Source organism: Mesorhizobium sp. M1334 (assembly GCF_040317995.1).
In the GTDB taxonomy this organism is placed as follows: Bacteria; Pseudomonadota; Alphaproteobacteria; order Rhizobiales; family Rhizobiaceae; genus Mesorhizobium.
Map to the genome: position 1 here is coordinate 1 of NZ_JAMYLM010000013.1, position 109,180 is coordinate 109,180.

Here is a 109,180-nt window from a genome sequence, read left to right on the forward strand (position 1 = left end):
CATCCCCCTCGCCCGCCAACCGGGTATCCGCTGGTTGGCGTGGGCTCGGCGTTGGTTTATCTCGACCGCGCGCGCCGGGGCCGCCAGGCCAGAGGGGGGTGTCTTGGCGCTCACGCTTGCTGCGGCAGCCAAGCTCACAGCGCCTGCGTCGTGTAATCCCCTTCCGGCTCGTAGAGGCCGTCCTCGATCTTGGTCTTGTGGACGACATTCAGCCGGCCGCCTTCGACCTTGGAGATGTTCTGGATGCCAAAACACTGGTGGATCTTGCCGTTGAAGGTTTTCGGCCCCTGCGGATGCTCGGGCCCTTCGGCGAACTCGGTCAATGCCTCGGTCGCCTCGACCAGCTTGGCGCGGTCTTCCGGGCCCTTGTAGCCGGCGTCTTCCATCGCCTTCTTGACGACGTAGAGCGTTTCCCAGCAGCCGAACATATGCGCGGCGGTGGAGACGTCCTTGGGGTCGCCGACGGCGGCACCATTGTCGTCGATGCCGACGGCGGCGCGATAGGCCTTCTGCGCGGGGGAATCATCAGGCTGCGCGTAGCGCGGCGAACCTTCCCAGAAATGGCTGCCGTCAAGGAATTCGAGGCCGGGGCTGTTGATGTCGGTAGCTTCGAGCGAATCGATGAAGCCGAACAATTGTGGCCGATTGGAGCCGTAGAACTCGCCGAGTTCCTTGACGAAGGTGAGCACCGCCGGGCCGACCATGACGTGGTAGATCACCTCGGTCTCCGCGGGGATCTGCGGGAAATATTTGGTGAAGGAGGATTCCGTCGGGGGGATGGCGATCTGGGCGATAACCTCGGCGCCTTGCGCCTTCAGGGCCGGCGGCAGGTAGTCGCGATGGTCGTAGCCGAAGGCGAAATCGGGAAATATCTGCGTCACCTTCTTGCCGGCATTGGCGGCAATCCACGGCGCCACCGACTGGATCTGGCTCTTCACATCGGTGATGCCGGGCTGGAAGACGTAGCGGTTCAACTTGGTCGACGCGACGTGGTGGCCTTCGCTAACGACGAAATAGGGCATCTTGGCCTCGCCGGCGGCCGGCGCCGAGCCGATGACGACATGCGAAAACAGCGTGCCGTAGACGATGTCGGTCTTGTGCTGGGAGGCGAACTTGCCGACGACTTCGGCGCCCCGGCCGGGATCGGTGCCGTCATCCTCGATGATCACCTCGACCGGCCGGCCGTTGATGCCGCCAGCATCGTTGATAGCCTTGACGGCAGCGGCCGTGGTCTTCTCGTACCAGCGGCCATAGGCGGCGCCGATGCCGGTGCGGTGCGACTGAAAGCCGATCTTGATCGGCGCCGAGCTCTGCGCCTGGCTGTAACGCACGAAACCCGGCGCGACGGCAAGACCGGCGCCGGCGGCAAGGCCCTTCAGCGCCGTGCGGCGGGTGAGAGCGGATCTGGAGAGATCGAAAAACCCATTCTTGTCAGTCACGGCAGTTCCCCTTGTTTTTGAGCTTTGACCAATGGCTGTCGCAGGCAGGCCACTCTTGTTAAGAGGGCCGAAAATCGCATGTGTACAAACTAAATCACCAAAGCTCTGACGTGGCAAGCGAGCTTTCCCCAAGGTTCGATTGACGGCCATCGCGCACCTCGTTCATCCGGCGCTCGGCGTCGCAAGCAGCCATAGGCCGAGGACGGTATAGGCGATCATCAGCACGGTGAGCGGGAACTGGCTGAGCGCGGCGCGAGCCGGAACGGGATGCAGCCGCCAGGCCAAGCCATGAGCGACAAGCACTGCAAGCATGTGGCCGGCCATGATGACGCCGGCCTGGAGGTTCCACAGCCACCACGCCGAGCCGGCGCCGGCGACAACGCCGGCTTCAATTGACATGTCGGCGGTACCGAACAGGTTCCAGCCCAGCGCAAGCGGGTCGGAAAGAGCGGCAATCGCATATTGGCCGTCGACCAGCAGCGCCGTCAGATAATGCGCGAAGTGGTAGGCGAGCGCGATCGGTACGATCGACCAGACCAAAAGCCCGGCGGCGTGACCGAGCGAATGCTTGCTGCCGGCAAGGTGCTGGCCAAGAAAGACGGCGAGCGCGAACACGGCTGCAAGCACGGCAAAGCTCAGCGCAAGGCCGAAACTGCCGATGCCGATCAAAGCGGTGCGTCCAGGAAACTCCAGCGGATTGATGCCGAACCAGCCTAGCCAGAAGAAGGTTTTCGACAGGCCGTCGAAGGACACAGACGACAGCGCAAGCAGCAGGAAAGCGACGCCGCTGAGCGGTAGCGGCGCGGCGCCGAGCAGCTTGGCACCCGGCCAGCAGAGTTTGAGCCGGCCGTCCTCGTTGCGCTCGACGATGGCGAAGTGCCCTACCATGGAAAAGAACACCGTCAGGAACTCGCCGCGCCGGCTCCAGTCGCGGTATCCGAAGACCTGCATGGCGGCAAAGCTCAGCAGCCAATAGGCGCCGGCCGCCCAGGCCAGCCGCGCCGGATCGTCGGGCGCAGGGTCGATCAGCTCGAACCAGGCGAAGGCGAAGAACAGCACGAAAGCCGGCCAATAGCCGAGCCACTGGGGGAGCAACTGCGGCTGCGATCTGCCGAACCGGTGCGAGACGACGCGGCACGGCCCGTACCACGGATTGGCCCACGACCAGAGATCGCCGGCCAACCCCTGCAACAGAGCCAACCCAACCCAGAGCAATGTCCATACGGTCAGCGGCAGCGGATTGGAGAGCGGATCGCGGCTGCCGAACAGGCCGGCGGCAATCAGAATTGCAAAGCCGGCAAAGGATACCAGGCTGGCGGCAGTCCGCGCGCCGTCGCCAAAGGCGAAAAGCGGCAGGCGTTTGCGCCAGAAGCGGTCGAGGGAGTCCGGCGGGAGTAGAGCGAGGATCAGGAAGCTGGCGGCAACGGCGAGCGCGCCACCCACGGCGTAGTAACCGGTGGGAAGCAGCAGGACGTGGCCGCGGTCGGAGGCATGGGCGAAGGCGGGAGTGGGCGAGAATGCAAAGGCAACAACGACGAGAGCTAGACTGTAACGACGGGGCTCTACGGCGCCCCCCTCTGTCCTGCCGGACAGGACAGAGGGGGGCGCGAAGGAACTCATACTACGCAAGAGTCCCCCCACCTCACACTTTCACCAGTTGCTCCACGCGATCCTTCTGGCCGAATATCCGCAAATAGCGCTCGATCTCTTTCTCGTCGCCGGTCGACTTGGCCGGATTGTCGGAAAGCTTGACCGCCGGCCTGCCGTTGGCTTCGGTGACCTTGCAGACCAGCGAGATGGCGTCTAGCCGGTTGGTCTCGGTCGGCGCGCAGCCCTCGAAATCATTGGTCAGGTTGGTGCCCCAGCCGAAGGACATGCGCACCTTGCCGCGGAAGTGGCGGTAGGTCTCCTCGATGGTCTCGACCTCTAGCCCATCCGAGAAGATGAGCAGCTTCTGCTTGGGGTCCTTGCCCTTTTCGCGCCACCAGGAAATGATCTTCTCGCCGCCTTCGATCGGCGGTGCGCTGTCGGGGCGGAAGCCGGTCCAGTCGGCGACCCAGTCCGGTGCATCGCGCAGGAACGCCGCGGTGCCGAAGGTGTCCGGCAGTACGATAAGCAAGTTACCGCCGTAGTAGCGCTGCCAGTCCTGCAGCACGTTGTAGGGCGACTGTTTCAATTCCTTTTCCGAATTGGTGAGCGCGGCGAACACCATCGGCAGTTCATGCGCGTTGGTGCCGAGCGCCTCGAGATCGTTGTCCATGGCGAGCAGCACATTGGAGGTGCCGGTGAAGGCCTCGCCGATGCCCTCCTTCAACGCTTCGACGCACCAGCGCTGCCACAGGAAAGAATGGCGGCGGCGGGTGCCGAAATCCGAGATGCGGATGCCGGGCAGCGCCTTCAGCCGCTCGGTCTTGGCCCACATCTTGGCCTTGGCGCGGGCATAGAGCACGTCGAGCGCGAACGGCCCGAACGCCCGCATGGCCGCGCGCGATCGAAGTTCATTGATAATTGCCAGCGCCGGGATCTCCCACAGCGTCGTGTACATCCACGGGCCGCTGAAGGCGAGTTCGTATTGGCCGTCGCGCTTGGAAAGCTCGTATTCGGGCAGTCGGAAATTTTCCAGCCAGGCGAGGAATTCCGGTTCGAAGATCTGCTTGCGGCCATAGAAGGTGTTGCCGCCGAGCCAGATCATCTCTTTCTTCGAGAAGCGCAAGGTGCGGGCATGGTCGAGCTGCTCGCGCAGCTCCGTCTCATCGATCTCCTCGGCAAGGCGGACCGAGGTGGTTCGGTTGATCAGCGTGAAGGTGGCGTCGACCTTGGGATACATGCCCCAGATCATCTGCAGCATCAGAAGCTTGTAGAAATCGGTGTCGAGCAAGCTACGGACGATCGGGTCGAGCTTCCAGGTGTGGTTGTAGACGCGCCGCGCTATATCGGTCTTTGCCATCGCTCAATGCGCCTTCGCTGCTCGCTCTAGCTTTTGTCTATCGCAATTCCGGATGGAAAACCGCTGGGCACTTTTCCTGGAATTGCTCCAAATGCCTCTTAGCATCGAATTTTTGAACGCGCCTCCCGCTTTGCGGGCTGGCCCGACAAAAAGAAGCCCCTGCGGCAAGCGGCGCCTGCGGCAGTTTCGGCCTCAGGATGCGGTCTTGGAGCCGACCACCTTGAGCGCTGGACGCTTGCGGCGAATGCCGATGCGACCTGCCACCGGCGCGTCGGCGCGGCGGTCGGCCTGCTCTTTCTCGGCAAACAGCCAGTCGATGAACAATTGCACGATCGGCGCCGACCGCATCTCGTTGCGGCAGACGACGTAGAAATCGTCGACCGCCGGCACGGAAAGGCTGAACGGGGCGACAAGCAGACCCCGGGCGAGCAGTCCGCTTGCCGTCACCGTATCGCCGAGCGCCACGCCATGGCCGTGAACCGCGGCCTCGGTCGCCATGCGCGCATCGCCGAGATGATGGCGGCGGCCGCGCTCGAGGTCCAGTGCGTCGGCGGCGGCCAGCCAGGTGTGCCATTCGCGGCCGTCATCGCCATGCAGGAAGACGTGATCGGCGAGGTCGCGGACGGTGCGGATCGGGCGGTTGTTGATCAGCGTCGGACTGACCACCGGGAACAGTTCGAGACCCGACCATTTGCGCATCCAGCAGTCGGTCCAGCTGCCGTCGCCATAGTGCACGCAGACATCGATGTGCGGGGCGCGGACGTCCTTGGCGTCATTGGATGGGATCAGCGTCAGCCTGATATCCGGATATTGCGAGGTGAAGCTGCCCAGCCGCGGGATCATCCACAGCAACAGCAGAGCCGGCACGCACGATACCGACAGCGCGCCGGTGCTGGCCGGCCGTGTCATGCGCTGCGTGGCGGCGGCAATGCCGTCGAAGGCGGTCGACACCGCCGGCAGCAACTCGGCGCCGTGCGGCGTCAGCTTCACCCGCTGGCCGGCACGCTCGAACAGCTTGACGCCCAATGATTGCTCGAGCGCCTTGATCTGATGACTGATGGCGCCGTGGGTGACGTTCAGCTCGGCCGCCGCCTTACTCAGCGAGGCATGGCGCGCCGTCGCCTCGAAGGCGCGCAGCGGATTGAGCGGTGGCAAACGCTTGGCCATTTGGAACCTGAACTCTGTGAGATTTTCTCACAGCGAACACCCTAACAATATCAATTGATTTTTCAATGCAGCTACAGGACACTTTGCCCAGGCATTGCATCAAGACGTGAAATCTGCAGGCAGCCAACGCTGCGGCTATCGAGGCCGCCGTCCGCGCACCGCACCAGCCATGGAGGACCGACATGGGTTACGACCGCGGCAAGCTCGAAGCGTTGCGCCGCAAATATGGCGAGAGCCATGGCGGCGAAATGTTCGACCCGAAATTCCAGCGTGTCGCCGACAAGATTTTCTCCAAGACCGGCACGCGGCTGGCGCCCTATTCCGGCATCCCGACCTTCCTCGCGGCGCCTTATCGTGAGATCGCCGCCGACAATCCGGATTTCGGCGATCTGCAGGTGGCAATGATCGGCGTGCCGATGGATCTTGGCGTCACCAACCGGCCGGGCGCCCGTTTCGGGCCAAGGGCGTTGCGCGCCATCGAGCGCATCGGCCCCTACAATCATGTGCTGGAATGCGCGCCGACGCATGAGCTGAAGGTCGCCGACATCGGCGACGTGCCGTTCCAGAGCCGCTACCGGCTGGAGACCAGCCATGACGACATCGAACGCCGCACCAACCAGATCGTCGACGCCGGCGTCCTTCCACTTTCGGTCGGCGGCGACCATTCGATCAGCCACCCGATCCTGAAGGCTGTCGGCAAGAAGGCGCCGGTGGGCATGATCCATATCGACGCCCATTGCGACACCAGCGGCCTGTTCGACATGACCAAGTTCCACCATGGCGGGCCGTTCCGCAACGCGGTGCTGGACGGCGTGCTCGACCCGAGCCGCACCATCCAGATCGGCATTCGCGGCTCGGCCGAATATTTGTGGGAGTTCACCTATGAGTCCGGCATGACCGTGGTGCATGCCGAAGAGGTGACCGGCCTCGGCATTCCCGCAATTATCGAGAAGGCGCGCAGGATAGTCGGCGACGGCCCGACCTATGTCTCCTTCGACATCGACAGCATCGATCCGGCCTTCGCACCGGGCACCGGCACGCCGGAGGTCGGCGGGCTGACGACGCGCGAAGTGCTCGAGCTGCTGCGCGGCCTGAAGGGCCTCAACATCGTCGGCGGCGACGTCGTCGAGGTGGCGCCGCAATATGACGCGACCACCAACACGGCGCATGCCGGCGCGCAGGTGCTGTTCGAGATCCTCAGCCTGATGGTGTTCAGCCCGGCGATTGCCGGCAGGGCAGGCTGACGCAGCTCGACCATGATCCCGAAAGTGGGAACCGGTTTTCGGAAAAGATCATGGTCCACTAGAGAATCCAAAGGCGACCGCCGCGCTGGAGCCGGCGGTTGCATTCAACAAACAAGCTTCCAGCAGGGGAATGACAATGACACTTCACATGAAGCTCAAATCATCCATCGTCGCCGTGCTGATGTTCGGCGCGACCGGTCTTGCTTTCACCACCCAGGCCGCCAATGCCGACGCCATCGACGACATCGCCAAGGCCGGTGCCATCAATGTCGGCATCTTTTCCGACTTCCCGCCCTTCTCCTCGGCCAGCGCCGACATGAGCATCAAGGGCTACGACATCGACGTGGCGCAATCCATCGCCGACCAGCTCAAGGTCAAGCTCAACCTGGTCAGCGTGACCGGCCAGAACCGCATTCCGTACCTGACCGACAAGCGCGTCGACCTGCTGATGAGCGTCGGCTACTCCAAGGAGCGTGAGCAGGTGATCGATTTCGCCGCCGCCTACGCACCCTACTACATCGCCGTCATCGGCCCGGCAGCACTCTCGGTCAAAGGCAAGGAAGACCTTGCCGACAAGTCGATCGCCGTCAATCGCGGCACGCTGGAGGACACCTCGCTGACCGAGGCGGCACCCGCCTCGGCCGACATCCGCCGTTTCGACAACTATAATTCCGTCATCCAGGCGTTCATCTCGGGCCAGACCCAACTGATGGTGGTCGGCAACGATGTCGGCGCCCAGGTGCTGGCTCGCCAGGAGGAACTGAAGCCGGAGCAGAAATTCCAGCTTCTCACCTCGCCCTCGCATATCGGGCTCAACAAGAAGGAAGACCGCCTCAAACAAGCGGTCAACGATGCGGTCGCCAAGATGCTGGCCGACGGCAAACTGGACGAAAGCTCGAAGGCCTGGCTGAAGACACCGCTCGATCCCGCCAATCTCAAGGATTAACCGCCAGTGACCTATAGCCTCGACTTCGGCTGGCTTGCCGGGGCGACAGGGGCGATCGCGCGCGGCGCGGCCACGACGATCCTGCTGATCGCTGTGACCACGCTGGCGGGAACGTTGCTCAGCATCCTCGGCGCGGCAGGGCGGCGGAACGGTCCGCTGCTGCTCAAGCGGGCGATCGGCTGGTATGTCGAGGTGATCCGCAACACGCCGTTCCTGGTGCAGCTGTTCTTCATCTTCTTCGGGCTGCCCAGCATCGGCGTCAGGCTCGATCCGGTGCTGGCGGCCATGTTGGCGATGACGCTCAACATGGCCGCCTACACGATCGAGATCGTTGGCGCCGGGCTCGACGCGGTGCCGTCCGGGCAGACGGAAGCGGCACTGGCGCTTGGGCTCAGGCCACGCCAGGTCTTCATCAAGATCGTGCTGCCGCAGGCGCTCAAGGTGATCTATCCGGCGCTGACCAGCCAGATCGTCATCATGATGCTGGAATCCGCCGTGGTGTCGCAGATCGCGGTGCGCGAGCTGACCTATGAAGCCGACATGCTGCAGGCGCGCACGTTCCGGGCTTTCGAGACCTATTTCGTGGTGACGATGGTCTATCTCGCCCTGTCGATTGGGCTGCGCCGGCTGCTGGTCGGCGGCGGCCGCCGGCTTCTTGGAGCCGGCGTGTCATGATCGAATTCACCTTCTGGGACATTCTGCGCAACCTGCTACTGGCCGCGCGCTGGACGGTGCTCTTGTCGTTGGCCGCCTTTGTCGGCGGCGCCGTGGTTGGTATGGTCGTGCTGTTCTTCCGGATCGCCAAGAATAAATGGGCGCGGCGGCTTGCCTCCGGCTACATCGCGCTTTTCCAGGGCACACCGCTGCTGATGCAGCTCTTCCTGATGTTCTTCGGCTTGCCGATGCTTGGCTTGCGCATCGAGCCGTGGACCGCGGCGGTGCTTGGCCTGACCTTCTTCGCCAGCGCCTATCTCGCCGAGATCTGGCGCGGCGGCGTCGATGCGCTGCCGCCCGGCCAGTGGGACGCCGGCGCCAGCCTCGGCCTGCACTACCTGCAGGAGCTCAGGCTGATCATCCTGCCGCAGGCGTTTTCGATCACCCGCGCGCCGACCGTCGGCTTCCTGGTGCAGCTGATCAAGTCGACCGCGCTGACCTCGATCATCGGTTTCGAGGAGCTGGTGAGGACATCCAACGCGATCAACAATGCGACCTTCGAACCGTTCAAAGTCTATGGGCTGGTAGCGCTGATCTTCTTCGTCATGTGTTTCCCGCTAACGCAATACGCACGTTCGCTCGAGCAGCGGGCGGCGGCCCGCTGAGCCGGGCGACCAGCAATTCAACGCCCGAATACCAGCGGCGGCGCGATTCTGTCCCGCCGCAGCCAGCGCCCCAGCAGGAGTGCAGCAACCACCGCCAGTCCCGACGACAGGCCGATCCAGATGCCGACGCCATGGAAGCCGAAACGGAAGGCGAGCAGCACGCCGAGCGGCAGGCCGATGCCCCAATAGCCGATCGCGGCGTAGATCATCGGCACCTTGGTGTCGTGCAGGCCGCGCAGCATGCCGCTGGCTACCGCCTGCGCGCCGTCAAAAACCTGGAACAGCGCGGCAAAAGCGAGGAACGACACGGCAAGCGCCACCACCTCGGCATTAGCCGGATTGCCCACATCGATGAAGGCGCCGATCAAGAGATGCGGCCACAAGATCATCACCAGCCCCATCAGCGCCATGAAGGAGACACCGACGACATAGGCGGTCCAGCCAGCCCGGCTGACACCTTCCGGATTGCCGGCGCCGTGGGCGAGCCCGACGCGCACCGTCACCGCCTGGTTGAGGCCGAGCGGCACCATGAAGGTGACCGAGGCGATCTGGATGGCGATCGCATGGGCGGCAAGCGAAGCCGCATCGATCAGGCCCATGAGAAAGGCCGCCGCGTTGAAGATCGTCACCTCGAACGCCAGCAGGCCGGCGATCGGCAGGCCGAGCCGCAGCAGGCCCTTGAAGCGCGGCCAATCGGCGCGCCAGAAGCGTCCGAACAGACGATAGCGCCGGAACTTCTTCTCAAGCATCACCACCGTCGCCATGCCGGCGAACATCAGCGTACTGGACAGAGTGGTGGCAAGGCCGGAGCCGGCGATGCCCATCGATTGGATGCCGAGATTGCCGAACATGAACAGCCAGTTGAAGAAGGCATTGCAGGCGACGGCAACGAAAACGATGATCAGTGCCCAGCCCGGCCGCTCCAGCGCCGAAATGAACGAGCGCAGGACGATGTAGCCGAAAAAGGGCAGCACCGCCCATTCGAGCCAGCGCAGATAGATACCCGCCTGGTGCGCCAGCGCAGGCTCCTGCCCCATGGCCAGCAACACGCTCTCGCCGTGCCAGAGAAGGACCCATATCGGAAGGCAGATGAGGATCGCCAGCCACAGACCCTGGCGCACGGTGCGGCGCAGGTCGCGCACCGAGTGGCGGCGACGGCCGAGCTCGGTCGCCATCATCGGCGAGGTCGCCAGCATCAGGCCAAGTCCAAAGATCAGCGGCATGAAATAGAGGTTGGCGCCAAGCGCGCCGCTGGCCAGCGTGTCCGGCCCCAGCCGCCCCATCATCATGACGTCGGTAGCGGTCATCGCGGTCTGGCCGAGATTGGTCAGCACCATCGGCCAGGCGAGCGCCAGCATCGCCCTGATTTCCCGACGCCAAAGGTTTTCCGGCGCGCGAGCGTCGGCTTCGATCGCAGACATTCCAGTTTTCCGCCTATCCGATTGCGGCACGTCGGCAAGAGCCGGAAGCCGCGTCTCAGCGCGGAAAATGGCCAAGATCGGCCGGATTCCGCATTACGACGGGTTTGTCTATCAAATGGGCACCGGTGGCAAGAGGCTGACTTGCGGAAGGGTTAAGCCAGTCAGCTCAATGCAGGCTATTGGAGAGGCCATGGAAGCCGCTATGGTCACGGTGGATTCATTTGAAGGCACCCTGATGAGCGCGTTTCCCGAAATCTATCTGGTTCGGCATGGCGAGACGGAATGGAGTGCGTCCGGAAAACATACCGGCCGGACCGACATACCGCTGACGCCGGCCGGCGAGGACGCTGCGAGGCGGGTCACTGAGCGGCTAAAGGGCCTGTCCTTCTCGGCGGTGTGGTCGAGCCCGTCGCAGCGCGCCTTCAACACCTGTGCGCTGGCCGGCTTCGGCTCTTCGGGCGTAAAGAAGGGCGATCTGGCGGAGTGGGATTATGGTGCCTATGAGGGATTGACCACCAGGCAAATCCTTGCCGAACGTCCAGGCTGGCGTCTCTTTCGCGACGGCTGCCCGAGGGGAGAATCGGCCGCGGACGTCGGCTCGAGGGCGGACCGCATCGTCAGCCAGCTGCGCCAGGCCAACGGCAACATCCTGGTGTTTTCAAGCTCGCATTTCCTGCGAGTGCTGGCTGCGCGCTGGCTCGGCCTGCCGCCGCAAGACGGCGCGCTGTTCGTGCTGGATACCGCCAGCATAAGCGTGCTCGGTTATGAGCATGATCTCGACGAGCCGGTTGTTCGGCGCTGGAACCAGCGATAGCGCGTGAAAGCCGTTCGACCTATATGATCGCGTCCAGCGCCCGCCTTTGCCTGTGCATTTCGAGGAACACGCGGTAGTCGCGGTCGAACCGGCCGGCGGCAGCCGGATTGGGCTCTCGCGTCCTGCCGCCTTGCTGCATGGCGACGCAGGCGGCATTCAAATCGGGAAAAAGCCTGGCCGCGGTGGCGGCAATCATGCCGGTGCCGAGCAGCACCGCCTCGTCCGCCAGCGGCTCGACCACCGTGCAGCCGGTGGCGTCGGCATAGAGTTCCATCAACAGCGGGTTCTTGGTGTGGCCGCCGGTGACGTGCAGCGTGTCGATCAGATAGCCGTTTTCGTTCAGTGCTTCCAGCACATGGCGGACGCCAAGCGCGATGCTGACGGCGGTGCGCCAGTAAAGCTTGCACAGGCTGTCGAAGGAGGAATCCAGCGTCAGTCCGCTGATGACGCCGACGGCATGCGGGTCGGCAAGCGGCGAGCGGTTGCCATGGAAATCCGGCAATACATGCAGCCTTGCGGCGAGGTCGCCACCCTCGGCGGCGCGCAGCTCGGCGACGCGGCGGGCGATCTTGGCATGCATTACGGCATCCGGCTCGCCGCCGGCGCCATGCCAGCGGATAATGTGATCGAGCAGCGCTCCGGTGGCCGACTGGCCGCCTTCCGACAGCCAAAGGCCGGGAAGGGCTGCGCCATAATATGGCCCCCAGACACCGGCGAAAGGCTGCGGATCTGGCGACATCGCCATGACGCAACTCGACGTACCGGCAATCAGGGCCAGATGGCGGCCGATGTTCGTCGCGTCACCTGCGAAACCGCCGAGCACGCCGAGCGCGCCGGCATAGGCATCGATGACGCCGGCGCCGACCCGGCATTTTCCGGTGAGGCCAAGCTCCGCCGCGGCTTGCGCGCTGAGCGGACCGATATCTGCGCCGACCGGGCTCGCCTTGTCCGGCAAATTGCCGTGCTCGAAAAGGTCGCCGAGCCCGACCGCTTCGAAGAAGTCGCGCCGCCAGCCGGTCGCTTCATGGGCCAGATAGGTCCATTTGGCGGTCAGCGTGCATTGCGAACGAGCGAGCGAGCCGGTCGCCTTCCAGGTGAGGAAGTCGGTGAGGTCGAATAGGTAGCCGGCTTCGTTCCATGTTCCGGGCAAGTTGCGCTTCAGCCACATCAGCTTCGGCGTTTCCATTTCCGGCGACATGACGCCGCCGATATAGTCGAGCACGGCGTGGCCGCTTTCGGTGCATTCATCGGCCTCGGCAATTGCGCGATGGTCGAGCCAGACGATGGTGTCCCAGCGCCTTCCGCCTGTAACGGACACGCTGAGCTGGCCGCCATGCCGGTCCCGCACCACCAGCGAGCAGGTGGCGTCAAAAGAGATGCCGACGATATCCTCAGCCTTCACGCGCGCCTTTTCGCGGGCAGCACGCACGGCACTGCACACCGCCGACCAGATATCCTGCGAATCGTGTTCGGCGTGATCGGCCTTCGGCTGTTGCATGGCGATCGGGTGCTCGGCGCGGCCGAGCAAGGCGCCACCGGTGTCGAGAATGCCGGCACGGGCGCTTCCGGTGCCGACATCGACCGCGCAAACGAAACTGTTGGTCAAGGTGTTCTTGCTCTCGCTCCCAGGCCTGCAATCAGATCGGGCAATTGCAGCATGTCAGCGAATATAAAGTCCGGCTCACTTGACGCAAGCCGCGCTTTCAAGGCCGGGTTGCCGGTGTGCGAGCCGCCGGTGAAGGCAAGGACGCGCATGCCGGCCGCCCGCGCCGCTTCGATGCCGGCCGGGCTGTCCTCGACGACGAGGCAGTTTCGCGGGGCCGCCCTCATTTTATCTGCTGCGTGGAGAAAGAGATCGGGCGCCGGTTTGCCCCGCGCCACCATGGCAGCGCTGAACAGATGCGGCTCCAGCAGCCCAAGCAGCCCCGTAACCTCGAGCGCATAGCGGATGCGCTCCAGCGTGCCGGAGGAGGCGACGCAGCACGGCACGCCGAGCTTCGGCAGGACCTGTGCGATGCCTGGCATCGGTTTCAGCTCCTGGCGGAACTTGCGCATCAGTTCGGAGCGCATCTCGGTCAGATGCTGGTCGGTGAGATCGAGCCCGAAGTCGCTTGCGAGGATTTCGCGGACGCTCTTCATGCTCTTGCCAAGGAAGTGCTCATAGGCAATGTCCTCGCTGACGTTGCCGCCGGCAAGCGCGATCATCTCCAGCAATGCCGAGACGGACAGCATCTCACTGTCCACCAGCACGCCGTCACAGTCGAAAATGACCAGTTCAGGCGTCATCGCGCTGGATCGGCTTCAGAGGTCGCCGGCGAGATAGCGCGTCAGTGTCGCGCGCGCGCCGTCCGCCCACAGCGATTTGAGCGCATGGGCGAACGCCTCGGCGAAGGACGGCGAGCGGCCGACATCGCCATAGATGTCCTCCATGGCAAGCCAGGCGCCAGGCATGTCCCTGGCCGCCTTGGCCGTCGACTGCAACCGGCCCCAGTTCGGGTCGTTGGGCTCGGTGACGGCGCCGGAATCCGTCGTGCCGAAGCAGTAGCGACACCAGAGCGCAGATTCCAGCGCCAGGCCGGTGACGCTTTTGCCAGCCTTCAGCCGGTCGGCGATCGTCGGAATGATGAATTTCGGCTGGCGGTTGGAGCCGTCGAGGCAAAGCCGGCGTATGGTGTCGCCGATCTTCGGATTGGAGAAGCGGTGCTCGATGAGCTGGTAGTAATCTTCGAGGTCGGTGTCCGGAACCGGCGGCACGGTCGGGATGATTTCATTATGCTCGAGCTTGTCGAGGAAGCCGCGTACCAGCGGCTCCTGCATCGCCTCATGGACGAAATGGATGTCCATCAGCCCGGCCGGATAGGCGATGGTCGCATGGCCGCCATTGAGAATGCGTATCTTCATCAGCTCATAAGGCGCGACGTCGCTGACGAACTGCACGCCGACCTTTTCCAGCGGCGGGCGGCCGTCGGTGAAACGGTCCTCCAGCACCCATTGCTTGAACGGTTCGCAAAACACCGGCCAATTGTCGTCGAGGCCGAACTCGCTGGCGAGAATGCCGCGCTCGCGGTCGGTGGTGGCCGGCGTGATGCGATCGACCATGCCATTGGGAAAGGCAACCTTCTCGCTCACCCAGTTTGCCAAACCTTCGTCGATCAGCCGCGCAAGGCCGATGACGCCATCTGAGGTGACATGGCCGTTATGGGGGATGTTGTCGCAGGACATGACGGTGAAGGGCACGATACCGTCGGCGCGGCGGCGTAGCAGCCCGGCGAGGATGAGGCCGAAGACGGTCTTCGGCGTCGCCCCCGGCTCAGCGTCGGCAACGATGTCGGGATGTGTCGGATTGAAGACGCCAGAAGCCGGATCGATGAAATAGCCGCCCTCGGTGATGGTCAGGGAAACGATCTTGATCGCCGGATCGGCAAGCCGCTCGACGATTGCGATCGCGTCGCCAGGCACCAGGAAGTCGATCATGACGCCGGTGACACGCGCGCTCATATGGCCGCTGTCCTGCTCGACCACGGTGGTCAGCCAGTCCTGCTCCTGCAGCTTGCCGCGGCCGACCTTCTCGCCCTCGAAGACGCCGGCGCCGACAATAGCCCAGTCGTGGCCAACCCCCGAGTTGAACAGGTCGTCGAGGTAGACGGCCTGGTGCGAGCGATGGAAATTGCCGACGCCGAAATGCACGATGCCGGCCTTAAGCGCGGCGCGATCGTATTTCGGGCCGGCGACCTTGGGCGGCAGCTTGGCTAGGATGGAAGAAGAGAGTTTCACGGTCATCTGCTTTACCCTTTAGCGGGACGGCTCTTCCCCCCGTGGAGGAGACGGGGAGAAGAGCGCCTTCGCCCCCCTCAACTCATCCACTGGCCGCCATCGACATTGTAGGTCTGGGCGACGATGTATCCGGCCTCATCGCTGGCCAGGAACACCGCCATGCCGGTGAGGTCTTGCGCCGTGCCCATGCGGCCATAAGGCACGGCTTCGCCGACCAGTCTCTTCTTCTCGCCCCTCGGCCGGTTCTCGAACTTGGCGAACAAGGCATCGACATGATCCCAGTGCTCGCCGTCGACGACCCCCGGTGCTATCGCGTTGACATTGATGCCGTGTTTGATCAGGTCGAGCCCTGCCGACTGGGTGAGCGAGATGACCGCCGCCTTGGTGGCGCAATAAACGGCGACCAGCGCCTCGCCGCGGCGCCCGGCCTGGCTTGCCATGTTGATGATCTTGCCGCCCTTGCCGCGGGCAATCATAGAACGGGCGGCGGCCTGCAACGTAAACAGCGTGCCGGCGACGTTGACCGAAAACAATTTGTCGTAGCTTGTCTTGGTGATCTCGACGATCGGCGCCAGGTCGAACAGGGCGGCGTTGTTGATCAAGATATCGAGGCCGCCGGCCCTGGTTTCGACCGCCTTGACGGCCGCATCGATCGACGCGAGATCGGTGACGTCCAGCGTCACCGCGTAGGCATTGCCGCCGATTTCGGAAGCCGTCTTCTCGGCAGCCTCGAGATTGATGTCGCCGATGGCGACGGTCGCCCCCTCCCGCATGTAGGCTTCGGCGAACGCCCTGCCAATGCCGCGCGCCGATCCGGTGATCAGCGCCGATTTACCTCCGAGCCTCATTGCAGCATCGCCTTCCCATCGGCGCCGAAACGATGCAGCTTGGCCTTGTCCGGCGTCAGATAGATCGTGTCGCCGTGATGGGCGGCCAATTCGCCGTCGGCACGCACCGTCAGCTGCCCGACGCCATCCGCCTGGACGTGCAAGAACGTGTCGGAGCCGAGATGCTCGGCAACGCCGACCGTCGCCTTCCAGTCGCCTGACGTCTTCGAAATGTTCATATGCTCCGGGCGGATGCCGACTGTCTTGGCGCCATATTTGGCGGCGGGCGCGCCTTCGATCAGGTTCATCTTCGGCGAACCTATGAAGCCGGCAACGAACAGGTTCTTCGGCGTCTTGTAGAGCTCCATCGGCGAGCCGACCTGCTCGATATTGCCGGCATTGAGCACGACGATCTTGTCGGCCATGGTCATCGCCTCGATCTGGTCGTGGGTGACGTAGACCATGGTGGTCTGGAGCTGGTGGTGCAGTTCACTGATCTCCAGCCGCATGGTGCCGCGCAGCGCCGCGTCGAGATTGGACAACGGTTCGTCGAACAGGAAGGCCGATGGCTGGCGGACGATGGCGCGGCCGATGGCGACACGCTGCCGCTGGCCGCCGGAGAGCTGCCCGGGGCGGCGGTCGAGGTAGTTGGTGAGGTTCAGGATCCGCGCGGCGTCCTTCACCTTCTTGTCGATGGTCGCCTGGTCCTCGCCCGCCATCTTCAGCGGGAAGGCGATGTTCTTGGCCACCGTCATGTGCGGGTAGAGCGCATAGGACTGGAACACCATGGCCAGCTTGCGCTTGGCCGGCGCCTCGCCGGTGACGTCGCGGCCATCGATGATGATGGTGCCGCCGCTGGTATCCTCCAGACCGGCGATCAGACGCAACAGGGTGGATTTGCCGCAGCCCGACGGACCGACGAAGACGACGAACTCTCCGTCCTCGATGACCAGATCGAGGCCGGGGATGATGGACGTCGCCCCGAAGGATTTGGAGACGTTCTTGAGCGTGATGTTTCCCATGGTTTCCTCCCCCGAAGGGCTATCCTTTTCGTTTTGCGTCAGGCGATGCCCGCTACTTTACCGCACCGAATGTCAGGCCTCGGACCAGCTGCTTCTGGCTGAACCAGCCCATGATCAGGATCGGCGCGATCGCCAGCGTCGAGGCGGCCGAAAGCTTGGCCCAGAACAGCCCCTGCGGACTGGAGAAGGAGCTGATGAAAGCGGTGAGCGGCGCTGCCTCGGTGGTGGTCAGCCGGATCGTCCAGAACGCCTCGTTCCAGGCGAGAATGATGTTGAGCAGCATGGTCGAGGCGATGCCGGGCACCGCCATCGGGGTCAGCACGTAGATTATCTCGTTCCACAGCGATGCGCCGTCCATGCGCGCCGCTTCCAGGATCTCGCCAGGTATCTCGCGAAAATAGGTGTAGAGCATCCAGACCACGATCGGCAGGTTGATCAGCATCAGCATGACCATCAGGCCGATGCGGCTGTCGAGCAATCCGGTGTCGCGGAAGATCAGATAGATCGGAAACAGCACGGCGACGGCCGGCATCATCTTGGTGGAAAGCATCCACATCAGAATGTCCTTGGTGCGTTTGCCCGGCGAAAACGCCATCGACCAAGCCGCCGGTATGGCGACGAGCAGAGCCAGGACGGTCGAGCCGACCGAGAGGAACACCGAGTTGAGGAAGAATTTGAAATAGCCGTTCTGCGCCTGGACCTCGGAATAGCTCTCCATGGTTCCCGACGGGAACAGGTTGAAGCCCTGGATGGCCTCCTGCTCCGACTTGAACGAGGTGATGATCGTATAGAGGATCGGGAAGAAGATCAGCAGGGCGACGATCCAGGCGGCCGCGGTCGCAATCGTCTTGTGCCGGGTGGTGACTGCACGTGCCATCTTATCCTCCCTTATTTGTCCAGGTTCTTGCCGACGGCGCGCATGGCGAAGAAGGCGACGATGTTGGCGAGAATGACGGCGATGATGCCGCCGGCGGACGCCTGGCCGATTTTGAACTCCAGCAATGCCTTCTGGTAGACGAGGAAGGGCAGGTTGGTGGAGGCATAACCCGGGCCGCCATTGGTGGTGACCAGGATCTCGGCATAGACCGACAGCAGGAAGATCGTCTGGATCAGGATGACGACGGTTATGGCGCGCGACATATGCGGCAGCGTCAAATAGATGAAGCGGCTGATGAAGCCGGCGCCGTCCATTTCGGCGGCTTCCTTCTGCTCGCCGTCGAGCGACTGAAGCGCGGTCAACAGGATCAGCGTCGCAAACGGCAGCCACTGCCAGGCGACGATGATGATGATCGCCAGGAGCGGGTGCTGCCCGAACCAGTCGATCGGCTGCCCGCCGAAGAAACGCGCAATATCGGCGAAGACGCCGTATTGCGGATGCATGATCATGTTCTTCCAGACAAGTGCCGCCACCGGCGGCATGACGAAGAACGGCGAGATGACGAGGATGCGGACGATGCCTTGTCCCCACATCGGCTGGTCGAGCAGAAGGGCCAGCAGGATGCCGCCGATCACCGTGATCAAAAGCACGCTGACGACGATGGTGAGCGTGTTGAGGATCGACTGCAGGAATGCCGGGTTGGAATAGAACAGCGCGTAATTCGAAAACCCGACGAAGCCGTCGCGCATCGGATTGAGTGGGTTGTACTGCTGGAAGGAGAACCACAGCGTGAATGCCAGCGGCACAATCATCCAAACCAGCAGCAGCACCACGGATGGCGCCATCATGAAGCGGGCAAGCGAACGGGTCTGCTGAGTAGCCATGACGGTCACCCTTCGAGGTCGGCCAAGTTTTTCAGCGGCGTAAAGTTGGCCGCCCGAACTGGGATTCGGGCGGCCCGTGCCGGCTGCCATGGGCAACCGGCACCGGGAGGCGCCTTATTTGATGTACCCGCCCTCGGTCATCGTCGCGGTGGCGGCGTCCTGTGCCTGCTTCAAGGCGTCGTCGACGCTCGTCTGGCCGGCAAGGGCCGCCGAGAAGAGCTGGCCGACGGTGGTGCCAAGGCCCTGGAACTCAGGAATGGCGACGAACTGGACGCCGACATAAGGCACCGGCTTGACGGTCGGGTGCGTCGGATCGGCGGCGTTGATGGAATCCAGCGTCATTTTCGCGAAAGGCGCCGCCTTCTGGTACTCCGGGTTGTTGTAGAGCGAGGTGCGCGTTCCGGGCGGAACGTTGGCCCAGCCTTCCTTTGAAGCGACCAGTTCGAGATAGTGCTTCGAAGTCGCCCAGGAAACGAACTTTTGAGCGGCGTCGGCCTTCTGCGTGCCGGCGGGGATGGCCAGCGACCAGGCCCACAGCCAATTGCCGCGCTTGCCGAGGCCATTGTCCGGGGCCAGCGCATAGCCGACCTTGTCGGCGACGGTCGAGTTCTTCGGGTCGGAGACGAAGGACGCAGCGACGGTAGCGTCGATCCACATGCCGCATTTGCCCTGCTGGAACAGCGCCAGGTTTTCGTTGAAGCCGTTGGACGACGCGCCCTCGGGGCCGTCGGCCTTCATCAGGTCGACATAGAACTGCAGCGTGTTCTTCCATTCGGGCTGGTCGAATTGCGGCTTCCAGTTCTCGTCGAACCAGCGCGCGCCGAAGGAGTTCGACATGGCGGTCAGGAAGGCCATGTTCTCGCCCCAGCCGGCCTTGCCGCGCAGGCAGACGCCGTTCACGCCGTTGGCGCGGTCGGTCATCTTGTCGGCGGCCTGCTTGATGAAGTCCCAGGTCGGTGCATCGGGCATTTTGAGCCCGGCCTTGTCCATCAGGTCCTTGCGGTACATGACGAAGGAGCTTTCGCCGTAAAACGGCGCTGCGTAGAGCTTGCCGTCGACCGACAGGCCGCCGGCTATGGCCGGGATGATGTCCTTGACGTCATAATCGTCACCGAGCTTGTCGAGCGGCAAAAGCCAGTTCTGCTTGGCCCAGATCGGCACCTCATAGGTGCCGATGGTCATCACGTCGTACTGGCCACCCTTGGTGGCGATGTCGGTGGTGACGCGCTCGCGCAGGACGTTTTCCTCGAGCGTGACCCACTGCAGCTGAATGTCGGGATTTTTGGCGGTGAAGTCGTCGGTCAGCTTCTGCATGCGGACCATGTCGCCATTGTTGACCGTGGCGATGGTGATGGATTCGGCATGCGCGGCGAAAGCGAGGGCGCTGGCCGAGAACAGGCCTAGGGTGAACGTGCGAAGTTTCATCAAAATTCCTCCCATAAACCAAGATGAGCATTTGCCTTGGCTGTGGGCAATTACTCACTTGCGATGAAATATGTCAAGACGGAATCGTTGCTGCAGCGCAGCACGCCGGGTCTCGTGCGGCGACAAGCCGGGACGTTTGCGGCATGTCTGACGAAGAATTTCAGCCGGGCTGATTGGGCCCGGAGCTTTGCTGTCGGGCTTGCTGGGATTCAGCCTATTGGCAAGCGATCTCGCTCAGGATCCAATCGCGGAAGGCGCGGATCTTCGGCACGTTGCGCCGCGCCGTCGGATAGACCAGCCAATAGGCGTGGCCGTCGTCACCGACCAGATGAAAGGGCTGGATCAGGCGGCCGTCGGCAAGTTCGGCCTTGAACAGCGCCTTGGTGACGATCGCCACGCCGTGGCCGGCAATCGCGGCATTGGCCTCATAGGCCTGCGCGCCCATGCTGGTGCCGGGGCGCTTGGCCAGTTCCTCGACCGGCAGGCCGGCGGCGGCAAACCAGTCCCGCCACCAGATGTCGCCCGGGTCGAGGATCGGCAGCCGCAGCAGGTCGGCCGGCTCCTTGACGCCGCCGATGCTTGCCGCGAGCTTTGGACTAAGGACCGGCGTGAAATCGGCCCTGAAAAGCATATGGGTCTCGACGCCCGGCCAGTTGCCGCCGCCGGAGCGGATGGCGATGTCGATATCCTCTCTGGCAAAGTCGACAACCCTGTTCGAAGTATCGACGCGCACCGCCAGCGACGGATGCGCGACCTGGAACGAACCGAGATGCTGGGCCAGCCAATTGGAGGCAAAGGTCAGCAGCGTCGAAACGCAAAGCACGCCGTCGGCGCCGGTGCGCGCGGCGGCATAGGCGCCGCTCAACAGCGCGAATGCTTCGCTGACCGCGGGCGCCAGGCGTTGGCCGGGTTCGGTCAGCACGATCTGTTTTGGCTGGCGCAGGAACAGGGGCGCACCGATGCGCTCCTCCAGAAGCTTGATCTGATAGCTTGCCGCCGCCTGCGTCATGCCAAGCTCCTGGGCGGCCTTGGTGAACGAGAGATGCCGCGCCACCGCTTCGAATACCCGGATCGCCTGAAGCGGAGGAAGCTGCGAAACCAGCTGTCGTGAATTGAGCTCCGGCATAAGCCCTCCTTATGGGCAGTGATCGACGTTTGATTGGCGGCACCGGCCGGGCCTACCGATATTCCGTATTGAAGATCAACTACGCCTAGAGATAGCGAAGGCTGACGATCATGACCACAATACAGGAAAAGCTGCTTCTTGCTCCAGCCCATGGCTGGTTTTCACGGCTGGCGCGGGGATTGGCAAGGCACGCGGCGCGGAAACGGGCCTATCTCGACGTCCGGGAGCTGCCGCCGCATCTGCAGCGCGACATGGGCTTTCTCGACGGCAACGATCCATGCGGCCGGCACCAGTAGTGACGCTCGTTTTTATCAGGGATTCAGATGCGTTTCGATTTCACATGATCGTTTCCGACCGCCAGCGGCTCGGAGATCATGCGCCCGCTAGCAAGGCGGCGGCGGTCCGCTCATCGGTGATCAGGCCGTTGACCAGCCGCCGGTTGACGGCGGCAAAGATGCCCGGCAGCTTGCGGTCGCCCATGGCAAGCGCGATCACCAGCGACTTTTCGCGCGACGGCAGCGGTGCCGACGACACCCGATCATTGGTAATACCCTCGATCATACGGCCGTCACGATCGAACACCCAGCCGACGATCTCGGCGACGCCGCCGGCCTTCTGCAACGCCTTTAATTCACCCTCCGAAATGAAGCCGTCCTCGTAAAGCGGCGCCTTCGGGCCGAGATCGCCTATGCCGACAAAGGTGACGTCGGCCTCGGCCGCAAGCGCCAGCGTCGGCTGGATCATCGGCTGGCTCAGCAGCATCTCGCGCTCCTCCGGCGAGGAGGCGATGACCGGCAAAGGCATCGGAAACGAGCGCGCCTTGACCCTGTCGGCCATGGTGAAGATGACGTTGTAGAAGGCGGCCGAGCCGTCCGGCGAGATGTTGCCGGTCAGCGACACCACCTTGTGCTGCGGACATTCCATCGGCGGCAGTTGCTCGATCGCGGCCTTCAGCGTGCGGCCGGTGCCGATCGCCATGACGATCGGCGTCGGCGACCGCAGCCGCCGTTCGATCTCGGCCGCCGCAGCCTCGGCGACGCCGATGACGGTGGAGGAAGAGGAAGGGTCGCTGGGCACCACCTCGACCAGATCAAGCGCAAAGCGCGATTTCAGCCGTGCCGCAAGGTCAAGGCAATTGGCGATCGGATGGTCGACGCGCACCTTGATCAATCCTTCGGAGACTGCGAGCGACACCAGCCGCTGCGCCGTCTGGCGGGAGATGCCAAGCGTGGCGGCGATCTGGTCCTGGGTGTTGCCGGCAACGTAATAAAGCCAGCCGGCGCGCGCCGCATCGTCCAGCCTGTTGCCGCCGCTATCCTGCCGCGAATTCAAGTTCCTGCCTCCCAACCCCGCCGGGCATAAGAGGCGGAGCGCCGTAGTTTCGCAGGGAATGAACTTGCGCGCAATTGCCTATTGCAAGAGCAATTGCTTAGGGCTGAGACTTGGGTATTTGGAGCGAAGTGGCGGGTCGACCCAGTCTCGTCGCAACAGCAAGGCTGTGGAGGTCGCATAATCTCGGTCCAAAGCGCGTCGCGTTCAATCGGGCTTATGCGATGCGCTTTAGACTCTTGCTTTCTATGCATGTCCGTATCGCAAAACCGCTGCACACTGTTGCGCGACATGCATTAGCGGGGACGCCGCGGTTTATCTCCCGCGCCAAACGCTTTAAGGGATTTTTGAGAATGGAGCCTTGCATGACGCCGAAAGCGGTTTTCTGGGATATGGACGGCACGCTGGTCGACAGCGAGCCGCTGCACGAAGCGGCGCTGATCGCGGCGCTGCACAGTGTCGGCATCGTACCGCCGGCCGACCTGCATGACCGCGTGCTCGGCATCGCCGCATGGCCGGTCTACGAAATGCTGCGCGACGAGTTCGGCCTCGACCTGCCTTTCGACGACTGGATCGTGCGCAAATACGATCACTATCTGCCGATGGCCGAAACGCTGACGCCGCGCAGAGGCGCGATCGAGATCTTCAACGAGCTGCGCGCGGTTGGCATACCGCAAGCGGTGGTCTCCAACTCGGACAGGCTGATCGTCGATGCCAATCTGCGCGCCGTCGGCCTCGTCTATCCCGGCATGAAGACGGTCAGCCGCAACGACGTGCGTGAAGGCAAGCCGCATGCCGAACCTTTCCTGCGCGCCGCCTGGCTGGCCGACGTCGATCCCGCCGAGGCCGTGGCGGTCGACGACAGCGTGACCGGCGCCACGGCGGGGCTGGCAGCGGGAATGAAGACGATCTTCTGGCCAGAAGCGCCCATGGAGGGGCCGCCGGGGGCGATAATCATCAACAGCGCCGACGAATTGCGAGCCGAACTCGGGCTTTAAGCCAGGCCCGGCGGGACCGCGCTCAACTCCGGTAGGCAGGCTCCTGCTCGTCGAGGATCGCCTTCAGTTCGGAAAGGTGGCGTTCGGCCTGGCCGGGATAGTCTTCCTGTTCCCTTGCCGCCTTTTCGGCGATCTCATCCGACAGTACCCGCAGCGGCCGCCCGGTCCACAGCGCCTTGATATAGGTTTCGGCGGCGCGCTCGAAATAGAACATGCGGTTGAAGGTGTCGGCGACGCTGTCGCCGATGACCAGCACGCCATGGTTGCCCATCACCATCACCTTGACCTTCGGGTCGACAAGAAGCTGCGAGCAGCGCTCGCCCTCTTCCTCGAAGGCCAGCCCGCCATAATGAGCGTCGACGACATGGCGGTTGAAGAAGATTGCCGAGTTCTGGTCGACCGGCGGAAGCGTCGAGTCGGCGAGCGAGGCAAGCACGGTGGCGTGGATCGAGTGGACATGCATGACGCAGCGCGCATGACGCACATTGCGATGAATGGCACCATGCAGGCCCCACGCCGTCGGATCGGGCGCATTCGGGCCGGAGAGCGTGCCGGGATCGTTGGCGTCGATCAGAAGCAGATCGCTCGCCTTGATGCGCGAGAAATGCACCTGGTTGGGATTCATCAGGAATTGCGAACCATCGTCGTTGACGGCCAGTGAGAAATGATTGGCCACCGCCTCGTGCATGTTGAGCCGCGCCGTCCAGCGGAAGGCGCAAGCGAGGTCGACGCGCTCCTCATAGAACGGCAGGTTGGTCAGCACTTCCTTCTGCAGGCGCGTGATGCTCATCGTAAACCTCCGTGAAAGAAGCAAGGATGCCGCGCGGCTGGAACACGCGCAACCGGTTTCGTTTGGTACAGGCGAGCGCCGTTATGCCGCCGTGCTGGTGGCCGCGCCGACCCGAAGCCCGCCATGCTCGACGATGAAATCGATCACCTCCTGCAGCCCCTTGCCGCGCGACAGGTCGGTGAAGCCGAACGGCCGCTTGCCGCGCATGCGGGCAGCGTCGCGTTCCATGATGTCGAGATTTACGTTCACATAGGGCGCAAGGTCGCTCTTGTTGATGACCAGGAAATCGGACCGGGTGATCGCCGGTCCGCCCTTCCTCGGGATCTCCTCGCCCTGGCAAACCGAGATGACATAGAGCGTCAGGTCGGCAAGATCCGGCGAGAAGGTGGCGGCGAGATTGTCGCCGCCCGATTCGATGAAGACGATGTCGAGATCGGGGAATTTTCTGGTCATCTCGGCGATCGCCTGCAGATTGATCGAGGCGTCCTCGCGGATGGCGGTGTGCGGACAGCCGCCGGTCTCGACGCCGACGATGCGATCCTCGGGCAGGGCCTGCAACCTGGCCAGCATCATGGCGTCTTCCTTGGTGTAGATGTCGTTGGTGACGACGGCGATCGAAAACTCGTCACGCAGTGCCTTGCAGAGCTTTTCGGTAAGCGTCGTCTTGCCCGAGCCGACCGGGCCGCCAATGCCGATGCGAAGAGGACCGTTGGGCGATATCATGCGGGGAACTCCGTGACGGCAAGAATGGCGAAGGCAAGCCCGATCAGCAGGCACAGCGGCGAATAATAACGCAGATCGAGCCGCGCGAAAGGCTGTTCGGGCGTCAGCCGGCGCCACCAGGGCGTGAAGCCGGCAATGCCGCGCGCCAGGAAAACCAGCGCGATGAGCAGCGACGTGGCGGCAAGCCCGGCTTTGGGAAACGGCGTGGCAAAGATGCCCTCGAGCGCCATCGGCCACAGTGTCGCCAGGCCAAGGCAGGCGGCAACGGCGAAGCTGGCGAAGGGTGCCGGCATCTCGTCGACGCCATGAAAGCCGATGACCGCACGAGCGCAGGAGGCGGCGTCCCTGCCCGGCCAGATGCCGCCAATGCCCCAATAGACATGCAGTGCTGTGATCAGCAGCAGGACGAGCGAGACGGCGAAAGCGAGGACGATCATGAGCGGAACAGCCGCGAATACTGGGCCTCGTGCTTCATCGCCGTGATGTCGGAGATAAAAGCGCAGCCGCCGAGATCATCGAGGGTCGAGCCGGCAGCGCGGTCGGACGTAGCCAGGGCAAGCGGCTCGAAGCCGGCGAGCAGCGCGGTGGCGCCGGTCTGGCCGACGGCGCCGAGCCGGATCGCGGCCTGAACAAGGTTGGAGAAGAAGGCCTGCAGGAAGGCGGCCAGGGCGTCCCGCAGCGAAATGCCGTGATCGCCGGCAACAGCGCCGACGGCAACGCAATAGGCACATTCGGTCGGCAGGCGATCCAGCACCTGGCACGGCCAGGCGGAGGCTGCTTTCAGGAAAGCGGCGCCCTGCAGCATCGTCTCGGTATGACGCTCGCGCGAGCCTGCCAGAGCTTCGGCAAGGGCGACGATTTCATCGAGATCGCCGGTTTCGCGCGCCCTGCGCCAGCTTTCGGCAAACAGCACCGCATCATTCCAGCCCGAACCCATTTCGACCAGCGTTTCCAGCCACGCGGCGAGGTCTTTGCTGTCGGCAACCAGCCCGGCATGCACGGCTTGTTCCAGGCCATGGCTGTAGGAAAAGCCGCCGACCGGGAAGGAAGGCGACAGCCACGCCATCAGCCGCAACAAAGCAATATTGGAAGGCTGGGCAACGCTGGAAGGCCGGTCAGTCATGGTCATGGTCGTGCGAATGGCTGTGGGAATGCGAATCGCTATGGCTATGGGAATGCGCTTCGGCGTGGCTGTGCGCATGTGCCTCGGCATGGGCATGGCCGTGCCCGCCAAGCGCGGAATAGGCGCCGCGCACCGGCTTGAACGGTTCGGAGACGTCGCTCACAATGGCGCCCAATCCCTCCAGCATCGCCTTGATGACATGGTCGCGCAGGATGAGGATGCGGTTAGCCTCGATGGCGGCGGCGAGATGGCGGTTGCCGATGTGCCAGGCGAGCTCGGCGAGATGGATCGGGTCGCTGCCCCTGATATCGTAGAGCGGCTCTTCGGCCGCGATGATCTCGATGTGGCGGCCATCCTCCAGCACCAGCCGGTCACCATGGTTCAACGTCACCGGTTCGGGCAGGTCGACCAGCACCTTGTCGCTACCGGCCGTTTCGATGGCACGACGGCGCAGATGCCGCTCGTCATGGGCAAGCACCGCCCGGTCGTATGGCGTGGTGGTTCCGGCTTCGCCTGCGGCCAGGACGGCGACGGCGCGCGGGAATTTGGTGAAGTCGGTGCGAATATCGAGCTTCATGTAAAAACTGCCTCTCCCAAAAGCCTAGCCTATCGCGTGCGCCGCCCCAATGGCGCTCAAACGATCGTGTCGAAGAGCCGCATGATAAACGATACCTGATAGACGAGCGCGCCGGCGACAAAGGCGATGTGAAAGCGGCGGTCGCGCAGCAGGACCGCAATGACGCAAAGCGCGACGAAAACCGGCGTGCGGATCAGATATTCAACGCCGAAATGGGCGAAATGCGCCGGCCCTTTCAGCAGCGTGTCGACCACGTCGAGCAGATAGGTCGCCGCCAGCAGGCCGAAGAACCAGGCCCGGCGCGAATAAAAGAAATCCTCATAGCTGGTGTAGTCCAGCATCGAGTCCGGAAACAGCAGCGCGCAGAGCAGGAACAGCGTGACGGCGTAGAAGATGATGAACAGGTATTTGCCGAAGGTCCAATTCTCGATCTGGAACAGGCCGAACTCCCACCACCAGAAATGCACCAGCATCAAAAGCACCGACGCAACCCAGGCGAGATGCACGGGATAGAGCCGGTACTGGCCGGGATGCTGGACGATGCGGGCGAGCCCCGACAGCAGGCGGGTGACGCCAAGCCCGATCACCATGCCCAGGACAATGCGGATATGCGGGAAGATGTCGTGGGCGTAGGGGAGTTGCTGGTCCATAGGCCTGGCGCGGCATGTTCTACATCGGTCGTTCTAACGCCTAGGGTTCAGAACAGGAAGTAGCGTTGCGCCATCGGCAGCACCGTTGCCGGCTCGCAGGTGAGCAATTCACCGTCAGCGCGGACCTCATAGGTCTCCGGGTCGACCTCGACATGCGGCGTGGCGTCGTTGAGCACCATCGAATGCTTGCCGATGCCGCCGCGGGTGTTCTCGACGGCCACCATCTGCTTGTCGACGCCGAGCCTGCCGCGCAGGCCGGCGTCGAGCGCGGCCTTCGAAACGAAGGTCACCGACGAATTGGTCATCGCCTTGCCGTAGGCGCCGAACATCGGCCGATAGTGCATCGGCTGCGGCGTCGGGATCGAGGCGTTGGGATCGCCCATCGGGGCGGCGGCGATCATGCCGCCGATCAGCACCATGTCCGGCTTGACGCCGAAGAAGGCCGGGTTCCACAGCACAAGGTCGGCGCGTTTTCCGACCGCCACCGAGCCGATGTCCTTCGACAGGCCATGCGCGATGGCCGGATTGATGGTGTATTTGGCGATGTAGCGGCGGACGCGGAAATTGTCGTTGTCGCCGGTCTCCTGCGGCAGCGAACCACGCTGGCGCTTCATCTTGTCGGCGGTCTGCCAGGTGCGGATCGCCACTTCGCCGACGCGGCCCATGGCCTGGCTGTCCGACGAGATGATCGAGAAGGCGCCGATGTCGTGAAGAATGTCTTCGGCGGCGATGGTTTCCTTGCGGATGCGGCTTTCGGCAAAGGCGATGTCTTCGGGGATCGACGGCGACAGATGGTGACAGACCATCAGCATGTCGAGGTGCTCGGCCAGCGTGTTGACCGTGTAGGGACGCGTCGGATTGGTCGAGGACGGAATGACGTTGGGCAGACCGCAGACCTTGATGATGTCAGGCGCGTGGCCGCCGCCGGCGCCTTCGGTGTGGAAGGCATGGATGGTGCGGCCCTTGATCGCCGCGACCGTGTTTTCGACGAAGCCGGACTCGTTCAGCGTGTCGGTGTGGATCATCACCTGCACGTCGTAATCGTCGGCGACCGACAGGCAGCAGTCGATTGCAGCCGGTGTCGTGCCCCAGTCCTCATGCAGCTTCAGCGAGCAGGCGCCGGCGAGCACCATCTCCTCGAGCGCGGCAGGTAGCGACGCGTTGCCCTTGCCCGACAGGCCAATATTCATCGGGAAGGCGTCGAAAGACTGGATCATGCGCGCCAGATGCCACGGCCCCGGCGTGCACGTGGTCGCCAGCGTGCCGTGCGCCGGGCCGGTGCCGCCGCCGAGCATGGTGGTGATGCCCGACATCAGCGCTTCCTCGATCTGCTGCGGGCAGATGAAGTGGATATGCGCGTCGAAGCCGCCGGCGGTCAGGATCTTGCCTTCGCCGGCGATGATCTCGGTGCCGGGACCGATGATGATGGTGACGCCGCCTTGGGTATCCGGATTGCCGGCCTTGCCGATCGCGACGATGCGGCCGTCCCTCAAGCCGATGTCGGCCTTGACGATACCGGCGGTGGCATCGACGACCAGCGCATTGGTGATGACGGTGTCGACCGCGCCTTGCGCGCGTGAAACCTGGCTCTGGCCCATGCCGTCGCGGATGACCTTGCCGCCGCCGAATTTCACCTCCTCGCCGTGAACGGTGAGATCCTTTTCGACCTCGATGAACAGCTCGGTGTCGGCGAGCCGGACTTTGTCGCCAACGGTCGGGCCGTACATCTGCGCATAGGCGGCGCGGGTGATTTTAGCCATCAGCAATTGCTCCCGAAATACAGCCCGAAAATACCGCTTGTCGAAGGCGGGCCCCACATTGCCGCCATCCTATGATCACGCAATGACCCGCTGAGCGACACTTTCCGATCCCATTTGGCGTTTGAGGTGGCCGGGTCACCCCAAAACGACCATTTGCCAATCGATGGAAAGGAACATCCATGCGCAAAACGACCCTTTTGGCAGCCGCCGCCACGCTGGTGCTCGCAACCGCCGCCAGCGCCCAGCAACAGCCTGCGCAGCAGCCCAGTCCGGCGCCGGCCGCGCCTGCTCCTGCCGCGCCCGGAGCGCAGCCACAGGCGCCCACCATCCAGGCGATCAACGTCGTCGACATCAAGGATCTGCCGGCGGACACTCAAGCCAAGGTCAACGAGGTGATCGCCAAGCGCAGCGACGCCGATCTGCAGAAACTGCGCGGCTCGATCGACGCGACACCGCAGGTCAAGTCCGCACTCGAAGCCAAGGGGCTCACCTCGGCGCAGGTGATCGCCGCCAGCATGAGCACCAATGGCGCGCTGACGCTGATCACCAAGAAAGCGAGCTGACGAGACAAGGCGGCGGGCCGGCGCCCGGTCAGCCCGCCGCATCGCAAAGGGAACCTTCACGGGGGACGTTTCGTTTCGGTCCTGTCGCCCTGACACAAGCCTCGAAAAGGACCCTGAGAACGAGCGATGGCGATCACCACCTTCTCCGACACCAGATGGCTGCATGGCATTGCCGCGACCGCGTTTCTGGCAGCCAGCATTCCGCACGCCGCGCTGAACGCGCAGAGCCTCGACAGCGCCGAGACCGTCAACCGGATCGTCGGCTCGGAGGTCGGCCAGGAAGAGACCAAGACAAATGCGGAAGCCGGCAAGGTCAGCTCGGCGATCGACCGCACGCGTGAGAACATCGCTGCCGTGCGAAAGACATCCAAGCTCGACAAAGTCGATATCGTGTTTCTTACCGACGCCGCGCGCACCGAAGGCGGCCCGCCGCCGGCGATCGAAAGCAAGGTCAGGCAACATCGGGACGACATTGCCGAGCTGCGCAAGGAGATCGAGGCGAACGCATTGCTGTTCAACGCTATCGACTCGCGGCGAGTGCAGACCGAGGACGTTCTGGCGGTTGAATTCGACGATTCGGGAAAGGTCGTCATCTATGCGGCGGCCAAGCCGCCCGGCTGAGCCGAAACTGCTCGACGCCTTCGATCTCACAGCTTGCCCATGATCTTCTGCTGAAATCCGTAGACCTCGCGCTTGCCGCCGAACGGCACTAGCGTAACATCGCGCTCCTGGCCGGGCTCGAAGCGCATCGCGGTGCCGGCGGCGATGTCGAGGCGCATGCCCCGCGCCTTGTCGCGATCGAATCTCAGCCCTTCATTGGTCTCGAAGAAATGATAGTGGCTGCCGACCTGGATCGGCCGGTCGCCGCTGTTGGCCACCTTCATGGTGACCGTCGGCAGTCCCTTGTTCAGTTCGATCTCGCCGCTTGCCGTGATGATTTCGCCGGGGATCATCACTGCCTCACAGGATGCCGAAGGCGAGGCCGGCGCCAATCGCGGCACAGGCGGCGCCAGCGGCGCGGGCAAGCCCACTGAAGCGCCAGCCGAGGCCGAGACCAGCCGTGATGCCGACGGCATGGAGCAACGCGGTGGCAACGGCAAAGCCTGCGGTATAGCCAAGCCCAGCGGCATTTTCAGGCACCTCGGTGCCGTGGGCGTAGCCATGGAACAGCGCAAACAGGCCGATGACGGCGACGCCGGCCGAGACGGGAAGATCGACGGCGAGCGCGACCAGCAGCCCGAGTGCCACGACGGACGCCAGTATGGCCGGCTCGACGAAAGGCATCGGCACATGCAGCATACCGAGCGCGCCGCCGGCCAGCATGACGCCGACGAAAGCCAGCGGCCATGCCCAGATCGCCTTGCCGCCCCTGAGCGCCGCCCACAGGCCGACGACAATCATCACCGTCATATGATCGAGGCCGGAGAGCGGGTGGGAGAAGCCGGCGGTGAAGGACGAAACCGTGCCGACGCCGACATGGGCATAGGCCGGCATAGCTGCCGCCAGCAGCAGGGCCGCCGACAGCGTCGTGCATTTCATCGTAGCGGGGATCATCGGCGTAGCTTCCATCTTCGAGATCATCATGCCTCTCACGCCGCCTTGCGGGCCGGACCGCAGCCTTCTGCCTTGAGGACGCGCTTGGTAGAGGCCGGATATTTCGTCAGCAGCGCTGCCGGACGGATCGGGCGAGCCGAGAAGTTGCCGCCGCAATTCGGGCAGGCGCCGCCGAGCACGTTTTGTGCGCAGTCGGCGCAGAAGGTGCATTCGAAGGTGCAGATCACCGCGTCCGTCGCATCGGGCGGCAGATCCTTGTCACAGCATTCGCAGTTCGGACGCAGCTGAAGCATTTTCCTCTCCTTGGCGGTTTTATCTGATCGGCTCGTGCACGGTCACCAGCTTGGTGCCGTCTGGAAACGTCGCCTCGACCTGCACATCGTGGATCATTTCGGCAATGCCTTCCATCACCTGGGCCCGGGTGACGACATGGGCGCCGGCCTCCATCAGCTCGGCGACGGCGCGGCCGTCGCGGGCACCCTCGACGACGAAATCGGTTATCAGCGCGATCGCTTCCGGATGGTTAAGCTTGACGCCGCGTTCGAGCCGCTTGCGGGCCACGATCGCCGCCATGGCGATCAGCAGCTTGTCTTTCTCCCTCGGCGTCAGATTCATGCGTTTTCCTGCAGTGGCACAATCGAAATCAGAGTGACCATAATTTGGGCAGGCCCGCCCGTCCGTTGAGCAATTCGACAAGCGGCACCAGCCGCTTGCGGAGCTGGTAGCCGTCCTCGGCGAACAGCCGAGCAAGAAGCTTGCCAGATTTCCGCACGCTCCAGAAACTGACGCCGCCCTGGCCGCCGACCATAGCCCGGGCCGGCTCGAGCAAAGCTTCTGCCCGCGGCGACACCATCAGCAGCGTCGCCACGGCGATGCCGCCACCGGCAACCGCCGGACGATTCAAGGTGGCGGCAATGTCGGTGCCGATGCGGAACTCCTCGGCGTGAATCAGCGCCGCCTCCTGGCGGACGCGCCAGCGGTCATGGAATTGGCCTTGCCAAGCCCGTTCACCCATGGCCAGGCGGCCGAAGACGGTAGCTTCCAGGATCAGCGCCTCGGCTCCGGCGGCAAGCTCCACGTCAAGCGTGCGGGCAAAGGCCGAGCGGTCGAAGACGATGGTTTCCTGCGGCAGCCAGGTAATGTGGCCGCCTTCGCCGGCGCTCAATTGCACCCGCACTTCGGCGCGGTCGGATGCGGCGCGGTAGATTTTCTCGCAGGCCTGCGTCGTTATCGTTGCGGACGCGCCGGCACCGACATCGACCTCCCAGGCGAGACGGTCGCCACCGGTCAGCCCGCCAGCGGTGTTGATCAGGACGGCTTCGAGCGGATCGGCCGAGACTGCCGGCATGCGGATCTTGGCCGAGCCGTCCTGGTACAGGCGCCGAAGACGCGTGCGGCCTCCGTTCCAGTCGCAGCCAAGCCGCGCAACGCCGGCAACGCGCTGGGCCGGCGGCACTGAGGTCAAGCTATATGCGATCGTGTCCACGACACCAACGTTAAGCACTGCGGCGGCTTTGTCGATATATAGCTTGTTGCTTGACAGCGTTTCGGTTTCTATAGAGGGAGCCACCTTGGTACGGTCACCGGCGCCTGGCGGGGGTAGAAGGCGACGATGACCACGTAATCGAGGACAAAAGGGGCGCTGATCAGTTGGCGTCGGGAAACGACAGAGTTGGGGAAGAAACCGAATGGCTGACCAGCTGGCAAACGATATCATCGCCAAGATCAAGGCTCATGCCGAGCCGGGCGGCGAGGAAATCACCACCAGTACCGAACTGACCGCGCTTGGCATCCATTCGCTGGAACTGACGGAGATCATCTTCGATCTCGAGGAAGAGTATGGCATCGAAATCGAGATGAACACGGTCGATGCCTGGAGCAATCTGAAAAATGTCGGCGACATGGTCGAGGCGGTTCGCGCGCTGATCGCGAAAAAAGCCTGACTGAATGCACAAGCGCATCGTCATCACGGGCATCGGCGGGTTATGCGGCCTCGGCACCAATGCACCGGCAATCTGGAATGAGATGCGCGCCGGCCGTTCGGCAATCGGCGCGATCGACAATCCGCTGCTGCATGATCTGAAGGTCAAGGTCGGCTGCGAAATCAAGGCGCTTCCCGAGCACGGCATCGACCGCAAGCAGGTCGTGTCGATGGACCGCTTCAGCCTTCTGGCGACGATCGCCGCGCGGGAGGCGGCACAGCAGGCGGGATTGAACCCGCACGCGGCCAACACCTACCGGATGGGCACCATCGTCGGCGTCGGCGTCTGCGGCTGGGAGGCAATCGAAGAGAACTATCGCGCCATCCTGCTCGAAGGCAAGAACCGCGCCGGCATCTTCACCGTACCAAAAGTAATGCCGGGCGCAGCCGCCGGCCATGTCAGCATGAATCTTGGTCTGCGTGGACCGGTGTTCGGCATCACCTCTGCCTGCTCATCATCCAACCACGCCATTGCCTCGGCGGTCGATCAGATCAGGCTCGGCCGGGCCGACGTCATGGTCGCCGGCGGCACCGATGCGCCACTGGTCTGGGGCATCCTCAAGGGCTGGGAAGCCCTGCGGGTATTGTCGCCGGACACCTGCCGGCCGTTTTCGGCCGACCGCCAGGGGCTCGTGCTCGGCGAAGGCGCCGGCATGGTGGTGCTGGAAACGTATGAGCATGCCATGGCGCGCGGCGCCGCCATCCTTGCCGAAATCGCCGGTGTGGGCCTTTCCGCCGACGCTTCCGATATCGTCGCGCCAACAATCGAAGGGCCGGAGGCGGCGATGCGCTTCTGCCTCGTCGATGCCGGGCTCAATCCGGAGGACGTCGACTATCTCAACGCGCATGGCACCGGCACCAAGGCCAACGACCAGATCGAGACGGCGGCGATCAAACGCGTGTTCGGCGACCATGCCTACAAGCTTTCCATCTCCTCGACCAAATCGATGCATGCCCACTGCCTCGGCGCATCCGGCGCGCTGGAAATGATCGCCTGCGTGATGGCGATCCGCGAAGGCATCGTGCCGCCGACCGCCAATTATCGGGAAGCCGACACCGACTGCGATCTCGACATCACGCCGAACGTGGCACGCGAGCGCGCGGTGCGCACCGCGATGAGCAACAGCTTCGCCTTCGGCGGCACCAATGCGGTGCTGGCGGTCAAGGCCGTGTGACCACACCCCTTGCGATCCCTTCACCGGGGCCGGTGAAACTTTCCATGCGCATATTGATCGCGCCAGGCGTCGCGCCTAACTCACTGCGACCCGCCATGACCATGCCGCTCGGCGCGGTCCCCGACCAGGAGTTTCGATGACCGATCTGTCCGCGTTTCCGATCGCCAGGCGCTGGCCGGCGAGCCACCCCGACCGCATCCAGCTTTATTCGTTTCCGACGCCGAACGGGGTGAAAATATCGATCGCGCTGGAGGAACTTGGCCTGCCCTACGAGCCGCATGCCGTAGACATCGGCAAGAACGAGAGCTGGACGCCGGAATTCCTGTCTTTGAACCCGAACGGCAAGATCCCGGCGATGATCGATCCGGACGGCCCGGGCGGCAAGCCGATCGGCCTGTTCGAATCCGGCGCCATTCTGCTTTATCTCAGCGATAAGACCGGCAAGCTGGTCCCGGCAGACGCAACGCTGCGTTACGAGACGATCCAGTGGGTGTTCTTCCAGATGGCTTCCATCGGGCCGATATTCGGCCAAGTCGGTTTCTTCCACAAATTCGCTGGGCGCGAAATCGCCGACAAGCGCCCGCTGGAGCGTTATCGCGACGAGTCGCGACGGCTGATCGGCGTCCTCGAAACGAGGCTCAAGGGCCGCAGCTGGATTATGGGCGACGATTACACCATCGCCGACATTTCGATGCTTGGATGGGTGCGCAATCTGATCGGCTTTTACGAGGCGCGGGGCCTCGTCGGTTTCGACGATTTCCCCGGCGTGGGCGCATGGCTGAAGCGTGGCCTTGCCCGGCCGGCGGTGCAGAGGGGCCTCACCATTCCGGCCAGAGCCTGATCAGAACCCTGACTGCCCCGGCTATTTTGCCTTGGTCCGGGGTTTCGAGCCGCCCTTGCCGACTACGGAAGCGGCAAGCGACGCCGCACCTTTGGCGGTCGCAAGCACGGCACCGGCGGCGACATTGGCCGTTGCCTTAACGGTGCGCATTGCGCTGCCTGCGATCGATCCTCTGCTGCTTGCCGACCTTTTGGCCTTGGGTGCAGCGGCTTTGGCCGCGGCAGGCACCACCTTTTTCGGCGCCGCCTTGCCAAAGCTGGGCTTTGCCGCATCCTTGGAGTGGGCCGCCCCTGCCGGGCCGGCGCTGGTTTTCGCTCGAGTGATTTTTGATCGTGTTGCCCTGCCCTTGGCGGGCGCAGGCTTTCTTGCCATGGTCTCCATCGAACCGTTCCCTCATGCAGCACAATTGCCGTGTCCGGGATAACGGCCTGAAAGTGTTAAGGTTCCGGCCGAACAGTCCTTACAGATCAGGCCTGTCCACCGACCACCAGGTCGGCGGGCCGCCGACGGGCAAGCACGCGATCGATGTTCGGCATGTCGTTGGAAGCAATCCAGGCGCGCGCGTCCTGGTCGGACCGGCCGTGCTCGTGCCATCGCTCGAGCAGTCGGCGCTCGAGCTCGGCGCGCGGCACGTCGACGAAGATCGAGTAGTCGAACAGCGGCGCCAGCCGCGTCCATGGCTCTTCGTCGAGCAGCAGGTAATTGCCTTCGACCAGGATGAATTTGGTCTCGGCAGCGATGATCGCAGCGGCGGCGCGCGATAGCTCCATGCTGCGGTCGAACACCGGGATGGCGATATCCGGCTCGCCAGCGCGGATGCGCTTCAGCAGCGCTTCGAAGCCGGCAAAATCAAAGGTTTCCGGGGCACCTTTTCGCTGGCGAAGGCCGCGCCGCTCGAGCACGACGTCATCGTAGTGGAACCCGTCCATCGGCACGACTTCCGCCGTGCCTTCCGGCAGCAGGTCATGCAAGCCTGCCGACAATGTCGACTTGCCGGCGCCGGGCGGACCCGCAATGGCAACAATGAAGCGCGGCGCCTTGCCGGCGCGCTTGAAAATGGTAGCGGCGAGATGGGCGATCTCAGACATTGGCATCCGTTAAGATGGTTCTGGCGCATTTTGGCGGCAGTTTTCGAAAATTTCAAACGCGGCTTGTGCCAGGCCTTTAATCGGGCGTGGACTGGCCGATCCGCAGGAAATCGCTGTCGAAGCCAATGTCGCGCACGGCACCGTCAGCCGCCAGGATGCGCATGCGGCCCGGCGAGGTCGTGACGTCGCGCGGCGGCTTGCCGGACGGCCATGGCAGCGCGCCGATGACATGGCGGAACGAAAAGCGGCGCCCTTCGGCAAGGGCAAAGGCGGTCGCCACGCCTTCATGCTTCAGCCAATTATCGCCGAGCGACGCGGCATGACCGACGGCGGTGCGGCCGTCCTCGATGCCGAGCACGCCGCGGTGGCGGCCGCTCCATGGCGCGTAATCGCGCCCGCCATTGCTGACCCACAGCATGGTGACCGGCAGTTCGGCCGGGTTCTTCAGCACCAGCACGAGGTCGGCTTCCGCCTGGCGCGCCAGCGCGGTCCAGCCCGGTCCGCCATGGTCGGCCTCGACCAGCGTGACGAAGTCCTCACGCAGCTGGTCCATGCGATAGGCGGTCAGGTCGATCGTGCCGCCGTCGGCGGCGGGAAAGCGCGTCAGGTCGGTGCTGCGCGCCGGGTAGGCGAGCAAAGAGCGGCCGCGGGCCGGATCGGGCTCCGGCGGTTCGTTCGGCGTCGCGGCAAGGCGCTTCGGCGAGAACGCCAGCCTGCCGCCGGCCTTCATCACGGTCATCGGGTGATGGGCGACCGGAATGGCGCCGGCCCCGCCGGAAAAGACGTGCTCCTGATAGAGAAAGGGATGATCGTCGCGCACGATCAGGATCTTGTCGACGGTTGCGCCCATGACCAGGCGCTGCAGCCGCAAGACGGCGCGCCAGCCATCGGCCGTTGCCGCGCTGTCGACGACGTCCCAGCGACTATTGGCCGGCCAGCCATGCAAAGGTGCCGCTTCGACGTCGCTAATCGAGAACGGCGCGCACAGGAAATCGCCGGACAAGTGGACCGTACCTTCGGGCAGGTCTTTCGGCAGCATCTCGCGCGGCTCGCCGACCCAGGGGGCGCGATGCAGCGGCTTCAGCCGTCGGCCATCGATATCGACCGCCATGTCGGCGAGATGGCCGACGGCAAGATCGACCGATACCGAAATGCCTTTTGCCGTGATCGTGACCGTATCCATGTGCACCTACCGATTCTGCCAGCCCGAATTCCGGCGGCCCGATTCTGCCGGCGCCAGCAAAGCCCACTCGCCGCCGGTTGCGCAAGCGTGGTGGCCGGCAATTCCCATCAGACGGCTCGGCACAGCGGCCATGTTGGCCTGTGGACAGGGCACCAATCCAGGCCCGACCGATATTAACCAAATGGACTGTGCCTTTGCGGTAAGATAGCTTCGCCTCGTCTCAGAAACAGCCTGCCTTCGGAACCGACTTGTCCGCCTTGCGCTTCTTTCCGCTCATTCACAATTACGTCGCGGTGCTGGCGCTGCTGCTGTTTGCTGCCGGCTGCACGACGGTGACGCCGCCCGACAGCGTGCTGGCCGTGCCGGCGCCGCCGCAGAAATATGCCGCGATGGTCATCGACGCCGGCACAGGCAAGACGCTGTTCGAGGTCAACTCCACGGCGCCACGCTATCCGGCGTCACTGACCAAGATGATGACGCTCTACCTTCTTTTCGAGGCGCTGGAGTCGGGGCGGATCAGCAAGGAGACGCAAATTCCGGTATCGGACAACGCCGCGCGGCAGCCGCCGACCAAGCTGCGGTTCAGGCGCGGCGAGACGATCGACGTCGATTCGGCGATCCGCGCCATCGTCGTCAAATCGGCCAATGACGTGGCGGTCGCCGTTGCCGAATATCTCGGCGGCAGCGAAGAGGCGTTCGCCGGCATGATGACCGCCAAGGCACGCCAGATCGGCATGAGCAGCACCGTCTTCCGCAACGCCTCGGGCCTGCCGGATGGCGACCAGCACACGACGGCGCGTGACATGGCGGTGCTCGGTATGGCGCTGCACACCCGCTTCCCGCAGCATTTCCACTATTTCTCCGACAGCGACTTCATGTTCCGCGGCAGGCTGGTGCGCGGCCACAACGACATGCTCGGCCGGGTGCGCGGCGTCGACGGCATCAAGACCGGCTACATCAGAGCTTCGGGTTTCAACATCGTTACCTCCTATAATGCAGACGGGCACAGGCTGATCATCGTGGTGATGGGCGCCGACAGTGCGCGCCAGCGCAACGACCATGTCGAGGCGCTGATCCAGCGCAGCCTGTCGACGGCGACGGCGAATGCGACGACGCGGCTGCTGTATGCCGAGCAGCAGTGAGGGTTGACGTCCGGGTGGGCGGCGGAGCGGGGCGCTCATCAGGCGACAAACGCAGAGCCGCCATTTTGCGCGACACTGCTAAGATACTTTGCCGGCGGCTTGCCAAGCGCTTTCTTGAACATGGTGATGAAGGCGGTGACCGATTCATAGCCGAGATCGGCCGAAACCTGCTGCACGCTGGCGCCGGAGGCCAGCTCGCGCATCGCGACGATCAAGTGCAATTGCTGGCGCCAGCGCCCGAAGGTCAGCCCTGTCTCCTTGACCACGAGACGTGCGAGACTGCTCTCGCTGAGCGCGACGCGATTGGCCCATTCCGCCAGGGTGCTGCGGTCGGCGGCATCTTCCGCCAGCGCCGCGGCGATGCGCCTCAAGCGCGGCTCGGACGAGATCGGCAAATGTAGTCGCTGGACAGGCATGCGCGGCAGTTCGGATAGCAGTACCATGGTCAGGAGTTCGCCCCTCGCTTCATCGTCCTCACCGCCATCCGCCAGCTCGATGATGAGCTCGCGCAGCAACGGCGAGATCGAAAGCGTGCAGCACCGGTCCGGCAGGTCGGCAGCTCCCGGTTCGATATAGACGAAAAAAATCCGTGCATTGGCGGTCGCGACGTTGCTGTGCTGCATGCCACCCGGAATCCACACCCCGCAATGAGGCGGCACCATCCACAGGCCGCTGGGAACGCGACATGTGACGCCACCTCCCAGCGCGAAGACGAGTTGCGCCTTGCGGTGGCGATGGTCCGGCACCTCCGCCCTGGTCTCGGGAACGTCGACGCGCACGGCAATTGCCGGTGCAAGGACGTCATCGGGATTGAAATTCGGCCAGGGGTAGCGAAGCGGCTGTCTCATTTTGACTGATTTTAGCGATCAATTGGCACGATATCTAAATCCTGCCATCGGCAAAGTCGATAGGCTCCGACTGCGAATGAGTCAGGAGCCTGCAAAAATGATGAGAAGATTGGTCAGACGCCCGGCGGTCGATCGCATCGTCAGCGGCCCTCGGAAGCGGCGACGGCTTGGCCTGTTCGGCCCGCTGCCTCGACGTGCGGCTGGGCTCCGAGACCCTCCGCCCCGCGCCTGTCCGCCAAGCCGGGCACGTCCGAGGCATGGCACGCCGCAGCAAGGAGGCATGACGCCATGCTCGCTTTAGTCACCTCTCTCGACAGCGCCACAGGGTTGAAGCTCGCCGAGCTTGACGAACCCGAGCCCGCCCCGCACGAGGCGCTGGTCTCGGTCCGCGCCGTCTCGCTGAACCGCGGCGAACTGCGCCTGCTCAACATCCGCCCGAACGGCTGGGTGCCTGGCCAGGACGTCGCCGGAATTGTCGAGCGCGCCGCGGCCGACGGCTCCGGGCCGGCCGTCGGCGCCCGCGTTGCAGCTCTGGTCGACCAGGCCGGGTGGGCCGAAAATGTTGCCGTTCCAACCGACCACCTCGCCATCCTGCCGGACGACGTCAGCTTCGTTGCCGCCGCCACTGTCCCTGTCGCAGGCACGACCGCGCTGCGGACCCTGCGCCTCGGCGGCGACCTGGCCGGCCAGCGGGTCCTGATTACCGGCGCAAGCGGCGCGGTCGGCCGTTTCCAGGTCCAGCTCGCCCGCCAGCAGGGCGCGTCGGTGACGGCGGTCGCCGCCGCTCGGCATGCCGCGGATCTCCGCAACCTGGGAGCCGGGCGGGTCGTCGAAACGGTCGAGCTGGCCGAAGGACTGTTCTCGCTGATTACCGAATCGGTCGGCGGCGACAGCCTCGCCCACGCGATCGAACGGGTGGCGCCTGGCGGGACCGTCGTCATGTTCGGCTCGAGCAGCGGCGAACTCACGCCCATCGGCTTCCGCGAGTTCGTGCCGGGTCACGAGGGCGCGCGGCTTCAGACCTTCGCCTACTACACGTCCGGTCCGGAGGTCGGCGCCGACATCGCCTCGCTGCTCGCGCTGATCGCAGCCGGCCAGCTCGAAACGCGCGTGGTCCTGACCGTGCCGTGGCGAGACGTCGGCCAAGCCCTCGACGCGCTGCGGCAGCGCAGCATCAGCGGCAAGGCGGTGCTTACCGTGACCGCATGAGCAGCCGCGGCCGCCGGGCGGGGCAGGTATCTATCCCAGGGGACGCTACGGCAACGTGAGTCCGTCCGCGATTGCCCGTTGAAGCCCGGCCCGGCTTCCGCTAAGAAGCCGTGGCTGGCCGGTTTACCGGCTGGTTCGTTTTCCGGATCGCCGATCCTGAAGGCACCCGTAGCTCAGCTGGATAGAGCGCTGCCCTCCGAAGGCAGAGGTCACAGGTTCGAATCCTGTCGGGTGCGCCAAAATCGATGGCTTAGTTACACCAACATTCAGTGCGACGCTGCCCCGAATGTATTCGGCAACAGCGTTTTGACAGACCCATTCTCCCCATGACGTAGCTGCTCTCGCCATTTTGCAAAGAAGGAAACCAAAGGGGGTTGAAAAAAATGCCGCGATAAGGGCAACAGAAACCCGCCGTAACAATGACTGTACCGATAGCGCTGGCGCAGTGGGATTTAGTGTGAGATCGAACTGAATCCTTAGTTCAGTATCTGCGACTACAGTATGGGTGGACAGCAAGCCAGACAGGGTCGAGTTGACCTCTACAGCATCATCCGGCACCAAGACATATCGCCAAGGCTTTGAGCCATAAGCTTTTGAGTGATGCTCGGTGGCGATCATGCACCACAGCGTCGCTGCGCGTGCCTTACGCCGAACGTCGGCGTCGTCCATATCGGACCGACGTTTCGTCTCAATGATTAGCTTTTCAGTCTTGGTCTCGACGACGAAATCCGGCTGATAGGCGTGTCCCTCGGAATCGAAAATCTTGAACTGATTGGGTCCCGGCTTCATCCAGAGTTCGACGGAGGGATCCGATTCCAAAAGGACAGCCAACTTGCGCTCGGTGTCGGAATCAAATTTCGCTTGCCAATAGCAGCCGCGCTTAAAGCCGGTGAAAATAAAACGCTTGATCTCACTGAGCCGTTCTGGAGGTGTTCGGAAGTCGCGAATTGCGTCCCTGCCCGATCCGTCGAACGCCTGCGGCTTCAACTCGCCAAAGGCCGCATTCAAGGAGACACGATACGTGGTTTGCGTCCGCCACATATGCTTGCGCATCTGGACTAGAATAGCCGTGGCCATTTCCTTGCCACGTCCTTGCATGACGTTCCGCACTTCCTCGTCATCCTTCAGGTAGGAGCGGAGCCGGGCCACCACTTGGCCAGCCAGATCGTAGAGAAGCTCAGCATGGGCGTCATAGTCGATCTCGTCGAAGTCAATCAACTTGGAGACCAGATAGTCTTCGAGCCGGGTGGGCCGATGGCCCCCATCGTCCCCGCTGATGACTGTGCGTTTCTCCGTCCTTAGAACCTGTACAAGAAGTTCACGGGAAAGGGGCTGATAGTTCCAACTACCTACATCCAATGTGAACGACCGAAACCCAAATGAAACCTGCTCCTGCGGTGTTAGCGTCAGGCTCGGAATTGCGATGGTACGGGCCACATACGCAGCGCAGAATTCTGTAACGATAGCCTCGGCACGTTCGGGCGTCACGTTTGAGAACGGGCCTTCCTTAGAGCGCTGGATGGCCATCGCGTCGGCAACGATGCGCTTGACGATCTTTTTGTCCTGCAGCTGTTGAATGGTCGTGACCTGCGATTTGATCGACGGAAGAACGTCCGTCAGCACAGTCTGTGCCAACGCCAGTTCCTCGGGTTTGTCGAACGTGAAAGCTGGTGCTGGCGGCTCTGACATGCCCTTCGGCACCGCTTCGGGTGCAAACTCCTGTTCCGTAGTGTCGGGCGTATGGGAGACTTGTTGAAGCATCTGCTGAATGATCGAGGGAGCCTCGACCATAACTGGCTTCCCTGCCGATACATCCCCGCCCTCTCCGATTCTTACCTGCTTGAGTTTGTGGATCACGCCGTCAGCTGTCTTGGCGCGTTCGATCAAATCGTTGAAGCGGTCATGAGCAATCACTGTCAGCGTATCGACCGCCTCGACACCAGTCCGTTTGCCGTAGGGAAGGCGAAGGCCCCGCCCTAGTGTCTGCTCGGTCAATATGTCTGAGGCCGAGGCGCGTAGGGGAACGATGGTGAATAGATTGGAGACGTCCCAACCTTCCTTCAGCTTGTTGACGTGAATCACGATGTCGGTATCGCCGCTTCGCTCGATGTTCAGCAAGCGCTGGGCATTTTCATCGCTTTCCTCGCCGGTTAGCTTGGAATGAATTTCAGCAACGCGGCCTTTATAACGGCCATCGAAGAAGGTTCCAGACTCAACGAATTCGCGTACCTTGCGGGCATGTTCTGTGTCTTGCGTCACCACCAGCATGAAGGGATGTACTGTACGTACCTCGTTCTGCTTAGCGTAAGTCTGGAGCGCGACCTTGACGTGCTCATGGTAGTGAATGCCGTCTTCAAGCTTGATCCGTTCGAGCATGTCCTCACTGACTGACCTCGGATCGAAATTGGCGCGGGTGCCCACCGCTGGCTCTTTGACATAGCCATCTTCCATGGCACTGGGCAGATCATAACGATAGACAACATTTTTGAAATCAGCCGATTTTGCCCCCACACTTTTAGGCGTGGCCGTTACCTCCAGACCGAGAATTGGCCTCAATTCGGCGATAGCAGCAGCGCCCGCCGATCCACGATACCTGTGGGCCTCGTCCATAAGAAGCACGAGATCGTCCAGGCCGGCGAGATACGCAAAGTAACTATCGCCGATATATTCCGATAAGCGCTTCATGCGAGGTGAACGGCCACCTCTCGCCTCCGAGTTGATTTTTGAGATGTTGAAAATGTTAATGATGGCACCTTCCTGCCCCAACATGTCCGTGCCACGCACGCCCCGTCCTTCCTCGTAGTTCTCGGCATTGACGATGAGCGGTGGCTGATGAGCGAACGCTTCGACCCCCTTGAAAACATACTTCGGACTAGAGGGTTGGAAGTCGGCCAGAAGCTTCTCATAAATCGTTAGATTCGGCGCCAATACGAAGAAGTTGCGGGATTTGCCGATCATGTATAGGTAGCTAACGAACGCTCCCATCAACCGCGTCTTCCCTACACCAGTTGCTAAAGCGAAGCAGACGCTGGGGAAATCACGCTCGAAGTCGTCGAAATCGGCATCCTCCAGATCGCCATAAGTTGTCCGGATTGCCTCACGCGCAGATTCTATGTCCGTCTCCTTCGTCGGCGCGATGAGGTCCACGATATCAGCCAAGCGTCGTAAGGATTCTGTCTGCGGCCTCCGAAGCGACAGACGCTGGTTAATCTGAGTAAAAGCTCGCTTCGGATCGACAACTAAGGCGCTCAAGCCTCCTCCTCATCGCGGTCAAAGAGGGTCGGTTGGTTAGACACCGAACCGGGCCTCCGGCGCGGTGCTTCGTCGACCTCGAGGTCTTCGTCGATCGACGGCAAGCTCTCGATCTTCAGCGAGTAGTCGTCCTTGCCCCACTCGCAGCTGTCGAGGATGGCTCCCGGAATCTTCCGGATGGTTAAGTTATCGAAGCTGTCAGTACTGGCAACTTGAAACGCCTTGCAGCAGATCAAAAGGGTGCGCTCCAGCCCGACATCTTCCGAGATCGCGCGAAGCTGTCATGGGTCAAACTGTTGGTCGTAACGTAGATAAAGTCCGTCTCCGACGAATGGCCGTGCTTCCAGTAATGTTCGGCTGAAGGCGCATAGGTGAAGCCGAAATGCTTGCACATCGCCTCGGCCAGCATCTCAGGATTGTAGGATTTTGAAATTACCCATTGGCCAAACTGGTCTTTTTCGAGAAGCGACGGCGCCAGCGCGAAATACCGGTAGCCACCACCACCCGTCCATCCAGTGATGTCGCTAATGCCGCCGGAATCTTTGCCATCGATCACACACTTCAGTCGAGGCACGATGTGCGTTTCACAGTGGTCTCCGGCCTCGATCATAATCCACCGCCTCTTCATTTTGTGGGCAACCGCGCCGGTTGTCCCCGATCCGGCAAATGAATCTAGGACGATGTCGTTTGGAGAGTCCGTTATCATCTGGATCACTCGTCGTAGCAGAAACTCCGGCTTCTTCCCTGAAGGAAAACTTACTCCCCCTTCGCTTTGAACGTTGTTAGTAGGGATGTCGGTCCAAATGTTTGAGACGGGTCGGGCAACGGCCAACTCCCCGTCAACAACTCGTAGTCCCTTCCCCAGAAAATAAACTTGCCTGCCCCTATAGAGGTATAGCGGTTCGCCGGTTTCGCGATCCAACTTGATAACGTGTTCGGACTCGCGTGAGCGGGTGATGGGTTTGTGAAGCCATCGAGCAGGCTTCTGAAGCGTTTTAGTCTCGAACACACGAAATGCGTTCTTTATTGCAAACTCGTTTGCGAGCCCTGAAACCCGCTCCGTCGCCTCTTCGGCACCAAGTTTCTTCCTTGCTAAAGACCACTGCTCGTTTGGAGTAGCGCCTTCGAACCCCAACTGTTGAAGGATATATGAGTTGATACTCTTAAATCGCCATTTCGAGCAGTCTTCCTCAAAATTCTCTATAAACCTTGAAAAATGAGCCAGATCAACTTCGGCATCACCTAAATATGGCGGATGATATTTAAACAAGTCTTAGTTCTTGGCGTATAAAAATAAGAAATTCGAAACCTGGGTAGGACCCGAATTAACTGTTTTAAAGCTCGAAATTGTCGATGATTCGACGGTGATCGTTGTGATATAGTTTTTCCTTCCAAAAACCTCATCCATAAGAACCTTGCAGTACGCTGCCTCTGTGTCATCGAGCTGTACGATGATCGCGCCGTCCTCCGCCATCAGTTCTCGAATTATCGACAGCCGCGAGTGCATCATATGGAGCCATATCGAATGCTCCAGATTATCGTCGTAGTACTCGAACGCGGACCCTGTATTGAATGGGGGGTCGAGATAGACGCATTTAACTAGCCCTGAGTGGGTGTCCGTAAGCGCTCGCAGAGCGAGAAGATTGTCACCTTTGATTAGTATATTGTCGAAAACGTCCCCCTCACGGCGCTTCCGGGCGTGGTGTGAATAGCTGTCATTTGCGATCAGAATTCTCGGCTCGAGTCGTGGGCGATCATTTTTGCCGATCCACGTCAGTTCGAGCTTGGTTTTTGCAGCCATCAGGCAAGACTCCATCGGATCGTGAAAAGCGTTGTCATCTCGGGCGTCAGGCTTAACTTTTCGGCTATTTCGTCGAGCATGCGTTCACGCTCTTCGTCAATCTCCTTCAGCCGAGTATATAACTGGTGCTGGAGGTCGTCGGCCCGCCGTTTGAGCGCCGATGCTTCCCGCTGCAACTCGACCTTCTCCTGAAGATTCTGGACCGCGCGGGCGACCTTCTTTTTTTCGTTGGCTTCCTTCGTGAGAGCCTTGATCTGCTGATCGTAAGAGACGCGGGCATCGTCGCGCCAGCTATCAAGGCGCTCTTCTTCCTCGTTTAGGAATTCTCCAAGGCGCTGTTGCGCACGCCCGACGACCTCAGTCCTGCTGGCCTCTAGAACCTTAGTCAGGTCGGTTTCCGGCGCTGTCCCGACCGTAGCTCCGATCACGGTCGCGGGCACCGTCAGCATGCGGCCGGCAGTTTCGGCATGCACGGGGGTGCCGTCATCCGTAAACGCTACACAGATCAATTCGTCGAAGGTTCGCGCCCGTGTGATCAGCTTCAGGCGAGCAACCCTCAGCCAACCGCTGTTTCCGCGCAGTGGTGCAACATCGCCAAGATTCCCGGCGTAGGCGCTGTAGTCGAACCTCATTTCCGCAGCGTCTAATTCGCGTGCCTTTGCAACTGTGACAATCTGATCTGCCAGGCCGTCATCCGCCAACCTGAAGAATTGCCATCCCCGCACATCAGCTTCGGGCCACTCCGACGAGTACGTTTTACCATCGTAGTCGAAGCGTTCGACATGGTCGGCATGAAACCGAGCGTCCGGCAGTTCCGCCCGTGCGAGGCTGAGCAGAGCGCGTTTGAACTCGTCGAGGGAAGACGCGACCGCGTCCTTGCGCAAGTGCAGGCGAGAGATGACCTTGTCGTCCATCTCGGCAAGTAGTTTGTTGCGAGCCGCCATCTTGGCTTCGTCGATTTCAAACGCGAACTCTCGCTGGAGGGCATCGAACGCGGCGTTGATCTGATCATTGTTGCGGCATGACTGCACGATGTCGAGGATGCGACGCTCAATATCCACACCGGACTCGATCGCGCCAAGCACCTCGTCCGAGGAGCCAAACACGCCATCGAAAAGCTTGAACTTTTGCTCAAGCAACTGAACGATCCGAGCTTCAGCCTGGTTTCTCCGGTTCATGAAGTTGATGACGGTCACGTCGATCTTCTGGCCGTAGCGATGGCAACGTCCGATGCGCTGCTCGACTCGCTGTGGGTTCCAGGGAAGGTCATAGTTAATCAACAGCGAGCAGAACTGAAGGTTAATGCCTTCAGCGCCCGATTCCGTTGCGATGAGGATGGTGCGGTCGTTGCGAAACGCATCCACGATGGCGGCCTTCATATCCGCCGTCTTCGAACCGGAAACGACATCTGTCCCGTGATGCGTCTCCAGCCATGCCTTGTATATGATATTGCTGTCCTTGTCGGAATTTGAGCCGTTCAGAACAACAGTCTGCCCCTTGAAGCCGTGCGCTTCCAGCAGCTCGCGCAGATAGGTCTGCGTGCGAACAGACTCGGTGAAGATCACAGCTTTGCGCTGGCCATGTTTGGCAACAATCTCGTTGAGAACTTCCGGCAGGCTATCGAGTAGCGCCTTACCCTTTGCATTCGTCTGAATCGAACCGGCGAGGTCGCGGTAGCGCTTTAGTTCATTGATCTCGGCCTGAAGGTGTTTGGGGTCGATGTCTTCGACGGCGTCGTCCGTGTCATCATCCAGCGCCTCGGCCTCGGCCGCTTGGCCTTCCTCGCGCCATTCCTCAGCTGTCTCTTGCAGCCCGTCTATATCGTCTAATGCCTCTTCGTTCACAGGCAGCTTGCGCTCCAGACGATTGACCATCTTGTCAAGTGTTGCCGCGACGGCGAAAGATGACGAACCAAGAATTTTGCGCAGCACCAAGGTGACAAGGTGGCGACCGTTCTGACCGACCGCCAACGTGTCGTCGCGCTGCAGATAGCGCGACATATGCTCGTACAGGTCGGTTTCCAGCTTGTCCGGCGTGAAGTCAAATGTCCTTGCCAGCCGATTGGTATAATTGATCAGCCCTGCCTTCTGAACCTGGCGGCGCAAGGTGCGTTTGCAGATCGGCTCCAACCGACGCGCCAGCAGCGCCTGTGAGGTACGATCCTCGCGACCACCAAACTCGGCTCGGAATGCCTGTTCGGAGCCGAAATACGTGTCATCGATGATGGTGACGAGGCCGTACAGTTCCATAAGGTTGTTCTGCAGTGGCGTGGCGGTGAGGAGTAGCTTCTGGCGACCTGCGAGCGCGTCTCGGAGGACAGCAGCCCGCGATGTCTCGGTAGCGCGATAGACGTTTCGCAGCTTGTGCGCCTCGTCGAAGACCACGAGGCTCCATCCGATACCACGAAGCTGATCCGCGATCCTAGCGGCGTACTCATAGGAAAGGATGATAATCCCTTCGCCGCGTCCGAGCGGGTTCGGCTTTCCCGCCTTGGCGAGGTCTTTCGCACGCTTCGCGTCGAGAATGACTGACGGCAGCGAGAATTTTTCGCGAAGCTCGGTGGCCCATTGTTTCCGAAGCGAGGCGGGCACGATCAGTAGAAGCTGCCGCTGCCGTTCCCACCAACGCTGGCTGAGCACCAGTGCGGCCTCAATTGTCTTTCCCAAACCGACCTCATCGGCCAGCAGTACGCCTTTTGACAGCGGGGACCGCAGAGCGAACATCGCTGCATCCACCTGATGCGGGTTGAGGTCCACGCGAGCCGATGACAGCGATTGTGTCAGTCCATCCTCTGCAGCCAAGCTTTCGCGAGTCAAAAAGTGCGCGAAATACTTGGCCTGATGCGGTGTAAAGGTCGCTACAGATTGACCCGAATCGCTCAATTCAAAATCCTCAAAAATTTCCCCAATGCGTTTATCACTGTTCCCGATTGGCGCCATTCCAAAGTTCCATGCCGCTCCCGTTCAGGCGCAAACGGCGGTGAAGCGCGTCTGCGTGAGATATCCTTGCGATGCAGCCACCCTTAGGCACTGAGCTCATTAGTCACCATTCGCTTCACGGCAACTTGCAGCGACTCTCGTCACCGATTGACCGACTTGTTCGATTGGATAGCGGTCTGGAAGGTGACCGAATGTTCTGCTCGTTCCTGACAATACCTTCGATCTCACCGATCGCCTGGAACTCAATCGGTCTCCAATGATTTGTTCGTGAGATAGTTTGAGGAGCGCCCCGTGCCCGCACCACCCGAAATGGATGTCGTCCTCGAAAAGCTGCCGTTGAGGATCGGCGCCTACATACCTGACGATCTGCTGGAGGACTGGTTTGCGCCGGGAACGGGCATGAACCCGGTCAGCAAGGAGGCGCTTGCCGCGGCCAAGAATTACGGCTGGCGCTTCGAATGCGACTTCAAGCACTACCCCGAGCGCAAGGAGGGCGTGTTCTGGAAGTGGGTGCCGGCGATCTGACCGTGCTGGACGGTTCTGCGTTTCACGGGAAACGCAGAACCGGTCTATCTTTTTGACGCAATTCCGGACGGAAAACCGTTTCACACTTTTCCTGGAATTGCTCTGGCCTCAGCCTATCGGCGTCGTCACCTTGCCGGTTCCGCCGCATTCGGGGCAGGTCCGGCCGTCGATCATGCCTGACCCTGCACAGCGCCGGCAAATGTTCTCGCCAGCGCCGGGGACGCCTGCCGGAACCTCGTCCATGTTGGTTTGAGCGGCTTGCCGGGGCTTGCCCTGCAGCTTGTTTCTCAACCGGGCGACCCAGCCTTCGTCGACCTCGAGCGGCCTGCTGCTGTCGTCCGGCAGGCCTTCGCCGGATTGGCCGATGGTTTCATTGCGCGGCCGGTCGTTCGCGCCTGTCGTGATCTTCTGAGCCATTGCCGTTGCCTTTACGCCTTGCAATTTTTCGAACGCCTCAGCTCCGCAGAGGTTCCGGTTGCGACCAGCCGACTTCAGTCGGGTTTTGCCCGCGCCGGCCGGCGGCCGCGGCTGGCGAGAATGGTGGGAAGCGTGACCGGACGAAAATCCCAGCTGTCGACACCGACGTCATACTGGCGTGTGACGGGGGTGAGCCGGCCGTGCGAATGGCCATGCAGGTCGATCGACCTCCGGCCGATCTGGTTCCAGGTGCGAAAAGGATAGTGGCAAAGGATCAGCAGGCTGCCGCCGAGCGTCAGCTCCTTGTAATGTTGCGTGCTCGCCCAACCCGTCGCGTCAATGGTGGCCGCAGCATCGTTGTTGCCGATGATCAAGTGCTTGCTGCCATGAAGAGACGACAGCAGCGACGACACGAAGGACGCCGAGCCCTTGGCAAAATCGCCGAGGTGCCAGACCTCGTCGTCCGGACCGACAGTCTCGTTCCAGAACGCAATGAGCGCCCGATCATGCTCCGCCAGCGAGCCGAACGGGCGGCGATCAATGCGCAAAATGCGCGGGTCGCTGAAATGCGTGTCGGCGGTGAAGTAGATCATGCGCGCTCGCTGGGGCCCGTTGTCGAACTGCCGCGCATGTAGGCGCGTGGCGCACCAAGTCCATCTTGCTCTCCCCAATGCTTGCTCAACCCGCTCGATCGTCGGTTGTTCCTGTAAACAGGCCCAGGCGGCTTCCGCTCGTTGGAACTTTAAGAAGGGGGAACTTTGGAATGAGACGCTGGTTAGAATGCTTGAGGCCGATGCTCTGAAAGGACCTCGACGATGACCGACGCAGCACCTGTTGGGCGAAGCCCGGCTCAAGCGCGGGGCGATATCGACGCCGGGCGCGGAGGGGATAAGACACCGGGGATCGACCCAGCCGCGGCTCCCATGGAAACGGACGCGGAATCGGCCGGCAGCGTTCCGGCAAAGGATCGGTCTGCGCCTCATGAAAAGCCGGAGTTCACCAACCAGGCGAGCTATGCCAATGCGATGCGTCCGCTGAAGGATGAGCCCGACGTCCAGCCGCGCCGATATGGGCCGGTGCTGGTGATTGCCGCCATCGTCGTGCTGGCTGCGGCGGTTTTCATCGGCGCAGCCATGCTGCGCTGAATATCGCATATCCGAGAGCAGTGGCTGGACATTTCGTGTCCGGTCCAGGAACTTGCTGCCGCGCCAGGTTGAGGCGCGATCCGTCCGGTGCACTTTGACCACGAACCATCAATTCTTTGCCCGGGACGCCACCACCGTGGCGCGCGACATGATTGGCGCGACGCTGCTTTTGCACGGCGTTGGCGGCATCATCGTCGAGACCGAGGCCTATCGCCCCGATGACCCGGCTTCGCATGCTTTCGGTGGCAGGACGGTGCGCAATGGCGCAATGTTCGGCACCCCAGGCAGCGCGTATGTCTATCGATCCTATGGCCTGCACTGGTGTCTCAATGCCGTGTGCCTGCCCGGCAGTGCCGTGCTCATCCGCGCAATCGAACCGCAATCCGGGCTGGAGGTGATGCGGGCCAATCGCGGCGTTGACGACCCCCGGCTGCTTTGTTCGGGACCGGGTCGCCTTTGCCAGGCGCTGGCAATCGACAAATCCCATGACGGGCTGCCGCTGGACGTGCCGCCATTCGAATTCAGGCGGCCGGGCGACGCCAGCGCCATTCTTACAGGCCGCCGGATCGGCATTTCCAAGGCTGTCGATGCCGAGTGGCGGTTCGGCCTGCGCGGCTCGGATTATTTGAGCCGCAAGTTCTGACGCCTGCGGCAGCGGCAGAGCAGCTGCCTGGCATCACTCGTCGGGTTTGCCGAGATGCATGGGTGTCGCCTGCTGGCGGGCTTCCCTGGTCACCTCGTCGGCTCCGGCAGGTGAAATCCCCCGCAACGCCTTCGCGGCTTCGACCAGGCGGCCGCGATCATTGCCGAAGCTCTTGATCAGCTGGCGGACCTGGTCGGCGGTGATGCCGTTCTGTTGGGCAAAATACTCGACTTCACGGTCGTCTTCCGCAGCAACGCGATCGCGGTCGCGGAAATCCCGCTTGCTCTTATCGTCGGCCATTTTTTCCTCCTGGTGGAGCTTCGCATCAACGGCAACGTGGGCAAGCGGCTTTCGTTGCCGCGACCGGGCGGACTTTTGCGCCGCCGAGCAGACTTACCAGGAACCATGAGGCGAGCAGCCGGTTTGGCTTGGATGCAGCAGCCACCAATTCATACCGATGGAGATTACGATGACGCTCGCAAGCAAAACCACTGTAGTTGCCGCGGCTCTGGCTATGTTGGCCGCGCCGGCATTCGGCCAGACGAGCCCGCCCGCGCCCGCAGCTCCGGCGCCCGGAATGAGCGGGCAGAGCCAGGATGCCATGCGCGATATGATGCGCCAGATGATGACCGAGATGCTGGAGGAGAGAATGCAAGAGGATCGCGCGCCCCGGGCGGAACGGCGCGGTCGCGACCGCTGGCATCACGACTACAGGATGGGCCCGCCTGACCGAGATTGGGAGACGGGAGGCCGCGGTGGCATGGGACGCGGGATGCACGGCGCGAGGATGCGAATGATGTTCGCCATAGTCGATGCCGACGGCGATGGCGCGCTTTCCCAGACCGAAGTCCAGGATTTCGTCGGGCGGATATTCAACGCCGTCGATGAGGACGGTGACGGCAGCGTCGACATGCAGGAAATCCGGTCCTTCTTCCACGGAGGCGGCGCCGAGGATCAGGAGTAAGTCTCCCACCGGTCGGCAAGGAGGCCTATCCGGGCAGCGCCACCTACGTCGGCCGGGAAGATGAAAACCGCCGCTGGCAACGGGATACCAGGCTGCCAGCCGGGGAGATCCGTTCCTTGGCTGGCATTCGAACGCCGGCGGACCAATCAGACCAGCAGGGATTCGTTGGCCATGACAGAGGAAATTACGGAGAAAACCCCGACCATCGCTCGTATCTGGCGCGGCAGAACCGTGCCTGAAAAGGCGGATGCCTACGAGAGTTACAATTACGAAGCCGGCATCAAGCCGCTGATCGAGAAGGCACTGGGCGTGCAGACCTTTCGCGAGGACACGCCGAGCCATTCGGAATTCGTGACGATCTCCTATTGGGAAAACGTCGAGGCGATGGCGGCATTCACCGGTGGCGATCCGACAAAAATCCATCATCTGGAGCGGGACGAAGAGTTCCTGATCGAGCTGCCGTCGCGGGTGCAGGTGCTGCGCATCCGCACCAGTCACGGTCGCCTGCAATAGCCCTGGTGAGCGCCGCCCGCCTGATCTAGGAAATCGCCGTCAGGTCGATCTCGGTAATGTGCCAGCGGCCGAGATTTGCGGTGTAGAGCTTATCGCCCTTGAAGGCGATGTTGGTGGGATGGGCGAGCGTGGTTGCCGCCGGATCCTCGATCAGCACCTCGAGCCCGCTATCTTGTCGCCAGCGATAGATGCGGCTCGGCTCGTAGCACGAGATGAACAGCGAACCGTCCGGCGCCACGGCGACGCCATCGGGGACGTTGTTCACGCCGTCCACGACGAGCTGGCGAGGTCCTGCCGTGCCGTCGGCACGGATCGGCACATAGCTGACGCAGGCCGCGTGGCTTTCCACGACGTAAAGCCCATTGCCATCCGGCGCCAACGCCATGCCGTTGGCGAAGGCCATGGCCTCGCGGCACCACAGGCCGCCTTCGCCGGTCTTCAGATCATAGCGGAAGATACCGGAACGGTTGTCTTCGCCGAGGCTATCGGAGACATAGAGCCAGCCGCGCGCCTCGTCGACGATCGGATAATTCGGCACGCGGATGCCGGCCGAAGCGAAGCGTTGCATCTCGGCCACCGCGGCATCCCAGCGAAAGACCGCCGCATGTCTGAGATCGCAAGCAAAGCAGTTGCCTGCGCTATCGAAAGCGATGCCAAGCAGAAAGCCCTCCGTGCCGCCCATGCGTTCGACCGAGCTGCCATCGGCGGCCAGCCGCAACAGGTCGCCGGTTTCGGTGCCGCACCAGATCGAGCCGTCGCGATGGATGGCCACGCCTTCAGCATGCGCGACGCGCGGGCTGGTGAAGATGCCGTCGAAGAAGACCTTCGCGGCCGACATTTCGAGCAACGGCTTTGCCATGCGCCGCCCCCTCTTCAGCCTGTTTCGGTATGCGATTGCTGCGCGGCGATGCAGCGCTCGACCATGATGCGGTCGGCCGCGAGGATCTCGGCGATCAGCGCGCCGCGCTCCCTGGCGCTGACGAATTCCAGTCGCCGCAGGCCGAGCGGGTCGATCCGGTTTCGCAGGACATCGAGCGTTTCGTTCGCGGGCAGCGGAACTTCGCGGCAATCGGCAGCGAATATCACAGCAAAGCCGGTGGCCTCCTGGATCTGCTGGCGCGTCACGCCCGGCATGGTCTCGATGACGGCCAGTTGCCGGCTCTCCCGGTCGAGCCGAAACACACAAAGGTCGGTGAACACTAGCGCCGCGCCGGTCCGGTAGCCCATCGGCTCGCGTTCGGCCTGCGTCAACAGTCCGCGCGCCGAGCTGGCGATCTCGACCGCATCGACCAGCGACTGCACGGAATGGCGGGGGACGTAGAGCAGATAATCGCGGTGCATGTTGGCGACATCGGCCATGCCGCCTTGCCCGGGCAGCCGGATGGCGCTGCCATCGCGTTTGCGCAAGGCTATGGTGTTGACGCGGCCGCGTCGATCGACCTGCGCGGCACCGACGATCTCATGCGTCACTGCGCCGGCCTGATAGTAGGTCGAATAGGTGTCGTCGCCGCCGGCATGCGCCACCGCCGTTTCGCAATCGAGGCTTTCGATCAGCGACAGGATCATCGGGCTCGGTGCGATGTCGAGATGGCCGCAACTCATGGTGGCGATGATCATGTCCGGCGCGTGCGTCGCTTTGGCCAGCCGATAGGCGACATTGGCCAGCGGCGACACCGCGCCGGCACTGGCAAAGCTCGCATTGTCGAGTTCGGCGGCGATGCGGGCGGCGATGATCTCGTCGATGGACGCCTGCTTTTCGCCGAGCACGAGCCCGGGCATGGCGAGGACTGTCTCAGCCCGGACTTTTGCAGCATCTTGAACCCGCTCCGGCACGCCTTCCGAAGGCATGCTCAGGTTGTCCGACAAAGGTATTGCCTTGACCGCGAACGCCCCCGCCAACGCTTGATAATCCGTCACATAGAATGGCAGGCAGGAGGCGGGATAGGCGCCGCCCGGCGCCAGCGCTATGGCCGACACCTGATTGCGGGTCAAAATGCTTTGCCGGCCGTCATGCCGCAGCGCCCCGACCGGGACGATTTCCTCAACCGTGACCAGCACCTGGCGCGCCGCGCCGGCCATGGCGAAGTCCAGCGCCCGCGGCCCGATGATCTGGACATTGCCGCTCTCGTCGGCGCGCTGGGCATGGACGACGAACGTGTCGAGCCGCAAGGCCGGGATGAACCCGATCGTGATTCCCGCGATCGGATCGGGCGCGGCGATCGCGCCCGGCACGCGCGCCAGCATGTCCGAGCCCTCGGGAAGCTGAAACAGCATCGACGGCAGGTTCTGCTGCGCCGCCCGCAGCGCCTGGATCATGGCCAGCGCCGTCCAGTCGCGGACCGGCACGGCATTGGTCTCGGCGGCGGCGCGGAAGCGCGGCGGCAAACCAAAAATGTCGAGGCTGGAAAAGCAGATGTCGATCTCCGCCACGGCATCCGCTTCGAGGAGCAGTTCGAGCGGCAGGCCGCCGGCCCAGCAGACGTAGCGTAGGCCCTTGACGCCCGAGCGGGCGATGGCGCGCAGCAGGGCGATCGGCAACCGGGCAAAATGATGCCCGCCGACGCCGAAGACATCGCCGCCGCCGACCATCGCGGCCAGGCTCTCGACAGCGGTGAAGCGCGGCCGGTTCGGCTTGACCAAGGATGTCATTGCCCAGCCTTCGGCCGCGCGGCGCTTTTTTCGGCGAACGTCTTCACCCGCTGCTGGCCGGTCTCGCTACGATAAAGCCCGCCCAGTACGTCGCGCTCCAGGGCAAGGCCTTCCGCCAAGTCGCCCGACACGGCATGCGCTGTCAGCGCCTTCAATGCCTCGATCGCGGCAGCCGGTTCGGCGGCTATCATGCCGGCGAGTTCCAGCGCCCGCGGCATCAGCTTTTCGGCGTCGACGACCTCGTTGACCAGCCCGGAGGCGACGAGCTCGGAAGCCGGCACGATGGCGCCGGTCATCAGCAAAAGGTTGGCGCGGTTGCGGCCGAGCTTTTGGACGCCGCGCTGCGTGCCGCCGCCGCCGGGGACCAGCCCTAGCTTGATCTCGGGCAGGCCGAGCTTCGCGAACTGGTTGGCGATGACGATGTCGCAACACAGCACCAGCTCCATGCCGCCGCCGAGCGCAAAACCATTGACCGCGGCGATGACCGGCTTGCGGTTCTGCTCGATCGCCGCATACATGCGCGTGCCGGCGGCCTGGAAGACGTCGAACTCGGCAGCTGTCTGGGCGGCGTATTCCTTGATGTCGGCGCCGGCCATGAAGCCGCGCCCCTCGCCGGTCACCACGATCGCGCCGACCCCGTCATCCCGCGACAGCACCTCGAAAACCTCGGTGATCTCGCTTTGCATCAGCCGGTTCATGGCGTTGAGCTGATCGGCGCGCCGGAAGGTGACGACTGCGACGCGCCCGGATATTTCCAAGCTGAGTGTCTGGTAAACGCTCATCGTCAGACAGCATCCACGGTCATGTCGCCGGACGCCTCAAGCGCTGCAATCTCGCCGCTGGAGAGGCCGAACTCGGCCAGTATCTCGCGGCCATGCTGGCCGACCAGCGGCGCCGGCCGCTCTATGGTAGGCGGCGTCTCGCTCATCTTGACCGCCGGTGCGACCACCCTGACCTTACCGCCGCGCGGATGATCGTAGCTGGTGATCATGCCCAAGTGCTTGACCTGCGGGTCCTCGGCTGCGCGCCTTATGTCCTTCACCTCGGCACACCAGATGTCGACTGCCAGCAGCCGCGCCAGCAGGTCCTGCGTGGCAAACTTCCTGGTTTCGGCGTTGACTTTGTCGAACACCTCGTCGCGTTTGTCGAACAGCGTCTTCAGATCATCGTAGACAGCAAGCTGCGGCGCCTCCAGCACTTCATACAGCGTCTTGAACGGGCTCATGGCGATCGACACATAGCCACCGTCCTTCGCTTGGTAGATACCGAACGGCGCCTGCATGCCGGGGTGGCCGATGCCTGAATTCGGGCGCACGAAATCCTCGCCGAGATTGAGCACGGCGACATATTCCTGATTGAGGTGCGCCAGCATCCCGGCCAGCAGATTGACCTCGATCTTCTGGCCCTTGCCGGTCTTCTCGCGATAGTAGAGCGCCGACAATATGCCGTAGACCATGTTCATGGCGCCGATCTGGTCGGCGAGGCCGGCACCGGCCGGAACAGGAGCCTGATCGCCGCGGCCGGTGTTGGAGATCAGCCCGGACAGCCCCTGGATCAGCATGTCCTGACCGGGACGTTCGACATAGGGGCCCTCCTCGCCATAGCCGGAGCCAGAGCAATAGATGATGGCGGGGTTGACCGCCTTGAAATCCTCGTAGCCATAGCCGAGCCTGGCGAGCACGCCGGGGCGGAAATTCTGCACCACCACGTCCGCCTTCTTGGCCATGTCCATGATGATGGCATGCACCTTGCGGCTTTTCAGGTTGAGCGCGATGGAGCGCTTGTTGCGGTTCCAAGCGAGGAAATTCGGGCTTTCGGAGCCGCCGACCCATTTGGCGAAGAAGGTCATGCCGCGGAACATGTCGCCGGCGCCTGAACGCTCGATCTTGATGACGTCGGCGCCCATGTCGCCGAGCAGCTGCGTGGCGAACGGCCCCTGCAGCAGATGGCTGAAATCGAGGATGCGGACGCCTTCGAGGGCCTTGTTCATTTTTGTCTCATTGGTTGTCAAAGCAGGTCGGGTACGTAGCGGGGTGCCGCGGTGAGGCCGCCGTCGACGCGCAGGTCGGAACCGGTGGTGAAGCCGGCGGCGTCGGAGGCGAGATAGACGGCGGCTTCTGCCACTTCGGACGGTTTGCCGATGCGACCGAGCGGATGCATTTTCACCCAGGCCTTGGCGAGATTGCCGCCGATCTCCTTGATCAGTTTGTCGTTCATCGGCGTGTTGATGGTTCCGGGCGAGATCGAGTTGACGCGGATGTTGAGCGGGCCGAACTCGACCGCCATCTGACGCGTCATCGCCATCACCGCACCTTTGGCGCCGGCATAGGCGGTCCAGCCGTCGAGCCCGATATGACCTTGCGCCGAGGCCATGTTGATGATCGAGCCCGATTTCTGCGCGATCATATGCGGCAGCGCATATTTGCAGCCGCGGAACACGCTGGTCAGGTTGACTGCGATCAGCCGGTGCCACTGCTCGTCGGTCATCTCATGGACCGGCATGCCGCCGATGGCGATGGCGGCATTGTTGACCAGAATGTCGAGATGGCCGGTTTTGCCGACGGCGCCGTCTACCAGGGCGGCGATGTCGGCCTCCTCCGCCACGTCGCAATGGATGTAGTCAGCGCGGTGGCCGGCGGCGCGCAGCTCGGCTGCGAATATTTCGCCCTTCTCATCATCGATGTCGCCGAGGAAGACGTGCGCGCCCTCACGCGCCATTGCCTCGCTGATCGCATGGCCGATGCCGTCGGCGGCGCCGGTGACGATTGCGGTTTTCCCTTTGAGACGATCCATGTCAGACTCCAATGGCGCGCCGGCGCTTCGCTTCGTCGAAAGCGACGGCGGCAATGATGATCATGCCGGTGATGACCAATTGCCATTCGGTCGGCAGGCCGAGCCCGCGCAGCCCGTTGGACAGGAACTGCAGGATCAACACGCCGAGCGCCATGCCGGTCAGGCTGCCGATGCCGCCGGCAAGGCTCACCCCGCCGAGCACGGTGGCGGCGACGACCTGGAACTCGAAATTCAGCCCAGCCGTATGCTGCGCCGAGCCGACGCGGGCGGCCAGGATAATGCCGGCTACCGTTGCCAGCAGCGCGCTGATGATGAAGCAGATGAACTTGACGCGGCGCACGTCGTAGCCTGCCAGCCGCGCTACTTCCGGATTGCCGCCGACGGCATAGATCTGCCGCCCGAACGGCCGGTGCTGCATCACGTAGGCGAAGACGGCGAGCAGAACGAGGGCAATGACAGCCGAATAGGGAACGACGTTGAACAGGCGACCGTCCGACAGCGCGATGAAGCTGTCGAGCGCTGCATCATCGGGGATGGCGCGCTGGCCGGTGTAGAGGTAGACACCGCCGCGCATGATGAACATCGTGCCCAGGGTCACGATCAGCGAGTTGATGCTGGCATAGGCCGTCAGATAACCATTCACGACGCCGATGATCAGCCCGAACAGCAGCGCGCCGCTGATGCCGAGCACAAGCGAGTTGGTGTCGTTCATGATGATGATCAGCGGCAGCGCGATCGTCGCCAGCAGCGAGCCGATCGAGATGTCGACCTCGCCGGAGATGAAGACGATGGCGCAGCCTATGCCGGCTGTCAGCGCTAGCGAAGCCTGACCGAGCACATTGGTGATGTTGCGCACGGAGAAGAAATTCTCGGCGGTGAAGGAAAAGAACGCGATCACCAGGATGAGGCAGAGGAGCAATGCCACTTCCTGCCGTGCGACGAGCCGCGCCAGCATGGACGGCCCAGATTTCGTGGTGTCGGTGCTTGCCAGGCTCATCACTTGGTCCCTTTGCGAAGCGTCATCGTCTTAGCCGATCGCCGCATTGAGGATGTTCTCCTGCGTGGCCTCGTCGCGGGACACGATCGCGGTGAGGCGGCCTTCGCAGATCACCGCGATGCGGTCGGCAAGCCCCAGCAGCTCGGGCATTTCGGACGTCATCATGACGACCGCCAGGCCTTCGCCGGCGAGCCGGTCGATGAGCGCAAAAATCTCCGACTTGGCGCCGACGTCGATGCCGCGGGTCGGTTCGTCGACGACGATCACCTTGAGACCGCGCATCAGCCAGCGCGAGATCAGCACTTTCTGCTGATTGCCGCCCGACAGGTTCTTGACCTGCTGGAACAAGCTCGGCGTCCTGATGCGGAAGCGGTCGACATAGTCCTGCACCGCTTTGCGTTCGCTTGCCTTATCGACGAAGCCCATCCTGGCGAAGGCGCCGAGCGAGGCGAGGCTGGCATTCTGGTAGACCGGCAGTTCGCCCATCAACCCTTCGCTCTTGCGGTCTTCGGTGAGCAGGCCGATGCCGAGCCGGACGCCGGTGTGCGTGTCGTGCGGCAGCAGCGGGCTGCCATCGACCGAAATCGCGCCGGAGGTGATCGGATCGAAGCCGACAATCGCCTTGGCGAGCTCGGTCCGGCCCGCTCCCATCAAGCCGAAGAAGCCGAGGACTTCGCCGGCATGCGCTTCGAACGACACGTCCTTCAGCTTCTTCGCCGTGCTAAGTCCTTGCACGGAAAGGGCGACCTTGCTGCCTGGTGCACCGCGCTTGCGCGGGAACAGGTTTTCGATGCGCCGACCGATCATGTCCTGGATCAGCGTATCGTTGGTGTGCTCGCCGATCGGCCTGGTCGAGACGTGGCGGCCGTCGCGCAATACGGTCACGGTGTCGGCGATCTCGAAGACCTCGTCGAGCTTGTGGCTGACATAGAGCACGGCGATGCCGAGCGCGGCCAGCCGGCGAATGACGGTGAACAGCAGCGAGACCTCGTTCGGCGTCAGCGAGGAGGTCGGCTCGTCCATCACCACGACGCGTGCTTCATGGGCGAGTGCGCGGGCGATCTCGACCATCTGCTGCTGGCTGACCGGCAGCGATCCCGTGCGCGCCGCCGGGTCGACGTTGAAGCCGATACGTTTGAACAGAGCGGCCGCATCGGCACGGATCTTCTTCCAGTCGATCGAGCCGCCTTTGCCGGTCGGATAGCCTTCGAGGAAGATGTTCTCGGCGACGCTGAATTCGGCGATCAGCGCGATCTCCTGGAACACCACCTTGATGCCCTCTTTCAGGCTGTCGCGCGGCGACTTGATGTCGGCCTCGCGGCCGCGCAGGCGGATGGTGCCGGCATCCTTGCCGTAGACCCCGGCCATGATCTTGATCAGCGTCGACTTGCCGGCGCCGTTCTCGCCCATCAGGGCATGGATTTTGCCGGGTTCCAGGGTCAGATCGACGTTATCCAGCGCCACCACGCCGGGAAAGCGCTTGCCGATGCCGCGCATCTCCAGCGCCGGCACGCTTTTATCGACAGCCACGGTTTCGGCGGGGTGAAGGAAATCAACCGACATTGGCTCTGTTCCGCACGATGTCGAGATAGGTCGCCAGGATGATGACGATGCCGGGCACCACCATCTGCAGATCCTGGTTCCAGCCGAGGATGATGATGCCGTTGTCGATGACCTTCAGCACCAGCACGCCAAGCAACGTGCCAAGCAGCGAGCCGCGGCCGCCAAGCAGGCTGGTGCCGCCGAGGATGACCGCGGCAATAACCGTCAGCTCGAAGCCGCGGCCGGCGGTCGGCTGGCCGGCATTCATCAGCGACGACAGGATCATGCCGGCAATGCCGACGCAGAGGCCGGTGACGACGAAGGCGAAGATTTTCAAGCGTTGCGAGCGCACGCCGGAGAGACGAACCGCGCGCTCGTTGGCGCCGACAGCGTAGAGATAACGGCCGAGCGTGGTGAAGCGCAGCGTTGCCGCGGCCAGCGCGAAAATCACCGCGGCAACGACCACGGGCAGCGGGATCGCGCCGATATAGCCGGCGCCGAGATCGGTGAAGCCGGCAAGTCGGTGGTGGTTCTGCACCGCCTCGCGGGTGAACAGATAGACGCCGCCCTGCAGCATCATCATGGTGCCGATGGTGGCGATCAGCGAGTTCACCTTGAGCATGGTGACGACCAGCCCGTTGAACAGACCGACCGCGCCTGAAAAGGCGAGTGCCGCCAGCAGGCCGAGCGTCAGGCTGTGTGTTGAATTGAGCACGGCCATGCCGATACAGCCGACAAAAGCCAGCGATGCACCGACCGACAGGTCGACTTCCGCGGTGATGATCAGCATCGTCATGCCGGAGGCAACGATCAGCACCAGCGCGCATTGGCGCAGGATGGCGATGATGTTGGCCTCGGAATAGAATTGCGGCGCCGCAATCGACATGGCGATGCAGAGCACGGCCAGGATCACGCCGAGCACCAGCTGGCTGCTGCCCAGCAGCTGGCCGCCGATGAAACGCCTTGGCGCAGAGGATTGCGTAAGCTCGCTCATGTCCATTTCATTTCCGGGCCCGTATCGGTGCCGTCGCCGTTTGGAAACCTGCGGGCCAAAACAGGACGGTTGCCCTGTTTTTCCGTCGGCATATCCGATCCGCTGCCCTTCCCGCCGTGTGGGAAGGGCTACCCGGAATCCTTACTTCTTCAGATCGGCGGACGTTTTCATGCATTTTTCCGGTGGCTGAAGCGCATTGACGGCATCCCATTTGATTTTGCGTATGGTGCCATCGTAGTCGTAGAACTTCTTCCAGTCGTCACCGTTCATCGGCGCGGTCGGGCTGACGATGTGTTCCGGCACCTCTTCGCCGTTGAAGAGCTTAACCGCTGCATCGATGGCGGTGTAGCCTTCCTTTTCCGGGAACATCGCGGCCTCGATCCGGTAGGACGGCTCGTTCTGCATCGCATTGATGAAGGCGAGGCCTTCGCCGCCGGTGCCGACAGTCAGCAGGCCGTCCTGCGGCTTGCCGGCCGCTTTCCAGGCCTGAAGGCCGCCGAGCGAGGAGGAATCGTTGATGCCGTAGATGATGTTGATGTCGGCGTTCTTGGCAAGAGCCGCCGAAGAGACTTCGAGTGCGCGATCGGGATTGCCGCCGCCGTCGAGGTCGTGGACCATGACCGCGTCGGGGATGATGGTCTTCAGGCCGTCCATGAAACCCTGCGACCGCAGGACGGTGGCGGACAGCAGCGGCAGGCCGACATTCATCACCTTGGCTTTGCCTTCGAGCTTTTCCTGGGCGTATTTGCCGGCTTCGACGCCGGCGGTGTAGCCGGTGTCGTAGTCGCAGATCGCGACCATTGTGGTCATGCCCTTAACCGGATTGCCTTCGAGCACGACCGGAACGTTGTTGGATTTCGCCTGGCGCAGCAGCGGCACGACGCCTTCCTCGTTGACGGGCGTGATGATCAGGACGTCGACGCCCTTGGCCATGAAATCTTCGGCGGCGGAGACCTCCTTGGCGACGTCCAGATTGGCGTCCTGCACCTCGAGCTCGATACCGAGTTCCTTGGCGCGGGCCTGCATGCCCTTGATGACGTTCTGATACCACTCATGCGTGGCGTAGTTGGTGACGTAGCCGATGCGCTTCGGCATGTTTTCGGCCTGTGCCGCGGCGGCGCTCAGAGCCAGCACGGCCGCCGAGGCAAACAGCATCGATTTGGACCAGTTCATGTTTCTTCTCCCTGTATTTCTTGTCAGTTGCTGAACGGATAGTCCCGCCGTTCCGGGTCGGCACGTGAAGAGACGGCAGCTTCGCCCGCGCCCAGCGCCGCCGATATCGTCTCGGCCGCCGCCTTAGTCCGTTCAAAGACGGTGCTGCGATCGAAGCGCGCGGCCTTTTGCGGCAGGAACGGGACGGTGAGCGCGGCAATGACCGCGCCGGTATGGTCGCGCACCGGCGTCGAGATGTTGATGCAGCCCTCGACAGCCAGCGAGGCGCGCATTTCATAGCCGAGCCTTGCGACTTCGTTCAGCCGCGCTTCGATTTCCGCCCGGCTGCCTTGGCCTTCGCCTGCAGCGACGATCCGCTCCACGATGCGGTCGCGCTCGGCGCGGCTCGAATGCGCCAGCAGCACCGCGCCGGAACTCGTTTCGAGGATCGGGAAATGCGAGCCAAGGGCAACCGAATAACGCATCGGCAAAGGCGAATCGATCTGCAGCACGACCAGTGCGCTCTTGCCTTCGCGCACGACGAGATGGCAGCTCTGGTCGGCATTGGCGGCGAGGCCGCGCATCACCGGCAGCGCGCATTCGACCAGGCGGTTCACCGGGGGATGCATATGCGCCAGTTCGAACAGCTTCAGCGACAGGCGGAAGCGGTCCGATTGCGTCCGGAAAATGTAGCCGCGCTTCTCCAGCAGCAGCAGGATGCGATAGATCTCGTGAATGGAACGCCCCATTCCGGTGGCGATCTCGGTCTGGGTCAGCGGCTCGCCGCTGGCAGCCATGAATTCCAGTATGTCGAGCGCCTTCTCCACAGCGGGCACGCGGTAGCCGTTGCGGCCGCTTTCGCCTTCGTCGACGATCTGGGCAATATCGGTGGCCATTACGCGACGCTCCGTTGCGGCTGGCCATGCCTGGTCTCGCGATAGAGCCGGTTCAGCCGGTCCGCGAGCTCCGCCGCCGGCAATTCGCCGGTGATGGCCGCCGCGGCGTGAGGGGCGCATTGGCGGAAGAAGCTGATGAAGCCCGGATGGGTCGGGCGAAGATAGGAAGCTTCGATCGTCGCCAGCGTCGAGGCGAAGAAGCCGCCTGAGAGAGCGTTGACCTCGGCATCCTGCCACGCCGCCAGCGATCCCGGCTGTCCGCCGGATTTCACGTAGTCGCCGCGCTGATAGCCGGGCGAGCACAGAAACAGCGCGTAATCGACGGCTGCCTGCTTGTGTTTCGATTGAGCGCTGACGCCGATGCCGGCACCGCCGAGCAAGGCGCCGGCGGATCGCGGCGTCGGCACGTCGGCGAAGCGCAGATACGGCCTGTCTGCCCTGGAGGCGTAGTTCACATAGCCGAAGGCGAACGGCACGTAGACCACGTCGTCATGCGCGATCATATGATCGTAGCAGCGGATCGGGTTCCATTTCGGCGAGTTCGGGTGCGACAGCGCCGTAAGCTGGCGCAACTGCCCGACGGCTTGCGCGATTTTTTCCCCAGCAATGAACTCGTCGCCGTCTTCGCGGGGCTCACCGAGCGTCAAAAGCAGGCACATGGCATCAGTCGGCACCAACGGCAGCCCAAGCCATCTGCCGTCCTTCAAGGCGCGCCGGCCGAGCTCCAGCACCTCGTCATGGCTGTGCGGCAACGAACCGTAGCGCTCCAGTAGATCAGGGCGATACGAGGCAACCTGGCAGGCAGCATCGATCGGCAACGCCCATTGGCGCCCGTCCCTCGCGTAGGATTGCCAGGATGCGCCGACCGAATCCCGTTCGAAGCCGCGGCGCTGCTCAGCCGACAAATCGAACGGCACCATCAGCCCGCCTTCGGCAATATCGCCGATGAACGGATGGTCGAACACGACAAGATCATAGGCGCCGAGCACCGGACCAAGCGCGCCCTCGCCGAACTCATAGAGGCTGCGGCGGTCCCATTCGATCTCAAGACCGGGATTGGCGGCGCAATACGGCCCGATGCTGGCCTCGAGCGGCCCCCAGCAGCGTCGGTGATCCCACGCGAGGCCGCGCAGTCTTGTCATGCCGAAATTCCTCCCAGAGCCGCCCATGCGCCGGCCCAGCCGATTAGTAGCAACTATTTTCACCTACACAAGTAGTTTTTACATACGCAAAGCCGAACTCGTTTCCGGTTGGCAGAAAGCCGCCCAGCCGCCCCTGGTTCGCATCGCGTTGCCGCCCTGCGCTGCAACCAAAGGCTGCGGTGGATCTAGGTTTTTGGGAACTTTCGCGACGAACATTCGTTCGGTTGGCGCAGCCCTCCAGAGCAGCATCACTGGAATCAGCAGCCACGTCGCAGGGAGCGGACTAAATGGACCAACTATGGGCGCGGCCATGAACCGGTTTGCCGCCTTGGCATTCGCCACGTTTCTGGCGATAACTTCGATCTGGGTACTGTTTCTGGTTTCTTAGGGATTTTGGTTCTGGTTTTCTTAGGATTTGGCTCTGGTTGCTTGGGATTTGCCGCTGGTTTTTTAGGATTTGGAGGGGTTCTCGACAGGTCGACCGCTTAACGATGACATCCGCCGCATGTGGTTCTGCGAGCCGGGGCCCCCGTGCGTGAAGAAACTGTCGCCAGGAGCACACCGGCGCGCACATTCGGGGTTGGCAGCCACGCTGCCTGCAACGTTCCAATCGGTTTTCAGGACACGGCGAGATCTCATGTTGCTGAGGGCGATCGTTCGAAATTGTGCGGCCATCCGTGTTGGCCGCGTCGGCGCCACGATGCTGCTTGCCGCGCTGCTTGCCGGCTGCCAGGGCGGCGTACTCGACCCGCAAGGACCAGTCGGCGCCGCGCAGCGGACGATCCTGCTCAATTCGGTCGCCATCATGCTGGCCATCGTCATCCCGACGATCCTGGCGACACTCGGTTTTGCCTGGTGGTTCCGGGAAACCAACACAAGGGCGCAGTACCTGCCGGAATGGGCCTATTCCGGGCGCATCGAACTGGTGGTCTGGTCGATCCCCATCCTCGTCATCCTGTTTCTGAGCGGCATCATCTGGATCGGGTCGCATGACCTCGATCCAATGAAGCCGCTGGATTCCCAGCAAAAGCCGCTCGAGGTGCAGGTCATCTCGCTCGACTGGAAATGGCTGTTCATCTACCCCGAGCAGAATATCGCGAGCATCAATCAGCTTGTGGTACCGGCGGGCAGGCCGGTGCATTTCTCGCTCACCTCGGCAAGCGTGATGAATGCGTTCTTCGTGCCTCAGCTCGGCGGCATGATCTACACGATGAACGGCATGACGACGCAGCTTCACCTGCAGGCGGATCAGCCCGGCGAATTCTATGGGCGGTCGGCCCATTTCAGCGGCGACGGTTTTCCAGGTATGCAATTCGTGCTGCATGCCGTCGCAGCGGATGCCTTCGACGCGTTCGTCAATTCGGCGCGAAGCCGGGGACAGGCACTCGACAAGGCCAGCTACCACGAACTAGCCAGACAGAGCATCGACGTGCCACCTTCAACCTATCGCTCGGTCGAGCCGGACCTTTTCCATGAAATCGCGACGCAGGGCGTTCCGCCCGCGCCCGGTCCCCAGGCCGATCGCCCCGAGCCGGGCGTATCGCCCAAGACAGGAGGTTGACAATGCTCGGAAAATTGAGCTGGGACGTCATTCCGTTCGATCAGCCTCTGCCGATGATCGCCTCGGCGGTCGTCGCCCTGACAATCCTCGGCGTGCTGGCCTGGGTCTTCCTGGCCGGCCATTTTCCCTATCTGTGGCGCGAATGGATCACCAGCGTCGATCACAAGCGGATTGGCGTGATGTACACGCTGCTGGCGCTGCTGATGCTGCTGCGCGGCTTCAGCGACGCCGTCATGATGCGGTCCCAGCAGGCCCTCGCCTTCCAGGCGCCCGGCTATCTGCCGCCCGACCACTTCAATCAGGTCTTTTCCGCCCACGGCACCATCATGATCTTTTTCGGGGCGATGCCGTTCGTCATCGGCCTGATGAACCTGGTCGTGCCGCTGCAGCTCGGCGTCCGCGACGTTGCCTTTCCAACGCTCAACTCGGTGAGTTTCTGGCTCACCGCCACCGGCGCGCTGCTGGTCAACATCTCGCTGGTGATCGGCGAGTTCGCGCGCACCGGATGGCTGCCCTATCCGCCGCTCAGCGAGACCGCCTACTCGCCGGGCGTCGGTGTCGATTACTATCTGTGGGCGGTGCAGATAGCGGGTGTCGGAACGCTGCTCACCGGCATCAATTTCGTCACCACGATCCTGAAGATGCGGGCGCCCGGCATGAGTTACCTCAGGATGTCGATGTTCTGCTGGACTTCGCTCGCCGCCAGCCTGCTCATCGTCGCCGCGTTCCCGATCCTCACAGCCACGCTCGCGATGCTGACGCTCGACCGCTATTTCGGCTTTCATTTCTTCACCAACGAAGCCGGCGGCAACATGCTGATGTTCGTGAACCTGATCTGGGCCTGGGGCCATCCCGAGGTCTACATCCTCGTCCTGCCGGCGTTCGGCATCTTCTCGGAGGTCATCTCCACCTTCTCCAGCAAGCCGCTGTTCGGCTACCGCTCGATGGTGGCCGCGACACTCTTCATCTGCATCGTTTCCTTCATGGTGTGGCTGCACCACTTCTTCACCATGGGCGCCGGCGCCGACGTCAACGCTGCGTTCGGCATCGCCACCAGCATCATCGCTGTCGGTACCGGCGTGAAGATCTACAACTGGATGTTCACCATGTATGGCGGCCGCATCCGCTTCGCGACCCCAATGCTGTGGTCGCTGGGCTTCATGGTGACGTTCGTCATCGGCGGCATGACGGGCGTGTTGCTGGCGGTGCCGCCGGCCGATTTCCTGCTCCACAACAGCCTGTTCTTGGTGGCGCATTTCCACAACGTCATCATCGGCGGCGTGCTGTTCGGCGCCTTCGCCGGATATACCTACTGGTTTCCCAAGGCATTCGGTTTCCGGCTGCACGAGGGCTGGGGCAAGCTGGCCTTCTGGCTGACGCTGATCGGGTTCTACGCCACCTTCGTGCCGCTCTACGCCGTCGGCCTGCTCGGCATGACCCGCCGCATGCAGCATTTCGACGTGCCGGCCTGGTATCCCTGGGTGCTGGTTGCGGGCGCCGGCATGATCATCACCACCGCCGGCGTGGTCGCGCAGATCATACAGCTCGTCGTCAGCATCCGGCAGCGTGCGGCGCTTCGAGATTCCACAGGGGATCCCTGGGACGGGCGCTCGCTGGAATGGGCCACGCCCTCACCGCCGCCGGTCTTCAACTTCGCGGCGCTTCCGCACGTCGAGGGCGAAGAGCCCTACTGGAGCATCAAGCAGCGGGCACGCGAGCAAAACCGCCTGCGCGACGAGCCTGAATACGAGCCGATCGAGATGCCGCGCAACAGTCCCACCGGGTTCATCTGCGCCTTCTTTGCGACCGTGATGGGTTTCGCTCTCATCTGGCACATCTGGTGGATGGTGGCGCTCGGCGCGCTCGGTGCTTTCGCTACCTTCGTCGTATTCGCATGGCGCGACATACCCGAATACGTCATTTCTGCCGCCGAAGTCGCCCGGATCGACCGCGCCAACCGAAGCGCGCGCCGCGAGGCACTGGCTACTTACACGGGGCCAAGGCCATGACCGCGATAGACGTTCGAGAGCGTGACCCTTACCGTATCCATGGCGGGCACGGCCATGCACCCGGCGGCCCGGCCCCGATCCGGATCGTCGTCGGCTATGGCTTCTGGATCTTCCTTCTGAGCGACATCGTGATGTTCTCCGCCTTCTTCGCGGCCTATGCCGTGCTGGCGGGCAAGACGGCGGGCGGACCAAGCGGGGCCGAGCTGTTCAACCTGCGCAACGTCGCGATCGAGACGGCCGCTTTGCTGTTGTCGAGCTTTACCTGCGGTCTCGCCGGCCTTGCCGTGACAGCGCGGCGAAGCTCCTGGTTCTATGTCGCGATGACTGTCACCTTCGTGCTCGGCGCCAGCTTCATCCTGCTCGAGTTGCGCGAGTTCGTGCATATGGTTGCCAGTGGTGCCGGACCGACGCGCAGCGCTTTCCTGTCGGCGTTCTTCACGCTGGTGGGATGCCATGGCCTTCACGTCACGGCGGGGCTGCTGTGGCTGCTCACGATGATGGCGCAGATCTTCGCCAAGGGATTCCGCGACGATATTCTTCGGCGTTTCATGTGCTTCAGCCTGTTCTGGCACGCCCTCGACATCATCTGGGTCGCGCTGTTCACCGTGGTCTATCTCCTGGGAGCAAGTCGATGAGCAATGCGGATGATCGCCACGCGCAACGGCGCGACACCCATGGCCTGGAGCGCTACGACATCGATACGGCGCCGGGTGACGAATACCTCGGCGACACCGACGTCGGATCCGGGCTACGCGGCTATGTGATCGGCCTCGGGCTGGCAACGCTGCTGACCATCGCCTCGTTCTGGTTGCCCGGAACCGACCTGGTATGGGCACCCGGCGTTCCGGTGGCGCTGGTCGTGCTGGCGATCGCCCAGATGGGCGTGCATCTCGTCTTCTTCGTGCACATCACGACGGGACCGGACAACACCAACAACGCCCTGGCGCTTGCCTTCGGCGTGCTGATCGTAGTTCTGGTGATCGGCGGCTCGATCTGGATCATGGCCAATCTCGACCACAATTTGATGCCGATGAACGCGATCATGAACATGAACCGCTGATTTAGCGATTATTCCGGCCATCGGCCGCAGTTCATGCGACAGCGAACTCCGGTCTCAAGCCCGTTCGAATGTGCCGACGACGTCGGCGTCTCCCAGGACGTGTGGGGCGGCCTCCTTCAGCACGTCGTCTACGGCGGCCTTCTCGCCGGGACGCAGCGTCTCGACGTCGACCGCAAGAAGCTCCGGGCAGCCACCCGGTCAAACCCGCAGCCGGCCGTTGGCCGGAACATTCGCCGCGCCAACGGGTTTTTTGGTTCGGACGCATTGCCGCGGAAACGGCAATGGGCTCGGCAATGGACGAAGGGCGCGACATGACCGGGCTAAGCGGTAGGCAATCAAGCGGGGCGAAAGGTGTTGTGGTCGCATTCTCCGCGCCGGGCGGCGAGACCATCTACGCCCATGAACGGGAAACCGTCGCTGCCGTCGCGCGCACGATTGCAGCGTTGAAGGGATTTTCCTTCCGCCAGGGCCTGCGTGAAGGTGGCGGTGACAGCGGCGGGCTGTACTTCGTGCCGGACGACAGCCTGCTTGCTGCCGATGCGGTTCAACTGGGCATAAACGGGCCCGACGATCTCTTCGGCGGGGTGGTGCCCTGGCGCCTCGCAACCACCAAGGCCATAACCCACGAGCTGGTGGACGGATCGGCGGCACGGCCAAAAGAATGGCCCGCCGGCTTCGGCAGCGCCGTCGCCGCGGCCGTACTGCCCGGCTACACTGCATTTTCACGCCATGACGCGCTGCGCGCAGCGCAACGTCTGCTGGAGCTCGGGCTGGTCCGGTTCAAGCCACCGCGCGCTTCGCGGGGCCGCGACCAGCACACCGCCGCGACAGTCGGCGATGTCGAAAGGCTGCTGGACCAATATCCATCGTCTGAGCTAAGCGAATACGGCCTTGTTCTCGAAACGCAGCTTCGCGACATCGTTACGCTGAGCGTTGGCAGAACCATGATCGACGAATTGTCGATCAGCTATTACGGCACCCAGCGGACGACGACCGACAACGACGGACAGCCCGTTTACGGCGGATCCGATCTGGTTGTGGTGCGCGGCGGATGGGAGGCGCTGGATGAGCTGCGATTATCTCCGGCGCTGGGTTTGGCCGTGGCGCAGGCGAGGACCTATGACGCAGCGATGGATGGCTATCCAGGATTCTTCGCTTCGCGACGCAACTACGACATCGGCCAAGGTGTCGATTCCTCGGGCATCTGGCGATCGGGTGTGCTGGAAGCCAGCTGGCGGATCGGTGGCAGCAGCAGCGCCGAGCTGGCAGCGATGGACGCCATGACGCGCGACCCCGACATGCAGATCGTGCATGTCTCCGCCGTCAAGCAGTTCGGCAGCACTGCGCGGCTGCCGCCGAACGCGGCAATCCATTTCCACGGGGAGGACCCGGAGGAGGGTCAAATCACGCGTTACACCGTCGTGACCCAGGCGATCCGAGGGCCGATCGGAGAAGCCGGCCGATTCTAGCCATGTCAGGTTGAAGTCAAGCACGCCTCCGGCAGGGAACATCCACAAATGGCCCGAGTTTGTTTCGGGCAGGCAGCAAGTCAGAAAAGGCCCAGGCCCTGAAATGGGTGGCGGGCGTGCAATGGCGGCCTTGCCTGCAGGAGTGGTTACGGAAATCGCCATGCCAACCGTTTACGACAAACGACAGGATCCGGAAGGCCTCTGGGAGGTCTATGACAGCGAGAGCGACGAAGCCGTCGTGGTCGATGGCTTGCCGCTTTCCGGTCTCGACGAAAGCGAAGCCGATGAAGCGATTGAAAAGCTCAATCGCGGCGAGCTGACGTCGGACAACATCCCCGAGACAGCTCGGTCAGGGTGGCCTCCGACCAAGGATGGATTGTGATGACGGCCTGACGGACGTCACCGAGGCGATCGGTCGCGGATCTACGACGAGGCCTTGACCCCGAGCTTGCGGGCCTTGTCCTCGAAGTCGTCACGAATGTCCTCGATCGTCGGCAGATGCAGTCGGCGCAGCTGGGCGTGCAACTTTTTGGCAGCGTCGGAATTCAGGTCGCGCCTGAAGTTGGTCGCGACCTCCTCGGCCGAGCCGTAGCGGCGATAGCGCTCAATCTCGGTCTTCGTGGCCTGCTGGACGTGTTCGAGCGTCTTGCGCTCGGCATCGGATTTTCCGTCCGGTTTGGCTCGCATGACCGGGTTGAAGGCTTTGCTGATAACGAATTCGACCAGTTCCTGCTGGGCGTGAGCCATGATTGTTCTCCCTCGAAGGAGGCCTGTCCGAGCCCAACCACGGCGGCAATTGAAGGTTCCGCGGCTTCGGATTTCGTTGCCGCTACAGGGCAAGGTGGTTACTCGAGGATCACAGCCGAGCCTTGGTGGTGCGTGGCGTTGCCAGGAGCAGGCTTGTTTCGCTGCCGGTAATTCCGGGGATCAGGCGGATACGTCTCAGCACCGCGTCGAACTCGCTCAGGGTCTGGGTTCCGAGTTCTATCACCAGATCCCAGCGGCCATTGGTGGTGTGGATGGTCGAGACCTCGGAGAAGCCACCCAGCGCCCGAATGACGCGATCGGCGGCGTGGCCTTCGATCTCGATCATCATGATGCCACGCACGCGCTGATCGACCGCGTCGGCGCGCAGAATGACGGTGTAGCCGACGATGACGCCGTCCCTTTCAAGCCGCTCGATCCGGGACCTTACCGTCGCCCGGGAGACACCCAGGCCGACGGCAAGATCGGAAATGCTGCGCCGGGCGTCGTGCCGCAAAGAGGTGATGATCTGCTCGTCGAGCTGGTCCATGATTGCTCACAACGGAAGTAGATGATGCCACTATGGTAAGGCATTTCGACAAATTTGCCAATTTGACATGTTCATTTTGCCAGCGATGCGGGCTTCAATAAAGGCATCGCAATTGGCGGGGTATGAGAATGCATTGCACGATCGTGGGCGCACCGATCCAGGCCGGCTCAGGCCGCATGGGCTGCGAGATGGGGCCGAGTGCGCTGCGCACGGCCGGCCTGGCCACCGCATTGACCGAGCTCGGCCATACGCTGACCGACCTCGGAACGATCGTCCCTGCCGATATGCGTCCCGTCGTACACGGCAACGCGGCGGTGAAGGCGCTGCCGGAAATTGCCGCCTGGACGGCAGCAATCAGCGAAACGGCCTATGCCGCGAGCGCCGATGCGATGCCGATCTTTCTCGGCGGCGACCACAGCATTTCGGCCGGCACGCTCGCCGGCATTGCCCGCCGGGCGGCGAATGCCGGCCGGCCGCTCTTCGTGCTGTGGCTCGATGCGCACCCCGATTTTCATACGCTCGACACGACCACCAGCGGCAATTTGCATGGTGTGCCGCTGGCCTATGCCAGCGGGCAGCCCGGCTTCGAGGGCTATTTCCCCCGCCTTGCAGCGCAGGTGGACCCGGCTCGCATATGCGCGCTGGGGATCCGCAGCGTGGACCTGGCGGAACGGGAAGCGTTGCGCAGAGCCGGCGTGACGGTCCATGACATGCGTTCGATCGACGAGCACGGCATTGCGCAACTGCTTCGCGCCTTTCTCGAACGGGTGAGCGCCGCCAACGGCATGCTGCACGTCAGCCTCGACGTCGATTTTCTCGACCCGTCGATCGCCCCGGCGGTCGGCACCACCGTTCCCGGCGGCGCCACCTTCCGCGAGGCGCATCTGGCGATGGAAATGCTGCATGACAGCGGCCTCGTCACCAGTCTCGACCTGGTCGAGCTCAACCCTTTTCTCGACGAACGCGGCCGCACAGCCACGCTTTTGGTCGACCTGACAGCGAGCCTGATGGGCCGGCGGATCATGGATCGCCCGACGAGGGGGTTCTGAGCCATGACCGTGAATTTGAACATCGTGCCGTTCGTCAGCGTCGACCGCATGATGAAGCTGGTGCTTGCCATCGGCATCGAGCGCTTCCTGCTCGAGCTTGCCGCCTATATCGAAGAGGATTTCAGGCGCTGGGAGCTGTTCGACAAGACACCGCGCATCGCCTCGCACAGCGTTGACGGCGTCATCGAGCTGATGCCGACCAGCGACGGACAGCTTTACGGGTTCAAATACGTCAACGGGCATCCGAAGAACACGCGTGACGGCCGCCAGACCGTGACCGCTTTCGGCGTGCTTGCCGATGTCGGCAACGGCTATCCGATGCTGCTTTCGGAAATGACCATCCTGACCGCGCTCCGAACCGCCGCAAGCTCGGCCGTCGCGGCGAAATACCTTGCTCCCGAGGCCGCCAGGTGCATGGCGATCATCGGCAATGGTGCGCAATCGGAATTCCAGGCGATTGCCTTCAAGGCGCTGCTTGGCGTCGACAGGCTGCGTCTCTACGATATCGACCCGGCGGCCTCGACGAAATGCATGAGGAACCTTGCCGGCATGGGTTTCGACATCAAGCTCTGCGCGTCGGCGCAGGAAGCCGTTGAAGGTGCAGAGATCATCACCACGGTTACCGCCGACAAGCGGTCGGCAACAATCCTGACCGACAACATGGTCGGATCCGGCGTGCACATCAACGCGGTGGGCGGCGACTGCCCGGGCAAGACCGAGCTGCATCGCGACATACTGCTGCGCTCGGACATTTTCGTCGAATATCCGCCGCAGACGCGCATCGAAGGCGAGAGCCAGCAGCTCGATGCGAATCATCCGCTCACCGAATTGTGGCAGGTGATGACAGGAACGGCAGCAGGCCGGACGGATGCCCGACAGATCACATTGTTTGATTCCGTCGGCTTTGCGATCGAGGATTTTTCCGCGCTGCGCTACGTCCGTGATCAGCTGCAGCGGACCGGCCTTTACGAGGAACTAGACCTTCTGGCCGATCCCGATGAGCCGCGCGACCTGTTTGGCATGCTGCTCCGCGCCGAAAAAGCGACCGGGCTGGCGGTTGCCGGCAGCTGAGCTGCGATCCCGTCGGTCAGTCCTTCTTTTCCTGATACAGGCGCTCGGTCGCACGCTCGCTTTCCCTGCGCTCCGCCGGGCCGCGACGGCGCTGCGTGAGCAGGGCGTAGGCGATCAGGACTGCCAGCAGCAGTGGACCGCCTGCAACAACGAGCAACCACAAACTATTCCCAGACATCGACCGTCTCCTTTCCCTCACAACCGGAAAGGACCCGAACCGTTCCTCCGTCTTGTTGGATGTCGCCCGCAGGACGTGGTGCGATTCAGGATTTTGTGCCGCGAGCAGGACGTTCCACGCCTTGTCTGCACTCAGGATGCCCTTATCTAGACTCTTATCGTTCGGTCACATGCACTCTCTGCGAAGTGAAGGGAACCACAAGGGCTTTCCAACATTTGGTTGTTCAAGAGACAAACATGCAGCCACATCGGCTCCGGGGCTAGGAATACCATGCGTGAGAATCAATCCGACGTCTTCGATCTGTTTTCCGAGGTTTACAAGAATGCGGCGCAGGAGGAGATAAGCCTCCAGCAATATCTGCTTGCCTGCCGCGAGGACAAGTCGATGTACGCCTCGGCGCCCGAGCGGATGGTCGAGGCGATCGGCGAGCCGACCTTTGTCGATACCAGCAAGGACGAGCGGCTCGGCCGTATTTTTTCGAACCGGACGATCAAGATCTATCCGACCTTCGCCGACTTTTACGGCATGGAGGATACGATCGAGCGTATCGCCGGTTATTTCCGCTACGCGTCGCAAGGGCTCGAGGAACGCAAGCAGATCCTCTATCTCCTCGGCCCGGTCGGCGGCGGCAAGTCCTCGCTTGCGGAGCAGTTGAAAAGGCTGATGGAGCAGCGTCCGATCTATACGCTGAAGGTCGGCGGCCAGGTCAGCCCGGTCTTCGAATCGCCGCTCGGGCTGTTCGATCCCGACCGCATGGGCGATCTTTTGGAGGACAAATACGGCATCGCCCGGCGGCGGCTGACCGGCCTGATCTCGCCCTGGGCGGCCAAGCGCCTCGACGAATTGTCCGGCGACATCTCCAAATTCAGCGTCGTCAAGCTGATGCCGTCCAGGCTTCGCCAGATCGGCATCGCCAAGACCGAGCCGGGCGACGAGAACAACCAGGACGTTTCGGCCCTGGTCGGCAAGGTCGACATCAGGCAGCTGGAAAACTTCAGCCAGTCCGATCCGGACGCCTATTCCTATAGCGGCGGGCTGAACCGGACGACGCAAGGACTGCTCGAATTCGTCGAGATGTTCAAGGCGCCGATCAAGGTGCTGCATCCGCTGCTGACCGCCACCCAGGAAGGCAGCTACAACGGCACCGAGAATTTCGGCGCTTTCCCCTATCAGGGCATCATCGTTGCCCATTCCAACGAATCGGAATGGCTGCAGTTCAAGAACAACAAGAACAACGAGGCGTTCCTCGACCGCATCCTGGTGGTCAAGGTGCCGTATTGCCTGCGCGTCACCGAAGAGCGGCAGATCTACGAGAAGCTGTTGCGCGAAAGCGAATTGGCTAACAGCCCCTGCGCTCCGGAAGTGCTCGACATCCTCAGCCGGTTCACCGTCTCGACCCGCCTGGCCGAACACGACAATTCGCCGCTCTACACCAAGATGCGCGTCTATGACGGCGAGAACCTCAAGGAAACCGATCCCAAGGCGAAGTCGGTCCAGGAGTACCGAAACGCGGCCGGTGTCGATGAAGGCATGACCGGCGTCAGCACCCGCTTCGCCTTCAAAATCCTGTCGCAGACCTTCAACTACGACACCGAAGAGGTGGCCGCCGATCCGGTGCATCTGATGTACATCCTGGAAGAGGCGATCAAGCGCGAGCAGTTCCCGAAGGAAACAGAGGCGGACTATCTCGATTTCATAAAGTCGGAGCTGGCCACCCGTTATGCCGAGTTCATCGGCCACGAGATCCAGAAGGCCTATCTGGAATCGTACAGCGAATACGGCCAGAACCTGTTCGACCGCTACATCGCCTATGCCGATGCCTGGATCGAGGATCAGGACTACAAGGATACCGATACCGGCCAGATCCTCAATCGCGAGGTCTTGGACAATGAACTGTCGCAGGTCGAAAAGCCGGCCGGCATCGCCAATCCCAAAGACTTCCGCAATGAAGTGGTGAAGTTCACGCTGCGCGCGCGGGCCAGAAACCATGGCCGCAACCCGTCATGGACAAGCTATGAAAAGCTGCGCGAAGTCATCGAGAAGCGGATGTTCGGGCAGGTCGAGGACCTGCTCCCGGTGATCAGCTTCGGCTCCAAGCAGGACAGCGTGACGGAGAAGCGGCATACCGAATTCGTGCAGCGGATGATCCAGCGCGGCTACACCGAGCGCCAGGTCCGCCGGCTGGTGGACTGGTACATGCGGGTGAACAAGGCGGGTTGAAGCCAGCCCGGGGTAACATATGCCGATCTTCATCGATCGCCGACTGAACCCGAAGGACAAAAGCCTCGGCAATCGGCAGCGTTTCCTGCGGCGGGCGCGCGAAGAGTTGAAGCGCACCATCCGCGATCAGATCCGCACCGGCAAGATCGCCGACGTGGACGCCGAGCATGCCGTTTCGATGCCGGCGCGGGGCACCGGCGAGCCGAGCTTCAACGATGCCAGGAACAGCGGCAGCCGCCAGCACGTCCTGCCCGGCAACAAGCATTTCTCCCCAGGCGACCGGCTGCCCAAGCCCGGCCAGGGCGGTGGCATGGGGTCCGCCCCGGGGAGAACCGAATCAGAGGACGATTTCCGTTTCGTGCTGTCGCGCGAAGAGGTGCTCGACCTCTTTTTCGAAGACCTCGAACTGCCTGACATGGTCAAGCTCAACCTCAAGGAGATCCTCGCCTTCAAGCCGCGCCGGGCCGGCTTCGCCGCGACCGGCTCGCCGACCAACATCAATGTCGGGCGCACGATGCGCAACAGCCATGGCCGCCGCATAGCGCTCAGGCGTCCCAAGCAGGAGGACCTCGATGCGATCGCGCAGGAGATTGCGTCGCTGGAGGCGAAGCCGCAAAACGTCGAGACGCGCCAGCGCGTCGTGGCGCTGCAGGAAGAGTTCGATCGACTGGAGCGTCGCCGCAAGCGGATCGCCTATGTCGACCCGGTCGATATCCGCTTCAACCGCTTCGACGCACAGCCGGTGCCGAACGCCAACGCGGTGATGTTCTGCCTCATGGACGTGTCCGGTTCGATGGGCGAACGCGAGAAGGATCTGGCCAAGCGCTTCTTCGTGCTGCTGCACCTGTTCCTGAAGCGGCGCTACGACCGGACCGAGGTGGTCTTCATCCGCCACACCCACGAGGCGCAGGAGGTCGACGAGGAAACCTTCTTCTACAACACCCAGAGCGGCGGTACGGTGGTTTCCACCGCGCTCGAGGAGATGCACCGCATCGTCGAGCAACGCTATCCCAGCCGCGAATGGAACATCTATGTCGCCCAGGCCTCGGACGGCGACAATTTCGTCACCGATTCCGAGCGCTGCATCGCCCTGCTCGACGAACAGATCATGCGGCTCTGCCAGTATTTCGCCTATGTGGAGATCCTCGACGAGCGCGAGAGCCATATCTTCGGCGCTACCGACAACGGCACGTCGCTGTGGCGTGCCTACAGTGCGGTCAAGCTGAGGTGGTCGAATTTCCAGATGAGCCGCATCGCCACCGCGGCCGACATCTACCCGGTTTTCCGCCAGCTCTTCGCCAGACAGCCGGGCTATCAAAAGAGCGGTGAAAGAGGGGGCTGATGGCGAGCAGATCCGGGCTGCTGTTTTCCGGTTCCGACTGGGATTTCAGGACGCTGTCGCGCGCCTACGAGACCATCGAGGCGATCGCCACCGAAGAGCTCCACCTCGACACCTATCCGGTACAGATGGAGATCATCTCGTCCGAACAGATGCTCGACGCCTATTCCTCGGTCGGCATGCCGCTGATGTACCGGCACTGGTCCTTCGGCAAGCACTACCTCTACCAGGAACTGCTCTATCGCAAAGGCGGGCGAGGGCTCGCCTATGAACTCGTCATCAATTCGAATCCCTGCATCGTCTATCTGATGGAGGAAAACACCATGGCCCTCCAGGCCCTGGTGACGGCGCACGCGGCACTCGGCCATAACCATTTCTTCAAGAACAATTATCTTTTCCGGCAGTGGACGGACGCCGGCGCCATCCTCAGCTATCTCGACTTTGCCAAGGGCTACATTGCCCGCTGCGAGGAGCGGCATGGCGTCGATGCGGTGGAAGAGATCCTCGATGCCGCACACGCGCTGATGGAACAGGGCGTGTTCAGATATCACCGGCCGCCGAAGCTGTCGTCGGAAAAGCAGCGCGAGGGCCTTCGCGAGCGCCTGGAATACGAGGAGCGCTCCTACAACGATCTGTGGCGCACGCTGCCGCCGTCCAAGGACGGCACCAAGGTCCGCGAGACGGACACCATGGCGGAGCGCAAGAAATCGCTCAAGCTGCCCGAGGAGAACCTGCTTTATTTCCTGGAGAAGAACAGCCTGATCCTGGAACCGTGGCAGCGTGAGGTTATCCGGATTGTCCGCGTTATCGCGCAGTATTTCTATCCACAGCGCCAAACGCAGGTGATGAACGAGGGTTGCGCCACCTTCGTGCATTACACGCTGATGAACCTTTTGTTCGACCGCGGGCTGATCGGCGAAGGTGCCATGCTGGAGATCCTGCGCAACCATTCGAACGTGATCTTCCAGCCGGGCTTCGACGATCCGCGCTTTTCCGGTATCAACCCTTACGCGCTGGGTCTTGACATGATGCAGGACATCCAGCGCATCTCGACCGCGCCGACGGCCGAGGACCGCGACTGGTTCCCCGATATCGCCGGCAACGGCGACTGGCGCCAGACCTTGCTGGACGCCTGGGCCAACCATCGCGACGAGTCCTTCATCCGCCAATATCTGAGCCCTACCCTGATACGGAAATGGCGGTTCTTTGTGCTTGCCGACGCTGCCAACGACCCCCATTACGAAGTCGCCTCGATACACAATGAGCGCGGCTACGAGAGTATCCGCAGCGCACTCGCCCACAGCTACGACATCGGCGCCAGCCGGCCGGACATCCAGGTGGTGGATGTGGACCTGCTCGGCGACCGGCATCTGCGCCTGCAGCACAAGGTCAAGGACGGCATCGTGCTGGAAGGCGGCAGCCGCGACGCCACGCTGCGCCACATCCGCAAGCTCTGGGGCTACGAGGTCAGCATGGTCGCGGTCGACGCGCAGACCGGCGCCAGGCTCCACGAACGCTCGACCAGCCAGATCGGGGAATGACCGAACAGCCCGCCGGCGAAGTCGGGCGCCTTTTCAGGATCACCAACCACCCTATCTACGCGCGGAGCACGAGGGCATGGTCGGGAGCAGGAAACATGCGCGCATTGACGATCGCCACGCTTCTGTTGTCGCCGTCTCGATGGCGCTCTCGCTCGCGCACGCCTTGGAATTGCCCGGCAAGTTGCGCCTCAAGGAGGCCACCTACAGATCAGTGCAGCCATCTACTATCCCGGCTTCACGATCGGCGGGTTCGCCGAGATCGGCGGCATCATTGCACTCGCCGTCCTGCTTTACCTGACGCCCTATCCAAGCGCGCGATTCTGGTGGACCTTGGCGGCGCTTGTCTCGTTGCTGGCGGAGCACGCGACCTATTGGTTGGTCACACACCCCGTCAATAATTTCTGGGTGCAAGACACTGTCCTGCCGAAATCCGCCGCGACGTTTTTTTCAATGTTCTCTCGAAAGCAGACCGGCGACTGGAGAGATTTGCGCAACGCCTGGGAGGCTTCGCATGTCGCCAGGGCAGGCCTGGCAATGCTGAGCCTCGTCTCAATTGCTGTCGCCGCGACATTTTTTGCCGAATAGCCCCAGGCAACAAGGTCAGGGGACGGACCCGGCGCCGTATTGTCTTAACGTCAAGCGATCCGGCCGTTCAGCGGTCGGCGCGATGCTTGTTGTGGGCGCTTTCCTGGTGCTCGCCGCGGATGATGTGGCGATCGTCGGGATCGGCAATATCCTTTGGGTCCGATCTGAGCTCGGCACCGCGCCGGAACGCCTCGCGCTCTTGCCTGGTCTTTTTCAAATCCGCTTCCGCGTCGAAATCCTTGCCGGCGTTTTTCGTGTTCTCGCGCTCTTCGATGATGCGCAATTGCTGCTCATGAGTCTTCTTTCCGGCCATTGGTGACCTCCTTCCTTTCGATTTTCCGCTTGCCCAACGTCCAGATTCGCTACAGCCCGAAAGGATAAGTCTCGGGAAGGCCTGTCCCCGCATGCTCCGGCCCTAGCGGCGTGACGGCATTGGTTTCATCGAACCAGACGAAAGCATCGAACTGGCGGGCGAGCGAGGCGTCCGCATAGTGGCTGTGCAGCTCGGTCTCGGGCCGATAGATGACGCCGATAAAGCGTTCCAGCCGGCGCTCCAGAAGCCGTTGGCGCAGCGTGTCGTCGCGCTCGAAATCGAGCAGGAAAGGCGAGACGCCGCTGTCGTGGCAAAGCCGCTCATAGCTGTCGTTGTGGGAAGGCCGAACCGGTTTCACTTCCATGTCGCCGTCCCAGTCGGTGGCAGCGGCCACCGTCCCGGAATGCGTACTGAGCCCAATCAAGGCAGCCTCGTCGCCAAGACGCTGGCGGCAGAGCTGGCCGATGTTCAATTCGTCCCTGACGATCCCCATCTCGGTATAGCGGGCATCGCCAATATGGGAATTATGCGCCCACACCACCGCCTTGGCGTTCGGGCCGCGGGCCTGCAGCAGGTGCTCCAGCGTTTCGAACATGTGGGTGTCGCGCAGGTTCCAGGATTGCGCGCCACCATAATACATGGTGCGGTAATAGCGCTCGGCGGAGGCGACCAGGCGGGCGTTCTGGGTGGCGTCGAGGAAATCGAACCCGTCCTGCTGCGCATAATCGAGCTCTCTGGCAAGCAGTTCCCGGCATTGCTCAAGCACGGCCTTCTCGCATTTCTGGTAACCGGAAGTGAGTGCGACACGGCCATAGGTGGCCGGGTCGTTCTGCCACGGAGTCAGGCAGCCGTAGCGTTCGCGTGCGATCCTTGCCGCCTGCGGATCGACCCGGTCGAGATATTGCAGGACCGCCGCGATCGACCCGCCCATATTGTAGATGTCGAGGCCATAGAACCCGGCCCGCCGGGAGGATATCCTGATCCGCTCATTATGCTCTCGCATCCAGTCGACGAACGCCGCGACGTCGGTGTTGCGCCACATCCAGGTGGGAAAGCGCTGGAACGGCGGATCGGCGCCCGGCCGTGGTGGCCGGTGGCGGACGTAACGGTCGATCGCCGCGGCATCGGGCCAGTCGGCCTCGACCGCGACGATGGTGAAGCCATGCTTCTCGATCAGCCTGCGCGTGATCGCCGCGCGCGCACGATAGAACTCCGACGTGCCGTGGCTGGCTTCGCCGAGCGAGACGACGCGGCGGTCGGCAAACCGGTCGAACAGCGCACCGAAGGCCGGATCGTCGAAATCCGGAAGCGGTTCGGCGGCGGCCGCTATCATCTGCGGCAGGCTGCTCCTGCGCTGATGCCGGTGCGGAAGATCGGCCGCTATCTGGCTGTCGCTGCCTGGCTCGCCCCAGCCTTGCTCGCCGATCAGCGGAACAAACCGCACGCCGCCGAAATCCTCCTCGGTGTAAGTTGCTGCGCCGGTCCGGGTGACCTTGAGCAGGCGCTGCGCGTCGAATTCGTCGCCGACCGGGATGATAAGCCGGCCGGCGACGTCGAGCTGTTCCTGCAGAGCGAGCGGTGCGCCGGGGCCAGCGGCGGCAACCAGGATCGCATCGAAGGGTGCAGCCTCTGGCCAGCCCTTGGTGCCGTCGCCGGTGCGGACTGCGATATTGTCGTAGCCAAGCTTTTTAAACCGCTGCCTTGCCGTTGCAGCCAACGCGGCGTGGCGCTCGATGGTGTAGACACGTTCGACGATCCGGCTCATTACGGCAGCCGCATAGCCCGAGCCGGTGCCGATCTCGAGAACATGGTCACCGGCTCCGACCTCGGCCATTTCGATCATCAACGCAACGATATAGGGCTGCGATATCGTCTGACCTTCGGCGATCGGCAGCGGCCCGTCCTCATAGGCAAATTCTTCAAAACCGGGCTCGACGAAAGCCTCGCGCGGGACCTCGCGCATCGCCTGAAGGACATTGCGGTCGCGAATGCCACGGCGGCTTAGGTGAATGTCGACCATCTGGTTGCGGGCATGGGAGAGATCGAGCATTTTTTGCTCCTCCTACGGGCCTCCGCCACAATCGCCCAAGCTGCTCAACGGCACTTTGGCCAGTCGATGTCCCGGGGGCCTCGGCAGTCCCCTTGGATTCATGCAATGCGGTGCATCTTCCTAACCGTTGGCAAGCCCCGAGGTTCCTCAAAAGACCGACCCGCTTTTTGTCGGGCGAGGCGGATTGCAGGATCGGCGAGCGGGAGCTGGCCGCGCCCGCCCAAACTTATTTCGAGGCAAATCCTTTCTCCGAGGCGACGCCACTCCAGATAACGACGGACGAGGGTATTCCGGAGGCATTTCCATGAACGACGAGGCCCGCACCACTGCGCAAACAACCGGCCTTGACCAGATGGATCTGATGGACCGCTACTGGCGCGCCGCGAACTACATTTCGGTTGGCCAGATCTATCTGCTCGACAATCCGCTCTTGCGCGAGCCCTTGCGGCCCGAGCACATCAAGCCACGGCTGCTCGGCCATTGGGGCACGACGCCCGGCCTCAATTTCATCTATGTGCATCTGAACCGGATCATCCGTGAACGTGGTCTCGATGTTCTTTTCATCTGCGGGCCGGGTCACGGCGGCCCGGCAATGGTCGCGAACACCTGGCTCGAGGGCACCTACAGCGAAATTTATCCCGAGATCGGCAGGGATGAAGACGGCCTGCGAAAGCTGTTCCGGCAGTTCTCGTTCCCCGGTGGTGTGCCGAGCCACGCTGCCCCGGAGACACCCGGCTCGATCCACGAAGGCGGAGAGCTCGGCTATGCGCTGGTCCATGCCTTCGGCGCCGCCTTCGACAATCCGAACCTTGTGGTTGCCTGCGTCGTCGGCGACGGCGAAGCCGAGACCGGCCCGCTCGCCGCGGCCTGGCATTCCAACAAGTTCCTGAACCCGGCATCCGACGGTGCCGTCCTGCCGATCCTGCATCTCAACGGCTACAAGATCGCCAGCCCCACGATCCTCGGCCGTATGGAAGACGAGGCGTTGCGCAGCCTGTTCCTCGGCTATGGCTACGAAACCTTTTTCGTGGAAGGCCACGAGCCTGCCCCGATGCATCGGGAGATGGCCCGCACGCTCGATACCGTGCTCGACCGGATCCACTCCATCCAGGAGCCTGCACGAGCCGCGGGCTGGAAGGGAGAGCGGCCGCTGTGGCCGATGATCGTGCTGCGCAGCCCAAAGGGCTGGACCGGGCCGAAAGAGGTCGACGGCAGACGAGTCGAGGATTTCTGGCGCTCGCACCAGGTCCCGGTGTCGAACGCACGCGGCGATGCGGCGCACCGCCAGATCCTCGAAGACTGGATGCGCAGCTACGAACCGAAGACGCTGTTCGATGAAGGCGGGCATCTCCTGGCGGAGCTCGCGGCGCTGGCGCCCACAGGGCCAAGACGCATGGGCGCAATCCCCTACGCCAATGGCGGCCTGCTGAAGCAAGACCTCGTGCTTCCCGACTGGAAAGGCCTGGCGCTCGACGTACCGCGTCCGGGCGGCACTGTTGGGGAGGCAACGCGGACCGTGGGGAGCTATCTTCGCGACGTGATCCGCTTGAACGCCGAGGCCAGGAATTTCCGGCTGATGGGACCCGACGAGACGTCCTCGAACCGCCTCGACGACGTGTTCGAGGTTACGGACCGGGTCTGGATGGAGCGGATCGAGCCTTACGACGTTCATCTTTCCCGCGGCGGCCGCGTCATGGAAGTGCTCAGCGAGCACCTTTGCCAAGGCTGGCTGGAGGGCTATCTGCTGACCGGCCGCCACGGCCTGTTCTCGTGCTACGAGGCGTTCGTCCACATCGTCGATTCCATGGTCAACCAGCACGCCAAATGGCTGAAGACCTCCGGCGAACTTGCCTGGCGCAAGCCGATCGCCTCGCTAAACTACCTGCTGACCTCGCATGTCTGGCGGCAAGATCACAACGGCTTCAGCCATCAGGATCCGGGCTTTGCCGATTTCGTCGCCAACAAGAAGGCCGACACGGTAAGGCTCTATTTCCCGCCGGATGCAAACACGCTGCTGTGGATCACCGACCATTGCCTGAAAACCTACAACCGCATCAACGTCATCGTCGCCGGCAAGCAGCTGGCGCCGCAATGGCTGTCCGCCGAGGACGCGGAAGCGCACTGCAAGGCCGGCGCGGGCATCTGGGAATGGGCCGGGACGGTTGCCAAGGGCGAAGATCCGGATGTGGTCCTGGCTTGCGCCGGCGACGTGCCGACGCTGGAGACGCTTGCCGCAGCCGACATCCTGCGCTCGGGCGTTCCGGACCTGAAGATCCGCGTCGTCAATGTCGTCGACCTGATGATTTTGCAGTCGAATTCCGAACATCCGCATGGCTTTGCCGACGACAGATTCGACGCGCTGTTCACCAAGGCCAAGCCGGTCATCTTCGCCTATCACGGCTACCCCTATCTCATTCACCGTCTGACCTATCGGCGCGCCAACCACGACAACATGCATGTGCATGGCTTTCGCGAGGAAGGCACGACGACGACGCCGTTCGATATGGTCGTGCTTAACCAGCTCGACCGCTATCATCTGGCGCTCGCCGCGATCGCGCGTGTGCCGGGGCTGGCCGAGCGGGCGAAGGAGCTTGCCGCGGCGCTGCATGGGAAATTAGCTGAGCACAAGGCCTATGTCCGCGAACATGGCGAGGACATGCCCGAGATCCAGAAATGGTCCTGGCCACAGGACGGCGCGACAAGGGCCGGCGATTGATGCTACGATCGATCCTTGCGTTGAATGCCGGCTCGTCGAGCATCAAGTTCGGACTTTACGACCTTGCAGCATCCGCCGAGCTGGATCTTGCGTCGCGCGGTTCGCTGGATCTGGGCGATGCGCCAAGGCTGACCGCAAAAGCCGCCGATGGCGAGCTGCAGTGCGATCGGCCACTTGCCGCGGACGCATCGCCCGACATGGGCCTCGGCCAGATGCTGCAATGGATCGAGAACGAACTTGGCGGAAGGAAACTGATCGCCGCCGGCCATCGCATCGTCCATGGCGGACGCGAGTTCGTCGAACCTGTCCGCCTGACGCCGACAGTTATCGAGGCTCTCGACAGGCTGACGCCGCTTGCGCCACTGCACCAGCCGCGCAGCCTCGCACCAATCCGGGCGCTTGCCGCGCTGCGGCCCGACCTGCCGCAGGTCGGATGCTTCGACACGGCCTTCCATAGGACCATCGAGCCTCTGGTCAGCCGTTTTGCGCTGCCGCGCCGCTATGAGGCAGACGGCATCCACCGCTACGGCTTTCACGGGCTTTCCTACGAATATGTCGCGGGCCGGCTCAAGCAGATATCGCCCGATCTGGCGGCGAAAAGAACCATCGTCGCCCATCTCGGCAACGGGGCGAGCCTGTGCGCCATGCGCGACGGGAGAAGCGTCGATACGACGATGGGCTTTTCGGCGCTTGACGGCCTGGTCATGGGCACACGCTGCGGCGCCATCGATCCGGGCGTGCTTTTGTACCTCCTGCTGGAAAGAGGCGTTTCGGGAGAGGCGCTGCAAGACATGCTCTACGAGGAATCCGGCCTGCTCGGCGTGTCCGGCATTTCCGGCGACATGCGCACGCTGGAGGCCAGCGATGACCGCCGGGCGCGCGAAGCGGTGGAGCTTTTCGCCTTCCGCGCCGCCAGGGAAGTTGCCGCCCTCGCCAATACGCTGGGCGGGCTGGAATGCCTGGTCTTCACCGGCGGCATCGGCGAGCACTCTGCCGCGGCCCGCAAAGCGATTTGCGGCAGGCTTGGCTGGCTCGGCGTGGCGATCGACGAAGCCGACAACAGCTCCCATGAAGCGCTCATAAGCCAGGCGGACAGCAAGGTCGAAGTCCGCGTCATCGCAACCGACGAAGAAGGTGTAATCGCCCGCCACACGCGCAAGGTGATCGACGGGCCTGGCTGATGCGGATGGCCTTGAATGGCGCTTGCTCGGCCGGCTACGTCGCGACGGCGGCCGATCTGTTGAACACGATGGTCACCCGCGTTCCTTTGCCGGGGGCACAATCCACCTCGAACCGGGCTTTGGCATTTTCAATCAGCGATTGAGCGATCAACGCGCCGAGCTTGCCGGGTTTCGGCCAGGTCTCGCCTTCGGGCAGGCCGATGCCGTCATCGGCGACTACGATGCGAAAACCGTCTCCGTCGACGACGCTGCGCAGCGTGATCGTCCCGCCTTCGCGACCCAGAAAGGCGTGTTTCAGCGCGTTCGTCAAAAGCTCATTGACCACCAGACCCGTTGGCATCGCCACGTTGATGGACACGGGATAGGTATCGACCTTCATGTCCAGCCGGATGCCCTGCATGGCGTGCGACGTCATCACGGCGGAAGCGATCTGGCTGAGATAGACGCCAAGGTCCACTTCGGCCTTCTGTTCGTCGACCGACAGCGTCTGGTAGAGAATTGCGAGCGCATCGACGCGGCCGGCGAGGCGCTCGAAGCGTTTCTGATCGGGTGACGCCGCACTGCGGGCCTCCAATCTGATGAGAGCCGTGATCATCTGGAGATTGTTCTTCATCCGATGCTGCAACTCGCGCAGCAGCATGTCCTTTTCCCGAATGCGTTGTTCGATGGCCTCGCTGTCGCTTGCCTTGTGCGCGGTAACGTCGACAAGGGCGACCAGTCGAAAGGACCGTCGCCCGCGCTCGTCCTCGATCAGGTTCGAATAGACATCGACGATGGCTGGCGCTGCGGCAGCACGTTGTATCCTGAATGTTCCCGCACGATCGATATCCTCGACGATGGCCCGGGCCAGCGGCCGGTCCTTGTATTCGCTCAAGCCTTCTCCGCTCAGTGCGGCCCAGTTCCAGCGCTCGAGCTCGGCGACGGATACGCCTGACAATTTCTGGAACTCGGAATTGACATAGACGACACGTTCGTCGCCGCTGAGATCGGAAATTGCGATCGCGATCGGCAGCTGGTCGAGAAATCTCTTGAATTGTTCGCTATCCAGCACGCCCGCCAGATGCGGGGTATCGAGCAATTGCTGGAGCTGCTCGGTTTTTTCGACTTCGGCGGGCATTCCAGGCTTTCGATGTTTCCGGTGAAACCATGATCAATATCAGGTCGCTCACCAACTGCGAAGTCCGCTCATTGCCGCGCGGCTACGAATGGCGGAGAGCCGAGATCATGGTTGAGAAGCGTCGGAAGACTCAGCTCGAATGGCTCTGCTCGACCAGATGGTATTTATACCGGTCGCGAATATGTTCGTTGAAGAACCGGCCCTTCGACGAAGCCTTGCGGAACGCGGCGTGGACCTGCGGCGGAACGTCCTCGTAATCATAGCGGTTTCCGCTCGGGACGAACCACACCGAGAGTACCCTCGTCGCCGGCTGGTAGTCGATGTTTCTGATCGCAGTTGAAGGCATCTCGACAGCTCCAATGCTCGGCAGTGCTCCAATCCACGCCATCGTGTGAATAACCCTGCACGGAGAGCGAGGTTCCTTGCTGCCGAAGCAGCCTTGCCGCTACGGGCCGGCTTCACCAAGTACAGTTGATGCCACCGCTCAAGACATCGGCTGCAGCCCGTCAGGGCGATCTCTTTGCCGCCACCGACGACCTGCCGAAAGGATTCCGCTACCGGCCCGAACTGATCACGCCGGACGAGGAAGCAGCGTTGGCAAGCCAGCTCGACGGCCTGCCTTTTCAGCCCTTCGACTTTCACGGCCATCTGGCAAACCGGCGGGTGGTCGGCTTCGGGCTGCGTTACGACTACGACCGGCGCGAAGTCGTCGAAGCACCGCCGATACCCGGCTTTCTGCTGCCGCTCAGGGACAAAGTTGCAGCCTTTGCCCGCCTGCCGGCCGAAACCTTCGTGCAGGTGCTGATCAACGAGTACCGGCCGGGCGCCGGTATCGGCTGGCATCGCGACAAGCCTCATTTCGAAGTGGTCGCCGGCGTTTCGCTGCTGGCCGCCTGCAGCTTCCGCCTGCGCCGGAAAAACGGCACGCGATGGGATCGCAAGACGGTCACCGTCGAGCCAAGATCAGCCTATTTGATGACGGGTGCTGCGCGCAACGAATGGGAGCACAGCATTCCGCCGGTCGCCGAGCACCGCTATTCGATCACATTACGCACGCTGCGCGCTCAAAATTCGCTTGGGATAGCGCCGTAAGGCAAGCCAGGCGCCGCCCTGAAGTACTGAGCCGATACGATTTCATGGGTCGCCATGCCGACCGGCCAAATCCGCCAGCATGGCGCGCTGGCCTTTCAGTATCTTGAGGTTGGCTTCAGGCAGGGAGAACCAGCCCGCTCTGTCGACTTCGGCAAATTCCTTCATCGAGCCGGACCTTGGCGGCCATTCCATGACGAAGGTGTTGCTGCTTATGGCGTCGCTGTCGAAGTCCGCTTCGACGCACCATGCGACGACGAGCTTGCCGCCCGGCTGCCGGTAGCTGCCAAGGTGTTCGAAAACTCCATCGATGGCGACCCCGAGCTCCTCTTCGGCTTCGCGTTTTGCCGCCGCCAGTTCGTCCTCGTTCTCGTCGACCAGGCCCTTCGGGATCGACCATGCGCCGTCGTCCTTCTTCGCCCAGAATGGGCCGCCGGGATGCACCAGCAGCACCTGAAGTGAACCTCGGCTTTGGCGATAAATGAGCAACCCTGCGCTGCGTTTGGCCATTCCGCTATTCCCCTGACGAAAATGAACCGAATGTTCTCGTCCGGGCCGGCGTATGGACCAGCCTGCCACGGCGGAACGATTTCGGCTCGCAGCCGTTCCGTCCGTTCGGCAAATGAGTGATTGACATGGCGACGCCGCGAGCTGCCTGGAAGGGCTTTATGAAAGTCGGATCGGTTTCCTGTGGCGTCAAGATCATCGGCGCCGTCAGCGAGGCCGAGAAAGTGCATTTCAGGATCCTGAACCGCAAGGACGGTCTCCCGGTCAAGAGCGCTTATATCGACGAGGAGACCGGCGATACGGTGGAGGCTGCCGACCAGGTAAAGGGCTATGAAGTCGAGAAGGGCGAATTCATCCGCATAGAGCCGGACGAAATCAAGAAACTAAAGATGGTATCGCAGCACACGCTCGAGATCGGCGAGTTTGTGCCCACCGCCGAAATCGACGCACGCTACCTCGAAAAGCCCTATTATCTGGTCCCGGCCGACGCGCCCTCCACTGAGGCTTTCGCGGTGATCCGGGACGCCATGGCCAGGAAGAAAGTGGCAGCCCGCTCCTGCGTCGTGCTGTACCAGCGAGGCCGAGAGGTGCTGATCCAGCCGCTGGGCAAGGGCATGGTGATGACGGAATTACGCAACCACAATGAAGTGGTCGCAACCGACGCGGTGTTCGAAGGACTGAAGGCTCGCAAGTCCGATCCCGAGATGCTGGAAATCGCGCAATTGCTGATCGACAAGAAGCCCGCCAAATTCGACCCGTCGAAGTTCGACGACACTTATGAACAGGCGCTGGTTGCGATGATCGAAGCCAAGCGCAAGGGCAAGAAACCGCCCAAGCCGGCACCTGCGCCGAGGACGAATGTCGTCAACCTCGCCGATATTCTGCGCAGAAGCCTGGCGCAGGAAGGCGGCAAGGCGCCTAACAAAGGCCCGGGAACGGCCGCGAAACGCAGATCAGCCTGAATGTCCGAAAGCGGATCGAACGGAACCGAAAACGCTCGCGCGCATTTAGATGACGTAGCAATCCGTCGGCAAGCCAAGCGGAGCGGGGGACTGGTGGACGTCGTTGAACTAAAGACTGGCGGAATCCCGCAAGTTTCCTCCGCCGATCTGATGCAGGCGTTGCCTGTGGCTGTCTACACCACCGACAGACAAGGCTACGTCACCTTCTTCAATGAAGCCGCTGCCGATCTCTGGGGATATCGTCCGGTTATCGGCCAGGACCGCTGGTGCGGATCATGGAAGCTTCGCCACCTCGACGGACGGCCGATGGCGCACGACGAATGTCCGATGGCCGTTGCCTTGCTGGAGGAGCGGGACGTTCCTGGGGGCCGGGCGATCGCCGAGCGGCCGGACGGCCAGTTCATCCCGTTCAGCGCGCATCCGGTCCTGCTTCGCGATGCGAACGGTGAGGTCGTCGGCGCCATCAACACCTTGCTCGACCTGCGCACCCAGGCACTGGCTGACGACGCCAGCATAAGGCTCGCTGCCATCGTCGAATCTTCGATGGACGCGATCGTGTCGAAAGACCTGAACGGAATTATCACCAGCTGGAACGACGCGGCACAACGCCTGTTCGGCTACACGCCCGCGGAGGCGATCGGTCGCCCAGTGACGATGCTCATCCCGCCCGACCACCTGGATGAGGAGGCCATGATCATCAGCCGCATTCGCGCCGGCGAACGGATTCCTTCATATGAGACTATCCGGCAGCGCAAGGACGGCACCCTGGTTCCGGTTTCGCTCACCATCTCGCCGATACGCGACGGCACTGGGCGTATCGTCGGCGCTTCCAAGATCGCGCGCGACATCAGCCCGCACAAGGACAGCGAACGGCGTATCCGCACACTCATGCGCGAAGTCAACCATCGCGTTAAAAACCAGTATTCGGTGATCGTCTCGATGATCCGCGAGACCAGCAAGCTGGCGGGTACGCCAGAGGCTTTCCTTTCCCAGGTCCGGGAACGCATCATGGCACTTTCGGAATCACACGATCTGCTGGTCGATGCCGAATGGCGTGGCGCGACTATCGGCGAACTAATCCATGCCCAGACCAAGGCCTTCGCGACACAGGCCAGGCTGTCGATGAGCGGGCCGATGATCATGCTGCAGCCGAATGCGGTGCAATATCTCGGCATTGCCTTTCACGAGCTGGCCACCAATTCGGTAAAGCACGGAGCGCTGTCGCGCCTCGACGGGCGGGTCGAGGTCGAATGGACCGTGACGCCAGCCGCCGATGGCAGCGACGGCTTCCGCCTTGTCTGGCGGGAACTGGACGGACCATTGGTCGATGAAAACACGCGACGCGGTTTCGGAACGGTCGTGCTCAAACGCGTCACCCCGCAGGCGCTCAGCGGCACCGGCCGCCTGGAATTTGAGAGGCACGGCATCACCTGGACGCTGGAAGCGCCGCTGCGCTTCGTTCAGATGTCGATGGCTGGCATTGCGGCTGATTGAAGGCCGCTACCGCGGCTTGGAGGCCGTGTGCCAACGTAATCCCTATGGCAGCAATCAGGAGGAGCCGCGATGAGTTGGCTGGGCACCTGGCGGAACCAGTACGGGTCGGTCGTCGAACTGACCAGCGAAGAGGGCGGACGGATCCGCGGAACCTTCAGGACGGCGCTGGAGGACAGCGCCTTCTTCGGCACGACGGTGCCGCTGTTCGGAGCCTGCCATGGAGATGTCATCGGATTCACCTGCGCGGCCGAAGGGCGTGTCGGAGCCGCAGCGGTGAGCTATACCGGCATCCTCAGGGAGGGGAAGCTGGAGATGCTATGGCACACCGTTGCGGATGCCGCTTTGTCGGCGGAAAAGGAAGGGGCGCCGGCCCGAGCCAGGAAACTCCCCGCCTGGCGTGCCTTTGGAACCAGCCTCGACAGTTTTGAACGCGTCTCCTGATTATCGCGCCCGCCACCGCGGCATTCAGCTCGCAAGCGAGGCAGCAGGGTCCCGCGGCGCGTAGGAACTCGCACTGACAATGGCGCGTTGGTGCGCCAGGACATGCGCTGTTCGTTACGGGATCGACCCAATGAGCGTGCTTTATCGCGCGGCGAAAATCGCCGAACAGGCTCATGCCGGGCAGACGGACAAGAGAGGGCGGCCTTATATCGAACATTGCCGCCGGGTCGTCGATGCCGTCGAAACGCTCGACCAGAAAGCCATCGCTTATCTTCACGACGTCATCGAAAAAGGCGACGGTTGGAATCGCGACCGGCTTGAGGCGGCCGGGTTCGGGCCGTCCATCGTATCGGCCGTCGACGCACTGACGCGGCGGCCGAACGAGGACGATTCCGTGTTCGTTCGCAGGGCTGCGGCCAACCCGCTGGCGTTGCCGGTCAAACGCGCCGATCTCGCCGACAATCTATGGCAGGCACGGCAGATCGGGGTCTCGACAGCGAAATATGAAGACGGCTTGCGCATTCTCAGAGAAGAGTTCGCGACCTGACGGAAAGCTGACGGCTGTCGCGATGTGGGTTCTATTCGGTGACGTGCGGCGTATGCCGCTTGTCCTCCGCGGGATCGGCCTCAATCCGCGCCCGGCCGGGATCGAACGCGCCGCGATCGCCAGTGCCGGGGTGTCGGGCGTCTCGTAGGCCCACATGAAGTCTTCTGCCGACGAGCCGACCGCATGAACACGCCAATAACTTGCCGTGCCCTTCAGCGGGCTGTGGCTCGTTGTGTTTGTCTTCTCCAGAAGGTCGAAATAGATGTCCTCGAAGGGTATGTAGAAGACAGGATCATGACCTTCTTCGTAGAGCAGCTTTGCCCGCGCGCTCGACGCAATAATGGCGTCGGAGAACCGAACGGTTACGGTTCCATCGAACGGGACAATCCTGACCGGGCCTGAGCGGGGGGCGGAATTTGCGGCTAAGGGCTGCATTCGACTTCTCCGTTGACTGCGCTGCCCTCCCGAAACGTGTTGTTGCCCGTCAGGGTTCCAGACCGCGGGCGCGCCGACGCCGGCGGTGGAACGGTTTTACAAGGTCGTCGTTGTTTCAGACCTCCGCACGCGCCATAATCGCAATGGCCGCCACTCGCCGACTCAAAAGCAAATGGATCAGATGCTGGATCGATCGCCTACCCTTCCAAGGTCGCTTGGCGCTGCGCTGCGAAGGGAAGTGCCGCGGTTTACGGCGCCCGGCAATGAAATTTCGTGCACCACGGTTGCATCCTACAATGTGCATAAATGCGTCGGCACCGACGGCAGGTTCGATCCGGAGCGGGTCGCAGCCGTGGTCAAGGAACTCGACGCCGACATCATTGCTTTGCAGGAGGCCGACGAAAGAACCGGAAGCAGGCAGGGTTTGCTCGATCTCGCAGCGCTCGAGCGGGACAGCGACCTCGTCCCCACACATGTCCCGGAAAACCGCCGCAGCCATGGCTGGCACGGCAATCTGATCCTGGCGCGCCGCGGCGTGGTCGAAAGCGTGAACCAGATCCGGCTGCCCGGCCTTGAGCCGCGCGGTGCGGTCATCGCGGATCTGGAGCTGAAGGGCGTCTCGCTCAGGATCATAGCCGCACATTTTGGCCTGCTGCGGCGGTCGCGCTCGCAGCAGGCCAACGCGCTGGTCGAAGCCACGCACCCGGTTCTGCGGCCAACCATCCTGCTCGGCGACCTCAACGAATGGCGCGTCCGCAACAGGTCTTCGCTGTTGGCCCTGCTGCCGCATTTCGGTCCGATCGATGCGGTTCTGCCGAGCTTTCCGTCGCGCTTTCCGCTTTTTGCGCTCGACCGCATCCTGGCCAGGCCGCCGCACCTGATTTCCAGCATCGAGGTGCACAAGACGCCGCTGGCGCAGCGCGCTTCGGATCATCTGCCGATCAAGGCCCGGCTGAACCTGGACGCGATACGGCAGCCGCGACTGCAACCAGAATGAACCTGAAGGGTTGTTAGTCAGATTTCAGACGGTTTGCTTCGCTGATGTTTGTCGGTGCACTTCATGGATACAGCCATTTCGCGGTTTGCCCGGGACAAGATCGCGGCCGGCAATAGCGGGTTGCTGCTGATCGCCGACAATTATGACGCGTTTGCCGCGCGAATCCTTGCGGCGCGCAGTGCCACCAGCAGCCTCGACCTGATGTACTATCTCTGGCACGACGACCATAGCGGCCGGCTGCTGATGCAGGAGGTCGTCAAGGCGGCGGAGCGCGGTGTCCGCGTCCGCATGCTGCTGGACGATATCAATCCGCGCAACAGCGACGCCGCTTACCTGGCGCTCAACAGCTACAAGAACATCGAGCTGAGGCTGTTCAACCCCAGCGGCATGAGGAACGGCAGCATCTTTCGCTCGCTGGAGATGGTCGCCCGGCTGTTTGCGATGACCCGCCGCATGCACAACAAGGCCTGGATCGCCGATGAGGGCCTGGCCATTGTCGGAGGAAGAAACATCGGCGACGCCTATTTCGACGCTGCGGAGACGAATTTTCGCGATCTCGACCTGTTGCTTCTCGGTCCTGCCGTAGGGCAGACGATGCAGATCTTCGAGGCGTTCTGGAGTTGCGAGGCGGCAAAGCCGATCGAACTGCTCAACCCGGCTGCAGCGGGCTCGCGCGCCGATTTCCTCGACAATCTCGATGCGACCGCGGACGGCCAGCTTTTGAACAGCCTCAGTGCCTGGCGCACGATCACGGAGTTCATTGTAGCGCACAGCGACGTCTGCTGGACGAAAGGCGTTCGCGTCATTTCCGATCCGCCGGAAAAGGTGCGCGGCAAGAGGCGCAGAAACTGGCTGACAAAGGAGCTGCTTCCCGCTATCGCGGCGACCAGGCAGCGCCTCGAAATTGTCTCGCCCTATTTCATCCCCAGCCGCACCGGGTTGGCCATCCTGTCGAAGCTGGTGGACCGTGGCGCCGAGGTTGCAATCCTGACCAACTCGCTCGCCGCGACGGACGTCGCCGCCGTGCACGGCGCCTATGCCAAATACCGCCGCAAGCTGCTAAAAAAAGGTATCCAGCTTTTCGAATTGCAGCCCTTCGACCGCCAGGCCAACATCTCCGTTTTCGGTTCAAAGGGAGCCAGCCTGCATACCAAGGCCTTCACGGTCGACGACACGCTGGGGTTTGTCGGTTCCTTCAATTTCGATCCGCGTTCGGTGTCGTTGAATGCGGAAATGGGCGTGCTTTTCCACGATACCAATCTGGTGAGGGAGTTGCGCCGGCTGTTCGAGCACGAAAAGTCACCGCAGACGAGCTACCAGCTGGTCCTGGACAAAGGCGCCTTGCTGTGGCTCGGCTTGGCGGATGGCGAGATGCGGCAATATTCGCGTGAACCGGAGGCCAGTCTCTATCGGCGCATCATTGCAGTGCTGGTTGGGTGCCTGCCGATCGAATCGCAATTGTAGAAGCGACGGATTTGTCGGAACGCGACTCTTTGTCGGAACGGAAATGCGGGATCACGAGTTGTAATCCGGTCCGGAGCATGCCGATGAAGACCACGCTATACAGTTTTCTTGCCGAGCTCTTGCCGTTCTGGATGGCGCACAAACGCAAAATGCGCGCCGACCGTGTCGCTGAGCGGCCGACCCGATCTGCCGCAGGTGACGATGTTCGGCCGTCAGGCGACCCGAACCGCGCAACACCGGCGCGACGGCGCAACACGTCTTAGGGCGGGATGCCTGCAAATTACATCCCGCTCCAACCGTCTGGTTAGCCGCACTTCTGTGAGGACAAATGATTTCCCTTGGCTGCAAAAGCTCTAGCTCCTTGGCGATCACGCTATTGTCAAGTATCGCTATTTGAAATCCGGCGTTGCCAAGCATCCATTTTGCAGCACGTACGTTAATGGCACTACAGTTTGCCGCTACAGGTGAGCACCATGAGTGCTAATGCGATAGAATTCTTGCAGGACTGGATTCACGAAAACGTTCATGTGCCGCCGCCTCCGATCAGGCTTGAAAAGGAGGCGGAAATCCTCGCCAGGGAATGTAAGCAAGAGGCGGCCAACGCCGGGGTACCCATCGAAGACATCGAGGAAGAGGTTGGCGACCTCAAGGATCTGCTCGTCGCCAAGCTCGAAGACGCAGCCGAGGACGAGGCCAGGCAACGCAATGGCAAGGGCAGCGACATGAATAGGACGGCTGGAGCCAGCGGTCGGGCGACACTGCAGAACAATCTGTGATTCAGGGCGGGCCGGACAAATGCGCCGCTGAGGACGCCGCAATCTCCTGGGCAATTTCAGCGGGTTCGTACTGCGGCGGGTTGCCGTGGCTCAGACTTCGCACGATCCGCTCCGGACTGAAGGAATGACGCCATGCCATAAACTTTTTCGCCGGACATGCGTTGTTGGGTTTCAAGCCAGGGAGATGACCATGCAGATGAAATCGGAAATCGCCGGCGAGGCCGCCAAGCAGCGGCATATCCAGCGCCGTATCGACGAGATGGACAAGTCCAAATCCAATGGCAAGCAAAAAGGCGCCATGCAGGCCGGCGCCCGCAAATATCCCGAGCCGCCCTTCCCCGAGCAGCACCAGCCGAAGCCGGGGCATGAATGGGCGATCGAGCCGGCGCCGCTTTATGATGCGCCATTTTATATCGGATCGAAAAAGCTCGACGGCAAAGTGGCCGTCATTACCGGCGGCGATTCAGGCATCGGCCGTGCGGTGGCCGTGCTCTATGCGCGTGAAGGCGCCGATGTGGCGATCGTCTATCTCTCGGAGGACAAGGACGCCGAAGAGACCAAAAGGGCCGTCGAAGCCGAAGGCCGGCGCTGCATCCTGATCAAGGCCGATGTCAGCGAACGCGACCACTGCCACAACGCGGTGGCTGAGATCGTGCAGGAGTTTGGGCGCATCGACGTGCTGGTCAACAACGCCGCTTTCCAGATCCACTCCAGCGATTTCAGCGAGCTGACTGAGGAGCATTTCGACACGACGCTGAAGACCAACCTCTACGGCTATTTCCACATGGCGCAGGAGGCGGTACCGCACATGAAGCCCGGTTCGGCAATCATCAATACCGGCTCCGTGACCGGCATCGAGGGCTCGAAGCAACTGGTCGACTACTCCATGACCAAGGGCGGCATTCATGCCTTCACCCGCGCGCTCTCAGGCAACCTTGTCGACAAGGGCATAAGGGTCAACGCCGTGGCGCCGGGGCCGGTTTGGACGCCGCTCAACCCCTCGGACAAGGAAGCCGGCGATGTTTCGAAATTTGGCGCGGATACGCCGATGAAACGGCCGGCCCAGCCGGAGGAGATCGCGCCGGCCTACGTGTTCCTCGCCTCGCCACACTGCTCGAGCTATATCACCGGCGAGATATTGCCGATCGTGGGCGGCTACTGACGGCATGTATTTCATTGCCCTGGCCACTGACTATGACGGCACGCTGGCGCATGAAGGGATCGTTGCCGAGAAGACGCTTGCGGCGCTTGAACGCTTCAAGAAGAGCGGCCGCAAACTCATTCTCGTCACCGGGCGCGAGCTGCCCGACCTCAGACGCGTCTTTCCCGAAGTCGCGATCTTCGACAAGGTCGTCGCCGAAAACGGCGCGTTGATCTACACGCCGGCCAGCGAGGAGGAGCGGACGATATCTCCGCCGCCCGCCCCCGAGCTCATCGCCAAACTCAGGAAACGCGGTGTCAAACCGCTTTCGGTCGGACGCTCGATCGTCGCAACCTGGGAACCGCATCAGGCTACCGCGCTCGAGGTCATCAAGAAATTGGGGCTGGAGCTGGAAATCATCTTCAACAAGGGCGCGGTGATGATCCTGCCCAGCGGCATCAACAAGGCGACCGGCCTGACAGCCGCGCTTCAGGACCTCAGATTGTCGCCGCACAACGTCGTCGGTGTCGGCGACGCCGAAAACGACCACGCCTTCCTGCGCGCCTGCGGCTTCAGCGTCGCCGTCGACAACGCACTGCCGGCAGTCAAGGAAACGGCGGATCTCGTGACACGCGGCGCGCGCGGAAAAGGCGTCGAGGAACTGATCGCCAAGGTGGTGGAGCGCGATCGCGAGCTTGTGCCGAGCCGCGACGGCATTGTGCTTGGCTCGGAGGACGGCAAGGAGGTGTATCTGTCGCCAACCGATACGGTGCTGATCGCCGGGAGCTCCGGCATCGGCAAATCGACCCTGGCGACCGCACTGACGGAGCGCTTCGTCGAGAGAAAGTTCCAGTTCTGCATCTTCGATCCGGAAGGCGACTACGATGGCCTCGAAGGCGCAGTCCGGCTGGGCGACGGCTCGAACGCGCCGACGAAAACGCAATTGCTCGATCTCCTGGAGAAGCCTGACAACAATCTTGTCGTCAATGGCCTGGCGCTGCGCGTCAACGAGCGGCCGGACTTCTTTGCCGACCTGCTGCCGGGCCTCGGCAGTCTTCGTTTCCGTACGGCACGACCGCACTGGCTGATCATCGACGAGGCGCATCACCTCCTGCCGAAGCGGCGCGACGATACCCCAATGGTGCTGGCGATGGAATTGCCCGGCACGATCCTGATCACGGTTCATCCGGACGCGATCTCAACCGATGCATTGCGGCTGGTCACCGCCGTCATCGCACTCGGCCCCAAGGCAAAAAAGGTCATCAAGACGTTCTGCCGCGAGACCGGCACCGAACCGCCAAAGGACAAGGATCTGAGCTCGCCAAAAGACGAGCGCGTGCTGTTCTGGCGGCCGCAGGCGCACAAGAAACCTGCCATGGTCGAGCCGATCGAGCCGCGGCAGTCGCTCAAGCGCCACAGCCGCAAATATGCCGAGGGCCAGCTCGACGAGAAGGGCAGCTTCTATTTCCGCGGCCCCGACAATGCAATGAACCTCCGCGCCCATAATCTGATGATTTTCGCCCAGATCGCCGAGGGCATCGACGACAGGACCTGGGAACATCATCTGCGCGCCGGCGACTATTCCGAATGGTTTCGCCACCAGATCAGGGACAAGGAACTGGCGCGCGAGACCGCGGAGGCGGAGAAAGACGGCACACTTTCGGCGCAGGAGAGCCGCAACCACATCCTGGACGCAGTGCGCCGCCGCTATACCGCGCCCGCCACCGCGCCAAAGGAATAGATGCAAACGGCGCCCAGCCGTGGAACCTCATCCGCCAAACGAAATTGTGTTCTATCGGGCGCCAGATCCAATCAAATGCCGAATAATTGCCCCGGAAAGAGATGATGGATGAGCAGCGACCCGGACAAGAATGGTCCTGTCTTTTCGGCGGAGCAGGCGCGGCAGGGCGAGATCATCCTGCGGACGCGGGCGCGCCGGATCATTTTCATCGCCGGCCTGGTGGGTCTCGTCTTTCTGGCATTGCTGGTGTGGTGGGTTTGAATTCCTGACGGCTGGAGCGAAATCATGAAATCACAGCTTGTTGCCGAAAGCGCCGGGCAGAGAACGTTCGTCGTTGTGCTTGATCCCGGCGAAGAGGCGTTTGCGCAGCTGACGTCGTTTGCGGTCGAGCGTGGCGTCGGCGGCGCGTCGCTGACTGCGCTCGGCGCTTTCGAAAGGGCAACCGTCGGCTGGTTCGACCCTGGAGAAAGGACCTACCGGAAAATCCCCATCCAGGAACAGTGCGAAGTGCTGAGCGCGATCGGCGATGTTGCCATCGGCGACGACGGCAGGCCCAGCCTGCACGTCCACGCAGTCCTTGGATTGAGTGACGGCACCACGAGGGGCGGTCATCTGCTGGACGGAATCGTGCGGCCGACGCTCGAGGTCACATTGGTGGAGACGCCTGGCCATCTGCGCCGCAGGCATCGTCCCGAACTCGGCGTCGCCCTGATCGACCTGGAGCCTTGATCTGAGCCGATCACTTCGTTGATTTGACTGCGGCCGTTTCGGGTACACCCTCCCAACCGAAGACGCTGCGGCCGCCGAGCAGATGCGATTGCTCGAACTCCCCGGCGACGATTTCCTTCAGGCTTGGGCCGGTGACATAGCGCTCGACCTGCCGCGACTGGTCGTCCAGCCGCCGCAAGGCGCCGATCTCTTCGTCACGGCCGAGCCTGGCCTTGTGGACAGCCGACTTCAGCACGCCGATCGTCTCGTCATAGACCTTCAGCGGCACAGGGAGCGGGTGCCTGTCCTTGCCGCCATGCGCCAGCGAGAAGCGTCCTGGATCGGAAAAACGGCACGGCGCGCCATGCACGACTTCGGCGACCAACGCCAGCGCCCGCACCGTGCGCGCGCCGACATTGGGCACCAGGAGAAGCTCGGCGAAATCCGTCGGGCCGCGCTCAGCCGCCGCGGCGATGTTGCCGTGCAGGCGGCGCATGACGACATCACTTTCGCGCACATCGTGGTGCGCCGGCATGACCAGATGCGGCAGCAGCTTTTGTGCGGGCTCCGGCGCTGGCGCCGAACCCCGCTCCAAAGCGGCAAGTTCCCTCACGATGCGATCCGGTCCAAGGCCGTGCAGAAGGTCCAGTTGTCCCTGGCGCGACGCTTCGGCGCGGCGGTCGGTCAGGTTGACGATCTCGCCCTGATTGGCGCCCTCGATGGCAGCATGCGGCTGGTCGACAAAGCTCTTCAGGCCCTCGGACAGCCAGTGATAGCGGCGCGCCACCTTGCTGTCGCCGTTCATGCCTTGCTGCACCACCACCCACTTGCCGTCGTCGGTGACGATAAAGCCGTGCAGATAGAGATCGAAACCGTCCTGGACCGCGGCGCTGTCCACCTTGGCGACAAGCCGGCTGGCAGTCGCGAGGCCTTGCCCGTCGAGGCCGACACGCTCGCCGATCAGGGCGAGCTCATGCGGGGTCTTGCGCGAATGGGCGCCGCGGCCGCCGCAAACGTGGATGCCGAGTTCGCCGGAAAGCGGCGACAGCCCGCGCTTCAACGCCCCGACGACGCTGGTGGTGATGCCGGAGGAATGCCAGTCCATCCCCATCACGGCGCCAAAAGACTGGAACCAGAACGGATGCGCCAGCCGGCGCAGCAATTCATCGCGGCCGTAATGGTGGATGATCGCCTCGCACATGACCGCGCCAAGCCGCGTCATGCGGTCGCCGAGCCATTTCGGTACGCGCCCGCCGTGAAGTGGGAGATCAGCACTTCCCGATCGCTGTGCCACGGTCTTTTGCTTGCTCCTTGAGTCCTGCCTCGACAGATAGGTATCGAAAGGGGTGTGGAGAAGCTATGGCCTGATTCAGGCCGCGATCGTTGCAAGCCGCCAGCTAGCGGGCAGGTTCGCTGAGGAGATCAAACTTCTGGATCTCGCAATGCTCGCCCACCGATTCCAGCAGATCTATTGGCGGTGCGCCAGTGTCCGGCCGCCTCCAACTGATCTCGAACGAGAAAACAGGGTCTTTGATATCCGGGCGCCTCTCTATCGCGACGAGGCGTGCACGGTAACCAAGCGGCCCGATCATCGTATCGAGTTCCTGTCGGGCTGCGGCCTTCCAGGTCACCGCCAACTGGGCGTGGTGTTCGCGCGAAATTCGAAGATCCACCCATTTCAGGACGAGCAAGGTGGCCAGCGTCAGTGCCGTGCCGGCCGCGCCCAAGCCGCATTGGCCACCACCGAAAGCCAATCCGATCGCCGTCATCACCCACAATGTGGCCGCCGTGGTGACGCCGCTGACAAGACTGCCACGGCGAAGAATGGCGCCACCGCCGATAAAGCCGACGCCGGTCAGCACGCCCAGCGGAAAGCGCAAGACGTCCATCGATGCAAACGAATCCGGGTGCTTGCCAACGGTTCCCAGCAGAATGCTGGCCTGGACCATTGCGATGGCGGCCGCCAACCCGACCAGCACGGTGGTGCGTAGCCCCGCCGCGTGCCCGCGCGCTTCCCGGTTGAGGCCTATCAACAGGCCGGCGAGCGCGGTCAGAAGTAGTCGTGCCGCGATGTCCTGCCAAACCGGAACAACGAGGAGCATCGCGGTCACCCGTCGGGCCAGGCGCTGCTGGCCAGGAATAGCGCCATGGTCAAAGCGAACAAGGGCAAGAGCGTCTTCATCGCAAATTCTTTTCGTCGATAGGCAACAAACGATGCGCCTGGATTTTGGTTGCGCCGCCGACGATTCACCCGGCGATGGGCAGCGGCGGAACAAAACCTTCGGCCTGCGGGTTGGTGGGTTCACGCCAACGAAGGATTTGCAGTCATGGTCCGCTTGCTGCTTGCTGGAGCCGTCGCTTATCTGGCCTATCGCATCACCAAGGAGATCGGTGGATCCGGCGAGGTCGATCCGCTGTCGCCTTCAGCCGACCAAGCCGGCCGCAAGGCGCCGAGGCGGCAAAGCGGGGCACAGAGGAATGGCCGACGGCGGTAGCGAATGGCGTAGCGGCGGCGCGGACTAGCCATGACCGCATTTCCGTTGCCGCTCGACCTTCGTCCGATGGAAGCCAAAGCCGCCGATGCAATTCCTGGCGGCGACGGGCTTTGGCAATACGAGCCGAAATGGGACGGGTTTCGCTGCCTCGCGTTCAAGGGCGACGATGCCGTCGACCTGCGAGCAAAATCGGGCAAGCCGCTTGGCCGCTATTTTCCCGAACTGGTCGCGGCGCTGCGCGATGTGAGCTCGCGACGGTTTGTTGCCGACGGCGAGATCGTCATCGAGGTCGACGGATCGTCCTCGTTCGAGGCCCTGCAAATGCGCCTTCACCCCGCCGAAAGCAGGATCCGCAAGTTGAGCCTCGAGACGCCCGCCATGCTGGTCCTGTTCGATATGCTGGCCGAACCCGGCGGCAGGATCATCATCGAAGAGCCTCTCACCACCAGGAGGCAGGCGATTGAGGCCTTTGTCGCGACGGCGGCACGGCCCGAACTGCACCTGTCCAAATATACGCACGACGCCGCTACCGCCGAGCGCTGGCTGCAGGGCGCCGGCCACGGCTCCACCGACGGTGTTGTTGCAAAACTGATCGCCGGGCCATACCGGCCCGGCGAGCGCGCCATGGTCAAGGTCAAGCGACTGCGCACTGCGGATTGCGTGGTCGGCGGCTTTCGCTATCTCGCCGGCAGCAACGAAGTCGGATCCCTGCTGCTTGGCCTCTACAATAACGAAGGCAGGCTGGACCATGTCGGGTTCACCTCGACCATCGGCAAGGACGACAGGGCAGCATTGACCAGACGGCTGGAAAAACTGCGGGCCAAACCGGGTTTCACCGGCAAGGCGCCGGGCGGACCAAGCCGCTGGAGCACGGAGCGGAGCGGACAATGGGAACCGATAAAGCCTGAACTGGTGGTCGAGGTTCGGTTCGACCATGTGACAGGGGACCGGTTCCGGCACGGGACAAAGCTGTTGCGCTGGCGGCCGGACAAGGAGCCCCGGCAATGCACGTTCGAGCAGATCGAGTAAGTCCGCTCCGAGGCACCGCTTCAAGGTTCTAGCCGCCGGCTCTACCGTTCATGACGGACCAATGCAGAATTCACCGGTTCGCCGCGGCCAACCGAGCCTTGGCAACATTTCCGAGGCTCGGTTGCGGTTTTGAAATCAAGCGGCTTCTTGCATTGCGCGTTCGTTGACACCGCTTTCGCCGAGCTTGGAAAGCGCTTCGTCGGTCGCGACCTCTTCCTTGAGAGTTGCCCTGAGCAGCTCGACAACATCGCTCTTGCCAAGTTCTTCCGCCCACGCGATCAAAGTGCCGTAGCGAGCGATCTCGTAATGTTCGACAGCTTGCGCCGCACCGACAAGCCCGGCGTCGAGCGCGGGAGCACCATTATACTCCTCGAGCATTTCCGAGCCCTCTTCGATGATGCCGTCAATCGCCGGACAGGTTTTGCCGCGGGCCGGCTTGCCGAATTTCTCGAACACCTCCTCGAGGCGGTCGACATGTCCTTCGGTTTCCATGCGGTGTTTCTCGAAAGCGGCGGTCACTTCTTCCGACTCCGCTCCCTTGGCCATTTTGGGCAGCGCTTTCAGTATCTTCTTCTCGGCGTAGTAGAGGTCTTTGAGCCCGTCGAGGAACAGATCCTCAAGGCCCTTGCTTGCCGCCTTCGCGGCCTTTTTCGTGGTCGCCATGATCCTCTCCCGAATGGTAGGTGCCGCCTCGCAAAGTGGAGGTGTCCGATAACCCTCCGACGGGAAACAAGTTCCCTGACGCTACGGGAGCTTTGAAAATTTTTTCCGACCCGCGTGTGGTGTCGCAAGGGCCTCGACCTGCGGCAGCAATCGGCGAGGAAAGCGCCGTCAGCGCTCGCCGATATGCTCGACCAGGCGGATGTATTCGGCCTCGGCCAAGCCGTAGCCGCCATCTGCCAGTGCGACGAGACCATCGCGGTCGCGGATGATAATTTCGCCGCGACGGGACCGGATGAGCCCTCGCCCCTCAAGCAGCTGCAGCGCGACCGTGACACCCGGGCGCCTTACGCCAAGCATGATCGACAGGAATTCGTGAGTGATCGTCAGCCGGCCGCCGTCCACCCGATCGTCACACATGAGCAGCCAGCGCGCCAGCCGGTCTTCAAGTTTCGATCGCGCGTTAACCAGCGCGGTAAAGCCAGTCTGTACATGCAGATATTGCACGTAGCGCAGCAAGAACAGCCGCAGCGTCGGGCTTTGTGTCAGCGCCGCTTTGAACGGCTCGGCGTCGATCTTGGCGGCTTCTCCCGCCAGCTGCACATAGCAATCATGGACCGTACGGTCGTCGCCCATTATCAGGGCCGAGCCGGTCATACCTTCCAAGCCGACAACGCCAACTTCCGCATCGCTGCCGTTCGGCATTTTCGCAACCACGGAACCGATACCCTCCTCGAGGAAATAAATGGCCTCGATCGGCGATCCGGACACTTCGAGCGATTGCCGTAACTCCAGCGGACAGCGCTCGATGTGCGGCTCGAGAGAAGCGAAATCGCCGGCGCTCATTCGGCGCAACAGCTTGTTTTTGTATGGATTTTTATTCGAATATGGATTCTTATTGGAAGTTGCTGGATCAGACATAGCTGGGCCCAAAACAGGGCAAGAGCTTTTTTATCTCCCAGCCGTCCGCGCCCGGTATAACCTGCGAACGATAGCGCTTATATAAGCACTGAAAGGTATGGAGCCTACTAAATAAAAAAATGAATCGATGCACGGCAGTTCTCCTGCCGCTTGCCTACGAAAACATCCGACTGAAAGTTAGAGTTGGAAACGTACCAAAGACGGCTTGGTACGAAAACGACAATTGAGATCGCCGGGCGCAAAAGAGCCCGTCGCGAGGGATGCAACGGGCTCCATTCGGGCGTCGTGGGCTACGCCCAGTGATCCAAATGAGGGTGGGTTGGATCGCAGCAACAATGCAGGTGCAAGACAGTCGTTCCCAAACTGTCTGCTTGGTAATTTCTGTACATTGAGTTTGGACGAGAGCGGCGCTAATTGAATTGGAGTCGTCCACACAGGCATGGCGAGTGGACGCTTGAAAGACGCTTAGCGCTTTCGCCCTTTTCAAGGGAGGATGGCATGTCGATGCAAGGTGCAGCAACTCCAGCCGAACTGAGCGTGCTGAGAAAAGCGCTCGACGACTGCTGCCGCGAGTTGGGTGTTGCGGACGACAGTCCTGTCCGCGAGCGGTTGGCAGCCCGTATCATGTCGCTGTTCAACGAGGGTGTGCTCAGCGCCGATCTGAAAGAAGCGCTGGCCGCCGATCGCCAACACTAAGCTGCTGCTATGGCGGCGTCCTCGGCGCCGAAAGGTTCGGGCACCGAGTCGCCCTTTCTGGCCAGGGTCCCGGTTTGCCAAGGATCTTGGAAATCTTGTCTTTTCACGACAAAACGCCCGGCGCTTATTACCAAGCGGCAGGCGTTTTTGTCGCGAGCGTGACACTAACGCGTGTCGCGCTTGACCGGCCTCATGCGATGCACTTTAGGTTCCTGTTTTATGCATGTCGTTATCACAAAACCGCTGCACACCCTCGGTCAAGCCCGAGGGCATGCTTTTGCGCGACATGCATCAAATGCGCCCAAGCAGGACCAGGATAATGACGATAAGCAGCACCAAGCCGAGGCCGCCACCACCGTAATAGCCGGTGCCATAGAACGGTCCGCCGCCCAAGCCGCTGAAGCCGCCAAGCAAGGCAAGGACCAAGATGATGATGAGAATGGTTCCAAGGCCCATGATGTCTGCTCTCCTTGTTTGCGCTGCCGCCATTCGCATCAGCGCGTCGCATTGTACAAAGGTATGAACTCGCAAGAAGCATTCCTGTTCCGGCGGGACGGTAAGGCGTACACTCATGCGGCGAGCAAAATGCCGGGCCGTGCCGTCAGAAAAGTTCACAGATGCATGCCGGCGGAGAATGGCATGGCGGCCGCCTTGAACACCTGAGAAGATGCTGAAATTCATGGGGAATTTGTCGGAACCTTCGCCCGCCCGAACGGTTGTTTTCGTAGTCGCAACGCGACGACCCTCGTAAAAGGAGAAGCATCATGCTCACGAAAATTCTCGCAGCTTCCGCGCTTACGATCGGTCTGGCCACGTCAGCGATGGCCCAGAACGTCGGCGATCCCTCCGGAGACGCTACCGACGGCAGCGGGCGGACGATCGTAGCCCCGAATAATGGCGGCCCGGACACCGGCACGGATTCGACCATCACCAACAGCATTCGCGATTTCTCAACGACGAATTCGAATGCCGACCGGAATTGCCCGCCAGGCCCGCAGGGGGCTCTGCCTGATGCGACCGGCAAGGCTCCTGGCACGATGGCCCCGACGGTTAACGACAACCACTGCGGCAAGTAAGCGCCCGGTGATCACAGCCTGACCAGGCCGCGGAGCATAGGCTCCGCGGCCTGTTGGTTTTTGCCGCAAATTAGCGCCTAACGGCCGCGGTGGTCAAAACTGACCGCGATCTCCCGACCGTCCAACGCGCGAACGATGAAGCCAACCAGCTCCTCGTCGGTTTGCCGGAACTAGGGAAAGCGTCTGCGCAAATCGGCTATGACGACGGTGGTCGAGAGAATATCGCCGGAATGGTAGTCGGCCATGACGGTATGAATGGCTTTGTCGGTTTCCATACCAAGCGGCGACTTGACCTGCCCCACGGAAGCCTCCACCCATCTCTCCCGGCCAACGATAGCAAGACCGCGGCAAAGCGAAAGAGCTTGTACGATTGCGTACGATCTCGCCGCGTGCGTTGCAATTTGCGGGACGCAGCCGGCGTCCTTTGTTTTGCGTTTCCAAACTATTGTCTGGCGTCGCGGCGGCTCTGGCGCCACGACCAGGCAACCTCGCTGCAGCTTCCGCGTTGAGCCATCGAGGGATGACATCAGCCTCGGAGAGCTCCCATGAAAACACTTCTATCCATCACTGCGGCAGCGATGATGGCCGGCGCGCCTTTGGTTGCTTTTGCCCAATCGGCGACGCTGACGCCTCTAACGACCGACACCATGAGCAAGGTTGACACTGCGACGTTCGTCAAGACGGTGCCCATCGCCAATACATTCGAAATCGAATCGAGCCGACTTGCGCAGACGCAGGCGAAGGCCGACGACGTAAAAGCCTTCGCGGCGCAAATGGTCACGGACCACACCAAGGCCGACGAGGAGTTCAAGGCGGCGCTCAGCAAGGGTCAGACGACTTCGGCCACCGCGCCAGCCGGCCCGCCGCTGGACACCAAGCACCAGGCGCTGCTCGACCAACTCAAGGAGGCCAGCGGGGACAGCTTCCAATCGAAATACATCGACATGCAGACCCAGGCGCATAAGGAAGCGGTGGCGCTGTTTTCCGCTTACGCAAATTCCGGCGACGATCCGGCGATGAAGGAATTTGCCAAAAAGACGCTGCCGGTGCTGCAAATGCACGAACGTCACGTGAAGGATCTCGCTGCCGCGCATCAATGAGGGCGACGACCGCCAGCGGTTTCGCCAACGGAGACGCCGAGCTTGAAGGGAGCGGCCGTCGTCGGCCCGGGAACAAAGTACCGAGAGTGCCGTTATTCACTTGGCCTATTCCCGGGAGGATCCAATGGGAGGCGGCATTCGCGAGGTGCCGAGGGCAGTAGAGCTGGGTTTCGGCACCGTTCCGATTGCCGCTGTCACAGGCTGAATCGATTTCCGGCCGGGACAGGTTACCATGCGCTACGGCGAGATATTTGCAAACGCAACGGCGCTCTTGTTGGTGGCGCTGATGGTTGGCGGCATCTTCATCTTGTTTGGAGAACCGCTGTGGCCGCGGCACTACGCGAGAATGGTGCTGGTCCCGAATATTGATGCCATGGCCACTGCGTCATTCCGAACAAGGTGCGCTCCAAGTCCATGCTTGCCCGACACCATCGATCAGACCATGCTGGCTCCTCGCCCCGAGGACGGGCCGTGATCTGCGATTTGCAGACGCTGCAACGCTGTGGAGTGGGATGCGGTAAGGCCCGCCGCGCAAGTCGCGCCGCGGGCTTACCGGTGCAATCAAACGGTCTTGCAAACCGTCCGGCTACAACTAGGTCAGGATAAGCACGATCTTGTAGGTATTCGGATCGACGATGACGATTCGGCCATCGGCCAGCACGAAATATTCATAGGATTCGTAAGCCGGAACAATCTTGACGATGCGCGCCGGCAGACGATGCAGCCGGACCTTCTTTCGCGGAACCTCGACGCCGACAGAGATGTCGAAATCGACATTGGAAACCGGTTGGACATTCGTTTCCTTGATGACCTGGGTAATCTCTGTCTTCTGTTCAACGGTCACATTGCTGATGGAAGCGGTCGAACTCTGGTCCTGCGTCTGCGTAGAGGCGTTGCCCTGAGTCTGCTCGCTGGTCGTGGTCCCAGTCTTGCCCTGAGCCTGCTCCTCGGTCTTCATTTTCGTGTTGCCTTGGGCCTGCTCGGTAGTGGTGGTTCCGGTTTTGCCCTGGGCCTGCTC

119 protein-coding genes, 1 tRNA gene and 3 pseudogenes (1 of these 123 cut by a window edge) are annotated in these 109,180 nt (G+C 62.4%); 56 read left to right on the plus strand and 67 right to left on the minus strand.

Features of this window, described 5'->3' with window-relative positions; all coding sequences use genetic code 11:
• Positions 1–134: 134 nt before the first annotated feature.
• From NKH17_RS20895 to gcvA (NKH17_RS20910), 4 genes are all read right to left on the minus strand, one after another.
• Positions 135–1,439, minus strand: a complete 1,305-nt coding sequence (locus tag NKH17_RS20895; RefSeq protein ID WP_352808492.1) for an ABC transporter substrate-binding protein — start codon at positions 1,437–1,439, stop codon at positions 135–137.
• 162 nt (positions 1,440–1,601) lie between these two features.
• Positions 1,602–3,059 (minus strand): hypothetical protein, encoded by a 1,458-nt coding sequence (locus tag NKH17_RS20900; protein WP_352903138.1) that lies wholly within the window; start codon positions 3,057–3,059, stop codon positions 1,602–1,604.
• A 22-nt stretch (positions 3,060–3,081) separates the two neighbouring features.
• Positions 3,082–4,386 carry a nicotinate phosphoribosyltransferase gene (gene pncB, locus NKH17_RS20905; protein ID WP_352477005.1) on the minus strand — a complete coding sequence of 435 codons (1,305 nt, stop codon included), beginning with the start codon at positions 4,384–4,386 and terminating at the stop codon, positions 3,082–3,084.
• A gap of 192 nt (positions 4,387–4,578) precedes the next feature.
• The gene (gcvA, locus tag NKH17_RS20910) at positions 4,579–5,553 is read right to left on the minus strand and encodes a transcriptional regulator GcvA (RefSeq protein ID WP_352477004.1); all 975 of its coding nucleotides are present in this window, start codon (positions 5,551–5,553) and stop codon (positions 4,579–4,581) included.
• A gap of 182 nt (positions 5,554–5,735) precedes the next feature.
• Between gcvA (NKH17_RS20910) and speB the strand changes: the two genes are divergently transcribed.
• The 4 genes from speB (at position 5,736) to NKH17_RS20930 (ending at position 9,062) form a co-directional block, all read left to right on the plus strand.
• Entirely contained in the window at positions 5,736–6,797 is a 1,062-nt protein-coding gene (speB, locus tag NKH17_RS20915) for an agmatinase (protein ID WP_352477003.1), read from the plus strand.
• 136 nt (positions 6,798–6,933) lie between these two features.
• Positions 6,934–7,743: a transporter substrate-binding domain-containing protein gene (locus NKH17_RS20920; RefSeq protein ID WP_352477002.1), complete on the plus strand. Its 810-nt coding sequence runs from the start codon at positions 6,934–6,936 to the stop codon at positions 7,741–7,743.
• Positions 7,744–7,749: 6 nt separating this feature from the next.
• Positions 7,750–8,418 carry an amino acid ABC transporter permease gene (locus NKH17_RS20925; protein ID WP_352477001.1) on the plus strand — a complete coding sequence of 223 codons (669 nt, stop codon included), beginning with the start codon at positions 7,750–7,752 and terminating at the stop codon, positions 8,416–8,418.
• Positions 8,415–9,062, plus strand: a complete 648-nt coding sequence (locus NKH17_RS20930; RefSeq protein WP_352477000.1) for an amino acid ABC transporter permease — start codon at positions 8,415–8,417, stop codon at positions 9,060–9,062. Before NKH17_RS20925 ends, NKH17_RS20930 begins: the two co-directional genes overlap by 4 nt.
• Positions 9,063–9,079: 17 nt before the next feature.
• Here the strand turns inward: NKH17_RS20930 and NKH17_RS20935 are convergent, their stop codons facing one another.
• Entirely contained in the window at positions 9,080–10,483 is a 1,404-nt protein-coding gene (locus NKH17_RS20935; protein ID WP_352808494.1) for an MATE family efflux transporter, read from the minus strand.
• A 232-nt stretch (positions 10,484–10,715) separates the two neighbouring features.
• On the opposite strand from NKH17_RS20935, the gene NKH17_RS20940 reads away from it, so the two are divergent.
• Positions 10,716–11,297 carry a histidine phosphatase family protein gene (locus tag NKH17_RS20940; RefSeq protein WP_352808531.1) on the plus strand — a complete coding sequence of 194 codons (582 nt, stop codon included), beginning with the start codon at positions 10,716–10,718 and terminating at the stop codon, positions 11,295–11,297.
• A gap of 19 nt (positions 11,298–11,316) precedes the next feature.
• Here NKH17_RS20940 and NKH17_RS20945 read toward each other — a convergent pair whose 3' ends face one another.
• The 9 genes from NKH17_RS20945 to gcvA (NKH17_RS20985) form a co-directional block, all read right to left on the minus strand.
• Positions 11,317–12,903, minus strand: coding sequence for an FGGY-family carbohydrate kinase (locus NKH17_RS20945; protein ID WP_352808495.1), 1,587 nt, complete (start codon positions 12,901–12,903; stop codon positions 11,317–11,319).
• Positions 12,900–13,583 (minus strand): HAD family hydrolase, encoded by a 684-nt coding sequence (locus tag NKH17_RS20950; protein WP_254815839.1) that lies wholly within the window; start codon positions 13,581–13,583, stop codon positions 12,900–12,902. The genes NKH17_RS20945 and NKH17_RS20950 overlap by 4 nt, the downstream gene beginning before the upstream one ends.
• A gap of 15 nt (positions 13,584–13,598) precedes the next feature.
• Positions 13,599–15,077 carry a mannitol dehydrogenase family protein gene (locus tag NKH17_RS20955; protein ID WP_352808496.1) on the minus strand — a complete coding sequence of 493 codons (1,479 nt, stop codon included), beginning with the start codon at positions 15,075–15,077 and terminating at the stop codon, positions 13,599–13,601.
• A gap of 71 nt (positions 15,078–15,148) precedes the next feature.
• Positions 15,149–15,919, minus strand: coding sequence for an L-iditol 2-dehydrogenase (locus tag NKH17_RS20960; protein ID WP_352476995.1), 771 nt, complete (start codon positions 15,917–15,919; stop codon positions 15,149–15,151).
• On the minus strand, positions 15,916–16,920 hold the full coding sequence (locus NKH17_RS20965; protein WP_352476994.1) for an ABC transporter ATP-binding protein: 1,005 nt from the start codon (positions 16,918–16,920) through the stop codon (positions 15,916–15,918). The genes NKH17_RS20960 and NKH17_RS20965 overlap by 4 nt, the downstream gene beginning before the upstream one ends.
• A 52-nt stretch (positions 16,921–16,972) precedes the next feature.
• Positions 16,973–17,797 carry a carbohydrate ABC transporter permease gene (locus NKH17_RS20970; RefSeq protein WP_352476993.1) on the minus strand — a complete coding sequence of 275 codons (825 nt, stop codon included), beginning with the start codon at positions 17,795–17,797 and terminating at the stop codon, positions 16,973–16,975.
• A gap of 11 nt (positions 17,798–17,808) precedes the next feature.
• The gene (locus NKH17_RS20975) at positions 17,809–18,681 is read right to left on the minus strand and encodes a carbohydrate ABC transporter permease (protein WP_031195183.1); all 873 of its coding nucleotides are present in this window, start codon (positions 18,679–18,681) and stop codon (positions 17,809–17,811) included.
• A 114-nt stretch (positions 18,682–18,795) separates the two neighbouring features.
• Complete coding sequence (locus NKH17_RS20980) at positions 18,796–20,106, minus strand: ABC transporter substrate-binding protein (protein ID WP_254815834.1); 1,311 nt, start codon at positions 20,104–20,106, stop codon at positions 18,796–18,798.
• A 214-nt stretch (positions 20,107–20,320) separates the two neighbouring features.
• Positions 20,321–21,232 carry a transcriptional regulator GcvA gene (gene gcvA / locus NKH17_RS20985; RefSeq protein ID WP_352476992.1) on the minus strand — a complete coding sequence of 304 codons (912 nt, stop codon included), beginning with the start codon at positions 21,230–21,232 and terminating at the stop codon, positions 20,321–20,323.
• Positions 21,233–21,342: 110 nt separating this feature from the next.
• On the opposite strand from gcvA (NKH17_RS20985), the gene NKH17_RS20990 reads away from it, so the two are divergent.
• Positions 21,343–21,528 (plus strand): hypothetical protein, encoded by a 186-nt coding sequence (locus NKH17_RS20990; protein ID WP_254815832.1) that lies wholly within the window; start codon positions 21,343–21,345, stop codon positions 21,526–21,528.
• Positions 21,529–21,604: 76 nt separating this feature from the next.
• Here the strand turns inward: NKH17_RS20990 and NKH17_RS20995 are convergent, their stop codons facing one another.
• Positions 21,605–22,564, minus strand: a complete 960-nt coding sequence (locus NKH17_RS20995; RefSeq protein ID WP_023722533.1) for a sugar-binding transcriptional regulator — start codon at positions 22,562–22,564, stop codon at positions 21,605–21,607.
• A 362-nt stretch (positions 22,565–22,926) separates the two neighbouring features.
• Between NKH17_RS20995 and NKH17_RS21000 the strand changes: the two genes are divergently transcribed.
• Positions 22,927–23,559, plus strand: coding sequence for an HAD family hydrolase (locus NKH17_RS21000; protein WP_352476991.1), 633 nt, complete (start codon positions 22,927–22,929; stop codon positions 23,557–23,559).
• A 22-nt stretch (positions 23,560–23,581) separates the two neighbouring features.
• Here the strand turns inward: NKH17_RS21000 and NKH17_RS21005 are convergent, their stop codons facing one another.
• From NKH17_RS21005 to ureC, 7 genes are all read right to left on the minus strand, one after another.
• Complete coding sequence (locus NKH17_RS21005; protein ID WP_254815830.1) at positions 23,582–24,349, minus strand: class II aldolase and adducin N-terminal domain-containing protein; 768 nt, start codon at positions 24,347–24,349, stop codon at positions 23,582–23,584.
• Positions 24,350–24,430: 81 nt separating this feature from the next.
• Positions 24,431–25,072 (minus strand): urease accessory protein UreG, encoded by a 642-nt coding sequence (ureG, locus tag NKH17_RS21010; RefSeq protein ID WP_254815829.1) that lies wholly within the window; start codon positions 25,070–25,072, stop codon positions 24,431–24,433.
• On the minus strand, positions 25,069–25,509 hold the full coding sequence (locus NKH17_RS21015) for a DUF3995 domain-containing protein (RefSeq protein ID WP_352476988.1): 441 nt from the start codon (positions 25,507–25,509) through the stop codon (positions 25,069–25,071). Before NKH17_RS21015 ends, ureG begins: the two co-directional genes overlap by 4 nt.
• A complete protein-coding gene (locus tag NKH17_RS21020) occupies positions 25,506–26,195 on the minus strand; it encodes an urease accessory protein UreF (RefSeq protein WP_352476987.1) in 690 nt (229 codons plus the stop codon). The genes NKH17_RS21015 and NKH17_RS21020 overlap by 4 nt, the downstream gene beginning before the upstream one ends.
• Positions 26,188–26,772, minus strand: a complete 585-nt coding sequence (ureE, locus tag NKH17_RS21025; RefSeq protein ID WP_352476986.1) for an urease accessory protein UreE — start codon at positions 26,770–26,772, stop codon at positions 26,188–26,190. The genes NKH17_RS21020 and ureE overlap by 8 nt, the downstream gene beginning before the upstream one ends.
• Before the next feature lie 56 nt (positions 26,773–26,828).
• Positions 26,829–27,422 carry a hypothetical protein gene (locus NKH17_RS21030; RefSeq protein WP_352476985.1) on the minus strand — a complete coding sequence of 198 codons (594 nt, stop codon included), beginning with the start codon at positions 27,420–27,422 and terminating at the stop codon, positions 26,829–26,831.
• Positions 27,423–27,469: 47 nt separating this feature from the next.
• A complete protein-coding gene (ureC, locus tag NKH17_RS21035; protein ID WP_502899780.1) occupies positions 27,470–29,182 on the minus strand; it encodes an urease subunit alpha in 1,713 nt (570 codons plus the stop codon).
• Between the two features lie 179 nt (positions 29,183–29,361).
• On the opposite strand from ureC, the gene NKH17_RS21040 reads away from it, so the two are divergent.
• Together NKH17_RS21040 and NKH17_RS21045 are read left to right on the plus strand one after the other, a co-directional pair.
• The gene (locus NKH17_RS21040; RefSeq protein ID WP_023677006.1) at positions 29,362–29,745 is read left to right on the plus strand and encodes a hypothetical protein; all 384 of its coding nucleotides are present in this window, start codon (positions 29,362–29,364) and stop codon (positions 29,743–29,745) included.
• Positions 29,746–29,871: 126 nt separating this feature from the next.
• Positions 29,872–30,366 (plus strand): hypothetical protein, encoded by a 495-nt coding sequence (locus NKH17_RS21045; RefSeq protein WP_352476984.1) that lies wholly within the window; start codon positions 29,872–29,874, stop codon positions 30,364–30,366.
• Positions 30,367–30,392: 26 nt separating this feature from the next.
• On the opposite strand, the gene NKH17_RS21050 is transcribed toward NKH17_RS21045, so the two are convergent.
• The 5 genes from NKH17_RS21050 to NKH17_RS21070 are packed head-to-tail and all read right to left on the minus strand — an operon-like array spanning position 30,393 to position 32,785.
• Complete coding sequence (locus tag NKH17_RS21050; protein ID WP_352476983.1) at positions 30,393–30,698, minus strand: urease subunit beta; 306 nt, start codon at positions 30,696–30,698, stop codon at positions 30,393–30,395.
• Positions 30,699–30,705: 7 nt separating this feature from the next.
• The gene (locus tag NKH17_RS21055; RefSeq protein WP_352477099.1) at positions 30,706–31,299 is read right to left on the minus strand and encodes a HupE/UreJ family protein; all 594 of its coding nucleotides are present in this window, start codon (positions 31,297–31,299) and stop codon (positions 30,706–30,708) included.
• A 35-nt stretch (positions 31,300–31,334) separates the two neighbouring features.
• On the minus strand, positions 31,335–31,592 hold the full coding sequence (locus tag NKH17_RS21060; protein WP_254815822.1) for a DUF1272 domain-containing protein: 258 nt from the start codon (positions 31,590–31,592) through the stop codon (positions 31,335–31,337).
• Positions 31,593–31,611: 19 nt separating this feature from the next.
• Entirely contained in the window at positions 31,612–31,914 is a 303-nt protein-coding gene (locus NKH17_RS21065) for an urease subunit gamma (protein WP_023677011.1), read from the minus strand.
• Positions 31,915–31,942: 28 nt separating this feature from the next.
• Positions 31,943–32,785, minus strand: coding sequence for an urease accessory protein UreD (locus NKH17_RS21070; RefSeq protein WP_352476980.1), 843 nt, complete (start codon positions 32,783–32,785; stop codon positions 31,943–31,945).
• Positions 32,786–32,987: 202 nt separating this feature from the next.
• Here NKH17_RS21070 and NKH17_RS21075 point away from each other — a divergent pair, with 202 nt between their 5' ends.
• The 3 genes from NKH17_RS21075 (at position 32,988) to NKH17_RS21085 (ending at position 35,296) form a co-directional block, all read left to right on the plus strand.
• On the plus strand, positions 32,988–33,242 hold the full coding sequence (locus NKH17_RS21075) for an acyl carrier protein (RefSeq protein ID WP_023677013.1): 255 nt from the start codon (positions 32,988–32,990) through the stop codon (positions 33,240–33,242).
• 4 nt (positions 33,243–33,246) lie between these two features.
• Complete coding sequence (locus tag NKH17_RS21080; protein ID WP_352476979.1) at positions 33,247–34,455, plus strand: beta-ketoacyl-[acyl-carrier-protein] synthase family protein; 1,209 nt, start codon at positions 33,247–33,249, stop codon at positions 34,453–34,455.
• A gap of 136 nt (positions 34,456–34,591) precedes the next feature.
• Entirely contained in the window at positions 34,592–35,296 is a 705-nt protein-coding gene (locus NKH17_RS21085; protein WP_352898438.1) for a glutathione S-transferase family protein, read from the plus strand.
• Between the two features lie 21 nt (positions 35,297–35,317).
• Here NKH17_RS21085 and NKH17_RS21090 read toward each other — a convergent pair whose 3' ends face one another.
• Positions 35,318–35,446, minus strand: coding sequence for a hypothetical protein (locus NKH17_RS21090; RefSeq protein ID WP_302893450.1), 129 nt, complete (start codon positions 35,444–35,446; stop codon positions 35,318–35,320).
• Here NKH17_RS21090 and NKH17_RS21095 point away from each other — a divergent pair.
• On the plus strand, positions 35,439–35,720 hold the full coding sequence (locus tag NKH17_RS21095; RefSeq protein ID WP_352898435.1) for a hypothetical protein: 282 nt from the start codon (positions 35,439–35,441) through the stop codon (positions 35,718–35,720). The genes NKH17_RS21090 and NKH17_RS21095 overlap by 8 nt on opposite strands.
• Positions 35,721–35,763: 43 nt before the next feature.
• Here NKH17_RS21095 and NKH17_RS21100 read toward each other — a convergent pair whose 3' ends face one another.
• Positions 35,764–36,384, minus strand: coding sequence for a nucleoside triphosphate hydrolase (locus NKH17_RS21100; protein WP_254815818.1), 621 nt, complete (start codon positions 36,382–36,384; stop codon positions 35,764–35,766).
• A gap of 76 nt (positions 36,385–36,460) precedes the next feature.
• A complete protein-coding gene (locus NKH17_RS21105; protein WP_352898433.1) occupies positions 36,461–37,567 on the minus strand; it encodes a hypothetical protein in 1,107 nt (368 codons plus the stop codon).
• 248 nt (positions 37,568–37,815) lie between these two features.
• On the opposite strand from NKH17_RS21105, the gene NKH17_RS21110 reads away from it, so the two are divergent.
• Positions 37,816–38,709, plus strand: coding sequence for a D-alanyl-D-alanine carboxypeptidase family protein (locus NKH17_RS21110; protein ID WP_352898431.1), 894 nt, complete (start codon positions 37,816–37,818; stop codon positions 38,707–38,709).
• A gap of 38 nt (positions 38,710–38,747) precedes the next feature.
• Here NKH17_RS21110 and NKH17_RS21115 read toward each other — a convergent pair whose 3' ends face one another.
• On the minus strand, positions 38,748–39,557 hold the full coding sequence (locus tag NKH17_RS21115; RefSeq protein WP_352898429.1) for an AraC family transcriptional regulator: 810 nt from the start codon (positions 39,555–39,557) through the stop codon (positions 38,748–38,750).
• 288 nt (positions 39,558–39,845) lie between these two features.
• Here NKH17_RS21115 and NKH17_RS21120 point away from each other — a divergent pair, with 288 nt between their 5' ends.
• Together NKH17_RS21120 and NKH17_RS21125 are read left to right on the plus strand one after the other, a co-directional pair.
• Positions 39,846–40,766 (plus strand): zinc-binding dehydrogenase, encoded by a 921-nt coding sequence (locus NKH17_RS21120; RefSeq protein ID WP_352898427.1) that lies wholly within the window; start codon positions 39,846–39,848, stop codon positions 40,764–40,766.
• Positions 40,767–40,928: 162 nt separating this feature from the next.
• Positions 40,929–41,005, plus strand: a tRNA-Arg gene (locus NKH17_RS21125).
• A gap of 415 nt (positions 41,006–41,420) precedes the next feature.
• Here the strand turns inward: NKH17_RS21125 and NKH17_RS21130 are convergent.
• Positions 41,421–42,557, minus strand: a pseudogene (locus NKH17_RS21130) (restriction endonuclease); the annotation flags it as partial.
• Here NKH17_RS21130 and NKH17_RS21135 point away from each other — a divergent pair.
• Together NKH17_RS21135 and NKH17_RS21140 are read left to right on the plus strand one after the other, a co-directional pair.
• Positions 42,519–42,746, plus strand: a complete 228-nt coding sequence (locus NKH17_RS21135) for a hypothetical protein (RefSeq protein ID WP_352898425.1) — start codon at positions 42,519–42,521, stop codon at positions 42,744–42,746. The pseudogene NKH17_RS21130 and the gene NKH17_RS21135 overlap by 39 nt on opposite strands.
• A 180-nt stretch (positions 42,747–42,926) precedes the next feature.
• Positions 42,927–43,157, plus strand: coding sequence for a hypothetical protein (locus NKH17_RS21140; RefSeq protein WP_352898422.1), 231 nt, complete (start codon positions 42,927–42,929; stop codon positions 43,155–43,157).
• Between the two features lie 135 nt (positions 43,158–43,292).
• Here NKH17_RS21140 and NKH17_RS21145 read toward each other — a convergent pair.
• The 5 genes and pseudogenes from NKH17_RS21145 to NKH17_RS21165 all read right to left on the minus strand — a co-directional run.
• A pseudogene (locus tag NKH17_RS21145) lies at positions 43,293–44,018 on the minus strand (DEAD/DEAH box helicase family protein); the annotation flags it as partial.
• The gene (locus NKH17_RS21150) at positions 44,015–44,254 is read right to left on the minus strand and encodes a hypothetical protein (RefSeq protein ID WP_352898420.1); all 240 of its coding nucleotides are present in this window, start codon (positions 44,252–44,254) and stop codon (positions 44,015–44,017) included. The gene NKH17_RS21150 and the pseudogene NKH17_RS21145, both read right to left, overlap by 4 nt.
• Positions 44,251–45,288, minus strand: coding sequence for a DNA methyltransferase (locus NKH17_RS21155; RefSeq protein ID WP_352898417.1), 1,038 nt, complete (start codon positions 45,286–45,288; stop codon positions 44,251–44,253). Before NKH17_RS21155 ends, NKH17_RS21150 begins: the two co-directional genes overlap by 4 nt.
• Positions 45,289–45,291: 3 nt before the next feature.
• Entirely contained in the window at positions 45,292–45,819 is a 528-nt protein-coding gene (locus NKH17_RS21160; RefSeq protein ID WP_352898415.1) for a DNA methyltransferase, read from the minus strand.
• Positions 45,819–48,758 (minus strand): SNF2-related protein, encoded by a 2,940-nt coding sequence (locus NKH17_RS21165; protein WP_352898413.1) that lies wholly within the window; start codon positions 48,756–48,758, stop codon positions 45,819–45,821. The genes NKH17_RS21160 and NKH17_RS21165 overlap by 1 nt, the downstream gene beginning before the upstream one ends.
• Before the next feature lie 291 nt (positions 48,759–49,049).
• Here NKH17_RS21165 and NKH17_RS21170 point away from each other — a divergent pair, with 291 nt between their 5' ends.
• On the plus strand, positions 49,050–49,283 hold the full coding sequence (locus NKH17_RS21170; protein WP_352800917.1) for a hypothetical protein: 234 nt from the start codon (positions 49,050–49,052) through the stop codon (positions 49,281–49,283).
• Positions 49,284–49,391: 108 nt separating this feature from the next.
• Here NKH17_RS21170 and NKH17_RS21175 read toward each other — a convergent pair whose 3' ends face one another.
• Entirely contained in the window at positions 49,392–49,700 is a 309-nt protein-coding gene (locus NKH17_RS21175; RefSeq protein ID WP_352477109.1) for a hypothetical protein, read from the minus strand.
• Positions 49,701–49,774: 74 nt separating this feature from the next.
• On the minus strand, positions 49,775–50,293 hold the full coding sequence (locus NKH17_RS21180) for a metallophosphoesterase (protein ID WP_352898411.1): 519 nt from the start codon (positions 50,291–50,293) through the stop codon (positions 49,775–49,777).
• A gap of 222 nt (positions 50,294–50,515) precedes the next feature.
• On the opposite strand from NKH17_RS21180, the gene NKH17_RS21185 reads away from it, so the two are divergent.
• A complete protein-coding gene (locus tag NKH17_RS21185) occupies positions 50,516–50,845 on the plus strand; it encodes a hypothetical protein (RefSeq protein WP_352507011.1) in 330 nt (109 codons plus the stop codon).
• Positions 50,846–50,939: 94 nt separating this feature from the next.
• Positions 50,940–51,488: a DNA-3-methyladenine glycosylase gene (locus tag NKH17_RS21190; protein WP_352898409.1), complete on the plus strand. Its 549-nt coding sequence runs from the start codon at positions 50,940–50,942 to the stop codon at positions 51,486–51,488.
• 33 nt (positions 51,489–51,521) lie between these two features.
• On the opposite strand, the gene NKH17_RS21195 is transcribed toward NKH17_RS21190, so the two are convergent.
• Positions 51,522–51,788, minus strand: a complete 267-nt coding sequence (locus NKH17_RS21195; RefSeq protein WP_352701054.1) for a DUF3606 domain-containing protein — start codon at positions 51,786–51,788, stop codon at positions 51,522–51,524.
• Positions 51,789–51,957: 169 nt separating this feature from the next.
• On the opposite strand from NKH17_RS21195, the gene NKH17_RS21200 reads away from it, so the two are divergent.
• Positions 51,958–52,452, plus strand: coding sequence for an EF-hand domain-containing protein (locus tag NKH17_RS21200; protein ID WP_352476969.1), 495 nt, complete (start codon positions 51,958–51,960; stop codon positions 52,450–52,452).
• 171 nt (positions 52,453–52,623) lie between these two features.
• Positions 52,624–52,965, plus strand: a complete 342-nt coding sequence (locus tag NKH17_RS21205; RefSeq protein ID WP_352898406.1) for an antibiotic biosynthesis monooxygenase family protein — start codon at positions 52,624–52,626, stop codon at positions 52,963–52,965.
• A 25-nt stretch (positions 52,966–52,990) separates the two neighbouring features.
• On the opposite strand, the gene NKH17_RS21210 is transcribed toward NKH17_RS21205, so the two are convergent.
• The 11 genes from NKH17_RS21210 to NKH17_RS21260 form a co-directional block, all read right to left on the minus strand.
• Positions 52,991–53,824 carry an SMP-30/gluconolactonase/LRE family protein gene (locus NKH17_RS21210; RefSeq protein ID WP_352647893.1) on the minus strand — a complete coding sequence of 278 codons (834 nt, stop codon included), beginning with the start codon at positions 53,822–53,824 and terminating at the stop codon, positions 52,991–52,993.
• A gap of 14 nt (positions 53,825–53,838) precedes the next feature.
• A complete protein-coding gene (locus NKH17_RS21215) occupies positions 53,839–55,614 on the minus strand; it encodes a CoA-transferase (protein WP_352898405.1) in 1,776 nt (591 codons plus the stop codon).
• Complete coding sequence (locus NKH17_RS21220; protein ID WP_352898403.1) at positions 55,611–56,396, minus strand: enoyl-CoA hydratase/isomerase family protein; 786 nt, start codon at positions 56,394–56,396, stop codon at positions 55,611–55,613. The genes NKH17_RS21215 and NKH17_RS21220 overlap by 4 nt, the downstream gene beginning before the upstream one ends.
• Before the next feature lie 2 nt (positions 56,397–56,398).
• A complete protein-coding gene (locus tag NKH17_RS21225) occupies positions 56,399–57,604 on the minus strand; it encodes a CaiB/BaiF CoA transferase family protein (RefSeq protein WP_352701061.1) in 1,206 nt (401 codons plus the stop codon).
• 17 nt (positions 57,605–57,621) lie between these two features.
• Positions 57,622–58,407, minus strand: coding sequence for an SDR family NAD(P)-dependent oxidoreductase (locus tag NKH17_RS21230; protein WP_352898401.1), 786 nt, complete (start codon positions 58,405–58,407; stop codon positions 57,622–57,624).
• A gap of 1 nt (position 58,408) precedes the next feature.
• On the minus strand, positions 58,409–59,404 hold the full coding sequence (locus NKH17_RS21235) for an ABC transporter permease (RefSeq protein ID WP_352898398.1): 996 nt from the start codon (positions 59,402–59,404) through the stop codon (positions 58,409–58,411).
• A gap of 30 nt (positions 59,405–59,434) precedes the next feature.
• Entirely contained in the window at positions 59,435–60,967 is a 1,533-nt protein-coding gene (locus NKH17_RS21240) for a sugar ABC transporter ATP-binding protein (RefSeq protein WP_352898396.1), read from the minus strand.
• Positions 60,957–61,940: an ABC transporter permease gene (locus NKH17_RS21245; protein WP_352898394.1), complete on the minus strand. Its 984-nt coding sequence runs from the start codon at positions 61,938–61,940 to the stop codon at positions 60,957–60,959. The genes NKH17_RS21240 and NKH17_RS21245 overlap by 11 nt, the downstream gene beginning before the upstream one ends.
• 141 nt (positions 61,941–62,081) lie before the next feature.
• Positions 62,082–63,113: a sugar ABC transporter substrate-binding protein gene (locus NKH17_RS21250; protein ID WP_352647911.1), complete on the minus strand. Its 1,032-nt coding sequence runs from the start codon at positions 63,111–63,113 to the stop codon at positions 62,082–62,084.
• A 23-nt stretch (positions 63,114–63,136) separates the two neighbouring features.
• Positions 63,137–63,988, minus strand: coding sequence for an IclR family transcriptional regulator (locus NKH17_RS21255; protein ID WP_352647913.1), 852 nt, complete (start codon positions 63,986–63,988; stop codon positions 63,137–63,139).
• Positions 63,988–65,130 carry an extracellular solute-binding protein gene (locus NKH17_RS21260; RefSeq protein WP_352898391.1) on the minus strand — a complete coding sequence of 381 codons (1,143 nt, stop codon included), beginning with the start codon at positions 65,128–65,130 and terminating at the stop codon, positions 63,988–63,990. Before NKH17_RS21260 ends, NKH17_RS21255 begins: the two co-directional genes overlap by 1 nt.
• Before the next feature lie 637 nt (positions 65,131–65,767).
• Between NKH17_RS21260 and cyoA the strand changes: the two genes are divergently transcribed.
• From cyoA to NKH17_RS21290, 6 genes are all read left to right on the plus strand, one after another.
• Entirely contained in the window at positions 65,768–66,691 is a 924-nt protein-coding gene (cyoA, locus tag NKH17_RS21265; protein WP_352972196.1) for a ubiquinol oxidase subunit II, read from the plus strand.
• A 2-nt stretch (positions 66,692–66,693) separates the two neighbouring features.
• Positions 66,694–68,700, plus strand: a complete 2,007-nt coding sequence (cyoB, locus tag NKH17_RS21270; RefSeq protein WP_352898386.1) for a cytochrome o ubiquinol oxidase subunit I — start codon at positions 66,694–66,696, stop codon at positions 68,698–68,700.
• Positions 68,697–69,335: a cytochrome o ubiquinol oxidase subunit III gene (gene cyoC / locus NKH17_RS21275; RefSeq protein WP_352898384.1), complete on the plus strand. Its 639-nt coding sequence runs from the start codon at positions 68,697–68,699 to the stop codon at positions 69,333–69,335. The genes cyoB and cyoC overlap by 4 nt, the downstream gene beginning before the upstream one ends.
• Positions 69,332–69,760 carry a cytochrome o ubiquinol oxidase subunit IV gene (cyoD, locus tag NKH17_RS21280; protein ID WP_352898382.1) on the plus strand — a complete coding sequence of 143 codons (429 nt, stop codon included), beginning with the start codon at positions 69,332–69,334 and terminating at the stop codon, positions 69,758–69,760. The genes cyoC and cyoD overlap by 4 nt, the downstream gene beginning before the upstream one ends.
• A 281-nt stretch (positions 69,761–70,041) precedes the next feature.
• Positions 70,042–71,229 (plus strand): DUF3182 family protein, encoded by a 1,188-nt coding sequence (locus tag NKH17_RS21285; protein WP_352898379.1) that lies wholly within the window; start codon positions 70,042–70,044, stop codon positions 71,227–71,229.
• Between the two features lie 160 nt (positions 71,230–71,389).
• The gene (locus NKH17_RS21290; protein WP_254815792.1) at positions 71,390–71,611 is read left to right on the plus strand and encodes a hypothetical protein; all 222 of its coding nucleotides are present in this window, start codon (positions 71,390–71,392) and stop codon (positions 71,609–71,611) included.
• A gap of 41 nt (positions 71,612–71,652) precedes the next feature.
• On the opposite strand, the gene NKH17_RS21295 is transcribed toward NKH17_RS21290, so the two are convergent.
• Positions 71,653–71,976: a hypothetical protein gene (locus NKH17_RS21295; protein WP_352476950.1), complete on the minus strand. Its 324-nt coding sequence runs from the start codon at positions 71,974–71,976 to the stop codon at positions 71,653–71,655.
• 109 nt (positions 71,977–72,085) lie between these two features.
• Positions 72,086–72,523, minus strand: a complete 438-nt coding sequence (locus NKH17_RS21300; protein ID WP_352476949.1) for an Lrp/AsnC family transcriptional regulator — start codon at positions 72,521–72,523, stop codon at positions 72,086–72,088.
• Positions 72,524–72,651: 128 nt separating this feature from the next.
• Between NKH17_RS21300 and rocF the strand changes: the two genes are divergently transcribed.
• Together rocF and ocd are read left to right on the plus strand one after the other, a co-directional pair.
• Positions 72,652–73,572 (plus strand): arginase, encoded by a 921-nt coding sequence (gene rocF, locus NKH17_RS21305; protein WP_352476948.1) that lies wholly within the window; start codon positions 72,652–72,654, stop codon positions 73,570–73,572.
• Positions 73,573–73,575: 3 nt separating this feature from the next.
• Positions 73,576–74,643: an ornithine cyclodeaminase gene (gene ocd / locus NKH17_RS21310; RefSeq protein ID WP_352898376.1), complete on the plus strand. Its 1,068-nt coding sequence runs from the start codon at positions 73,576–73,578 to the stop codon at positions 74,641–74,643.
• 16 nt (positions 74,644–74,659) lie between these two features.
• On the opposite strand, the gene NKH17_RS21315 is transcribed toward ocd, so the two are convergent.
• Positions 74,660–74,821 (minus strand): hypothetical protein, encoded by a 162-nt coding sequence (locus NKH17_RS21315; protein ID WP_254815787.1) that lies wholly within the window; start codon positions 74,819–74,821, stop codon positions 74,660–74,662.
• Positions 74,822–75,091: 270 nt separating this feature from the next.
• On the opposite strand from NKH17_RS21315, the gene NKH17_RS21320 reads away from it, so the two are divergent.
• From NKH17_RS21320 to NKH17_RS21335, 4 genes are all read left to right on the plus strand, one after another.
• Entirely contained in the window at positions 75,092–77,041 is a 1,950-nt protein-coding gene (locus NKH17_RS21320) for a PrkA family serine protein kinase (protein WP_254815786.1), read from the plus strand.
• A gap of 19 nt (positions 77,042–77,060) precedes the next feature.
• A complete protein-coding gene (locus tag NKH17_RS21325) occupies positions 77,061–78,383 on the plus strand; it encodes a YeaH/YhbH family protein (protein ID WP_352647931.1) in 1,323 nt (440 codons plus the stop codon).
• Positions 78,383–79,921, plus strand: coding sequence for a SpoVR family protein (locus NKH17_RS21330; protein WP_254815784.1), 1,539 nt, complete (start codon positions 78,383–78,385; stop codon positions 79,919–79,921). The genes NKH17_RS21325 and NKH17_RS21330 overlap by 1 nt, the downstream gene beginning before the upstream one ends.
• 330 nt (positions 79,922–80,251) lie before the next feature.
• A complete protein-coding gene (locus NKH17_RS21335) occupies positions 80,252–80,506 on the plus strand; it encodes a hypothetical protein (protein ID WP_352898373.1) in 255 nt (84 codons plus the stop codon).
• A 67-nt stretch (positions 80,507–80,573) separates the two neighbouring features.
• Here NKH17_RS21335 and NKH17_RS21340 read toward each other — a convergent pair whose 3' ends face one another.
• The gene (locus NKH17_RS21340) at positions 80,574–80,819 is read right to left on the minus strand and encodes a hypothetical protein (protein ID WP_352897540.1); all 246 of its coding nucleotides are present in this window, start codon (positions 80,817–80,819) and stop codon (positions 80,574–80,576) included.
• Between the two features lie 49 nt (positions 80,820–80,868).
• A complete protein-coding gene (locus NKH17_RS21345; protein ID WP_352898371.1) occupies positions 80,869–82,869 on the minus strand; it encodes a protein-L-isoaspartate(D-aspartate) O-methyltransferase in 2,001 nt (666 codons plus the stop codon).
• Positions 82,870–83,173: 304 nt separating this feature from the next.
• Here NKH17_RS21345 and NKH17_RS21350 point away from each other — a divergent pair, with 304 nt between their 5' ends.
• Together NKH17_RS21350 and NKH17_RS21355 are read left to right on the plus strand one after the other, a co-directional pair.
• Positions 83,174–85,585 carry a phosphoketolase family protein gene (locus NKH17_RS21350; protein ID WP_352803216.1) on the plus strand — a complete coding sequence of 804 codons (2,412 nt, stop codon included), beginning with the start codon at positions 83,174–83,176 and terminating at the stop codon, positions 85,583–85,585.
• Entirely contained in the window at positions 85,585–86,766 is a 1,182-nt protein-coding gene (locus tag NKH17_RS21355; RefSeq protein WP_352477097.1) for an acetate/propionate family kinase, read from the plus strand. The genes NKH17_RS21350 and NKH17_RS21355 overlap by 1 nt, the downstream gene beginning before the upstream one ends.
• Positions 86,767–86,800: 34 nt before the next feature.
• On the opposite strand, the gene NKH17_RS21360 is transcribed toward NKH17_RS21355, so the two are convergent.
• Together NKH17_RS21360 and NKH17_RS21365 are read right to left on the minus strand one after the other, a co-directional pair.
• Positions 86,801–87,883, minus strand: coding sequence for a sensor histidine kinase (locus NKH17_RS21360; RefSeq protein WP_352476942.1), 1,083 nt, complete (start codon positions 87,881–87,883; stop codon positions 86,801–86,803).
• 130 nt (positions 87,884–88,013) lie between these two features.
• Entirely contained in the window at positions 88,014–88,229 is a 216-nt protein-coding gene (locus NKH17_RS21365) for a KTSC domain-containing protein (protein ID WP_352476940.1), read from the minus strand.
• Between the two features lie 128 nt (positions 88,230–88,357).
• On the opposite strand from NKH17_RS21365, the gene NKH17_RS21370 reads away from it, so the two are divergent.
• A complete protein-coding gene (locus tag NKH17_RS21370; RefSeq protein WP_352476939.1) occupies positions 88,358–88,975 on the plus strand; it encodes an alpha-ketoglutarate-dependent dioxygenase AlkB in 618 nt (205 codons plus the stop codon).
• 42 nt (positions 88,976–89,017) lie between these two features.
• Here NKH17_RS21370 and NKH17_RS21375 read toward each other — a convergent pair whose 3' ends face one another.
• Positions 89,018–89,482: an NUDIX hydrolase gene (locus NKH17_RS21375; protein WP_352647946.1), complete on the minus strand. Its 465-nt coding sequence runs from the start codon at positions 89,480–89,482 to the stop codon at positions 89,018–89,020.
• 125 nt (positions 89,483–89,607) lie between these two features.
• On the opposite strand from NKH17_RS21375, the gene ku reads away from it, so the two are divergent.
• The 4 genes from ku to NKH17_RS21395 all read left to right on the plus strand — a co-directional run bounded on the left by ku (position 89,608) and on the right by NKH17_RS21395 (position 92,923).
• Positions 89,608–90,441 (plus strand): non-homologous end joining protein Ku, encoded by an 834-nt coding sequence (gene ku / locus NKH17_RS21380; RefSeq protein WP_352898368.1) that lies wholly within the window; start codon positions 89,608–89,610, stop codon positions 90,439–90,441.
• Positions 90,442–90,534: 93 nt separating this feature from the next.
• Positions 90,535–91,935, plus strand: coding sequence for a PAS domain-containing HWE histidine kinase family protein (locus NKH17_RS21385; RefSeq protein ID WP_352476936.1), 1,401 nt, complete (start codon positions 90,535–90,537; stop codon positions 91,933–91,935).
• A 69-nt stretch (positions 91,936–92,004) separates the two neighbouring features.
• A complete protein-coding gene (locus tag NKH17_RS21390) occupies positions 92,005–92,376 on the plus strand; it encodes an avidin/streptavidin family protein (protein WP_352476935.1) in 372 nt (123 codons plus the stop codon).
• Positions 92,377–92,506: 130 nt separating this feature from the next.
• The gene (locus NKH17_RS21395) at positions 92,507–92,923 is read left to right on the plus strand and encodes an HD domain-containing protein (protein WP_352898364.1); all 417 of its coding nucleotides are present in this window, start codon (positions 92,507–92,509) and stop codon (positions 92,921–92,923) included.
• A 174-nt stretch (positions 92,924–93,097) separates the two neighbouring features.
• On the opposite strand, the pseudogene NKH17_RS21400 reads toward NKH17_RS21395, so the two are convergent.
• Positions 93,098–93,358, minus strand: a pseudogene (locus tag NKH17_RS21400) (DUF427 domain-containing protein); the annotation flags it as partial.
• Between the two features lie 181 nt (positions 93,359–93,539).
• Between NKH17_RS21400 and NKH17_RS21405 the strand changes: the two are divergent.
• From NKH17_RS21405 to NKH17_RS21440, 8 genes are all read left to right on the plus strand, one after another.
• The gene (locus tag NKH17_RS21405) at positions 93,540–94,355 is read left to right on the plus strand and encodes an endonuclease/exonuclease/phosphatase family protein (protein WP_302893445.1); all 816 of its coding nucleotides are present in this window, start codon (positions 93,540–93,542) and stop codon (positions 94,353–94,355) included.
• 63 nt (positions 94,356–94,418) lie between these two features.
• A complete protein-coding gene (locus NKH17_RS21410) occupies positions 94,419–95,819 on the plus strand; it encodes a phospholipase D family protein (RefSeq protein ID WP_352898361.1) in 1,401 nt (466 codons plus the stop codon).
• 83 nt (positions 95,820–95,902) lie between these two features.
• A complete protein-coding gene (locus NKH17_RS21415; protein WP_352898359.1) occupies positions 95,903–96,082 on the plus strand; it encodes a hypothetical protein in 180 nt (59 codons plus the stop codon).
• 210 nt (positions 96,083–96,292) lie between these two features.
• Positions 96,293–96,595, plus strand: a complete 303-nt coding sequence (locus tag NKH17_RS21420) for a hypothetical protein (RefSeq protein ID WP_352898356.1) — start codon at positions 96,293–96,295, stop codon at positions 96,593–96,595.
• Between the two features lie 190 nt (positions 96,596–96,785).
• The gene (locus NKH17_RS21425; RefSeq protein ID WP_352898353.1) at positions 96,786–97,757 is read left to right on the plus strand and encodes an SDR family oxidoreductase; all 972 of its coding nucleotides are present in this window, start codon (positions 96,786–96,788) and stop codon (positions 97,755–97,757) included.
• A gap of 4 nt (positions 97,758–97,761) precedes the next feature.
• Complete coding sequence (locus NKH17_RS21430) at positions 97,762–99,477, plus strand: HAD family hydrolase (protein WP_352898351.1); 1,716 nt, start codon at positions 97,762–97,764, stop codon at positions 99,475–99,477.
• A gap of 108 nt (positions 99,478–99,585) precedes the next feature.
• The gene (locus NKH17_RS21435; RefSeq protein ID WP_254815765.1) at positions 99,586–99,738 is read left to right on the plus strand and encodes a peptide ABC transporter permease; all 153 of its coding nucleotides are present in this window, start codon (positions 99,586–99,588) and stop codon (positions 99,736–99,738) included.
• Between the two features lie 24 nt (positions 99,739–99,762).
• Positions 99,763–100,206 carry a PPC domain-containing DNA-binding protein gene (locus NKH17_RS21440; protein ID WP_352879217.1) on the plus strand — a complete coding sequence of 148 codons (444 nt, stop codon included), beginning with the start codon at positions 99,763–99,765 and terminating at the stop codon, positions 100,204–100,206.
• A gap of 10 nt (positions 100,207–100,216) precedes the next feature.
• Here the strand turns inward: NKH17_RS21440 and NKH17_RS21445 are convergent, their stop codons facing one another.
• Both NKH17_RS21445 and NKH17_RS21450 read right to left on the minus strand, forming a co-directional pair.
• Entirely contained in the window at positions 100,217–101,479 is a 1,263-nt protein-coding gene (locus NKH17_RS21445) for a DUF763 domain-containing protein (RefSeq protein ID WP_352898348.1), read from the minus strand.
• 103 nt (positions 101,480–101,582) lie between these two features.
• A complete protein-coding gene (locus NKH17_RS21450; RefSeq protein WP_352898347.1) occupies positions 101,583–102,287 on the minus strand; it encodes an MgtC/SapB family protein in 705 nt (234 codons plus the stop codon).
• A gap of 225 nt (positions 102,288–102,512) precedes the next feature.
• Between NKH17_RS21450 and NKH17_RS21455 the strand changes: the two genes are divergently transcribed.
• Positions 102,513–102,680: a hypothetical protein gene (locus NKH17_RS21455; protein ID WP_254815761.1), complete on the plus strand. Its 168-nt coding sequence runs from the start codon at positions 102,513–102,515 to the stop codon at positions 102,678–102,680.
• Between the two features lie 30 nt (positions 102,681–102,710).
• Complete coding sequence (locus tag NKH17_RS21460) at positions 102,711–103,709, plus strand: ATP-dependent DNA ligase (protein ID WP_352898343.1); 999 nt, start codon at positions 102,711–102,713, stop codon at positions 103,707–103,709.
• 135 nt (positions 103,710–103,844) lie between these two features.
• Here the strand turns inward: NKH17_RS21460 and NKH17_RS21465 are convergent, their stop codons facing one another.
• A complete protein-coding gene (locus NKH17_RS21465) occupies positions 103,845–104,372 on the minus strand; it encodes a YciE/YciF ferroxidase family protein (protein WP_254815759.1) in 528 nt (175 codons plus the stop codon).
• A 168-nt stretch (positions 104,373–104,540) separates the two neighbouring features.
• Positions 104,541–105,290 carry a Crp/Fnr family transcriptional regulator gene (locus NKH17_RS21470; protein ID WP_352803187.1) on the minus strand — a complete coding sequence of 250 codons (750 nt, stop codon included), beginning with the start codon at positions 105,288–105,290 and terminating at the stop codon, positions 104,541–104,543.
• A 498-nt stretch (positions 105,291–105,788) separates the two neighbouring features.
• Between NKH17_RS21470 and NKH17_RS21475 the strand changes: the two genes are divergently transcribed.
• Entirely contained in the window at positions 105,789–105,986 is a 198-nt protein-coding gene (locus tag NKH17_RS21475; protein WP_254815757.1) for a hypothetical protein, read from the plus strand.
• 291 nt (positions 105,987–106,277) lie between these two features.
• Here the strand turns inward: NKH17_RS21475 and NKH17_RS21480 are convergent, their stop codons facing one another.
• Complete coding sequence (locus NKH17_RS21480) at positions 106,278–106,442, minus strand: DUF3309 family protein (RefSeq protein WP_023677107.1); 165 nt, start codon at positions 106,440–106,442, stop codon at positions 106,278–106,280.
• A 308-nt stretch (positions 106,443–106,750) separates the two neighbouring features.
• On the opposite strand from NKH17_RS21480, the gene NKH17_RS21485 reads away from it, so the two are divergent.
• Entirely contained in the window at positions 106,751–107,062 is a 312-nt protein-coding gene (locus NKH17_RS21485; RefSeq protein WP_352803185.1) for a hypothetical protein, read from the plus strand.
• A 170-nt stretch (positions 107,063–107,232) separates the two neighbouring features.
• Here the strand turns inward: NKH17_RS21485 and NKH17_RS21490 are convergent, their stop codons facing one another.
• On the minus strand, positions 107,233–107,376 hold the full coding sequence (locus tag NKH17_RS21490) for a hypothetical protein (RefSeq protein ID WP_352898339.1): 144 nt from the start codon (positions 107,374–107,376) through the stop codon (positions 107,233–107,235).
• Between the two features lie 231 nt (positions 107,377–107,607).
• Here NKH17_RS21490 and NKH17_RS21495 point away from each other — a divergent pair, with 231 nt between their 5' ends.
• Together NKH17_RS21495 and NKH17_RS21500 are read left to right on the plus strand one after the other, a co-directional pair.
• The gene (locus NKH17_RS21495; protein WP_352507057.1) at positions 107,608–108,162 is read left to right on the plus strand and encodes a DUF4142 domain-containing protein; all 555 of its coding nucleotides are present in this window, start codon (positions 107,608–107,610) and stop codon (positions 108,160–108,162) included.
• 232 nt (positions 108,163–108,394) lie between these two features.
• A complete protein-coding gene (locus tag NKH17_RS21500; protein ID WP_352803177.1) occupies positions 108,395–108,637 on the plus strand; it encodes a polymerase in 243 nt (80 codons plus the stop codon).
• Positions 108,638–108,754: 117 nt separating this feature from the next.
• On the opposite strand, the gene NKH17_RS21505 is transcribed toward NKH17_RS21500, so the two are convergent.
• Positions 108,755–109,180, minus strand: partial view of a DUF1236 domain-containing protein gene (locus NKH17_RS21505; protein ID WP_352647978.1) — the 3' portion only. 363 nt of this gene lie beyond the right edge of the window; only the last 426 of its 789 coding nucleotides appear in the window; its start codon lies off the right edge, out of view; its stop codon occupies positions 108,755–108,757.

Excerpts from the sequence above, each read along its gene's own strand:
- NKH17_RS21295 (WP_352476950.1), bottom strand. The coding sequence starts at position 71,976 with ATGGCTCACGCCCAGCAGGAACTGGTCGAATTCGTTATCAGCAAAGCC.
- NKH17_RS21425 (WP_352898353.1), top strand. The coding sequence starts at position 96,786 with ATGCAGATGAAATCGGAAATCGCCGGCGAGGCCGCCAAGCAGCGGCAT.
- NKH17_RS21065 (WP_023677011.1), bottom strand. The coding sequence starts at position 31,914 with ATGAATCTGACGCCGAGGGAGAAAGACAAGCTGCTGATCGCCATGGCG.
- NKH17_RS21405 (WP_302893445.1), top strand. The coding sequence starts at position 93,540 with ATGCTGGATCGATCGCCTACCCTTCCAAGGTCGCTTGGCGCTGCGCTG.
- NKH17_RS21495 (WP_352507057.1), top strand. The coding sequence starts at position 107,608 with ATGAAAACACTTCTATCCATCACTGCGGCAGCGATGATGGCCGGCGCG.
- NKH17_RS21300 (WP_352476949.1), bottom strand. The coding sequence starts at position 72,523 with ATGGACCAGCTCGACGAGCAGATCATCACCTCTTTGCGGCACGACGCC.
- NKH17_RS21045 (WP_352476984.1), top strand. The coding sequence starts at position 29,872 with ATGGCGATCACCACCTTCTCCGACACCAGATGGCTGCATGGCATTGCC.
- NKH17_RS20950 (WP_254815839.1), bottom strand. The coding sequence starts at position 13,583 with ATGACGCCTGAACTGGTCATTTTCGACTGTGACGGCGTGCTGGTGGAC.
- NKH17_RS21120 (WP_352898427.1), top strand. The coding sequence starts at position 39,846 with ATGCTCGCTTTAGTCACCTCTCTCGACAGCGCCACAGGGTTGAAGCTC.
- NKH17_RS21185 (WP_352507011.1), top strand. The coding sequence starts at position 50,516 with ATGACCGACGCAGCACCTGTTGGGCGAAGCCCGGCTCAAGCGCGGGGC.
- NKH17_RS21210 (WP_352647893.1), bottom strand. The coding sequence starts at position 53,824 with ATGGCAAAGCCGTTGCTCGAAATGTCGGCCGCGAAGGTCTTCTTCGAC.
- NKH17_RS21290 (WP_254815792.1), top strand. The coding sequence starts at position 71,390 with ATGCCAACCGTTTACGACAAACGACAGGATCCGGAAGGCCTCTGGGAG.
- NKH17_RS21415 (WP_352898359.1), top strand. The coding sequence starts at position 95,903 with ATGAAGACCACGCTATACAGTTTTCTTGCCGAGCTCTTGCCGTTCTGG.
- NKH17_RS21250 (WP_352647911.1), bottom strand. The coding sequence starts at position 63,113 with ATGAACTGGTCCAAATCGATGCTGTTTGCCTCGGCGGCCGTGCTGGCT.
- NKH17_RS21020 (WP_352476987.1), bottom strand. The coding sequence starts at position 26,195 with ATGACTGACCGGCCTTCCAGCGTTGCCCAGCCTTCCAATATTGCTTTG.
- NKH17_RS21205 (WP_352898406.1), top strand. The coding sequence starts at position 52,624 with ATGACAGAGGAAATTACGGAGAAAACCCCGACCATCGCTCGTATCTGG.
- NKH17_RS21475 (WP_254815757.1), top strand. The coding sequence starts at position 105,789 with ATGTCGATGCAAGGTGCAGCAACTCCAGCCGAACTGAGCGTGCTGAGA.
- cyoD (WP_352898382.1), top strand. The coding sequence starts at position 69,332 with ATGAGCAATGCGGATGATCGCCACGCGCAACGGCGCGACACCCATGGC.
- NKH17_RS20920 (WP_352477002.1), top strand. The coding sequence starts at position 6,934 with ATGACACTTCACATGAAGCTCAAATCATCCATCGTCGCCGTGCTGATG.
- NKH17_RS21105 (WP_352898433.1), bottom strand. The coding sequence starts at position 37,567 with ATGGATACGGTCACGATCACGGCAAAAGGCATTTCGGTATCGGTCGAT.
- NKH17_RS21180 (WP_352898411.1), bottom strand. The coding sequence starts at position 50,293 with ATGATCTACTTCACCGCCGACACGCATTTCAGCGACCCGCGCATTTTG.
- cyoB (WP_352898386.1), top strand. The coding sequence starts at position 66,694 with ATGCTCGGAAAATTGAGCTGGGACGTCATTCCGTTCGATCAGCCTCTG.
- NKH17_RS21260 (WP_352898391.1), bottom strand. The coding sequence starts at position 65,130 with ATGACAAGACTGCGCGGCCTCGCGTGGGATCACCGACGCTGCTGGGGG.
- NKH17_RS21435 (WP_254815765.1), top strand. The coding sequence starts at position 99,586 with ATGAGCAGCGACCCGGACAAGAATGGTCCTGTCTTTTCGGCGGAGCAG.
- gcvA (WP_352477004.1), bottom strand. The coding sequence starts at position 5,553 with ATGGCCAAGCGTTTGCCACCGCTCAATCCGCTGCGCGCCTTCGAGGCG.
- NKH17_RS21215 (WP_352898405.1), bottom strand. The coding sequence starts at position 55,614 with ATGACATCCTTGGTCAAGCCGAACCGGCCGCGCTTCACCGCTGTCGAG.
- pncB (WP_352477005.1), bottom strand. The coding sequence starts at position 4,386 with ATGGCAAAGACCGATATAGCGCGGCGCGTCTACAACCACACCTGGAAG.
- NKH17_RS21365 (WP_352476940.1), bottom strand. The coding sequence starts at position 88,229 with ATGCCTTCAACTGCGATCAGAAACATCGACTACCAGCCGGCGACGAGG.
- NKH17_RS21160 (WP_352898415.1), bottom strand. The coding sequence starts at position 45,819 with ATGGCTGCAAAAACCAAGCTCGAACTGACGTGGATCGGCAAAAATGAT.
- NKH17_RS21030 (WP_352476985.1), bottom strand. The coding sequence starts at position 27,422 with ATGGACCAGCAACTCCCCTACGCCCACGACATCTTCCCGCATATCCGC.
- NKH17_RS21230 (WP_352898401.1), bottom strand. The coding sequence starts at position 58,407 with ATGGATCGTCTCAAAGGGAAAACCGCAATCGTCACCGGCGCCGCCGAC.
- NKH17_RS21485 (WP_352803185.1), top strand. The coding sequence starts at position 106,751 with ATGCTCACGAAAATTCTCGCAGCTTCCGCGCTTACGATCGGTCTGGCC.
- ureC (WP_502899780.1), bottom strand. The coding sequence starts at position 29,182 with ATGGCTAAAATCACCCGCGCCGCCTATGCGCAGATGTACGGCCCGACC.
- NKH17_RS21500 (WP_352803177.1), top strand. The coding sequence starts at position 108,395 with ATGCGCTACGGCGAGATATTTGCAAACGCAACGGCGCTCTTGTTGGTG.
- NKH17_RS21255 (WP_352647913.1), bottom strand. The coding sequence starts at position 63,988 with ATGGCCACCGATATTGCCCAGATCGTCGACGAAGGCGAAAGCGGCCGC.
- NKH17_RS20900 (WP_352903138.1), bottom strand. The coding sequence starts at position 3,059 with ATGAGTTCCTTCGCGCCCCCCTCTGTCCTGTCCGGCAGGACAGAGGGG.
- NKH17_RS20960 (WP_352476995.1), bottom strand. The coding sequence starts at position 15,919 with ATGAGGCTCGGAGGTAAATCGGCGCTGATCACCGGATCGGCGCGCGGC.
- NKH17_RS20990 (WP_254815832.1), top strand. The coding sequence starts at position 21,343 with ATGACCACAATACAGGAAAAGCTGCTTCTTGCTCCAGCCCATGGCTGG.
- NKH17_RS21455 (WP_254815761.1), top strand. The coding sequence starts at position 102,513 with ATGGTCCGCTTGCTGCTTGCTGGAGCCGTCGCTTATCTGGCCTATCGC.
- NKH17_RS21225 (WP_352701061.1), bottom strand. The coding sequence starts at position 57,604 with ATGAACAAGGCCCTCGAAGGCGTCCGCATCCTCGATTTCAGCCATCTG.
- NKH17_RS21440 (WP_352879217.1), top strand. The coding sequence starts at position 99,763 with ATGAAATCACAGCTTGTTGCCGAAAGCGCCGGGCAGAGAACGTTCGTC.
- NKH17_RS21450 (WP_352898347.1), bottom strand. The coding sequence starts at position 102,287 with ATGCTCCTCGTTGTTCCGGTTTGGCAGGACATCGCGGCACGACTACTT.
- NKH17_RS21370 (WP_352476939.1), top strand. The coding sequence starts at position 88,358 with ATGCCACCGCTCAAGACATCGGCTGCAGCCCGTCAGGGCGATCTCTTT.
- NKH17_RS21340 (WP_352897540.1), bottom strand. The coding sequence starts at position 80,819 with ATGGCCGGAAAGAAGACTCATGAGCAGCAATTGCGCATCATCGAAGAG.
- NKH17_RS21420 (WP_352898356.1), top strand. The coding sequence starts at position 96,293 with ATGAGTGCTAATGCGATAGAATTCTTGCAGGACTGGATTCACGAAAAC.
- NKH17_RS21350 (WP_352803216.1), top strand. The coding sequence starts at position 83,174 with ATGAACGACGAGGCCCGCACCACTGCGCAAACAACCGGCCTTGACCAG.
- NKH17_RS21465 (WP_254815759.1), bottom strand. The coding sequence starts at position 104,372 with ATGGCGACCACGAAAAAGGCCGCGAAGGCGGCAAGCAAGGGCCTTGAG.
- cyoC (WP_352898384.1), top strand. The coding sequence starts at position 68,697 with ATGACCGCGATAGACGTTCGAGAGCGTGACCCTTACCGTATCCATGGC.
- NKH17_RS21480 (WP_023677107.1), bottom strand. The coding sequence starts at position 106,442 with ATGGGCCTTGGAACCATTCTCATCATCATCTTGGTCCTTGCCTTGCTT.
- ureG (WP_254815829.1), bottom strand. The coding sequence starts at position 25,072 with ATGATATCGCCCAACGGTCCTCTTCGCATCGGCATTGGCGGCCCGGTC.
- speB (WP_352477003.1), top strand. The coding sequence starts at position 5,736 with ATGGGTTACGACCGCGGCAAGCTCGAAGCGTTGCGCCGCAAATATGGC.
- NKH17_RS21355 (WP_352477097.1), top strand. The coding sequence starts at position 85,585 with ATGCTACGATCGATCCTTGCGTTGAATGCCGGCTCGTCGAGCATCAAG.
- NKH17_RS21080 (WP_352476979.1), top strand. The coding sequence starts at position 33,247 with ATGCACAAGCGCATCGTCATCACGGGCATCGGCGGGTTATGCGGCCTC.
- NKH17_RS21235 (WP_352898398.1), bottom strand. The coding sequence starts at position 59,404 with ATGAGCCTGGCAAGCACCGACACCACGAAATCTGGGCCGTCCATGCTG.
- NKH17_RS20955 (WP_352808496.1), bottom strand. The coding sequence starts at position 15,077 with ATGACCGTGAAACTCTCTTCTTCCATCCTAGCCAAGCTGCCGCCCAAG.
- ku (WP_352898368.1), top strand. The coding sequence starts at position 89,608 with ATGGCGACGCCGCGAGCTGCCTGGAAGGGCTTTATGAAAGTCGGATCG.
- NKH17_RS21175 (WP_352477109.1), bottom strand. The coding sequence starts at position 49,700 with ATGGCTCAGAAGATCACGACAGGCGCGAACGACCGGCCGCGCAATGAA.
- NKH17_RS21375 (WP_352647946.1), bottom strand. The coding sequence starts at position 89,482 with ATGGCCAAACGCAGCGCAGGGTTGCTCATTTATCGCCAAAGCCGAGGT.
- NKH17_RS21470 (WP_352803187.1), bottom strand. The coding sequence starts at position 105,290 with ATGTCTGATCCAGCAACTTCCAATAAGAATCCATATTCGAATAAAAAT.
- NKH17_RS21000 (WP_352476991.1), top strand. The coding sequence starts at position 22,927 with ATGACGCCGAAAGCGGTTTTCTGGGATATGGACGGCACGCTGGTCGAC.
- NKH17_RS21090 (WP_302893450.1), bottom strand. The coding sequence starts at position 35,446 with ATGCGCACCGTTAAGGCAACGGCCAATGTCGCCGCCGGTGCCGTGCTT.
- NKH17_RS21085 (WP_352898438.1), top strand. The coding sequence starts at position 34,592 with ATGACCGATCTGTCCGCGTTTCCGATCGCCAGGCGCTGGCCGGCGAGC.
- NKH17_RS21345 (WP_352898371.1), bottom strand. The coding sequence starts at position 82,869 with ATGCTCGATCTCTCCCATGCCCGCAACCAGATGGTCGACATTCACCTA.
- NKH17_RS21200 (WP_352476969.1), top strand. The coding sequence starts at position 51,958 with ATGACGCTCGCAAGCAAAACCACTGTAGTTGCCGCGGCTCTGGCTATG.
- NKH17_RS20970 (WP_352476993.1), bottom strand. The coding sequence starts at position 17,797 with ATGGCACGTGCAGTCACCACCCGGCACAAGACGATTGCGACCGCGGCC.
- NKH17_RS21100 (WP_254815818.1), bottom strand. The coding sequence starts at position 36,384 with ATGTCTGAGATCGCCCATCTCGCCGCTACCATTTTCAAGCGCGCCGGC.
- NKH17_RS21195 (WP_352701054.1), bottom strand. The coding sequence starts at position 51,788 with ATGGCCGACGATAAGAGCAAGCGGGATTTCCGCGACCGCGATCGCGTT.
- NKH17_RS21360 (WP_352476942.1), bottom strand. The coding sequence starts at position 87,883 with ATGCCCGCCGAAGTCGAAAAAACCGAGCAGCTCCAGCAATTGCTCGAT.
- NKH17_RS21015 (WP_352476988.1), bottom strand. The coding sequence starts at position 25,509 with ATGATCGTCCTCGCTTTCGCCGTCTCGCTCGTCCTGCTGCTGATCACA.
- NKH17_RS21165 (WP_352898413.1), bottom strand. The coding sequence starts at position 48,758 with ATGGCGCCAATCGGGAACAGTGATAAACGCATTGGGGAAATTTTTGAG.
- ureE (WP_352476986.1), bottom strand. The coding sequence starts at position 26,772 with ATGAAGCTCGATATTCGCACCGACTTCACCAAATTCCCGCGCGCCGTC.
- NKH17_RS21115 (WP_352898429.1), bottom strand. The coding sequence starts at position 39,557 with ATGAGACAGCCGCTTCGCTACCCCTGGCCGAATTTCAATCCCGATGAC.
- NKH17_RS20935 (WP_352808494.1), bottom strand. The coding sequence starts at position 10,483 with ATGTCTGCGATCGAAGCCGACGCTCGCGCGCCGGAAAACCTTTGGCGT.
- cyoA (WP_352972196.1), top strand. The coding sequence starts at position 65,768 with ATGTTGCTGAGGGCGATCGTTCGAAATTGTGCGGCCATCCGTGTTGGC.
- NKH17_RS21220 (WP_352898403.1), bottom strand. The coding sequence starts at position 56,396 with ATGAGCGTTTACCAGACACTCAGCTTGGAAATATCCGGGCGCGTCGCA.
- NKH17_RS21140 (WP_352898422.1), top strand. The coding sequence starts at position 42,927 with ATGAATTTCAGCAACGCGGCCTTTATAACGGCCATCGAAGAAGGTTCC.
- NKH17_RS21245 (WP_352898394.1), bottom strand. The coding sequence starts at position 61,940 with ATGAGCGAGCTTACGCAATCCTCTGCGCCAAGGCGTTTCATCGGCGGC.
- NKH17_RS21320 (WP_254815786.1), top strand. The coding sequence starts at position 75,092 with ATGCGTGAGAATCAATCCGACGTCTTCGATCTGTTTTCCGAGGTTTAC.
- NKH17_RS21005 (WP_254815830.1), bottom strand. The coding sequence starts at position 24,349 with ATGAGCATCACGCGCCTGCAGAAGGAAGTGCTGACCAACCTGCCGTTC.
- NKH17_RS21330 (WP_254815784.1), top strand. The coding sequence starts at position 78,383 with ATGGCGAGCAGATCCGGGCTGCTGTTTTCCGGTTCCGACTGGGATTTC.
- NKH17_RS20930 (WP_352477000.1), top strand. The coding sequence starts at position 8,415 with ATGATCGAATTCACCTTCTGGGACATTCTGCGCAACCTGCTACTGGCC.
- NKH17_RS21430 (WP_352898351.1), top strand. The coding sequence starts at position 97,762 with ATGTATTTCATTGCCCTGGCCACTGACTATGACGGCACGCTGGCGCAT.
- NKH17_RS21075 (WP_023677013.1), top strand. The coding sequence starts at position 32,988 with ATGGCTGACCAGCTGGCAAACGATATCATCGCCAAGATCAAGGCTCAT.
- NKH17_RS21240 (WP_352898396.1), bottom strand. The coding sequence starts at position 60,967 with ATGTCGGTTGATTTCCTTCACCCCGCCGAAACCGTGGCTGTCGATAAA.
- NKH17_RS21395 (WP_352898364.1), top strand. The coding sequence starts at position 92,507 with ATGAGCGTGCTTTATCGCGCGGCGAAAATCGCCGAACAGGCTCATGCC.
- NKH17_RS21315 (WP_254815787.1), bottom strand. The coding sequence starts at position 74,821 with ATGTCTGGGAATAGTTTGTGGTTGCTCGTTGTTGCAGGCGGTCCACTG.
- NKH17_RS21390 (WP_352476935.1), top strand. The coding sequence starts at position 92,005 with ATGAGTTGGCTGGGCACCTGGCGGAACCAGTACGGGTCGGTCGTCGAA.
- rocF (WP_352476948.1), top strand. The coding sequence starts at position 72,652 with ATGCATTGCACGATCGTGGGCGCACCGATCCAGGCCGGCTCAGGCCGC.
- NKH17_RS21325 (WP_352647931.1), top strand. The coding sequence starts at position 77,061 with ATGCCGATCTTCATCGATCGCCGACTGAACCCGAAGGACAAAAGCCTC.
- NKH17_RS21040 (WP_023677006.1), top strand. The coding sequence starts at position 29,362 with ATGCGCAAAACGACCCTTTTGGCAGCCGCCGCCACGCTGGTGCTCGCA.
- NKH17_RS21055 (WP_352477099.1), bottom strand. The coding sequence starts at position 31,299 with ATGATCCCCGCTACGATGAAATGCACGACGCTGTCGGCGGCCCTGCTG.
- NKH17_RS21285 (WP_352898379.1), top strand. The coding sequence starts at position 70,042 with ATGGGCTCGGCAATGGACGAAGGGCGCGACATGACCGGGCTAAGCGGT.
- NKH17_RS20980 (WP_254815834.1), bottom strand. The coding sequence starts at position 20,106 with ATGAAACTTCGCACGTTCACCCTAGGCCTGTTCTCGGCCAGCGCCCTC.
- ocd (WP_352898376.1), top strand. The coding sequence starts at position 73,576 with ATGACCGTGAATTTGAACATCGTGCCGTTCGTCAGCGTCGACCGCATG.
- NKH17_RS20965 (WP_352476994.1), bottom strand. The coding sequence starts at position 16,920 with ATGGGAAACATCACGCTCAAGAACGTCTCCAAATCCTTCGGGGCGACG.
- NKH17_RS21460 (WP_352898343.1), top strand. The coding sequence starts at position 102,711 with ATGACCGCATTTCCGTTGCCGCTCGACCTTCGTCCGATGGAAGCCAAA.
- gcvA (WP_352476992.1), bottom strand. The coding sequence starts at position 21,232 with ATGCCGGAGCTCAATTCACGACAGCTGGTTTCGCAGCTTCCTCCGCTT.
- NKH17_RS20975 (WP_031195183.1), bottom strand. The coding sequence starts at position 18,681 with ATGGCTACTCAGCAGACCCGTTCGCTTGCCCGCTTCATGATGGCGCCA.
- NKH17_RS21050 (WP_352476983.1), bottom strand. The coding sequence starts at position 30,698 with ATGATCCCCGGCGAAATCATCACGGCAAGCGGCGAGATCGAACTGAAC.
- NKH17_RS21060 (WP_254815822.1), bottom strand. The coding sequence starts at position 31,592 with ATGCTTCAGCTGCGTCCGAACTGCGAATGCTGTGACAAGGATCTGCCG.
- NKH17_RS21410 (WP_352898361.1), top strand. The coding sequence starts at position 94,419 with ATGGATACAGCCATTTCGCGGTTTGCCCGGGACAAGATCGCGGCCGGC.